Annotated in this window: 100 protein-coding genes and 1 tRNA gene (2 of these 101 running past the window's edge); 43 read left to right on the top strand and 58 right to left on the bottom strand. The window is 50.0% G+C overall.

The features are described from left to right. Positions 1-1,088: the 3' portion of an ABC transporter ATP-binding protein gene (locus tag HA050_RS01000; protein WP_166820951.1), read on the top strand. 13 nt of this gene lie to the left of the window's left edge; only the last 1,088 of its 1,101 coding nucleotides appear in the window; its start codon lies off the left edge, out of view; it ends in the stop codon at positions 1,086-1,088. A 258-nt stretch (positions 1,089-1,346) separates the two neighbouring features. After that, a complete protein-coding gene (locus HA050_RS00995; protein WP_205836242.1) occupies positions 1,347-1,583 on the top strand; it encodes a hypothetical protein in 237 nt (78 codons plus the stop codon). 407 nt (positions 1,584-1,990) lie between these two features. On the opposite strand, the gene HA050_RS00990 is transcribed toward HA050_RS00995, so the two are convergent. After that, positions 1,991-2,395, bottom strand: coding sequence for a carboxymuconolactone decarboxylase family protein (locus HA050_RS00990; RefSeq protein WP_166820948.1), 405 nt, complete (start codon positions 2,393-2,395; stop codon positions 1,991-1,993). 172 nt (positions 2,396-2,567) lie between these two features. Here HA050_RS00990 and HA050_RS00985 point away from each other — a divergent pair, with 172 nt between their 5' ends. Beyond that, a complete protein-coding gene (locus tag HA050_RS00985; RefSeq protein ID WP_240928938.1) occupies positions 2,568-3,437 on the top strand; it encodes a LysR family transcriptional regulator in 870 nt (289 codons plus the stop codon). Positions 3,438-4,010: 573 nt separating this feature from the next. Here HA050_RS00985 and HA050_RS00980 read toward each other — a convergent pair. From HA050_RS00980 to HA050_RS00965, 4 genes are all read right to left on the bottom strand, one after another. Then, positions 4,011-4,550 carry a GNAT family N-acetyltransferase gene (locus HA050_RS00980; protein WP_308418881.1) on the bottom strand — a complete coding sequence of 180 codons (540 nt, stop codon included), beginning with the start codon at positions 4,548-4,550 and terminating at the stop codon, positions 4,011-4,013. 133 nt (positions 4,551-4,683) lie between these two features. Continuing rightward, complete coding sequence (thrC, locus tag HA050_RS00975; RefSeq protein WP_166820943.1) at positions 4,684-6,096, bottom strand: threonine synthase; 1,413 nt, start codon at positions 6,094-6,096, stop codon at positions 4,684-4,686. Positions 6,097-6,475: 379 nt separating this feature from the next. Further along, positions 6,476-7,786, bottom strand: coding sequence for a homoserine dehydrogenase (locus tag HA050_RS00970; protein WP_166820940.1), 1,311 nt, complete (start codon positions 7,784-7,786; stop codon positions 6,476-6,478). Between the two features lie 15 nt (positions 7,787-7,801). Further along, positions 7,802-9,031 carry a pyridoxal phosphate-dependent aminotransferase gene (locus HA050_RS00965; RefSeq protein ID WP_099397655.1) on the bottom strand — a complete coding sequence of 410 codons (1,230 nt, stop codon included), beginning with the start codon at positions 9,029-9,031 and terminating at the stop codon, positions 7,802-7,804. 160 nt (positions 9,032-9,191) lie between these two features. Here HA050_RS00965 and HA050_RS00960 point away from each other — a divergent pair, with 160 nt between their 5' ends. The 5 genes from HA050_RS00960 (at position 9,192) to HA050_RS00940 (ending at position 15,172) form a co-directional block, all read left to right on the top strand. Continuing rightward, positions 9,192-9,560, top strand: coding sequence for an Mth938-like domain-containing protein (locus tag HA050_RS00960; protein WP_099397682.1), 369 nt, complete (start codon positions 9,192-9,194; stop codon positions 9,558-9,560). 282 nt (positions 9,561-9,842) lie between these two features. Further along, a complete protein-coding gene (gene gltS, locus HA050_RS00955; protein ID WP_166820937.1) occupies positions 9,843-11,045 on the top strand; it encodes a sodium/glutamate symporter in 1,203 nt (400 codons plus the stop codon). Between the two features lie 135 nt (positions 11,046-11,180). After that, a complete protein-coding gene (locus HA050_RS00950; protein ID WP_166820934.1) occupies positions 11,181-12,323 on the top strand; it encodes a glycerophosphodiester phosphodiesterase in 1,143 nt (380 codons plus the stop codon). Between the two features lie 256 nt (positions 12,324-12,579). Beyond that, the gene (locus HA050_RS00945; RefSeq protein WP_166820931.1) at positions 12,580-13,050 is read left to right on the top strand and encodes a putative pterin-binding protein; all 471 of its coding nucleotides are present in this window, start codon (positions 12,580-12,582) and stop codon (positions 13,048-13,050) included. Positions 13,051-13,054: 4 nt separating this feature from the next. After that, positions 13,055-15,172: an ATP-binding protein gene (locus HA050_RS00940; protein WP_166820928.1), complete on the top strand. Its 2,118-nt coding sequence runs from the start codon at positions 13,055-13,057 to the stop codon at positions 15,170-15,172. Between the two features lie 8 nt (positions 15,173-15,180). On the opposite strand, the gene HA050_RS00935 is transcribed toward HA050_RS00940, so the two are convergent. Continuing rightward, positions 15,181-15,423, bottom strand: a complete 243-nt coding sequence (locus HA050_RS00935; RefSeq protein ID WP_166820925.1) for a DUF2917 domain-containing protein — start codon at positions 15,421-15,423, stop codon at positions 15,181-15,183. 210 nt (positions 15,424-15,633) lie between these two features. Beyond that, entirely contained in the window at positions 15,634-16,401 is a 768-nt protein-coding gene (locus tag HA050_RS00930) for an AraC family transcriptional regulator (protein WP_166820922.1), read from the bottom strand. A gap of 92 nt (positions 16,402-16,493) precedes the next feature. Between HA050_RS00930 and HA050_RS00925 the strand changes: the two genes are divergently transcribed. The 3 genes from HA050_RS00925 to HA050_RS00915 all read left to right on the top strand — a co-directional run bounded on the left by HA050_RS00925 (position 16,494) and on the right by HA050_RS00915 (position 20,431). Next, entirely contained in the window at positions 16,494-17,690 is a 1,197-nt protein-coding gene (locus HA050_RS00925) for an MFS transporter (RefSeq protein WP_166822056.1), read from the top strand. Between the two features lie 379 nt (positions 17,691-18,069). Beyond that, positions 18,070-19,464, top strand: coding sequence for a branched-chain amino acid transporter BcaP (gene bcaP / locus HA050_RS00920; protein ID WP_166820920.1), 1,395 nt, complete (start codon positions 18,070-18,072; stop codon positions 19,462-19,464). Positions 19,465-19,732: 268 nt separating this feature from the next. Further along, positions 19,733-20,431, top strand: a complete 699-nt coding sequence (locus tag HA050_RS00915; protein ID WP_166820917.1) for a substrate-binding periplasmic protein — start codon at positions 19,733-19,735, stop codon at positions 20,429-20,431. Here the strand turns inward: HA050_RS00915 and HA050_RS00910 are convergent. The 9 genes from HA050_RS00910 to HA050_RS00870 all read right to left on the bottom strand — a co-directional run bounded on the left by HA050_RS00910 (position 20,421) and on the right by HA050_RS00870 (position 32,441). Further along, positions 20,421-20,786 (bottom strand): MmcQ/YjbR family DNA-binding protein, encoded by a 366-nt coding sequence (locus tag HA050_RS00910; protein ID WP_166820914.1) that lies wholly within the window; start codon positions 20,784-20,786, stop codon positions 20,421-20,423. The genes HA050_RS00915 and HA050_RS00910 overlap by 11 nt on opposite strands. A 51-nt stretch (positions 20,787-20,837) precedes the next feature. Next, the gene (locus HA050_RS00905) at positions 20,838-21,653 is read right to left on the bottom strand and encodes a polysaccharide deacetylase family protein (RefSeq protein WP_166820911.1); all 816 of its coding nucleotides are present in this window, start codon (positions 21,651-21,653) and stop codon (positions 20,838-20,840) included. A 418-nt stretch (positions 21,654-22,071) separates the two neighbouring features. Continuing rightward, positions 22,072-22,587, bottom strand: coding sequence for a GNAT family N-acetyltransferase (locus HA050_RS00900; protein WP_166820908.1), 516 nt, complete (start codon positions 22,585-22,587; stop codon positions 22,072-22,074). Positions 22,588-22,612: 25 nt separating this feature from the next. After that, entirely contained in the window at positions 22,613-23,359 is a 747-nt protein-coding gene (locus tag HA050_RS00895; protein WP_166820905.1) for a substrate-binding periplasmic protein, read from the bottom strand. Between the two features lie 363 nt (positions 23,360-23,722). Beyond that, positions 23,723-24,373, bottom strand: a complete 651-nt coding sequence (locus HA050_RS00890) for a hypothetical protein (RefSeq protein ID WP_166820902.1) — start codon at positions 24,371-24,373, stop codon at positions 23,723-23,725. 256 nt (positions 24,374-24,629) lie between these two features. Further along, positions 24,630-25,763, bottom strand: a complete 1,134-nt coding sequence (locus HA050_RS00885) for a TonB family protein (protein WP_166820899.1) — start codon at positions 25,761-25,763, stop codon at positions 24,630-24,632. After that, complete coding sequence (locus HA050_RS00880) at positions 25,763-26,344, bottom strand: biliverdin-producing heme oxygenase (RefSeq protein ID WP_166820896.1); 582 nt, start codon at positions 26,342-26,344, stop codon at positions 25,763-25,765. Before HA050_RS00880 ends, HA050_RS00885 begins: the two co-directional genes overlap by 1 nt. Positions 26,345-26,455: 111 nt before the next feature. Beyond that, positions 26,456-29,362 (bottom strand): TonB-dependent receptor, encoded by a 2,907-nt coding sequence (locus HA050_RS00875; RefSeq protein WP_166820893.1) that lies wholly within the window; start codon positions 29,360-29,362, stop codon positions 26,456-26,458. Between the two features lie 178 nt (positions 29,363-29,540). Next, a complete protein-coding gene (locus HA050_RS00870; RefSeq protein ID WP_166820890.1) occupies positions 29,541-32,441 on the bottom strand; it encodes a TonB-dependent receptor in 2,901 nt (966 codons plus the stop codon). Between the two features lie 323 nt (positions 32,442-32,764). Here HA050_RS00870 and HA050_RS00865 point away from each other — a divergent pair, with 323 nt between their 5' ends. After that, positions 32,765-34,396 (top strand): methyl-accepting chemotaxis protein, encoded by a 1,632-nt coding sequence (locus HA050_RS00865; protein ID WP_166820888.1) that lies wholly within the window; start codon positions 32,765-32,767, stop codon positions 34,394-34,396. Positions 34,397-34,429: 33 nt separating this feature from the next. On the opposite strand, the gene HA050_RS00860 is transcribed toward HA050_RS00865, so the two are convergent. Beyond that, positions 34,430-35,401, bottom strand: coding sequence for a FecR family protein (locus tag HA050_RS00860; RefSeq protein WP_166820885.1), 972 nt, complete (start codon positions 35,399-35,401; stop codon positions 34,430-34,432). Beyond that, positions 35,398-35,949 (bottom strand): RNA polymerase sigma factor, encoded by a 552-nt coding sequence (locus HA050_RS00855; RefSeq protein WP_205836240.1) that lies wholly within the window; start codon positions 35,947-35,949, stop codon positions 35,398-35,400. The genes HA050_RS00860 and HA050_RS00855 overlap by 4 nt, the downstream gene beginning before the upstream one ends. 149 nt (positions 35,950-36,098) lie before the next feature. On the opposite strand from HA050_RS00855, the gene HA050_RS00850 reads away from it, so the two are divergent. After that, a complete protein-coding gene (locus HA050_RS00850) occupies positions 36,099-36,896 on the top strand; it encodes a MerR family transcriptional regulator (RefSeq protein ID WP_166820880.1) in 798 nt (265 codons plus the stop codon). A 34-nt stretch (positions 36,897-36,930) separates the two neighbouring features. Here the strand turns inward: HA050_RS00850 and HA050_RS00845 are convergent, their stop codons facing one another. Continuing rightward, complete coding sequence (locus tag HA050_RS00845; RefSeq protein WP_166820878.1) at positions 36,931-37,464, bottom strand: 5' nucleotidase, NT5C type; 534 nt, start codon at positions 37,462-37,464, stop codon at positions 36,931-36,933. A gap of 270 nt (positions 37,465-37,734) precedes the next feature. On the opposite strand from HA050_RS00845, the gene HA050_RS00840 reads away from it, so the two are divergent. Then, on the top strand, positions 37,735-39,222 hold the full coding sequence (locus HA050_RS00840) for a glycoside hydrolase family 13 protein (protein ID WP_166820875.1): 1,488 nt from the start codon (positions 37,735-37,737) through the stop codon (positions 39,220-39,222). Positions 39,223-39,329: 107 nt separating this feature from the next. Here the strand turns inward: HA050_RS00840 and HA050_RS00835 are convergent, their stop codons facing one another. Continuing rightward, the gene (locus HA050_RS00835) at positions 39,330-40,394 is read right to left on the bottom strand and encodes a M35 family metalloendopeptidase (protein WP_166820873.1); all 1,065 of its coding nucleotides are present in this window, start codon (positions 40,392-40,394) and stop codon (positions 39,330-39,332) included. Positions 40,395-41,079: 685 nt separating this feature from the next. Here HA050_RS00835 and HA050_RS00830 point away from each other — a divergent pair. The 4 genes from HA050_RS00830 (at position 41,080) to bioH (ending at position 47,154) form a co-directional block, all read left to right on the top strand. After that, positions 41,080-43,998: an HD domain-containing phosphohydrolase gene (locus HA050_RS00830; RefSeq protein ID WP_166820870.1), complete on the top strand. Its 2,919-nt coding sequence runs from the start codon at positions 41,080-41,082 to the stop codon at positions 43,996-43,998. Positions 43,999-44,017: 19 nt separating this feature from the next. Continuing rightward, positions 44,018-44,512, top strand: coding sequence for a putative pterin-binding protein (locus HA050_RS00825; RefSeq protein WP_166820868.1), 495 nt, complete (start codon positions 44,018-44,020; stop codon positions 44,510-44,512). 145 nt (positions 44,513-44,657) lie between these two features. Further along, entirely contained in the window at positions 44,658-45,809 is a 1,152-nt protein-coding gene (bioF, locus tag HA050_RS00820) for an 8-amino-7-oxononanoate synthase (RefSeq protein WP_166820866.1), read from the top strand. A 565-nt stretch (positions 45,810-46,374) separates the two neighbouring features. After that, the gene (gene bioH / locus HA050_RS00815) at positions 46,375-47,154 is read left to right on the top strand and encodes a pimeloyl-ACP methyl ester esterase BioH (protein ID WP_166820863.1); all 780 of its coding nucleotides are present in this window, start codon (positions 46,375-46,377) and stop codon (positions 47,152-47,154) included. Between the two features lie 133 nt (positions 47,155-47,287). On the opposite strand, the gene HA050_RS00810 is transcribed toward bioH, so the two are convergent. The 3 genes from HA050_RS00810 to HA050_RS00800 form a co-directional block, all read right to left on the bottom strand. Beyond that, positions 47,288-47,716, bottom strand: coding sequence for an META domain-containing protein (locus HA050_RS00810; protein ID WP_166820861.1), 429 nt, complete (start codon positions 47,714-47,716; stop codon positions 47,288-47,290). Between the two features lie 299 nt (positions 47,717-48,015). Then, entirely contained in the window at positions 48,016-49,320 is a 1,305-nt protein-coding gene (gene rlmD / locus HA050_RS00805; protein ID WP_166820859.1) for a 23S rRNA (uracil(1939)-C(5))-methyltransferase RlmD, read from the bottom strand. Between the two features lie 235 nt (positions 49,321-49,555). Then, on the bottom strand, positions 49,556-50,077 hold the full coding sequence (locus tag HA050_RS00800; protein WP_166820856.1) for a flavodoxin family protein: 522 nt from the start codon (positions 50,075-50,077) through the stop codon (positions 49,556-49,558). A gap of 74 nt (positions 50,078-50,151) precedes the next feature. Here HA050_RS00800 and soxR point away from each other — a divergent pair, with 74 nt between their 5' ends. Continuing rightward, positions 50,152-50,619, top strand: a complete 468-nt coding sequence (soxR, locus tag HA050_RS00795; RefSeq protein ID WP_166820854.1) for a redox-sensitive transcriptional activator SoxR — start codon at positions 50,152-50,154, stop codon at positions 50,617-50,619. A gap of 148 nt (positions 50,620-50,767) precedes the next feature. Here soxR and yiaY read toward each other — a convergent pair whose 3' ends face one another. Further along, the gene (yiaY, locus tag HA050_RS00790) at positions 50,768-51,919 is read right to left on the bottom strand and encodes an L-threonine dehydrogenase (protein WP_166820851.1); all 1,152 of its coding nucleotides are present in this window, start codon (positions 51,917-51,919) and stop codon (positions 50,768-50,770) included. 204 nt (positions 51,920-52,123) lie between these two features. On the opposite strand from yiaY, the gene HA050_RS00785 reads away from it, so the two are divergent. Further along, positions 52,124-54,124: an LTA synthase family protein gene (locus HA050_RS00785; RefSeq protein WP_166820849.1), complete on the top strand. Its 2,001-nt coding sequence runs from the start codon at positions 52,124-52,126 to the stop codon at positions 54,122-54,124. A gap of 409 nt (positions 54,125-54,533) precedes the next feature. Here HA050_RS00785 and HA050_RS00780 read toward each other — a convergent pair whose 3' ends face one another. Beyond that, positions 54,534-55,034 carry a hypothetical protein gene (locus HA050_RS00780; protein ID WP_166820847.1) on the bottom strand — a complete coding sequence of 167 codons (501 nt, stop codon included), beginning with the start codon at positions 55,032-55,034 and terminating at the stop codon, positions 54,534-54,536. A 276-nt stretch (positions 55,035-55,310) separates the two neighbouring features. Here HA050_RS00780 and HA050_RS00775 point away from each other — a divergent pair. The 3 genes from HA050_RS00775 to HA050_RS00765 all read left to right on the top strand — a co-directional run bounded on the left by HA050_RS00775 (position 55,311) and on the right by HA050_RS00765 (position 57,233). Then, positions 55,311-55,395 (top strand) — tRNA-Leu (locus HA050_RS00775). A 105-nt stretch (positions 55,396-55,500) separates the two neighbouring features. Beyond that, the gene (hisC, locus tag HA050_RS00770; protein ID WP_166820844.1) at positions 55,501-56,574 is read left to right on the top strand and encodes a histidinol-phosphate transaminase; all 1,074 of its coding nucleotides are present in this window, start codon (positions 55,501-55,503) and stop codon (positions 56,572-56,574) included. An 80-nt stretch (positions 56,575-56,654) separates the two neighbouring features. Beyond that, positions 56,655-57,233: a hypothetical protein gene (locus HA050_RS00765; protein WP_166820842.1), complete on the top strand. Its 579-nt coding sequence runs from the start codon at positions 56,655-56,657 to the stop codon at positions 57,231-57,233. A gap of 147 nt (positions 57,234-57,380) precedes the next feature. On the opposite strand, the gene HA050_RS00760 is transcribed toward HA050_RS00765, so the two are convergent. The 3 genes from HA050_RS00760 to HA050_RS00750 form a co-directional block, all read right to left on the bottom strand. Beyond that, positions 57,381-57,518, bottom strand: coding sequence for a hypothetical protein (locus HA050_RS00760; RefSeq protein WP_165928586.1), 138 nt, complete (start codon positions 57,516-57,518; stop codon positions 57,381-57,383). Between the two features lie 299 nt (positions 57,519-57,817). Next, positions 57,818-59,719 carry a molecular chaperone HtpG gene (gene htpG, locus HA050_RS00755; RefSeq protein WP_166820840.1) on the bottom strand — a complete coding sequence of 634 codons (1,902 nt, stop codon included), beginning with the start codon at positions 59,717-59,719 and terminating at the stop codon, positions 57,818-57,820. Between the two features lie 127 nt (positions 59,720-59,846). Further along, positions 59,847-60,173, bottom strand: a complete 327-nt coding sequence (locus HA050_RS00750) for a hypothetical protein (protein ID WP_166820837.1) — start codon at positions 60,171-60,173, stop codon at positions 59,847-59,849. Between the two features lie 62 nt (positions 60,174-60,235). On the opposite strand from HA050_RS00750, the gene HA050_RS00745 reads away from it, so the two are divergent. The 3 genes from HA050_RS00745 to HA050_RS00735 all read left to right on the top strand — a co-directional run bounded on the left by HA050_RS00745 (position 60,236) and on the right by HA050_RS00735 (position 62,709). Further along, on the top strand, positions 60,236-61,048 hold the full coding sequence (locus HA050_RS00745) for an alpha/beta hydrolase (RefSeq protein WP_166820836.1): 813 nt from the start codon (positions 60,236-60,238) through the stop codon (positions 61,046-61,048). A gap of 126 nt (positions 61,049-61,174) precedes the next feature. Beyond that, positions 61,175-61,579, top strand: a complete 405-nt coding sequence (gene msrB / locus HA050_RS00740) for a peptide-methionine (R)-S-oxide reductase MsrB (protein ID WP_166820834.1) — start codon at positions 61,175-61,177, stop codon at positions 61,577-61,579. 86 nt (positions 61,580-61,665) lie between these two features. Continuing rightward, positions 61,666-62,709, top strand: a complete 1,044-nt coding sequence (locus HA050_RS00735) for an FUSC family protein (RefSeq protein WP_166820831.1) — start codon at positions 61,666-61,668, stop codon at positions 62,707-62,709. 171 nt (positions 62,710-62,880) lie between these two features. On the opposite strand, the gene tsgA is transcribed toward HA050_RS00735, so the two are convergent. The 3 genes from tsgA to HA050_RS00720 all read right to left on the bottom strand — a co-directional run bounded on the left by tsgA (position 62,881) and on the right by HA050_RS00720 (position 66,946). Continuing rightward, positions 62,881-64,077, bottom strand: a complete 1,197-nt coding sequence (gene tsgA, locus HA050_RS00730) for an MFS transporter TsgA (protein ID WP_166820829.1) — start codon at positions 64,075-64,077, stop codon at positions 62,881-62,883. 2 nt (positions 64,078-64,079) lie between these two features. Further along, entirely contained in the window at positions 64,080-64,910 is an 831-nt protein-coding gene (locus HA050_RS00725) for a purine-nucleoside phosphorylase (protein WP_166820826.1), read from the bottom strand. Between the two features lie 722 nt (positions 64,911-65,632). After that, positions 65,633-66,946 (bottom strand): Na+/H+ antiporter family protein, encoded by a 1,314-nt coding sequence (locus HA050_RS00720; RefSeq protein WP_166820823.1) that lies wholly within the window; start codon positions 66,944-66,946, stop codon positions 65,633-65,635. 226 nt (positions 66,947-67,172) lie between these two features. Here HA050_RS00720 and HA050_RS00715 point away from each other — a divergent pair, with 226 nt between their 5' ends. Together HA050_RS00715 and HA050_RS00710 are read left to right on the top strand one after the other, a co-directional pair. After that, complete coding sequence (locus HA050_RS00715; protein WP_166820820.1) at positions 67,173-68,636, top strand: amino acid permease; 1,464 nt, start codon at positions 67,173-67,175, stop codon at positions 68,634-68,636. Positions 68,637-68,960: 324 nt separating this feature from the next. Then, positions 68,961-70,574 carry a methyl-accepting chemotaxis protein gene (locus tag HA050_RS00710; RefSeq protein WP_166820817.1) on the top strand — a complete coding sequence of 538 codons (1,614 nt, stop codon included), beginning with the start codon at positions 68,961-68,963 and terminating at the stop codon, positions 70,572-70,574. Between the two features lie 77 nt (positions 70,575-70,651). Here HA050_RS00710 and HA050_RS00705 read toward each other — a convergent pair whose 3' ends face one another. From HA050_RS00705 to HA050_RS00665, 9 genes are all read right to left on the bottom strand, one after another. Next, the gene (locus HA050_RS00705; protein WP_166820814.1) at positions 70,652-71,392 is read right to left on the bottom strand and encodes a substrate-binding periplasmic protein; all 741 of its coding nucleotides are present in this window, start codon (positions 71,390-71,392) and stop codon (positions 70,652-70,654) included. Between the two features lie 198 nt (positions 71,393-71,590). Next, a complete protein-coding gene (locus HA050_RS00700) occupies positions 71,591-72,001 on the bottom strand; it encodes a hypothetical protein (RefSeq protein WP_166820811.1) in 411 nt (136 codons plus the stop codon). Between the two features lie 76 nt (positions 72,002-72,077). Next, positions 72,078-72,728, bottom strand: coding sequence for a hypothetical protein (locus tag HA050_RS00695; protein WP_166820808.1), 651 nt, complete (start codon positions 72,726-72,728; stop codon positions 72,078-72,080). Positions 72,729-72,785: 57 nt separating this feature from the next. Further along, positions 72,786-73,244: an MOSC domain-containing protein gene (locus tag HA050_RS00690; protein WP_166820805.1), complete on the bottom strand. Its 459-nt coding sequence runs from the start codon at positions 73,242-73,244 to the stop codon at positions 72,786-72,788. Between the two features lie 176 nt (positions 73,245-73,420). Next, entirely contained in the window at positions 73,421-74,614 is a 1,194-nt protein-coding gene (locus HA050_RS00685) for a DUF4272 domain-containing protein (protein WP_166820802.1), read from the bottom strand. A gap of 141 nt (positions 74,615-74,755) precedes the next feature. Next, a complete protein-coding gene (locus HA050_RS00680) occupies positions 74,756-75,313 on the bottom strand; it encodes a hypothetical protein (RefSeq protein WP_166820799.1) in 558 nt (185 codons plus the stop codon). A 422-nt stretch (positions 75,314-75,735) separates the two neighbouring features. Further along, entirely contained in the window at positions 75,736-79,647 is a 3,912-nt protein-coding gene (locus HA050_RS00675; RefSeq protein ID WP_166820796.1) for a PAS domain S-box protein, read from the bottom strand. Then, positions 79,644-81,785 carry a PAS domain S-box protein gene (locus HA050_RS00670; RefSeq protein ID WP_166820793.1) on the bottom strand — a complete coding sequence of 714 codons (2,142 nt, stop codon included), beginning with the start codon at positions 81,783-81,785 and terminating at the stop codon, positions 79,644-79,646. The genes HA050_RS00675 and HA050_RS00670 overlap by 4 nt, the downstream gene beginning before the upstream one ends. 18 nt (positions 81,786-81,803) lie before the next feature. Next, positions 81,804-82,898 (bottom strand): HD-GYP domain-containing protein, encoded by a 1,095-nt coding sequence (locus HA050_RS00665; RefSeq protein WP_166820790.1) that lies wholly within the window; start codon positions 82,896-82,898, stop codon positions 81,804-81,806. 205 nt (positions 82,899-83,103) lie between these two features. Here HA050_RS00665 and HA050_RS00660 point away from each other — a divergent pair, with 205 nt between their 5' ends. From HA050_RS00660 to HA050_RS00645, 4 genes are all read left to right on the top strand, one after another. Further along, positions 83,104-84,354: a 6-phosphofructokinase gene (locus HA050_RS00660; protein ID WP_166820787.1), complete on the top strand. Its 1,251-nt coding sequence runs from the start codon at positions 83,104-83,106 to the stop codon at positions 84,352-84,354. 76 nt (positions 84,355-84,430) lie between these two features. After that, complete coding sequence (locus tag HA050_RS00655; protein ID WP_166820784.1) at positions 84,431-85,105, top strand: MarC family NAAT transporter; 675 nt, start codon at positions 84,431-84,433, stop codon at positions 85,103-85,105. Positions 85,106-85,221: 116 nt separating this feature from the next. Beyond that, the gene (locus HA050_RS00650; RefSeq protein WP_099397382.1) at positions 85,222-85,683 is read left to right on the top strand and encodes an MgtC/SapB family protein; all 462 of its coding nucleotides are present in this window, start codon (positions 85,222-85,224) and stop codon (positions 85,681-85,683) included. Positions 85,684-85,853: 170 nt separating this feature from the next. Further along, entirely contained in the window at positions 85,854-86,048 is a 195-nt protein-coding gene (locus HA050_RS00645) for a hypothetical protein (protein WP_166820782.1), read from the top strand. A 32-nt stretch (positions 86,049-86,080) separates the two neighbouring features. Here the strand turns inward: HA050_RS00645 and miaA are convergent, their stop codons facing one another. From miaA to mutL, 3 genes are all read right to left on the bottom strand, one after another. Further along, positions 86,081-87,016 carry a tRNA (adenosine(37)-N6)-dimethylallyltransferase MiaA gene (gene miaA, locus HA050_RS00640; protein ID WP_166820779.1) on the bottom strand — a complete coding sequence of 312 codons (936 nt, stop codon included), beginning with the start codon at positions 87,014-87,016 and terminating at the stop codon, positions 86,081-86,083. Between the two features lie 338 nt (positions 87,017-87,354). Next, positions 87,355-88,122 carry a hypothetical protein gene (locus tag HA050_RS00635; RefSeq protein ID WP_166820776.1) on the bottom strand — a complete coding sequence of 256 codons (768 nt, stop codon included), beginning with the start codon at positions 88,120-88,122 and terminating at the stop codon, positions 87,355-87,357. Between the two features lie 202 nt (positions 88,123-88,324). Beyond that, positions 88,325-90,277 carry a DNA mismatch repair endonuclease MutL gene (gene mutL / locus HA050_RS00630; protein WP_166820773.1) on the bottom strand — a complete coding sequence of 651 codons (1,953 nt, stop codon included), beginning with the start codon at positions 90,275-90,277 and terminating at the stop codon, positions 88,325-88,327. Between the two features lie 169 nt (positions 90,278-90,446). On the opposite strand from mutL, the gene HA050_RS00625 reads away from it, so the two are divergent. The 3 genes from HA050_RS00625 to HA050_RS00615 all read left to right on the top strand — a co-directional run bounded on the left by HA050_RS00625 (position 90,447) and on the right by HA050_RS00615 (position 92,003). Continuing rightward, positions 90,447-90,650 (top strand): tautomerase family protein, encoded by a 204-nt coding sequence (locus tag HA050_RS00625; protein ID WP_099397430.1) that lies wholly within the window; start codon positions 90,447-90,449, stop codon positions 90,648-90,650. 94 nt (positions 90,651-90,744) lie between these two features. Beyond that, positions 90,745-91,374, top strand: a complete 630-nt coding sequence (locus tag HA050_RS00620) for a glutathione S-transferase N-terminal domain-containing protein (protein ID WP_166820770.1) — start codon at positions 90,745-90,747, stop codon at positions 91,372-91,374. A 38-nt stretch (positions 91,375-91,412) separates the two neighbouring features. Beyond that, positions 91,413-92,003 (top strand): GNAT family N-acetyltransferase, encoded by a 591-nt coding sequence (locus HA050_RS00615; RefSeq protein ID WP_205836239.1) that lies wholly within the window; start codon positions 91,413-91,415, stop codon positions 92,001-92,003. Between the two features lie 99 nt (positions 92,004-92,102). On the opposite strand, the gene HA050_RS00610 is transcribed toward HA050_RS00615, so the two are convergent. Together HA050_RS00610 and tsaE are read right to left on the bottom strand one after the other, a co-directional pair. After that, positions 92,103-93,407 (bottom strand): N-acetylmuramoyl-L-alanine amidase, encoded by a 1,305-nt coding sequence (locus HA050_RS00610; RefSeq protein WP_166820767.1) that lies wholly within the window; start codon positions 93,405-93,407, stop codon positions 92,103-92,105. Further along, positions 93,380-93,859 (bottom strand): tRNA (adenosine(37)-N6)-threonylcarbamoyltransferase complex ATPase subunit type 1 TsaE, encoded by a 480-nt coding sequence (gene tsaE / locus HA050_RS00605; RefSeq protein ID WP_166820764.1) that lies wholly within the window; start codon positions 93,857-93,859, stop codon positions 93,380-93,382. Before tsaE ends, HA050_RS00610 begins: the two co-directional genes overlap by 28 nt. A gap of 87 nt (positions 93,860-93,946) precedes the next feature. Between tsaE and queG the strand changes: the two genes are divergently transcribed. From queG to HA050_RS00585, 4 genes are all read left to right on the top strand, one after another. After that, the gene (gene queG / locus HA050_RS00600; RefSeq protein ID WP_166820761.1) at positions 93,947-95,020 is read left to right on the top strand and encodes a tRNA epoxyqueuosine(34) reductase QueG; all 1,074 of its coding nucleotides are present in this window, start codon (positions 93,947-93,949) and stop codon (positions 95,018-95,020) included. Between the two features lie 147 nt (positions 95,021-95,167). Then, positions 95,168-95,503 carry a hypothetical protein gene (locus tag HA050_RS00595; protein WP_166820758.1) on the top strand — a complete coding sequence of 112 codons (336 nt, stop codon included), beginning with the start codon at positions 95,168-95,170 and terminating at the stop codon, positions 95,501-95,503. 435 nt (positions 95,504-95,938) lie between these two features. Beyond that, positions 95,939-96,709: an exodeoxyribonuclease III gene (xth, locus tag HA050_RS00590; protein WP_166820755.1), complete on the top strand. Its 771-nt coding sequence runs from the start codon at positions 95,939-95,941 to the stop codon at positions 96,707-96,709. Between the two features lie 33 nt (positions 96,710-96,742). Further along, the gene (locus tag HA050_RS00585; protein WP_115226013.1) at positions 96,743-97,429 is read left to right on the top strand and encodes a Crp/Fnr family transcriptional regulator; all 687 of its coding nucleotides are present in this window, start codon (positions 96,743-96,745) and stop codon (positions 97,427-97,429) included. Between the two features lie 35 nt (positions 97,430-97,464). Here the strand turns inward: HA050_RS00585 and HA050_RS00580 are convergent, their stop codons facing one another. The 13 genes from HA050_RS00580 to cysE form a co-directional block, all read right to left on the bottom strand. Continuing rightward, positions 97,465-98,070 carry a lytic transglycosylase domain-containing protein gene (locus tag HA050_RS00580; protein ID WP_099397396.1) on the bottom strand — a complete coding sequence of 202 codons (606 nt, stop codon included), beginning with the start codon at positions 98,068-98,070 and terminating at the stop codon, positions 97,465-97,467. 52 nt (positions 98,071-98,122) lie between these two features. Next, on the bottom strand, positions 98,123-98,440 hold the full coding sequence (locus tag HA050_RS00575; RefSeq protein WP_166820752.1) for a DUF2322 family protein: 318 nt from the start codon (positions 98,438-98,440) through the stop codon (positions 98,123-98,125). A gap of 141 nt (positions 98,441-98,581) precedes the next feature. After that, on the bottom strand, positions 98,582-99,844 hold the full coding sequence (locus HA050_RS00570) for an aspartate carbamoyltransferase (RefSeq protein ID WP_166820749.1): 1,263 nt from the start codon (positions 99,842-99,844) through the stop codon (positions 98,582-98,584). 159 nt (positions 99,845-100,003) lie between these two features. Then, positions 100,004-100,975, bottom strand: coding sequence for an HD-GYP domain-containing protein (locus HA050_RS00565; RefSeq protein WP_166820746.1), 972 nt, complete (start codon positions 100,973-100,975; stop codon positions 100,004-100,006). 238 nt (positions 100,976-101,213) lie between these two features. Continuing rightward, a complete protein-coding gene (gene iscX, locus HA050_RS00560; RefSeq protein ID WP_099397400.1) occupies positions 101,214-101,408 on the bottom strand; it encodes a Fe-S cluster assembly protein IscX in 195 nt (64 codons plus the stop codon). A 138-nt stretch (positions 101,409-101,546) separates the two neighbouring features. Next, on the bottom strand, positions 101,547-101,885 hold the full coding sequence (gene fdx, locus HA050_RS00555) for an ISC system 2Fe-2S type ferredoxin (protein ID WP_166820743.1): 339 nt from the start codon (positions 101,883-101,885) through the stop codon (positions 101,547-101,549). A gap of 167 nt (positions 101,886-102,052) precedes the next feature. Continuing rightward, the gene (hscA, locus tag HA050_RS00550; RefSeq protein WP_166820741.1) at positions 102,053-103,909 is read right to left on the bottom strand and encodes a Fe-S protein assembly chaperone HscA; all 1,857 of its coding nucleotides are present in this window, start codon (positions 103,907-103,909) and stop codon (positions 102,053-102,055) included. 238 nt (positions 103,910-104,147) lie between these two features. Continuing rightward, positions 104,148-104,681, bottom strand: coding sequence for a Fe-S protein assembly co-chaperone HscB (gene hscB, locus HA050_RS00545; RefSeq protein WP_166820738.1), 534 nt, complete (start codon positions 104,679-104,681; stop codon positions 104,148-104,150). A 197-nt stretch (positions 104,682-104,878) separates the two neighbouring features. Further along, positions 104,879-105,202 carry an iron-sulfur cluster assembly protein IscA gene (gene iscA / locus HA050_RS00540; protein WP_099397405.1) on the bottom strand — a complete coding sequence of 108 codons (324 nt, stop codon included), beginning with the start codon at positions 105,200-105,202 and terminating at the stop codon, positions 104,879-104,881. Between the two features lie 70 nt (positions 105,203-105,272). Then, entirely contained in the window at positions 105,273-105,653 is a 381-nt protein-coding gene (gene iscU, locus HA050_RS00535; protein WP_046350771.1) for a Fe-S cluster assembly scaffold IscU, read from the bottom strand. Positions 105,654-105,911: 258 nt separating this feature from the next. Further along, positions 105,912-107,126 carry an IscS subfamily cysteine desulfurase gene (locus HA050_RS00530; protein ID WP_166820735.1) on the bottom strand — a complete coding sequence of 405 codons (1,215 nt, stop codon included), beginning with the start codon at positions 107,124-107,126 and terminating at the stop codon, positions 105,912-105,914. Continuing rightward, positions 107,123-107,608, bottom strand: coding sequence for a Fe-S cluster assembly transcriptional regulator IscR (iscR, locus tag HA050_RS00525; protein ID WP_046350773.1), 486 nt, complete (start codon positions 107,606-107,608; stop codon positions 107,123-107,125). The genes HA050_RS00530 and iscR overlap by 4 nt, the downstream gene beginning before the upstream one ends. 162 nt (positions 107,609-107,770) lie before the next feature. Further along, entirely contained in the window at positions 107,771-108,520 is a 750-nt protein-coding gene (cysE, locus tag HA050_RS00520; protein ID WP_166820732.1) for a serine O-acetyltransferase, read from the bottom strand. Between the two features lie 130 nt (positions 108,521-108,650). Here cysE and glgB point away from each other — a divergent pair, with 130 nt between their 5' ends. From glgB to HA050_RS00500, 4 genes are all read left to right on the top strand, one after another. After that, the gene (glgB, locus tag HA050_RS00515) at positions 108,651-110,825 is read left to right on the top strand and encodes a 1,4-alpha-glucan branching protein GlgB (protein ID WP_205836238.1); all 2,175 of its coding nucleotides are present in this window, start codon (positions 108,651-108,653) and stop codon (positions 110,823-110,825) included. Between the two features lie 143 nt (positions 110,826-110,968). Beyond that, on the top strand, positions 110,969-112,996 hold the full coding sequence (gene glgX, locus HA050_RS00510) for a glycogen debranching protein GlgX (RefSeq protein ID WP_240928937.1): 2,028 nt from the start codon (positions 110,969-110,971) through the stop codon (positions 112,994-112,996). 362 nt (positions 112,997-113,358) lie between these two features. Then, entirely contained in the window at positions 113,359-114,984 is a 1,626-nt protein-coding gene (locus tag HA050_RS00505; protein ID WP_205836237.1) for an alpha-D-glucose phosphate-specific phosphoglucomutase, read from the top strand. Between the two features lie 326 nt (positions 114,985-115,310). Then, positions 115,311-115,343 carry the 5' portion of a YiaD family glycine zipper/OmpA-like lipoprotein gene (locus HA050_RS00500; RefSeq protein WP_166820726.1) on the top strand. It continues 630 nt past the right edge of the window, so 33 of the gene's 663 nt are visible here — the first part of the coding sequence; the start codon lies at positions 115,311-115,313; its stop codon lies beyond the right edge, outside the window.

The raw sequence follows: 115,343 nt of genomic DNA, 5'->3' as shown, positions 1-115,343 counted from the left end.
CGCTAAGTAGAATCAAGAAAAACTACACCAAAGATGTATGCGTTATTAAAGGTGTGGATTTAGAAATTAAAGACGGCGAGTTTGTGGTTTTCGTTGGCCCGTCGGGCTGCGGTAAATCCACTCTGCTGCGCATGATTGCCGGCCTTGAAGATATCACCGAAGGCGAGTTAAAAATTGGCGATGTGGTTGCCAACGATTTGCACGCTTCCAAGCGTGGTATCGCCATGGTATTCCAGTCTTACGCCCTCTACCCGCATATGAGCGTGTACGACAATATGGCGTTTGCGCTGAAGCTGGCAGGTACGCCAAAAGAAGAAATTGATCAGCGTGTTAAGGGCGCTGCCGAAATTCTGCAAATGACGCATTTGCTGGATCGTAAGCCCAAAGCATTGTCTGGCGGTCAGCGTCAGCGTGTGGCGATTGGCCGCTCGATTGTGCGTAATCCAAAAGTGTTCCTGTTTGACGAGCCTTTGTCTAACCTGGATGCATCCCTGCGCCTGCAAATGCGCGTTGAGCTGTCCAAGCTGCATCAGGACCTTAAAACCACCATGATCTACGTGACTCACGATCAGGTGGAAGCGATGACGCTGGCTGACCGCATCGTAGTGTTTAACGCCGGTGTGATTCAGCAGGTTGGTTCGCCGCTGGAAATGTACGAAAACCCGTCTAACCTCTTCGTAGCAGGCTTCCTTGGCTCGCCGAAGATGAATCTGCTTGAAGCTGATCTGGTGGCTATCGAAAAAGGCTCTGCTCACGTTCGCCTGCCGGATGGCATTCAGATTCGCGCGGCTGTGGATGCATCGCCATGCAAAGTGGGCGACAAAGTCACCATCGGTATTCGCCCGGAGCATATGCAGCTGGCAACTGCCGAAGCTGCAAACTCGGTGCCTGCCCGTGTTGATCTGGTAGAGCACTTAGGTGATATCGTATTGGCCTATATCCAGGTGAAAGGCATCAGCGAAATTCTGTGCATGAAATTGCCTGCCGAATCCGATGTGATTAAATTTGGCGACAATATCCATGTGGTATTCCCGGAAAAGAATTGCCTGCTGTTTGATGCGCAGGGCGTTGCACTAAAACGCGTTTAATTCTTTGAATTGAATACGCAAAAAGCCCGGCAAGTCATTGCCGGGCTTTTTTTTTGCGCTGAAGCAATTGGATTTAACTTTATTTTTCTTATTGGTGGTAGGAGTGTGGTGTAAGTATTTGTTCAATTTGGAGTAGTATTGCGTTATGGAATAATTCAGGCTAGGCCCGCTGAGGCGTTTCAAAGAGTGCATTTTTATTCGCCAAAAAGGCGGGTGTTTCAGGGCGTATATATTTTGTTAACCTTCAGTTGAGCAAAAATGATGCAACATATCTCCGAAATCCGTCATTGTTCTGTTTGTGGTGTTGATACAAACCATGTCGTTGTTTTGGTAAGAAAAACGAATCCGTTTAAAGGCGAGAAAAACAGTAAATTTAAAGAGTTTTTGCATGGCGCTATAAAGAGTTGGTTTCTGGGTGCGTTTATCGCATCAATGGATGAATTTTCTCGCCATCGTATTTGTGAAAAATGTGGTCATAAGGTTATTGAAGATTAAAAACTTAAAGGGGCAGATTTTACATTTGATATGAATGAATCAATTTAAGCTGCTTTTAAACAACTTTAAATTTTATCCCATGTTAAATGTAAGGTCTGACCCTCGTTACTTTGCTTCGCTCAAACAGGATTAAAGAAACCCCGCCCCGCTTGTTCCTCGCTTCGGCGTGCTTCAAGGGGTAACTTAAGTCCTGTGTAACGTATTTAGGAACAATAAACGATTGCAAAGTGCTTAAAAAAACTCAACTTTATAGCTTAAATACATCGTTAAATTGTTTGGCTTTGGTTTTAGAACTATGCGCTTTAACGTGCGGACTGATGTCCGACGACGGTATGCTGTAACTGGCGATAAGCAATAGCATGATATTTTCCTTATGGTAAATAGTTGAAATTTGAAGGAGAACCGGTTCAATTTTGTTTGCTTTGAGCGTTTTCCCATTCGATGAATACCTGATCCAGCAAGACCAGCGAATTGCGCACGGCAGGTCCACCCGCATAAAACGTCAGTTGCAATACGGTTTCTATTATCTGTTCGCGGCTGGCACCGACTTGTAAAGCGGCCTCGGCATGCGCGCGCAGTTGCGGCATTGCGTGGCCCAAAGTGACGCAAGAGGCGACCAGTATTAATTCACGCGTCAGCAAATCGAGGCCTGGTCTGTCCATGATTGTGCCTATCGCCCAGTCTATGGTCATATCGGCAAAGTCAGGGCAAATTCTTTGCATTTCAGCAATCATGCCGGCTCCGGCATGCTCGCCATGTAATTGGCCGATTAGTTCGAGGCCGCGGCGACGTAAAGCAGTTTGTTGGGACATAGGATTTTCCTTTGATAAATGAACAATGAATGCGACAGGAGAGATTCGCCCCGCACGGTGTTCCTGTTTCAGCGGCAGTGCTTATGAACAGTATCATTGCCATCTTGCATTTTATAAAGTGGCAAATAGTTGATTAACTATGAACTAAGAGTTTCTAATGTTGGATAGATTGATGAGCATGTCCGTCTTCGTTTATGCGGCGGAGCAACGCAGCTTTACGGCAGCCGCAGACGCCTTCGGTATTTCAGCGACGATGGTCGGTAAACATGTGCGGGCACTCGAACAACGCCTCGGAGCACAATTGCTCAATCGCACTACACGCCAGCAATCGCTGACTGAAATCGGCAGAATTTACTACGAGCGTTGCAAGCAGTTGCTTGCGGATGCAGAGGTAGCCGATAGTTGTGCCGATGAATTGCGTGCCGCACCGCGCGGCTTGTTGCGTATCCATGCGCCGGTCTCGTTCGGTAGCCAGCGTCTGACACCGGCTTTGTGTGAGTATTTGGGCAAATACCCAGAAGTTGAGGTCGACCTGACGCTGACCGACCGCAGCCCCGATCTGATTGAAGACGGCTATGAGGCGGCAATACGCATAGGCAATCTTCCCGATTCCAGCCTCATAGCGCGGCCTCTGCGGCCCTACACCATGTGGTTGTGCGCTTCCCCCGCCTATCTCGCGCAAGCAGGTACACCGGTCGTTGCTGAGGATTTAACAGCACACAATTGCCTGGGATTTTCCTATTGGCAAAAAAAGAACCTCTGGCGCTTGCAAAAAGACGGCACGGCTGATCATGTGCAGGTCAAAGGGCGATTTACGGTCAATAACGGCCAGGCCTTGCGTGCGGCCGGATTAGCAGGTCTGGGCATCATCATGCAACCGGAGATACTGCTCAGCGACGATGTGGCCGCCGGCCGCCTGGTACGACTCTGCGACGAGTACGATTTGCCATCGCGGCCCATGCATCTCGTTTATGTAGCCGATCGCCGGCCCACGCCGAAGTTGCGGAGTTTCATCGATTTCATGCTGGAGACATTTGCGTAAGTTACTGTCCTGAGGTTTAAGGATGGGCAATGGTTACTACGGGAGTTGCCGGTGAATGAATAAGGCCGTAAGTTGCTATGAATTTGTAGGCCGTAATAAGTCTGGCGGTTTTTCCAGACGCATTACGCCCTATGGGTTAAATCGAAAAACCGGTGTCGAATTATTTCGCACCGGTTTTTTATTGTGTGTAATTAAAGGAATCAAAAAATTTATATATTTAGTGCCTTCGGCACGTTGATTTAGGTGCAGTAGCCACTGCGGGGGCGTTCTTTTCTTGAATGGCCAAGAAAAGAACCAAAAGAAGGCCGCCCCGGCCAGCACGAAACCCCTCACTGCGGGCAGTGGCGGCTGGGGGACTCACTCGCTTCGCTCGTTCAAACAGCCATCAAAGAAACCCCGCCCTGCTTGTTCCTCGCTTCGGCGTGCTTCAAGGGGAAACTTAAGCCCCGTATGTTGTGATATTGATTGGCTGGGTTTGATTATTATCTGAAGCCAAAACCAAAATAAATCGAAGAGAAATAAAATAGTTTAATTATGGCTTTGTTTTTTTCGTGAAACTTTGTGTTTTTGCTGCTAGTGCGGCACGGTGCGACTCTCAAGGCTTGCGCTAAGCCAGCGCTGCAGGAGGATGTGCTCTGCGGGGATGATCCAATCGGTTTGGCTGGCCGGTACTGGCGTGAATTTAAGTTGTTCGAGAAGGCGGATGCTGGGTAAGTTGTTTAGCGCTACACCCGCAATCACATGCTTATAGGCCGAGTGTTTGGCGGTGCTGGTAAGGAGAGCACCAATGGCTTCTTGTGCCAGACCTTGATGCCACTCGCTTGGTGTCAGCCAGTAGGAAAGCCAGCAGGTCTGTGCTGCTTGTGTGGCAATAAGCGCCACTGTGCCGATGCAGGTATCGCAGCCAGTTACGGTGATGGCCCACAGCTGTGGGGCGGTGGCGGTTATGCGCTGCAGCCATGCTGCAAGTGTGGATTCGCGCTGCATGCGGGCAAGGGGCAGATCGGGTGGAAAGCGGGGATCAGCAAGACCTGTTTCTATGGCTGGCAGATCAGCCATTGTTGCCGGGCGCAGCTGGAGTCTTGAGGTTGAGATGCAGGGCCAGTGCGGCACAGTGCTTCCTTAGAGCGCTAACAAATATCAAGCCTTCAATCACTGGAAATGGGGGAAGGCTTCCGCTTCTGCCTTGCTGGCTATCTGGCGGTGTGCAAGCAAACACTTTGCACACCGCCAGATAGCCAGCTTTTTAGGCCTTAATCCTTTCCACCAAATACGCTTTCAGCGCCGCAACATCGGCTTCCAGTGTGTCAAAGCGCTGTGGTAAGTTTTCAAGATTGTGCAAGGCAGCCGGGCGCTGTGGTTTCTGGCCGGTGGCTTCCAGCATGGTATCTTCAAACTTGGCTGGCAGGGCAGTTTCGAGGATGACCATGGCGATGCTGGCATCTCTGTGCTCAATAGCTGCTTTATAGCCATCGGCAGTGTGAGGGTCGATTTCTACACCGTAGGTTTCAAACACGCTGCGGATATTATCGAGCCTGTCCTGATGCGTGCTGCGGCTGGATCTGAAGCCATATACATCACGCATTTTGGCAAAATCGTCCGCGCTTAAATCAAAGCCTATACCTGCATCGATGCCTTTCCACAGAGCGGATAATTTGCCTGCATCACGGCCCAGCAAATCGAATACAAAGCGCTCCAGATTAGAAGCCTTGGTGATGTCCATCGAAGGGCTGGATGTTTCAAAGGTGCGGTCAAGGCCGCGTGGATGATAGCCGCCGCTGCTGAAAAACTCGTCCAGCACATCGTTTTCATTGGTGGCCACAATCAGACGGCGAATCGGCAGGCCCAACTGGCGCGCCATATGGCCCGCACAGATATTGCCAAAGTTGCCCGATGGCACGCAGAAATCTACCGGCTCGCCCACGGTTTTGGCTACGGCAAAATAGCCTTTGAAGTAGTAGCAAATCTGCGCGACAACACGGCCCCAGTTGATTGAATTCACCGCGCCAATTTTGTAATTCTGCTTAAACGCGGCATCGTTATTGATGGCTTTGACCATATCCTGGCAGGCATCAAACATGCTCTTTACCGCGATATTGTGGATATTGGCGTCTTGCAGGCTGAACATCTGTGCGCGCTGGAAGGGGCTCATTTTGCCAGCGGGGCTGAGCATAAATACATTCACGCCCTTTTTGCCGCGCATGGCGTATTCCGCCGCCGAGCCGGTATCGCCTGAGGTTGCGCCGACGATATTGATTTCTTTGTCGTCACGGGCCAGCACGTATTCAAACAGATTGCCCAGCAGTTGCATCGCCATATCTTTAAAAGCCAGCGTCGGGCCATTAGAGAGCTGTTGCAGATGCAAATTGGGGGCCAGCGTTTTGATCGGTGTGATGTCGGCCGAGCCAAACACCTCTGCCGTGTAAGTCTTGCTGACCAGTGCTTTTAAATCTGCTTCCGGGATATCGTCCACAAACAGACGGATCACTTCAAAAGCCAGCTCAGCATAGGGCAGGGGAGCAAGGCGTTCTAAATCGGCTTGCGTCAGGCGCGGGCACACTTCAGGCATCACCAGGCCGCCATCAGGCGCTAAGCCGCCGAGCAGGATTTCAGAAAAAGACTTAGGCGGCATTCCGCCGCGGGTAGAGATATAGCGCATGATTTTTAGACCTTTAATAAACCCCAAAGTCTGCAGACACGGATAACAGGAAGAAAGGCAAGGGCGAGAAAAACTTGAGAAAGCTGTAGCTTTGGTTTGCAGTCTGCGCGTGAGGTTTACCTCAGTCAGCGATATATCACGTAACCCAACATTCTTTTTTGTTGAAATGTTGGGTTACGCTGGTTTGTCGCCTAAAGCCCGACAAATCAGCTAACCCAACTTACAAGGGGAATACGGAATAACCGGCAGGATTGAGTTTGACCACTGCGCCTCATGCTGTTTTATAAATTAATACTTTTCTCCGCCTTTCCTTTCTTTTGTCTTGCTCACCGTCATCTGTGTGTGCAGAACGTTCAGATTTAGAACTTTTAGATTGGTATCAGCCGTTCAAATGCTCAAGGCGTAAGCGCACAACTGCGCCGGTGATGCTTGGCAGGGCTTCGATGCCTTTGATGGCGGTGTTCACACGCTTTTCTACAGCCAGATGCGTGATGATGATGATATCGGCACGCGCTTCACCTGCAATCGGGCGCTGCAGCATGGCATCTACCGAAATATCGTTGTCGGCTAACAGGCGTGTGATATCGGCCAGCACGCCAGGCTTGTCTTCGGTGTTGATGCGCAGGTAGTAGCAGGTTTCGATTTCGTCGATAGGCAGAATGGGCAGATCGGCAATTTGCGATGGCTGGAAAGCCAGATGCGGCACGCGCTGCTCAGGGTCTGCAGTATGCAGGCGGGTGATATCCACCAGATCGGCTATCACGGAAGACGCGGTAGGCTCGGCACCTGCGCCTGCGCCGTAATACATGGTGGCGCCGACGGCATCACCTTTTACTAAAATCGCATTCATCACGCCATCTACATTGGCAATCAGGCGGCTGGCAGGGATCAGCGTTGGGGCAACGCGCAGCTCAATGCCTTGCTCGCGGCGGCGGGTCATGCCCAGCAGCTTGATGCGATAGCCCAGCTCTTGAGCGTACTGGATATCCACAGCGGCCAGCTTGCTGATGCCTTCCAGGTAAGCTTTATCAAATTGCACCGGAATACCAAAGGCAATCGCGCTCATGATGGTGAGCTTATGTGCGGCGTCGTGGCCTTCGATATCAAAGGTCGGGTCGGCCTCGGCGTAGCCAAGGCGCTGCGCTTCTTTTAAAACATCGGCAAAGGCAAGGCCCTTATCGCGCATTTCGGTAAGGATAAAGTTGGATGTGCCATTGATAATACCGGCCACCCATTCAATTTTATTGGCGGTCAGGCCTTCACGCAGCGCTTTAATAATCGGAATGCCGCCTGCTACGGCGGCTTCAAATGAAACCATCACGCCTTTTTCGGTGGCGCGGGCAAAAATCTCATTACCGTACTCGGCGATCAGTTTTTTATTGGCGGTGACCACATGCTTGCCATTGGCAATGGCCGCCAGCACCAGGTCTTTGGCAATGGTGGTGCCGCCAATCAGTTCAACCACAATGTCGATTTCCGGGTTGTTCACTACATCCATTGCGTCGTCTGTCAGGGTGATGCCTTCACCACAGAGCTCACGGGCACGGACCAGATCACGGTTGGCCGCCATGGTAATTACAATCGGCCGGCCTGCACGGCGGGTTATTTCGATTGCATTACGCTTCAGAACAGTAACTGTTCCGCCGCCTACGGTGCCTACACCGCATAAACCGACATTGATGGGTTTCATTTATTAGTCCTTTGTTTAATTTGTACCGTGACGTTTTCGATAGTTTTCTAAGAAGCGGGCAATACGGGCAATCGCGTCGGTCAGATCATCGACATTGGGCAAAAACACCACGCGGAAGTGATCAGGCTGCTGCCAGTTAAAGCCTGTGCCTTGTACCAGCAGTACTTTCTCTTCTTGTAACAGCTCTAAAATAAACTGCTGATCATCGCTAATCGGGTAAATAGCCGGATCAAGCTTGGGGAACATATAGAGCGCTGCTCTTGGTTTTACACAGCTTACCCCCGGGATCTCCGTGAGCAGCTTGTAGGCCAGATCGCGTTGCTTAGCGAGCCTGCCTGTGGGTTTTACTAAATCATTAATACTCTGATATCCGCCCAGCGCGGTTTGAATGGCATATTGGGCCGGCACATTGGCGCAGAGCCGCATGGTAGCGAGGATATTGAGCCCCTCGATATAATCTTTGGCTATTTTCTTATTGCCGGATACAAACATCCAGCCCGCCCTGAAACCACAGGCGCGATAATTCTTGGATAAACCGTTAAAGGTAACAAACAAAATATCATTGGCTAAGGACGCAATCGAGGTATGCGTTACGCCGTCGTAAAGCACTTTGTCGTAGATTTCATCGGCATAAATAATCAGATTGTTTTCACGCGCAATTTGAATAATGTCTTTCAGCAGCGAATCAGGATACAAAGCACCCGTTGGATTATTCGGGTTGATAATCACAATGGCTTTGGTTTTGGCGCTGATCTTGCTGCGAATATCTTCCAGCGACGGATACCATTCATTGGCTTCATCGCACAGGTAATGGCGCGGTGTGCCGCCAGCCAGGCTGACTGCGGCTGTCCAGAGCGGATAATCCGGCATGGGCACCAGCACTTCATCGCCATCATTGAGCAGGCCCTGCATGGCCATCACAATCAGCTCGGATGCGCCGTTGCCAATATAAATATCGTCTACCGTCACATCACTGATGTTTTTAGACTGGGTGTAATGCATGACGGCTTTACGTGCCTGAAACAGGCCTTTGGAATCAACATAGCCTGCAGAATTAGGCAGGTTGCGAATCATGTCCTGCACGACTTCTTCGGGGGCATCAAAGCCAAAAGAGGCCAGATTGCCGATATTCAGCTTGATAATGCGCTGGCCTTCTTCTTCCATCTGACGCGCTCGCTCAGGAACAGGCCCACGAATCTCGTAACAGACATTTTGTAATTTGTTTGATTTAAGAATGGTAGTCATGGCAGCGGCTTATGGGCTAGGACCTTATATTCTAACGAAAGATTGCGCTGTACTGCACTTAATGTGATTACGAAAACAAAAAAATGAATACAAAGGCGCTGCTAAAACCTATTCATCAGCGCATAAGTTAAAATACGGGGTCTTTAATTGGGAAATCATCATGAAATTACAACATACCGCAGTCGAAAATCTGAATCAGTTCTCGGGCTATGGTGAGGATTTTGTGCGGGTCAATACCGAGCAATATCAGGGCAATGTGCTGGTTACAGGGACAGAAGTCCATGTCTGGCGGCCACTTGGCTTTGATGATTTAACCGAGGCGGATTTCAGCGCCGTGCTGGCCTATAAGCCTGAGGTGGTTTTATTGGGCACAGGCAAAACCATTCGCTTTCCGCATCCGCGCCTCTATAGTGCATTAGCCGCCGCGCATATCGGGCTGGATGTGATGGATACCGGCGCGCTGTGCCGCACCTTTAATATCCTGACATCAGAAGACCGGAAAGTAGTGGCGCTGATTGTGCACAATTAATTGGGCAGCGCTTGAGCAGATGAAATATGAATTAAATTCCATATAAATATTTTATTTGGATCATTGAAATGATAACAACCATGGTGATTGCATAAAAAAGATCAATAGCATTATTTATCCACGGTTATTTTACCTTTATGACAAATTCGCAGATTTAAGTCGGGTTTTCCGCGCTTGTATTTAATAAGGATGACTTGTTTAATCGCAATCTGAATAAATTGGCAAAATATTCTTATGTAATATTGCAGTGTCATTGAATATATCAATACAATAAGGATGAATATGCTTCAACTCGATTTTTATGGCACCCTGGTCGCCGCATCGCTGGTTTTATTATTAGGCCGCAAAATTGTGGAATGGTCTGCGCCGCTGCGTAATTACAGCATTCCGGAACCAGTGGTTGGCGGCTTGCTGGTTGCTGTTTTATTACTGCTTGGACGGATGAGCTTTGGGGCTGAAGTAAAGTTTGATGCCGGCATGCAAACGCCGCTGATGCTTGCATTCTTTGCCAGCATTGGTTTAAACGCAGATCTGGCCAGCCTGAAAAAAGGCGGCCGCACCCTGGTGATCTTTACTGGCGTGGTGGTTTCCATGCTGGTGATGCAAAACATTGTCGGGATTGCCGCAGCCAGCGCCATGGGCATCAGCCCGCTGCTTGGCCTGTTGGGCGGATCAATCACCATGTCGGGCGGGCATGGCACAGGTGCAGCATGGAGCACGGTGTTTGGTGAGAAATACGGCCTGGCATCCGCCACCGAAGTGGCCATGGCTTGCGCCACATTTGGCCTGGTGATGGGCGGGCTGATCGGTGGCCCGGTGGCACGTTACCTGGTTAAAAAAGTAAGCATCCCCGGCGCTGAGCATAATAGTGACGACACGCCCACAACCTTTGAGCAGCCGCACGCTGTGCGCCTGATTACTCCCCAGGTTTTTATCGAAACACTGGCCCTGATTGCCATCAGCCTGATGGCCGGATCGGCGCTGGCCACGGTCTTAAAAGGCACCGCCTTAGAATTGCCGGGCTTTGTATGCGTGTTATTTATTGGCGTGGTACTCAGAAACGGCTTATCCGCTCTTGGCCTTTACCAGGTCTTTGATCGCGGCGTATCGGTGTTGGGCAATGTAAGCCTCTCGCTGTTTTTAGCCATGGCCCTGATGACCTTACGACTGTGGGAATTAGGCTCATTAGCCCTGCCTATGCTGGGCATTTTGGCGCTGCAAGCCAGCGTGATGGCGCTCTTTGCCATCTTTATCACCTTCCGCGTGATGGGTAAAAACTACGATGCAGTGGTGCTGGCCGCCGGTAACTGCGGCTTTGGCCTAGGCGCTACACCTACCGCCATCGCCAATATGCAAGCCGTAACCGAGCGCTTCGGCCCCTCCCACATCGCCTTCCTGGTTGTGCCGATGGTGGGCGCATTCTTTATTGATATTGCCAATGCGATTTTGATTAAGCTGTTTTTGCTGCTGCCGATTTATGGGTGATTCACTTTAATAGCAGGAAGACAACAAGAGAAAAGCTCTGCCAATTTGGTGGGGCTTTTTTTGCATGTCCTTTCACAACACTGTCACAGCGCTCGCTTAAATTGAGGCATCTTCTTTTTTTAGCCGCCTATTCCTATGTCGCTGATTAAATTTTCTATTCTGACTACCGTTTCAGTATTTGCTGCTGCGCTGGGTTTAAGTGCATGCAGTAGTGATGATACTGAGGCGTTGCCTGTTGTAGCTCAGGTGGTGCCCAAGCCTCTGCCTGCCAGGCTGGTGATTGGCCATCGCGGGGCGTCGGCTTTGCGGCCGGAGCATACGATTGCGGGCTATACCAAGGCCATTGAGATTGGTGCAGATGTGATTGAGCCTGATTTGGTGAGCACCAAAGATGGCGTTTTGGTTGCGCGGCACGAGAATGAAATTTCTGGCACGACCAATGTGGCGGATAAGGCGGAATTTGCCAGCCGCAAAGCGACCAAAATCATTGATGGCGTAAGTATCACTGGTTGGTTTACCGAAGACTTTACGTTGGCCGAGCTTAAAACATTGCGTGCCAAAGAGCGTATTCCGGCTAATCGCCCGGAAAACGCTAAATACGATGGGCAGTTTGAGATCCCTACTTTCCAGGAAGTAATGGATCTGGCTAAGGCTAAAACCAAAGAAACAGGCCGCACGATTGGTATTTATCCGGAAACGAAGCACCCCAGCTATTTTAAATCAATCAATCTGCCGCTTGAAAAACGCCTGGTAGATGCCCTGCATGCCAATGGCTATAAGGGTAAAACAGCGCCGGTGTTTATTCAGTCTTTTGAAGTGGCCAATCTGAAAGAAATTCGTGCCTTAACTGATTTACCGCTTGTTCAGCTTTTATCAGGTACGGGCCAGCCGGAGGATTTTCGTCTTGTCGGGGATAAGCGCAGCTATGCCGATATCGCCACTGCTGCAGGGCTTAAAGAAGTTGCAACTTACGCAAATGGCATTGGCCCTTCTAAAGAAATGATTATTCCGCGGGACGCCAATAATAATCTGGGCACACCGACCAGCCTGGTTAAAGATGCCCATGCCGCTAATTTAGTCTTGCATCCTTATACATTCCGCCCGGAAAACCCTTTTTTGCCAGCTAATTTACGCAAAGGCGATGTGAAATCACTGACCGAGCGTGGTGATCTGGCCGCAGAGCTGACGGTGTTTTTACAGGCAGGCATTGATGGTTTCTTTACTGACGATCCTGCAGTGGGGCGTGCGGCATTGGATGCTTATTTGGGGAAAAAATAAATCAAATCCGCTTCGGGTTTATTGGGTTTAATGTATTCGAAGCCGGTTGATTAAATCCGCTGCATGGCTGTGTTAATAGCAGTTCTGTTTTGATATTGAAAGGCAACGCCAAAAGGTGTTGCCTTTTTGTATTTAAAAATAAATTCAAGGCACTATTACAGTTGTGCAGGGGGCTTGCTTATATTGCATTGCAATGACTTGAAGCCGTTTTTTACATTACAATGCTTCAGTGCTTATGCCGGGCTGGGAGTATTAAATGTTTCGTACTGTTTTTCTGAGTTTATGTCTGATGCTGTTTGCTTATCCGGCTATTGCAAAAAACGATAAAATTATTCTTACTGTCCGCGGTAAAACCAGCCCTGATATTCAATTTGATGGCGCCCGTCTTGATCAGATGCCCCAAGTCAGTATGACGGTACAAACGCCCTGGTATCCTAATCCGCAGACATTTGAAGGGCCCTTGCTTCGTGATGTATTAAAGCTGGCAGGCATTGAGGGCGGCAATGTTAAAATAATGGCCCTGAATGATTATGCGATTAGTTTTCCAGTCAGCGACGCGCTGCAATACGATGTTATTTTGGCGCGTAAGCATAATGGCAAAGTGATGTCTTTGCGTGAAAAAGGTCCGTTATTTTTAATGTATCCATTTCATAAGCATAAAGAATTGATTAAAACTCAATATTTCCGTCTTTGCAGCTGGCAGCTGAACAGCATCACAGCAGAATAATACAATGACACGATTTAAAAGAATATTAAGCATTATTTGCATAATATTACTCGCCAATTTTAGCCTGATTGTTCATTTTGAATTAGAGCAAAAAAGAGAGCTTGACCGTGCCAATCAATTTGGTATGGATAATCAGCTATGGCAGTTTTTTCAGCTGAGTAATGAGTACTACCGCCTGCGTGAAGTAGTGGGCTATGGCCGGCGTGATCAGCTGGATAAAGTTAATTTGCGCTTTGATATTTACTACAGCCGGATTGACAGCTTTGCTAAAAATGAAATTGAAGCCTCGGCACTTTTTAAAGATAAGAAACTGCAGCTCAGGCTGCTGATGCCTTTGGTTCAGTATATTCATGATAGTGAAAAGCAATTAAGCAAGGGTTTTGCTTCCGAAAAGGAGTGGGTTAAATTTCAAAAAGATACAAAATTGCAGCAGGAGGCCGTTAATGATTTAGTGCAGGAGGCCCGCACTCAGGATGCGCAGGCCGTAGATGAATACAGAAAAAATATTACCCACTGGGGTGAGCTGCGCATTTTATTGGCGACGACTCAAATTTTATTCTTAATCTTTTGTGCTGCATTTGGGCTTTATGCGCTGTGGCGATCAGAGCAAAACCGAAAAAAACTTGCCGAGCTGGCTGAAACATTGCAGGAAGCAAGGCAGCAGGCCGAAATTGCCAATGCCACAAAGAGCCGTTTTTTAGCCCACATCAGCCATGAGATTCGCACCCCATTAACGTCTATTTTAGGCTATGCCGACCGGTTGTTGCGTAATAAAAATATGGGCGAAGAAGAAAAGAAAGAAATTGGTTATATTGCAAACAGTGGTACTCATTTATTAAGCTTGCTTAATAATGTGCTGGATTTGTCTAAATCTGAGCACAATAAGATTTTGCTGATTATTGAAACAATTAATTTGAATCAGCTGAAAAATGAATTAGAAGTCATGTTTAATATGATGGCAAAAGAAAAAGGAGTAGCTTTTAAAGTTATTTTAAGTGAAGGCCTGCCCGAAAATCTGAGCCTGGATGCGGGTAAATTACGGCAGATCCTTATTAATTTACTGGGTAACAGCCTTAAATTTACTCAAGATGGCGCGATTACTTTAACGTTATCGGGCGAGTTGCTTTCTCATTGCTATCGTTTAAATGCCGTGGTGGCCGATACGGGATGTGGCATTAAAAACGAAGATCACCCGCGTATTTTTTCGCCCTTTGAGCAAAGCAAAGAAGGGCAGCTGGCTGGCGGAACAGGCTTAGGCTTATCTTTAAGCCGGGATTATGCAAGGCTGATGCAGGGGGATATTACTTTCCGCAGTGAGGAAGGAAAAGGCAGTGAGTTTTTTGTCTCTATTGAATCACAGATTGTATTTGCTTCTTCAGCGCCAGCACGTATTTTTCAGCCTCAGCAGCAAGCATTATGCGGGCATACCATTTTGGTGGTGGAAGATGAAACCATTAACCGGGAAATGATATGCGGTATTTTGCAGGATTTCGGTGCCCGTGCATTGCAAGCGGGTAATGGGCTGGAGGCTATTTTGCAAGTAAGCCAGCACCCGGAAATTGACAGCATTATTATGGATTACCAAATGCCGGAAATGGATGGTATGGCCGCTGCGGGTATTTTGCGCGAACAAAAATGGAAAAAACCAATTTATCTGGTTTCTGCCAGCCCGATAGAAGAGTTGCAGCATGCGGCGGGCTTTAGCGCATTCAGCGGGCATTTAAGAAAACCATTCAGGATTGATGAGCTTATTCGCTTACTGAGCAAGCGTTATAAGTCTATTTTAAATTCTAAGCAGGTCTTGTTAGATCACCATGCGGCAATGGCGTCATTGGGATTTAAATCAGACCGGTACTTAGCCTTAAGCCATAAGGGCTTAAACAGAATTGCAGAATTAGAAGAGCTTTATAAAAATGCAATTGGGCAGCAGGAACACAGCGAGGCCGCCCGCTATGCGCACAGCGCCAAAGGGATTGCCTTGCAAATTGGCGCAGAAACACTGGGCCAATATTGGGCCTCGCTTGAAGCATCGCCAGAACACAATGCTTTGAATAAGCTCAGCCAGCTGCGCATTGCCACGCTTAATGAGCTGGAAAAGCTGCAGGCAATACATGCCAGTTAGCCGGCGCTTTATGCTAAAGCGAAATTTTGCTCTGCCGGGGAGAGTTTCTCGTTGGCAAGCAGCATAAAGTGGCTGTTTTGCAGTGCCTGGATAACAGCCAGATCAGTGTCATCAATCTGCCATTTTTGCCCGCGCTCTAAAATAACATCATGGCCATCATGGCTAAGCCACAGCTGGCCCGCAGCGCAGTGAATCCATGATTTTGCGCGGATAGAAAATACTTCGGCGGTTTTAAGATGAGTGATTTGCATGATGCCCTCGCTTTCATCGGATTACATCACTATACGAGGGTTGATACTTTGCGTTTAGTCACAAACTGCCACTGATTTAATCAGTACATATTGGCAATTTATGTCTGTGTAATGCTGATATTGAGGGGCTTCTGTGTGTTTTTATCGGCGCATTTTCCCCGGCATATCCTTTATTTCATTCCTGTTGTGCAATTTCCTCCGCCATTCTCCTTATTTAAAAAACTCACTCGGTGCCACGCCAAACTGGCGTTTAAACATGGCGGTAAAAGCGCTGGGGCTGGCGTAGCCGGAATCGAGGGCGATATCAATCACCCGCTCTCCGCTGGCGAGGCGCTCCAGTGCTTTTAATAATCTGGCTTGCCGCCTCCATTCGCCAAAGGTCATGCCGGTGGTTTTATTAAAGCGGCGTTGTAGCGTTCTGGCATCCACGCCCATTTTTAACGCCCAGTCACTGCTGCTGCGAATATCATCCGGCGAGCTGAGCAGCTCGTCGCAAATCTGGCGCAGGGCTTTGTCTTCCGGCATGGGCAGCACCATGGGCAGGGTGGGGATGCTGATGATTTCGTCGAGCAGCAGCCGGATAATGCGGCCTTCGCGGCTGTCTTCCGGATAGGGCTGATCAAAATTCACCGCAGCCAGAATCAGCTCGCGCAGCAGCGGGGTGATGGCCAGCACACAGCAGGGCAGGCCGGGCAGGGCATCGGGGTGGATATACACCGTGCGCATTTCCACAAAAGCCAGCATATGCACTTCATGCCATACACCAGCCGGCAGCCAGATGCCCCGGTTGGGCGGCACGATCCACTGCCCGTAAGGCGTAATCACCCGCATCACGCCGCTGATGCCGTACAGCAGTTGCGCCACTTCGTGCTGGTGGCGGATGGTACTGCTGCCAGATTCGCGCTCGCCTGCTTTGCCTATCAGCAGTGCATTGCCCAGCTCACGCGGCGGGCCTAAGTTTTCTGTTCTGGGTGTCATGTCGTTTTTACTATGGTTGCTGCCTTATCTGCGTAAGACAGGCGTGATCAATGACCTTAACATGCTTCTATAAAACAACAAAGGTAAACGTCATGACCACGGCAATGATGGAGATCAAGCCCGCAATCGGGGCCACGCACTATCGCGTATTGGCGGCAATCAGCAGCGCGCATTTTTTAAATGATATGTTGCAATCTTTAATTCTGGCGCTGTATCCGCTGCTTAAAGGCAGCTATCACCTGAGTTTTACCCAGATTGGTTTACTTACGCTCACCTACCAGATTACGGCGTCGATTTTGCAGCCATTAGTGGGCAGCTTTACCGATAAGCATCCACAGAAATTTGCGCTGGTGGCGGGGATGGGGTTTTCAATGTGCGGCCTGTTATTGCTCTCGCAAGCGGCTAACTTTGGCTTGTTGCTCTTGGCGGCGGGGCTGACTGGCACCGGCTCAGCGATTTTCCACCCTGAATCGTCCCGCGTGGCGAGGCTGGCTTCGGGCGGGCAGCATGGGCTGGCGCAGTCAATTTTTCAGGTGGGGGGCAACGCGGGCAGTGCTTGCGGGCCTTTGCTGGCGGCTTTGATTGTGATTCCGCTGGGGCAGAGCAGCCTGGCGTGGTTTTCACCTGCAGCCCTTTTGGCCATGGCAGTGCTCTGGCAGATCAGCATCTGGAAAGCGCATCAGCAAAAAAATACCGGCAGCAAAGCGCACCTTGCAATTCAGCCCTTGCCGCAGCGTCAGACTTACTATGCGCTGGCGCTGCTGATTGCCCTAGTGTTTACCAAGTATATTTATATGTCCAGCTTTCATAGCTATTACACATTTTATCTGATCGAGCGTTTTGCTCTCAGCGCGCAAGCGGCGCAGCTGATGTTGTTTATCTTCTTATTTGGTGTGGCCTTGGGGACAATTCTGGGCGGGCCGATTGGCGACCGGATTGGCCGCAAGCGGGTGATCTGGTTTTCTATTTTAGGCTCGGCTCCGTTCTCTGTGGCGCTGCCCTATATGGATTTAAACGGCACGATTGCGTTGAGTTTTATTATTGGCGTGGTGATGTCATCGGCATTTTCAGCGATTTTAGTGCTGGCGCAAGAGCTGCTGCCCGGAAAAGTAGGTATGGTATCTGGCCTGTTTTTTGGGCTGGCTTTTGGTGTGGCGGGCATAGGGGCTGCAGCCATTGGCAGCTTTGCGGATCAGTACGGAATTACCAGCGTTTACCACTTTACGGCGTTTTTGCCCCTGGGCGGAATGATTGCATTGTTCTTGCCGGATATGAAAAAGGCGCACTAAGCAGGGGGGCTGCTGCTGCCGTTCAGGCAGAAAAACCGCATTTTTCCTTTCTGTTTTTAAAAAGGCAGAGTGTTGTTTTGTAAGGTTTGATCTGCATGATTTGTGACGCAGTATTCTTATTTTAATGGTTTTAAATTTTTATTTTTAATTATTTTTTGATATAAAAAACTAAAATATTTTTATATTTTGGGATAAAACCCATTTGCATACAGCTTTCACCAGATTGCACTCATAAGTGATTACTGTAGTATCCCGCCCCTTTTATTGCACTGGTTTGAGCGTGTTTTAAACACATCGCCAGCCCGCGTATTTTAGTTGATTGCTGTGCATCTTCTGCTGAGCTGGCAGCAAGCTGCAGGCCATAAATGGGATTGGGAATATGAGTTTGATGCGCAAGAAAAGCGTTCAGGACATGCTGGTATTTGCCCGGACGTCCACGGCGCTTCGCAGGGAGTTGTCTGCTTTTGACCTCACTATGCTGGGTATTGGCGCAATTATTGGCACGGGCATCTTTGTGCTGACGGGCACAGGGGCGACGGTTGCAGGGCCGGGCCTTGTACTGTCATTTATCATTGGCGCGCTGGCCTGTGGTTTTGCTGCACTTTGCTATGCCGAATTTGCCTCCATGCTGCCGGTTTCAGGCTCAACCTATACCTATGCTTATGCCACTTTGGGCGAGCTGATTGCCTGGATGATAGGCTGGGATTTAATGCTGGAATATCTGCTGGCTTCTTCTGCCGTATCGGTAGGGTGGTCAGGTTATTTCCAGAGCCTGCTGGCCGGGTTTGGGATTCACTTGCCCGATATGCTGACTGCGGCAGCGGGGGCCGTGCCGGGTAAAAGCACCTTGTTTAATCTGCCTGCTTTTGCCATTGCGATGGTGATTACCGCTTTACTGGCTTTTGGTATTAAAGAATCTAAGCGCGTCAATAATATTGTGGTGCTGATCAAGGTGGCCGTAGTGCTGCTATTTATCGCCATCGGCGTGTGGCATGTGGAGCCAGTGAACTGGAACCCTGCCTTGCCCTATGGTTTTTCAGGCGTATTTCATGGCGCGGCCATCGTTTTTTTCAGCTTTTTGGGCTTTGATGCAGTGACTTGTGCAGCTGAAGAAGTAAAAGATCCGGCTAAAGATATTCCTAAGGGCGTGATCTGGTCGCTGGCCATTTGCTCCCTGCTTTATGTAATTGTGGCCGCGATTATGACCGGCATTGTGCCTTACGCTCAGTTTGCCGGAATTGACCATCCCGTATCACTGGCATTGCAGGTGGCTAAGCTCAACTGGTTTGCTGGCTTTGTCGATTTAGGTGCTATTTTGGGCATGATGACAGTGATTCTGGTGATGACCTACGGGCAGACCCGCATTCTGCTGGCCATGTCCCGCGATGGCCTCTTGCCGAAGATTTTCTCTGAGATCAACCCGCGCTACGGCACGCCTTATAAAGCCACCTGGCTGATCGGCACAATTATTGCGCTGATCGCTGGTTTTGTGCCGCTGCATACCCTGGCCGAGCTGGTGAATATCGGTACCCTGGCGGCGTTCTCCCTGATTGCGGTTGCCGTGATTGTGCTGCGTCAGCGAGAGCCGGATTTGCCGCGTAAATTTGTCTGCCCGGCTGTGCCCTATGTGCCGGCATTGGCGGTGATCTTTTGCGTGTTTCTGATGACTCAGTTGTCTGCAATGACTTGGTTGTGTTTTGCCATCTGGTTAGCTTTAGGTCTGATGGTGTATTTTGGCTATTCACGCCACCATTCATTACTGCATAAGGCATAAAGCCTGATCAAACGGCGCAGCTATTTAAGTTGCGCCGTTTTTTATTGCGTAAACCCCATGAAAAACGGTCTGAAAGGGCTGCGTACAGCGCTTGAAGCATAAGCTATGCTGAACAAAATCCCGGCGTGATAAAAACGGCTCAGAACCGAGGCAGGTTATGCATTCCTTACGCGTTGTATTCTGTGTGTTGCTGGCGCAATGGTGTGCTGTGGCGGCCGCTGGCTGCTCCAGACCATTGATTGTGGCCAGCAGCCCGATCAGCATTTTTATGGAAATTGATGAATCAGATCGTGTCAGCGGTGTGGTGCCTGATTTTTTAGCTGAAATTTCAAAAACAACAGGCTGCCAGTTTGTTTACGAAGTGATGCCCAGAATACGTGCACTGCGGATGTTTGAAGCAGGAAAAATTGACATCATTGCTGCGTCTAAAATAGATAAACGGGATGCGGTGGCCGATTATATCAATGTGATTTCAGAGCAGCCCAGTCTGATTTTATTAAAAGATCATCCTGATGCGGCCACACCGCTTGATGCTTTAATGCAGGGAAAGCTACAGGTGAATGTGGTGCGGGGCTTTGATATAGGGCCGGAGTACAGGGCCTTGCTGGCGCAATTAAAGCAAAAAAATAAATTAGAAGACGTGCTGGATACCGATATTATTGCCCGTAAAATGCTTGAAAAAAGATGTGATGCAACGGTTGTTGGAGCATCCACATTTGCAAAATCGGTTGAAAGGTTTCATTTAGAATCAAAATTACAAGCGGTTCCGATAGAGACAATTCCTGTTATCAATTCTGGCTTTTATTTGTCTAAAACCAGTATGCAGGAAAAAGACAGATTTTTTTTAAGCGCGGAATTAAATGCAAAGCTGAAGACTGGAAAATTTAAAGAAATATTTATGAAAAGAGTGAAAGGCATGAATGATCTCTATCATGCTGTGGTTTTTGAAAATGGCACTAAGAATTAACGGACTTTATATTTTTCTGTGTTTTCTTAGTCAGATTGCTGAATGCTTTTTGGTACGATTCATCAATCAGCATTCTGATAAAACCGCTTTCTTTTGATGTTAAATCACTGATACTGATCCAGTGAAAACGCTGCATATAGCGTGCAGGCTTAATTCCCTCCTGATCGGTCAGCTCCAAAAAACGCTCAGCTGCGGTGCGGATACTCAATCGCCCTTGCTCTGGCTGGCTGGTTTTAAACCAGGCAAATTGTTTATCGCCCACATAAAAAACATGAACATTGGCCGGGGCAGCACATACTTTTTCACTGACCCCGGCAAGTGAGCGGCAATAGTTTTTTGTGGCTTCTATATCCATCGCACACCTTTTTGTGCGCTCCTTTGCAAAGGAGCTCAGCGTGATATGACATTATTTAGCGGCAGGCGCGGCTGCCAGCTTTGCCGGGATATTCAGTAATTTATCCACGGTGGTAAATTGATAGCCTTGTTTTTTTAGCTCCGGAATCAAACGCGAAGTTGCCAAAATAGTGGGTTTGCGGCCACGTCCGCCGGAATCGTGCATCAGCACAATTGCTTCCGGGTGGATATATTGGCGGATTACGTTTTCGATGGCATTGCTGGCCAGCTCGTCCATTTTGTTTTGATGGGTATGAAACCAGTCGGCACTGTCTACAGACCATAAAATGGCTTTCATGCCCTTGCTCTGCAGGTTTTTGATTTGGCTGTCATTTAAAAAGCCATAGGGCGGGCGCATCATAGCGGGCTGAAATCCCGCTACTTTTTGATAAGCCTGCTGGGTTTTTTCCAGCTGATCCTGCCACCACACACCGCCGTCTTCCAGCTTGCTTAAATCGGGGTGGTTATAGCTGTGGTTGGCCAGGGTATGGCCTTCTGCCAGTGCACGGCGCACGGTTTCAGGGAATTGCTCAATCTGGCTGCCCTGCCAGAAAAAGGTGACTTTTACATTTTCTTTTTTAAGTAAATCCAGCAGGGCTGGCGTATCAAGGCTGGGGCCATCATCGTAGGTAAAGGCAATTTCCTTGCGATCTCCTGGTCCTTCCAGAAAATAAGTACCGGCAAACTCTTTAGCTTGCCTGTCCAGCACGGCAGGGGGGATTTGCCCCCAGTTTTCCACAAAAGGTGTGCGCAGCCGGGGCGGTGTTTGTGCATTGGCAATGCTGGCGGATACTAAAACGCCTATTACGATGCGACTGATGTTTTTCATTGCTTATCCTTTGGCGGGGGCAGCCAGGTTAGTTAAGTCAGTGACTAGCTTTTTGGCATCAATACAAATGAAGTGGTGATAATTAAAAGCAAAAGAATCAGCAGCCAGCTTGTTATTCTTGTAGCTTTGCATAGTTTCTGGTGGTATTGGCTGGGCAGCTGCTGCACGATATCAGATCTGATTAATGGCGGGACAATGTGCAGTGCCTGAAATTCAATACCAATATTTGAATTCATTGCCCCGTTGTTGGCCGGCAGCAGCTGTGGGTAGCATTCTTTAAAAATAGTGTGTAAATGGCAGCACAAATATAAATACACAAACAGCATTGGCAATACGGATAAAAAGCAGGCAGGCAAAATATAATCATTCAGAATATCAAGCACAGAGGCCACCGTAGTATGAGTGATGAATTGCTGATTTAAACAATGGGCTGAATGAATTTGTAGAAATACACGGTAGGACGCAGCCCTCCGCTGGGGCTTTGTGCATAGTCCGGGATGCTGCCTGCTGCTTTCCAGCCTGCATGCCGGTAGATTAATTCTGCATCCGATCCTGCCTCGGTATCGAGTACCAGCAGGCTGCGGCCTTGTTGAACTGCAAATGCTTCTGCTGCTTTCATTAATTGGCTGGAAATCCCCTGGCCGCGGTATTCGCGTAATACAAACAGCTTTTGAATCTCGGCGCGGTGCTGGCCGTTTTGTTTGCCACATAATGCTAATTGCACCGACCCGGCTATTTTTTCATCTTTTATTGCCACCCATAAATAAAGACCGCTATGAAGTTCAGAGAAAACATGCTGCCAGTATTTATCTGCATCTTGTGCAGAGAGCGGGGCAAGAAAGCCGACCGATGCACCGCCATCCACGGCATCCTTTAACAGGCTGCAAAGGTCGTTAATTAAAGTGGTGTTGCCGGGCTGAACAAGGGAAATCATCGCAGATCACTTTCAAAGATGAGTTTTAATTTTGAAAATCATTGAGATATTTTTGTCTTAGCCGGTCTAAGCGGCCATCTTTACGAATTGTATTTAATGCCCTGTTCATTTTACGCACAATGGCAGGAGGCGTGCGAAGGCTGATGCCATACCAATAGTCTGTTTGCCCTGCGACCAGTTGTACAGGCACTATTTCATTTTTTATTCCTAATTTTTCTGCATTGTATGCGGCAGCCCAATTAAGGGAAAGCAGCAGATCAAACCGGCCATGCTTTAATTTACGCATATTGTTTTCATCATCGCTTGCTAAATCAAGCTGATCAAAACCCTGGCGTATTAAGTTTCTGGCTGCTGCGGATTCACGGACCACTCCAATATGATAAGCGCGTGCATCATCTAATTTATTAACCACAATATCTTTGCGCTTTGCCAGCTTGTAAAGCAGGATGTGCCGCGAGCTGATCGGGCCCAGCCACTGAAATTGCCCTTCACGCTCTGGCGTGCGCACCATAGAATAAATCAGCGTATTCGCTTCTTTTTGCGCCCGGCTATAGGCCCGTGGCCATGGCAGTATTTCTTTTTTCAGGGTGATGCCAGAATCAAGGGCAATTAAATCCAGTAATTCTGTTGAAAAACCGGTTACTTTTCCATTCTGTTCGTAATTAAGCGGCGGTAAATATTCGGTTAAAGCATTAAGCTGTTCTGCCGCCTGAGCATAGAAACTGATGTTCAATATAAAAATAAAATAACAGACTTTCTTATAAATAACCATATCGACTCATAAAGTACCTGCCCCTTGGGAGGGGAATGAGCCTTATTTTATTGTATTAAAATGTTAGGCCTATGAAATTTTATCCGGTGAGGTGCAGTTTGAACCGTGCTGTTTCTTTATCCAGGGCATGATACTGCTTGTATCGGATGGTGTAAAAGTTCTTGATTAGTTTCCCATAAATAGAACATCAGGGCGTAAGTAGTGTAATCAAACAAATTTCCTATTGGAGGTTCTGATGTCAAATAAGTATAGTGATGATCAATTTTTTTATTATGAATCAGTACAACTGATGTTGTATTGCTGTTTATTTTGTAAAGCGAGCGCACTCCGAAGATAGCACCCGCTCTAAATATGCCGGATATTTTATCCTGCAAAAATATGCTGTTCGAAAATTACACTGCAAGCTTTAGCCGCAGCGTTTAACTTTTCTTTTAGCAGTGATGCATTATTGGCGGTAAGTTGATCATAGTTTGCTGCTGTTTTTTCATCATCAGATACATAAGTGCATGGAACTTGTGCAATTACTTTTCCATCGCTCGGGTCAAGCAAACGTGCACGGGCGCTATAAGTAACTCTATAGTGTGTCCAATCGGCAGGGAAGTAGTTAAACATCCAGCCTAGTGTTTTTACATCAAATACTAAGCTGCCTGCGTCAACTTTCTTTTTTATTTCATTTGTTGAGTCGTCACTTACGTTAATCACTTCTTTGATTTCTTTTGACTTTAAGCGATCAGCTAATTTATTTTTGAGTTCTTTCGTTAGCATGGTTGCTGGGTCGTCAATATTATTTGTTTTGACCAGGTCATTACCTGCTGAAATCATAGCTATTGCACCTAAAGCGCCAAAGATAGCTTTATCCGCCGTGAAGGCAACAAAATCAGGTTTTTCATAGTTAACGGTAGTTAGTGTTTTTCCGTTGATAGCGTTGATTTTTTCGGGAGATGCTTTGATCATTTCAACTGATGCGCAGCCCGTCATCATGAGCAAAGAGATAAGAGATGCTAATTTCTTCATGGAATGTCTCTGAAAGTTAAATAACGTAGCGTGTTTGTGTAGTACGTTGTCATTATTCCATCTTTTTAATCTGTAAGTGTTATTTTTTGATAAAAATGTAATCTGAAATAATGGAGTGCTTGAAATAAGCATATTTAGAAAAATACTTGTGTGAGTAATATTTTAGTAACAAAAAAATCACGCTCTAACGTGATTTTTTTATAATGTAATTAATACTCCGTGAATTTATAACGTATTGATCTTATTGAGGTTTAAATCAATTCGAAATAAAAAACTCAAAAGGCACCAGTAGCTCCAGCTCGTCCGGGCGCTCTGCCGGGATACGGGGCAGGGGGGCGGCGCGGCTGAGGGCTTCCATGGCGGCTTTGTCTAGTACGGGCACGCCGGAGCTGCGCTCTAGTTTTGCACTGAGCACCTGGCCTTCGCGGTTAATCATAATGCGTAAATAGGCCACGCCCTCGTCGCCACGCATACGGGCGGCAGCGGGGTAGCGGCGAAAGCGCTCTAAGCGGGCCAATACCTTGCCTTCCCAGCTGTTGCTGCCGCCGCTGGCCTGCTGATTAGAGGCCGGGGGCGCTGGCGGGGCGGCTGCGATGGCCGCGGTTTTATTGAGCGGGCCTGTTTCTTTGCTTGCAGCAGCTTCCGTGGTTTTGGGCTGAGCGACGGCGGCAAGCGGCGATTCGGCCTGTGTTTTATTCACGATACTGGGCTGGGCTTGTGGCGTGGGTTTGGTGTCTTTGGGGGCAGGCGCCGGGGCTTGTTTCGCCGCGGCTTTGCTGACCTGTCTGGCTTCGTTTTGCTCCAGCGGAACAGCAGGCGCAGGTGCTGCCGCCTCTAAAAGTGTGACTTCTATTTGCTCACTTTCATGTGCCGGGTGAGGAGGGACAGTGCTCCAGTTGCTGACAAAATAGCTGAGCAGGCCAAGGTGTAATAAGAAGCTGATGGCAAAGCTGCGCCTGATTCCTGATGTGGGCTTTGCAGGGCAGGCAGCAGGGCTGCCCGCCTCTTCAATCGTTGAGGGGCGGCGGATCAGATAAATAGCTACGATCAGCTCACAAACCGCCACGCCCGCCACCACCCACTTTGGGGCAGGGGTGAGGGCGAGGATGATCAGCCCCAGCATCATGCCCAGACAGGCTGATATTTTGGCGCTTTTGGGCACAAGGCGGTTGGCCCGCCATGCGCGCAGGGAGGCGCCAAAACGCGGGTGCTGCAGCAGCCATTGCTCAAACTTAGGCGACGATTTGCTAAAGCAAGCCAGTGCCATCAGTAAAAAAACCGTGGTGGGCATTACAGGCAGCATCGCGCCAATAATGCCGAGCACCACCATCAGGCACCCCAGAATGGTGTAACCCCAGCGTAATGGTGCGTGCAGTCCGCCCTGATGCATTAATACACCTGATCCAAATGATTATTCATGCGTGTGAAAGCAGCTTTGGCTCCGGCCACCATACGCGCTTCTTCTTCCTCTGAGAGTAGTACACCATCAAGCACCGCAGTAAATTCGCGCCAGTTTTTAGCGCGGCCTTCTGGCGCGCCTGCCAGATGGCGGGCTCCGAATGTTTCGGACATCCCGAGCGCACCGGCCATTTTTAATAAAATCGCCGCGCCGAGTTTAGAGCCTTCGGTGACATACATCCAGCCCAAAGCAGTGGGAATATCTTGCTTATGCTCAAGGGCTGGCAAAGTATCGTGCGCTGGCAGTGCGCGTTTCAGATCGGTGATATCTGCCGCGATGCGGTCATAGCGGCGGCGTTCGGCCAGATCAGGGAAAAGGGCGGCCAGATCCGGGTTGTCGTAAAGCGGATCGCAATCTCTTAAAAAGCCGTACTGGGCGATCAGAAAACGTGCGTAGTTGTCTTCGCTGGCAAAAGGCTTATTGGCCATGATGCGCTTATCCAGCTGATCGTGTGTGTCTGTGGTTAAGGCTTTAAGTTGTTGAGTACGGCTTAGTTCGGCTACAGCATTCATAGTGGTTTATTTGCTCAGGTAATAAAAAAACAGGGTTAAAAAAAATCTACTTTGGGAACCGCCATCCTGAAGCGTGCAGCCAGGGCTTTGCCTGCCGCACGGGCATGCTGGTTAAAACTTCATTCCCAAAGACATCCTTACCGTGCGGCCCGGGCCTGGCATCAGGCTGAGCGAGAGCGGATCAAGGTAGTAACGATCGGTGGCGTTATCGATGGTCATATCGACCTGGGTATCGGCGCTGATTTTGTAGCTGGCAAAGAGATCAACCAGGCTGTAGGGCAGGGTTTTGATCTGCACTGCCGTGCCGCTGGCGTTTTGCCAGCTTGCATCTTTGTCTGCGGTGTTTAATGGCCCGCTTACATAGCTGGCACGCATACCCATTGTGAGTTTCTGATCCAGCAATCGGGCACCAAAAGTAGCGTTAGTGCTGATTTTTGGCGGGATCATATTGCTGACATAAGACGAGGTAAAACCAACTGGCGAGCAGTCGGGTGTTGCGCTCATGCTGGGGATGAACTGGGCTTTAGCGCGTAAATAGCCGGCCATTTTTGCATCGCAAATCATGGCTTTGTGGTTCAGGGTGGCGGCTAATTCACCAAAGAAATCACCTCTGTCGTAAGACGATTGCAGCTCAAAGCCAGATACGCTGAAGTTGTCGATATTGGCCATCGAGAAATTCTGCTCCCACGCTTTTTTGCCGGAAATCTGCACGCGGGTGATGTAGTGATCGGTGGTGTTATTAAAGTAAGCCACTTTCAGGCGCAGCTTGTCTTCTGCTGTAAATACGCCGTCCTTAATAAAGCTGATCCCCGTTTCCCAGTTTTTGCTGTGCTCGGGCTCCAGCGGCGAAGAGAAAGTGGCCGAGAAGCCAATGGTGGATTCATACAGGCTGGGCATACGCAGCCCTTCGGTGTAGCGCAGATAGCTGCTGATGTGCTCGCTTAGTTTAAATGTCAGGCCAAATGCAGGTGCAAAGCCGCTGCCTTCACGCTCTATCGGTGCGCTGCGGCTGAATGCACCGGGAATATCGTCGTGATAAACCATATCGTCAACGGTGGATTCGTGTACCTGGCTGCGGCTGATTTCTACCGGATCCTCGTCTTTATCATGCTCCAGAACAATTTTGTCGGCCTTGAGCGGGTTTGTTGCATCGCTAAACTGGCCGTTTTTGTCCTGATGCCAGAGCACGGTGCCGATTCGCTCACTTTGGTCGTCATATAAATAGATGCGTTTCCAGCCCTGTGGCTCTTCAAGCTGGGTGGCCGTGGTATTTCTGTCCTTGCTGTGATAACGCAAATAGCGGCCACCGGCTTCTACTGTCAGCCAGTTTGAGGGCTGCCACAGCATATTCAGAAAGGCGCTTTCTTCATGCCGCGTGCCGCTGCGTAAGGTGCGGTTATGATTGATATCATCCATATCGATCTTTACTCGGTCGGAAGGGGCGATATCTTCTTTTTGCAGCGAAAAGCCATAGTTCAGGCTGAAAGCACCGTAGGCATTATCAAAGCGCGAGGTATTGCTTAAATCTGCGCCATAGCGCTGCGATTGGTTTTTAGCCAGGTAGAGTGTTTCTACACATTGCTCGCATTCGTGATCCCAGCTGGTGGGCTTGCCCTCGTGCGGGTTGCGGAAAACATCGCCATTGCGGGCGGCGCTTTCCATATCGGTGTGCCACAGATTGGCTTTCAGGCTAATCAGCGGATTGTCTGCAGGCTGATACTTATAGCGTGCTGTCCAGGCATCGGTGCTGACTTCGCTGGGTTTCCACTGCTTAATAATGCCGGTGCTGTTACGCAAAATTTGCGAAGGCATAATTTCGCCATAAGCACTTTTAAAATAGCGGTAGCTCAGCTCTAAGGCCTGATCATCAGTCAGATTGAGGGTGGTTTTCAGCAGGGCAGAATCGGTGGTGTTTGAGGTATTTAAAACCTCGTCCCCAGCATGATAGAAGCGTGTAATGCCGTCATCCTCGCCATTTTCATCGATATTCTGGTAGCTGCTGAAGCCATTTTTACCTGCAAAATAATTGCCGGTACTGCGGTGGCTGATGGCGGCAATCAGATCAAAATCATCCTGGCGCGTTGCATAAGCAAGGCTCAGAAAGCCGCTGCGCGGGTCCAGGATATTGTTGCGGTCTGTGCGTGGTGTGGTTTCAAAATCAGTGGGGGCTTCCTTGCTGTTGTCCTGCAGGCCGGTGCGGATTCTGAAACCGCTGCGCTCACCCGGCTTTAAAATATCTTCGGCACGCAAAGTTTGCATGCTGACGAGGCCGCCAATCGCGCCTGCGCCTTCAGCGCCCATGCTTGGGCCTTTGGCAATATTGATTTCGCTGATCATTTCCGGATCAAGATAGCTACGGTCGGCAATGCCGGAATAACCACGGTAAATGGTGCTGGCTTGCAAACTGCCATCAATCAGCACCGGCACACGGCCCTGACCCTGCATGCCGCGGATATTGACATCAAGAGCGCCACTATTTCGTGCATCACCCACCACCACGCCGGGCGTGCCTTTTAAAATATCGGCAGGAGAAGTGCCACGGAAGCGATCGATGTTTTCCCGGCTGATATGGGCAGACGAGCCTGGCTTCACATAGGGGCGATCGCTGGCTTCGATCTGCTCATCACTTAAAAACGCCGCTGCCGCGCCACTGACTTTAACCGTGCCAATGGCAACGGCCTTATCAGCTTGCGGCTCCTGCTTTAAAACAATCGTGCCATCGCTGTTTACTTCGGCCCGCAAGCCGCTGCCGCTGAGTAATTGGCGCAGCGCATCACGCAGGCTGTAGCTGCCTTTAAGTGCCGGGCCCTGGCGGCCTGCGGTGAGCCTGGCGTCCACGAGCAGCACCATGCCGGACTGGCGGGCCAGCTCGCTCAATGCGTTGCTCAGAGGCTGGGCGCTGATATTAAATTCAATCGCGGCTGGCTGGGCTGCAATGCTCTGTGCAGGCACAGCAAAGGCAAGGCTTAAGGCCAGAATCAATGGCCGGATCGCCGCGTGGCGGCAGGATGCTCTCATAGGATTGGCTCTCACTTGGGAGTGATTTTAAGAATCATTACCAACTAAACGAATGAGACTGATGAATCCTGATGTTGAAATGAAAATATTTTTTAGCCGGAACAAAAATGTTTAATGACGATGCAAATAAGGACACCCAGAGGGTGTCCTTATTTTGTTTACGTTAAGGGATTGATATTTAGAATTTAACAGCGAAAGACATCCGCACGGTACGCCCAGGCCCCGGCATCAGGCTGAGCGTAAGTGGGTCGAGGTAGTAGCGGTCGGTGGCGTTATCAATGGTCATATCGACACGGGTATCAGCATTGATTTTGTAGCTGGCAAACAGATCCACCAAGGTGTAGGGCAGGGTTTTGATCTGCACCGAGGTGCCGCTGTAATTGGTCCAAAGCTTATCTTCGGTCACATTGAGCGGGCCACTGACATAGCTGGCGCGCAGCCCAAGCGTGAGCTTCTGATCAAGCTGGCGGGTACCCAACGTGCCGTTCGCCATCATTCCTGGCGGGATCATATTGCTGACATATGAGGTATTAAAGCCCACCGGAGAGCAATCCGGCGTTTCGCGGGCTTCAGGCCAGTCTTTGCCTTTGGCGCGGAAATAAGCCGCCATTTTGGAATCGCAAATGGTGCTTTTTTGATTTAGCGTAGCCGCTAATTCACCAAAGAAATCGCCACGGTCATAGGAAGACTGGAGCTCAAAGCCGGAAATGCTGTAACTATCCAGATTATGCATGGTGAAATTCTGCATGCCCGATACGCCATCAAAGCTGCGGCGGGTGATGTAGTTTTCGGTGTTGTTATTGAAATAGGCTACTTTTAAGCGCAGCTTATCGTCCGCTGTAAAGACGCTGTCTTTTACAAAACTAATCCCCGCTTCCCAGTTTTTGCTGTGCTCTGGTTCCAGTGGCGAGGCGTAGCGGGCCGAAAAACCGACGGTGGATTCAAACATGCTGGGCATACGCATGCCTTCGGTGTAGCGCAGATAAGTGCTGATGGTGTCGGTCAGCTTATAGGTGGCGCTAAAGGCCGGGGCAAAGCCGCCGCCATTACGCTCAACAGGGGCAGTGCGGGTAAATGCGCCGGGGATTTTGTCATAGAATACGGGGCCGGTGGTGTCCCAGAAGTCGATCTTGCTGACATCAACAGGCAGACCTTCTTCACCATCTTTCTCTGGCTCCAGTGTGCCCTTGCCGTTTTTAATCGGGTTTGTGGAATCGGTAAACTGGCCGTTTTCATCCTGGCGCCAGATGGTTGAGCCAATTTCATTACCATCTTTGTCCCACATCTGAATTCTTTGCCAGCCTTGCTTTTCCCGTACGGCAGTAGAAATCACATTGCGATCTTTACTGCTGTAATGAATATAGCGGCCACCGGCTTCCAGCAGCAGGCGGTCGCTGGCCTGCCATTGCATATTTAAAAAGGCGCTTTGCTCATTGCGGATACCACTGCGCAGGGTGCGGTTATTATCAAAGTCATTCTGAGTTTTATTCACACTATCGGACGGTGCGACGTCTTCTTTTTGTAAAGAGAAGCCATAGTTCAGTTGCACCGGCCCAAGGGCGGTATCAAAACGCGATGTATTGCTCAGATCCGCTCCATAGCGCTGGGCCTGATTTTTAGCCAGATACACCACCTCTGCGCAGGCCTCGCAATCGCCATCGCCCGGATGCGGTTTGCCTTCCAGCGGGTTGCTGAATACATCGCCATTGCGGGCTGCGGTCTGCATATCGGTGTACCACAGCCCGGCTTTCAGATTGATGAGCGGGTTATCTGCTGGCGCGTATTTATAGCGGGCCGTCCAGGCCTCGGTGCTGACTTCGCTGGCTTTAAAGTCATGCAGCACATTTGAATCACTGCGCCAGATTTGTGAAGGCATGATTTCGCCATAATTGCTCTTGTAATAGCGATAGCCCAGCTCTAAAGCCTGCTCTTCACTAAAGCGGTAAGTGCCTTTGAGTAGGGCCGAGTTGGCGATATTCATGGTGTTAAACACCTCGTCGCCGGCGTTGTAAAACTTGGTCAGGCCGTTGTCTTGTCCCCACCTATCAATTGCTTGATAGCTGTTGTAGCCATTTTTACCGGAGTAGTAATTGCCGTTCTGGCGATGGCTGATGGCTGCAACCAGGTCGTAATCATCTTCTTTCAGGGCGTAAGCCAAGCTAATAAAACCATCTCTTGGGTCCAGAATGCTGTTGCGATTGCTCCTTGGTGTGGCTTCATATTTGTGGCGTGCTTCAACGCTATTGCTTTGCAAGCCAGTGCGCAGCCTGAAGCCGCTGCGCTCACCCGGTTTTAAAACGTCTTCAGGTTTAAGCGTTGTCATGCTGACCAGGCCGCCAATTGCACCCGTGCCTTGGGCATCCAGGCTTGGCCCCTTGGTGATATTGATTTCACTGATCATTTCCGGATCGATATAGCTGCGATCGGCCACGCCTGAGTAGCCACGGTAAATGGTGGTGGCTTGCATGCTGCCATCAATCAGCACCGGCACGCGGCCCTGGCCCTGCAGGCCGCGGATATTCACATCCACTGCGCCGCTATTACGTGCATCGCTCACCACCACGCCAGGCGTGCCTTTGAATATATCCGCCGGTGAAGTGCCACGGAAGCGATCAATATTTTCGCGGCTGATATGGGCGGATGAGCCTGGCTTGAGATAGGGCCGCTCGCTGGCTTCAATTTGCTCATCGTTTAAAAAGCCCGCTGCCGCACCGCTCACACGAACGGCCCCAATGCTCACTGTATTGCCGGTGGAGGCCGGTACAGCTTTAATGATTATCGTGTCTTTGCCCTGAATATCGGCCCGTAAACCGCTGCCATTGAGCAACTGACGCAGCGCATCCCTCAGGCTGTAACTGCCTTTTAAGGCCGGGCTTTGGCGGCCACCGGTCAGCTTGGCATCTGCCAGCAACACCATGCCGGACTGGCGGGCGAGCTCGTTGAGGGCGCTGCTCAGCGGCTGGGATGTGATATTTAATTCAATCGGGGCAGCCTGGGCTGCAAAGCTGGCGGCAGACGCTGCAAGGCTTAAAGCCAGGATTAAAGGACGGATCGCCGTGCGGTGGCTGGACACTTTCATAGGGTTTCACTCTCTCGTTTTATTATATTAATAATCATTCTCAATTAAAACGAATTAAGAGAGCTTATCCTGACGTTGTTGGAGGAAAATTTATATTACACACCGGGGTGGCAAGCATGCGGAGTATGGAAGAGGATGGCGCAAAATTGCTTAGCGTTTGATCAATGCGGTTGGCTTAGTACTGACAACAAAAATTTCAACTACTCTAAAGAAGATTTTGTTTTGCTTAACAAGTGACCGGACTGGGGTTTCAGTAAAAGGAAGGAGATGCAGTTTACATAGAGGGTGATGCTTACTTTGAACGCACAAACAGAGGCAAATTAATGGGTTTTTTAAACAGAATTAAAATTGGTGCCCGATTAACGCTGGCCTTTATGGTGATGCTGGCGTTTATCTTTGCTCTGTTTCTGAGTGTTCGGGCAGGTTTATCCAGTATTGATCAGGCTATGCATCAGATTGTGCAGGTTGAGGCAAAAAAACAAAGTTTCACTGCTGAATTAGACCGGCATTCGCAAAATGCCGCTTTGTTATTGCTGCAAATTGTAACAACGCCCGAGCGTCAGGCTCGTGTGCCTCTCTATACCGCGATGGATCTGGCAGGCAAGCAAGCCAGTGTTGCGTTTAAAAATTTGCAAAGTCTGCCTTGGTCTGGGGAAAGGGCTGCATCACTACAAAATTTAGCCACGCTGCGCGAAAAGTATCTTCAGGCTTTTACAGACACGGTTGATTTAATTGAGCTGGGCGATCAGGCCGCTCTGGCCCAACAGTATGCCAGCCACACTCAGCCTTCTTTGCACGCCTTGCTTAAAGGAACTGCTGAATTGGCCGCGATGCAACAAACCAATATGGCGGAAGAATTAGCCAGCGTATTGCAGCGTATGAGTGATACGCGTTCATTACTCTGGATTTTGAGCCTGTGCGCTTTAATCTCCGGGCCTTTTTTTGCATGGGCAGTGACTCGCAGCATTATTCGTCCGCTGGATCATGGTGTTGCTGCGATGGCGGGCATGGCCGCTGGCGATTTACGCTGCCAGCTGACTATCCATGGCAGTGATGAAACCGCCATGATGCTGACGCAAATGCAAAAAATGCAGATTAGTCTGGCTGCGATGGTGCTGGAGTTACGCGATTCTGCGAACCAAATTTCAAGCTCCGCTCAGTCTGGTCAGCAGGGCGCTACAGACGTTGCCAATGGGGTAGCCAGTCAGCAGCTGGAGATTTCCCAGATTCATCGGGTTGTGGGAGATTTTGTCAATAAACTGCATTTTGCTGAAAAAACGGCTTATTCAGCCCAGCAGCAATCGCAGCAGGCGGCCAGTCTGGCTGGGCGGGGTCATCAGCTGATTGAAACCGCTTCGCGGGAAATTGCTGCGATTGCAGGTACCATTCAAAGCAGTGCAGATGCCGTTGATGTTTTGCGGCAGAGGGCTAATTCGATGCGCACGATGATCAGTGCAGTCACCGAAATTGCCGAACAAACGAATATGCTGGCCTTAAATGCGGCGATAGAGGCTGCACGCGCTGGTGAAGCTGGCCGGGGCTTTGCCGTTGTGGCGGACGAGGTAAGAAGGCTGGCAGATCGAACCTCTGGCGCTACCCGCGAAATCTATAGTGTGATTGAAGCGATGGATCAGCAAACCAGTGAAGCTATTTTTCAAATTGACCAAGGGAGGAATGAAATGGCGCGGGCGGTGGCAATGATCGGCGAAATTGTGGACCCCCTTACTCAATTACAGCAGGGGGCCAGCCAGGCCACTCTGGATTTGGATCTCTTAAGTCAAAATATCTCCGAACAAGTGGCTGAAAGCCAGGCTATTGCCAATAGTGTGGATGCTATTTCTCAATCTGCCGATAGTAATCTGCGTATTACCCGGCAAGCCAGCCAGGATAGCAGCCAGTTATTTGAAATCAGCCTGCAGTTACAAAAACAAATGCAGCGTTTTCGGCTGTCATAAACCGGGGCCTTAGAATCGCTGTGCTTTGCAAACTTAAGGTGCGCTTATTTCACCTTTGTTGATTCTGACTGGCAGAACCTGCGGTAAGGCCTGAGTAAATTGCTGCAGTTTTTTAATCTCAAAGCTGCCAGATATACGCAGCTTGCCGATTTCAGGATCGGTAATACGCAGGCCAGTAGGGGTATAGCGTTCAAATTCGGCAATGGCATTGGCCAGCGTGGTGTTATCAAAGCTTAATCTGCCCTGACGCCAGCTGCCTACTGCTGCCGGAGCAATGGCTTGCACGGGGCTCAAGGTATTATTCTCCAGTGAGACCGCTTCCCCTGCACGCAAAATAAGCCCGGGCAAAGCGGCTGGTTTGGGCTGAACCGCCACCTTGCCGGACTGCACCGCAACCTGAATCTGCTTTTGAGTATTTCTGACTGAAAATTGTGTGCCCAGCACACTCACCTGGGCCTGATCGGTAATAACGTGAAAAGGGCTGCCTTTGCTGACATGAAACATAGCCTGCCCTTTGATTAAACGGACTTCACGTTTATCACGGTACAGCGCTATTTCTACCTGGCTGTCGGTATCGAGCTCTAAGTGGCTGCCATCGGGTAAATATTGTTCCAGTATTTGCCCGCGTGCGGTTTGTACTTGCTGCTGGTAGCTGGGCAAGCTCAGCCACAAATAACTACAGGCCAGCAGCGACAGCGCACAGCCGGTAAGCAGGCGCGGCCTGAAATAAACAGAGATCAGCTGCTTATAACGCTCACGCCTTGCCTTTGCGGCAAGTTGCTTGCGCTGCTTTGCAAAATGCTGGCTGCAGGAGGGGGGCATTTCACTGATCAGGCGATTGAAATTTTGCATCTCCTGCCATGCCTGCTGATGAGCCGGGTGGCTGGCCAGCCATTCCTGAAAATGCTGTGTTTCAGCGGGGCAAAGTCCTTGTTCCTGGCGTAACAACCATTGTGCTGCTGCGGTATCCGGATCAATCTGCGTGATCTGTGTTGAGCCGCTCATTTTCCACCCCGCTCAGCCATGCCTTTTTTGCAGCTTACCATGGCGTTAATAATGTGTTTTTCCACCATATTAATCGAAATGCCCATCTGCTTAGCAATCTCCGCATGGCTTAAACCCTCAAACTTATACAGTACAAAGGCTTCTTTGCTGCGCGGGGGCAGGCCATCAATCAGCTCCAGTAATCGCTTCATTGACTGCCTGCCCGCAGCCCGGTGCTCCGGCTCATCGGCACGGGAGGCGGGCAGCTCAAGTTGTTCATAGTTATCATATTGGCGCGACTGATTCTGGCGGTATTGATCAATCACGATATTTTTGGCTGTGGTGTAGAGCAAAGCCCCCAAACCTGCCCCGCCATCCTGAGAAACCTGCTTACTGGCAAGCACCCGCGCATAAGCCTCCTGCACTACGTCCTGAGCCTTATCGCGGCAGCCAATCGAGCGGGCAATAAACAGATGCAAATCGTGATAATAACGCTCAAACACCGGACACAACCCAAAGCAGAAAAACGGCGAATCATACCGTTTGAATTTAAAGATAACAAGAATCATTATTATTTATAATCATGACAAGTGGTTTGTAAGTTGCGGTAAGGGCGTGTAAAAAAATTGCTGCTGCAAAAGGATATTTTTGAAATTGGCCTATTGACCTTGCCCCTGCGGAAAGCTTGATACTGGCATCTCTGCTTACGAGAACACTTATGCTTACGATTGGACAACTTGCCCGCTGCTATGGCCTGAGCACTAAAACGCTGAGGCATTACGACAGCATTGGTTTATTCAGCCCCGCCTTCACTGGCAGCGATAACGGCTACCGCTATTATTTGCCCGCCCAGGTCACAGAGCTGGGGCAGATTGTTCGTCTGCGCCAGTTTGGCCTGCCGCTGGAAGAAATCCGTCAGCTCTGGCAAGCCGGAATGGATGATCAGACATTACGCCAGCTGTTGCAGTCCCATTCAGAGCGGCTGCAAGGCGAGATCAAGGATAAGCAGGAGCAGATCACCCAAATTCAGATTTACCTTACCAAAGCCCCAAGGAGCCCCGCTATGCAAACCCCTGAAATTGTTACCCGTGCTGCTTTCCGTGTTATTGGCCTTGTCTGGACTCCGCAAGATGAAGGCAGTATCCCTGACATGTGGGGGCGGTTTTTGCCTCGCGAACATGAAATTGCCGCTATCTGTCCTGGCAGTTGTTATGGGCTTTGCCAGCCCTTAGCCGATGGACAATGGCGCTATCTGGCCGCACTGGAAGCCGCCGCAGATGCTGCGGTTCCTGATGGCATGGTGGCGCTGGATGTGCCGGAGCAACGCTATGCCCGCTTTGAACATATTGGCCCGGTGAGTGGCATCGCTGATACTTTCAGGTCTATTCACAGCCGCTGGCTGCCTGCTGCCGGGCTTAAAGCGCTGGATGGTATTGAGTTTGAATATATGGATCAGCGTTTTCTGGCCCCGGATCACCCGGATTCTGTGACGGAGCTATTTATTCCAATTGGTTAATTTATAAAAAAATAATTGCTGCTTTAAACAGAAACTAGCTGCCAACAAAAATTTCTTTTGCTTCCAGCCAATTGTTGATTCTTTGGTAGCTGGTTTCGTTTATGTTTTTTTCCGAGGTAAATAAATAGCCCTGCCCGGAGAAAGTATCGATATGCCTTGAGCTGTCATCAATCAGGTAATCGCAATTGAGCATCCCTTTATACCCGCAGAAAATGAAGTTCATTTCATTAATAAAAGGAAAATTATGCTTCAGCCAGTCATACTTGGCATTAAAAGAGGAAGGATATTCCATTGCAGCGCTTGCAAAGTATATTTCGTAATCTTTTGACAGCTCGAAGATGACCTCTGCGGCATTTTCAATGACATTTAAATCGCGAAAAAAATCAGGATGATGGGGGAAAGAGCGAACTCTGTTGACGTGCTCTTTTAAAACCACGTCATAAATTTTTTTTCCTCTGAGCATCTCTTTTGAAAGCGTAATTCCAAATTCATTTTTGTACCAGGTGAGATGGCGTTGCAAGGTGTCTGCAACCGTGTCGTCCATATCAATAGCGATACTTTTTTTCACTGTACATTCCTCATAGAGCTGGCGGGATGAAGATCATTGCTCATGTTAATTGCTTACTATATTTTTTCTTAATTTTATCATCTTACTTAAGATTGTTGGCAGTTTGATTGCAAGCTATGGGCAGCATAAATTGCCTTACTTTGTTAATCAGCCTGCTGCTTGGCTCATATTTAAGCGCGCACAATTGGGCTTTTTATTCAATAATCAATCCATCGTGCCCGCGTCAGTTTGCTGATAGGGTTTATTGTTTTTTTCTTGCCCGGGCCCATTATGAAAACCAAACTGGATGCTGCCACCAAGCAAATGGCGAGTCAGATTATTTATCAGATTTTTCCTGAGCGTTTCGCCATCGGTGGCGCTCTTGCCAGCAGCGTGAAGTTGGCGCAGGCGGCGTATGCCCATCCGGGTGTGGTGAAGCGGGGCTGGGACGACAGTACGCTGGATCAGCCATGGGGGATGCAGTTTTTTGGCGGGGATTTAGACGGCATTGCCGAAAAGCTGGATTACCTGCAGGACTTGGGCGTCACCGGCGTGTATTTAACGCCGGTATTTACCGCGCCCAGCAATCACAAATACGATGCGGTGGATTTTTTTAGCATTGACCCGATGTTTGGTGGCGAGCCAGCCTTGCTGCGGCTAATTGAGTCATTACACGCCAAAGGCATGAGCCTTACGCTGGATGCGGTGCTTAATCATGTATCCGACAGCCACCCGTGGTTTTTGGCGGCTAAAGCAGGGGATGCAGCCAAGCGTGATTGGTTTAGTTTTAAAGACGATGGCAGTTATCTGTGCTGGCAGGATTATGGCCTGATGCCGGAGCTGAACCTGAGCAACCCAAGCGTTCGCGATGTTTTATACCGCCAGCCAGATAGCCTGGTGCAGCACTGGCTGGCTAAGGGCGTGGATAACTGGCGCTTTGATGTGGCGCAGGATGTGGGGATTGAAGTTGCGCAGGAAATGGCGCAGGTGGTGGGGCAGCGCTTTCCTAAGGCCGGTTTGCTGGGCGAGCTGAATGGTTTTTCCGGCTGCTGGTTTGAGGCGGGTGGCGGCTTTAAAGGCATGATGAATTACTGGTATCGCACCGCCACGCTGGCCTGGCTGGCGGGCGAGATTGACGCGCTGCAAATGAATCATGCGCTTAAAGACGCCAGAGCAGCTTACGGCCTGAGCGGCCTGCTTTGCTCGTGGAATATGCTCTCCAGCCACGATACGCCAAGGCTGCTGACTACGGTGGGCAGTGTAGAAAAAGCGCAGCTGGCGATGATTATGCAGTTCACCCTGCCCGGTATCCCGCTGATTTATTACGGCGAAGAAATCGGCATGGAAGGCGGGGCAGACCCGGATTGCCGCCGCCCCATGCGCTGGAATCAGGCCGATTGGAATCATGCACAGCGCCAGTTTGTGCAGCAGCTGATTGCGATTCGCCAGCGTACCCCGGCATTACAGTACGGTGATGTGCAGGTATTGGGCGACAGGCTGGCAGGCAATGCACTGGTGTTTTTACGCGCTACAGATGTGATCGGTGAGGCGGCGTTGGTGATTGTTAATTTATCTGACCGGCCATTACAAACCAGGCTGTTAATCCCTTACTCCCACTGGTACGACGGCGTGCCTTTGCACGATGCGCTGGGTAATGCACAGGATAGCAAAGTGCAGGCAGGCAGCGTATTGCTGGATATCCCTGCGCAAACTGCGGCGATCTATCTGCCCGGCGAGCCTTACCAGCATTACAGCTTTTTTAAAGCGAGAAATCGCTGAGTTTAAGTTTGATTTTCGGAGTACCGGCAAATATATTCGGGGGCGAAGGCGCATTCTCTTTGGCTGGCGAATCAACCCTACACAGGATTGATCCGCCAGTACTTCAATTAAGGCAGGTTCGGTGTGTTTTCAACAAAATACTCGTGTGAATCGGCATTCATAATGGCTTTGGCCGGATCGCTGATGGCCAGCTTTTTAGCGCCGGATTGCCCGTAAACATTGTCTTTGGTTGAAGCCACTGCATAAAAATGGCTCATTTCATGGACCAAAGTGCCGCCTTTAGAATCAGTTCCTGTCATCGGGGCAGTCCAGAAGGCATTGCATACGTAAATTTTGTAAGGCTGGCTGGGGTAAACGTAGGCAAAGTAAGAATCTGTGCAGCCGCAATCTACGGTAACCGGTTTATTTAAGAAAGCATCTTTAATCGCCACGTAATGTGCTTTGACGGTGGCGTAGCGTGATGAATCGTATTTACCAAACCATGTGGAATAACGTGCGCTGCTGGCCCCTGTCGACATATAGTCATCACCGCTGGCCGACATGGTTTGCGCTGCGCTGAATGCTGTTTTTACCTGCGCAGATTGCGATGCGGAGCATTTATTAAAGGATAAGCTGCCTCCGGCAAGGCTGGGCTGGACAGGCTCACTGCTGATGGTGCCCCGTGGCAGGCTGCCATCTATCCATACCGAAATGGCATCGGATGGTGCAATGCCAGCCTCTGTGCTTACAAGCCCTTTTGCATCGCTTCCTGCGTGCGGCGCATCAACATGATATTGGATGGTGTAATTGCCCGTTACGCGCATATCGTAGAGTGCAGATAATTCCACTTTTTGCTGGTAGCTGGCCCCGGGCTTTAATTCAAAATAATCACTGGCCTTAGGTGCTGCGCGTTTTACCATGGGGCCCAGGTAATTTACTTTTACGCCATCACGATATACATCAAATAATTCGGTTTGTGCGGCAATAAAAGGGGTATGCCACTTTAAAATATACTGAGGTGCTGATGAGGTGTTTTTCATCGTGACATTCACAAATACATCATCGCTTTCAACTAATGTGTTTTTATCTGCGCTAAGGGTGACTTGTATATCTTTGGAATCTGCGCTGGCGCTAAATGACAAAAAAACTGCCAATATTGCGGCACATATCCGAAATCCGTTTTTAATATTCATTCTTTGCTCCACATATTTAAATGGTTGATTAAAACAAGGAATAAAACGCCGGGCACAGACCTTTGTCGCGCCAAAAATAACGCAAATTAATGTTTAAAAAAAGACAAGTGGCTGTGCCAGATCACCTTAGCAAATAAACGTGCAGGCGATAAATAAAAACAAGTAATTGCCTTAATGGAATAGAAATGATGCTTTTTATATCCTGATACGGGGTGATAATTTATTTTTTTGCTAATAAGTGATTGTCTTACAAGGTTTATTTACGCCTTTGCATGGCAGGGATGATTTTGAGTATCACAGTGATGGGTTTACGCAGATTCTCCGTTAAATTATTTAAAGCTGGCCATTTAAGTGTTTTTTAGCTTGCGATGTCCGGCAAGATGATAAATGCAGGCAACATTTGATTTGCTCTGCGTTTGTAAGCAGTTTTAAAGCCCGACTTATAGAATTTTCTGTCTTTTCTTCTTTAAATTTTAATGAATAATTACAAGTTTAAAGGTTTTAAATTGTAAATAAAGAAAGCTATGGTCTAGCATAAAAAGGATATGGGCGGTTGTCTGGGAAAGGGCTTGCCTGTGTACTGGAATAACAAAAACAAACTGCGTTAAAGCCCAGGCTCTGTCTTCACGGAACGTCAGCAAATCAAAACGGCATGTTTTTCTTCAATTTTAAAGGGAAGAAGAGGATGGGCAACGGGCCGCATTCTTTAGCGCGGGGGCATAGCTGGCCCATTAAGCTTTCAATCGCTACGGTAGTGGTGCTCTGCATGCTGGTGCTGGCAGTCGGAGTGATTGGCATTGGCTGGAGTGGCGCACGCAGCACCCTGCTTGATACTGCGGCCAGAACAGCAAGAGATGCCGGCCAGCTGATTACAGAAAAATCCCGCCGTATGCTGGAGCCGGCGCAAGCCACATTACGCATGCTGGTGGCCGATCCGATTGCAAGTGCAACAACCTTGGAAGACCGGTTGCTCAGGCTGGGCACCTTGTCTGATGTGCTAACGGCCAATGAGCTGATGTCGTCCGTTTTTGTGGGCTATAGCGATGGCTCATTTATGCTGGTTCGTCCGCTGGACAGGGAGGATCTGCGCAAAAAGTTCAATGCGCCGCCTATGTCTAATTTTATGGTGCAATCGGTGCAAAGCCAGCCCAATGGGCAGTTTAAACGCGAGTTTCTATTTTTTAATGCCAGCCGCACCCTGCTGGAGCGCCGCAGTCAGCCAGATTACCGTTTTGATCCCCGTACTCGCCCCTGGTATAAAGCTTCTGTGCTGACAGCGGCACCGCAGCTTTCTGAACCGTATATTTTCTTTTCTTCCCGGCAAATAGGCGTAACACTCAGCCAGGCCAGCCAAAATGGTAAGGCGATCTTTGGTATTGATGTGGTGCTGGATGATTTGGCCAATAGTCTGGAAGGGCTGAAAATATCGCCTAATACCCAGCTGGCCCTGGTGAATGAAAAAGGCAGAGTGCTGGCTTACCCCGATATGCAAAAAGTATTGATTAAAGGCGGGGATAAATTTGAATTTAGCACGGTGGATGGTCTGGCTGTACCCAGCCTGAGCAAGCTTAATGCGTTGGGTTTGGATAAGGGCAAGGTGGCTGCTTTTGAAGTAAGCGGGCAGGAATGGCTGGGGGCTTCTTTGCCCTTTGATGTGTGGCAATCAGATGGCATGCGCTTACTGGTGGCGGCGCCCAGTGATGATTTGCTGGGCGGGCTGCGCGGCAAACTGCTGCATCTGATCGTTGTGGTTGTGGTTCTGGCTTTGCTTTTAATGCCGCTGGGCTGGTGGGCCGGGGCAAAAATTGGCAAAAGTATGGATAAGTTAACGGCTCAGGCGCAGCGCATGAGCCGCTTTGATTTCAGCCAGAGCCAGCTTAAAAATACCATGGTGCAGGAGGTGAATGATCTGTCTGGCGTGATGCACGATATGGGCCAGACCATCGAGACTTTTTTACAAATCAGCCAGGATATGGCCACCGAGCCCAAAGTAGAGCACATGCTGAATAATGTGCTGGATCAGATGGTCATGGCCACGCGCTGCCTGGCAGGCGTGGTTTATTTATTGAATCACACCAGCCATAAAATGGAGCGGGCCGTGGCGCATGGTGATTTGTGCGGGCATGAAGAAATGTGCTTTATGTATACCGATCAGCAGCAGGCGATTCCTGAAACGCATCAGGTGGCTGAGGGCGTGGTTGAAATGCAGATTGAGCTGCGCGGCCGCAGTGGCCTCTTGGAAGGGCTGCTGATTTTGCAGTATCAGGATGATGACAGCCATGCTGATAGTGCGTTTACCGGGTTTGTGCATAAGCTGTCTGGCATGCTGGCCGTATCGATAGAAACGCGTCAGCTGATTGATGCCCAAAAAAAGCTGCTGGATGCGGTGATCAGGCTGATGGCTGACGCGATTGACGCTAAAAGCCCATATACCGGAGGTCATTGCGAGCGCGTGCCCGAGCTGGCCGGTATGCTGGTCGATCAAATGGGGCGGGAAGAATGCGGCCCCTATGCTGATTTTAAAATGAGCGAAGATCAGCGTTACGAGTTTCACCTGGGTGCGTGGCTGCATGATTGCGGCAAGGTGATCAGCCCCGAGCACATTATTGATAAAGCCACCAAGCTGGAAACTATTTACAACCGCATCCATGAGATACGTATGCGTTTTGAGGTGATGTGGCGCGATGCCGAGCTGGATCATTGGCGGGCGGTGGCTTTTGGCGGGGATGAAGAGGCTTCTTTTGCCGTGCTGAAACAGCGCCAGCAAGTCTTACAGGATGATTTTTCGTTTGTGGCCCGCTGTAATGTGGGCGGCGAATTTATGGCCGACGAGGATATCCGGCGGCTGCAGCAAATAGGCCGGCAAACATGGCTGCGATATTTTGATAAGCAGCTTGGCCTGTCTGCTGACGAAAACCGCAGGCTGGGCGACTATGTGCCTGAAAGATTACCAATCGCAGAACAGCTGCTGGCTGATCGCAGCGACCATGTCGTACCCTGGGGTGAGCGTAAGCCTGCAGTAGAAAAAGGCGATCCGAATAATCACCATGGCTTTGATATGGAGCTGCCAAGGCATGCGCAAAATATGGGCGAGCTGTACAACTTGTCTATCCGGCGTGGCACGCTGACTGAAGAAGACCGCTTTAAAATCAACGATCATATTGTGCAGACGCTGATTATGCTGCGCGGCCTGCCATGGCCCGCCAGGCTGGCGAAAGTGCCGGAGATTGCTGCTACTCACCATGAAAAACTCGATGGCAAGGGCTATCCGCGGCGTTTATCGGCTGATCAGCTCAGTACGGCAGACCGGGTGATGGCGCTGGCCGATGTGTTTGAAGCGCTTACCGCCGCAGACCGCCCGTACAAATCGCCAAAAACACTGACTGAATCGCTGAAAATTATGGCGTTTATGGCCAAAGATCAGCATATTGATGCTGAGCTGTTCCGGTATTTCTTACACAGCAAATTGTGGCTGGTTTTTGCCGGGAAATTTATGCGTAAAGAGCAGATTGATGAAGTGGATATTGCAGCAATTGAAAAATTACTGCCTATAAAGGAAGAGCCGGTTTCACCCCGGAGTAAACCGGCAGAACTTAAAAACTAAGCCGATGCGAGCTTACTTTATGACTGCTTACCGCGTATATCTGCTGCTGGTTTTGTTGTTTACCTGGCCCGTGCTGGCGCTGGATGCCCCGGCCGGAAAGGTGATTCTCACCATCAGTGGTAAGGTGGGGGAGAAAAACGCAGGCAATACCGCAGTATTTGATCTGGCCATGCTGGAAAAACTGCCGCAGCAAAGCTATCGAACCCAAACCCCGTGGGAAGCGCTGCCGGTTCAGTTTAGCGGCCCCTATTTACGCGATGTGCTGGCGGCGGCCAGGGCTAGTGGCAGCGTGATTAAAGCAGTGGCGGTTAATGATTACAAAACCGAGATTCCTTTTAGTGACACTCATCGGTTTAATATGATTCTGGCGCATAAAATGAACGGCCAGTCCATCCCTGCGCGTACCAAAGGCCCGCTGTTTATTGTTTACCCTTACGATACAAAGCCAGAGCTGCAGACCAAACCATATTACGACCGATCGGCGTGGCAGGTTAAATTACTGGTAATTGAATAGCCCGTTTGCTCAGCGGTAAATTGCTGAGTGCGGGCGATACCCGCCGCTTTAAGTTTTATACCATCAGCTTTCCTCGCTTTACTTCAGCCAGCGCACCTTCCCTTGTCAGCTGTTAGAATTGCCACTTTCCCCGCTGGATTTCTCCATGCCTTTCTCTCAATTTGCCGCCAGGCTGGCCGGGCGCCAGCAAGCAGGTTTGCTGCGCAGCCGCCGCCAGATCGATAGCCCGCAGGGCGCGCATATTCTGGTTGCCGGGCGGCAGCTGATCAATTTTTGCAGCAACGATTATCTGGGGCTGGCCAATCACCCGGCCGTGGTGCAAGCGGCGCAGCAAGGCGCGGCAGACTGGGGCGTGGGCAGCGGCGCAGCGCATTTGCTGGCCGGGCATTTTGCCCCGCATCAGGCGCTGGAAGACCGGCTGGCTAAGTTTGTCGGCATGCCCGCTGCGCTGGGGTTTTCTACCGGCTATATGGCCAATCTGGCGGTGATTACTGCGCTGGTGGGGCGCGGTGATGCGGTGTTTGCCGATAAGCTCAATCACGCCTCTTTAAATGACGCCGTTGCCTTATCGCGGGCCGGTTTTAAGCGCTACCCGCATCAGGATATGGCCGCGCTGGAGCGCCTGCTGGCCGCCAGTACCGCGCCACGTAAGCTGATTGTGGCTGACGCGGTATTCAGCATGGATGGCGATATCGCCCCGGTGGCAGCGCTTTTGGCGCTGGCCGAAAAATATGATGCCTGGTTGTTTTTAGACGATGCCCACGGCTTTGGTGTATTGGGTGAAGGGCGGGGCACGCTGGCTGAGTTTGGCATCGCATCGCCGCGCATTATTTATATGGCCACTCTGGGCAAAGCCGCTGGCGTATCGGGCGCTTTTGTTGCGGGTGAACAAGTGATGTGCGACTGGCTGCTGAACACTGCCCACAGCTATGTTTACACCACCGCCATGCCACCTCTTTTATCCTGTGCCATGCAGGCCAGCATGGATTTAATTGAGGCAGAATCCTGGCGGCGGCAGCGTCTGGCCAGGAATATTGCGGCCTTCAGAGTGGGGGTACAGGATTGCTGCGAGCTGCTCGATTCCAATACGGCGATTCAGCTGGTGCTGCTGCCGGATAATGAAACCACCATCCGCATTGCCAAAGCCCTGTTTGAGCGCGGCATTTGGGCAGGCGCAATCCGCCCGCCCACCGTGCCCACGCCACGTTTACGCATTACTTTATCGGCAGCGCATTCTGATGAGGATGTTGCGGCTTTGATTGGGGAGTTAAAAGCGTTGCTGGTGCTTGAAAGGTAGCTTGGGCAAGTGCCCACGGCTTGATGCTGGTCACGTTTGCCCTGATGCATTTGGGGGCATGCATACCTGCACAGCATCAGGCGGCAGTTGCCTCCCCCTTTGTAAAAGGCTATGTCTGCGTTAATAGTTGAAAATAGACATCATGGTTTTTATTTGTAAGCAGCGGGGAATGCAATAAATGCACTCTTTGCACGGGGCTTAAATCCTTCCCTTGAAACACGCCGAAGCGAGGAACAAGCGGGCGGGGTTTCGGCGAGGATGTTTGAAAGAGCGAAGCGAGTGAGTCCTGCAGCAACCGCTGTCCGCAGATGAGGGGCCTTCGTGTTTCGTGGGGTCGCTTTCTTTGGCTTCGTTTCTTGGCGAAGCAAGAAAGGAAGGCCCCCGCGGTGGCTACCGCTCCAAAATCAACGTGCCGAAGGCACTAAAACCCTTTTACCAAGGGGAGAGCAACAACATTAAGTGGATGCCGGTACTTTTAAGGGGCGCTGCGTGGGCATGGTAAAACATTTGCCCACCTACAGAGCCCCGTTTATTTGAACGATGCTTTTAAATTGAAAGGTTTTGTATGGCTGGCAATTTTCTACATATCGAATCAACCGGCCGTGGGCCGGATGTGGTGCTGCTGCATGGCTGGGCGATGAACAGCACGGTTTGGCGCGGTGTGGCTGAGGCGCTGAGCGATGATTTTTGCCTGCATCTGGTGGATTTACCCGGCCATGGCAAAAGCACCAGCAGCCAGCCTTTATCGCTGGCGCATATGGTGGCAGAGCTGGATGCGGCTTTTCCAAGACCAGTGCAAGTGGTGGGCTGGTCTTTGGGCGGGGCGGTAGCCAGCAGTTGGGCCATGGCTGCGCCGGATAAAATCCGCTCGCTCAGCCTGATCGCCTCTACGCCGTGTTTTATGCAGAGGGAAGACTGGCTGCCCGCTATGGCCACGGCCACTATGAGCCAGTTTGCCGCAAGTCTCGCCGCAGACTGGCAGGGCACTTTAAAACGCTTTATCAGCTTGCAAGTACAAGGCGGCGCTGAGGCGCGGGCCATGGCAAAAACGCTGAGCCAGGAATTATTTTTGCACGGCGAGCCAAGCCTTGCGGCACTGCAGGAAGGCCTGGCCATTTTGCGTGATACCGATTTACGTCAGCAAATTTATCAGCTGACCTGCCCGGTATTACTGCAGTTTGGCAACCGCGATACGCTCACTCCGCTGGGGGCCGGGGAGTGGCTGGCAGAAGCTTTGCCTCACGCCGAGCTGATTGTCCACTGCGGCGCAGCCCACGTGCCGTTTGCTTCGCATCCGGATGATTTTATTGCGGCGCAGCGGCGGTTTTTGCTGGCGGGGATGTAGCCAGTGTGAGCGCGGTGCGCGGGAAACACGAATACGCACCTTCGATGCTGCAGCGCAGAAGCGGGCCACAAATGTTTTTATACGCAGTACTTTCGCGGCTAAAGCCACTCCTGTGAAAATCGCTTTATGTCTTTTAAGGTTTTTTAGCCAAAGTCAGCGAGCTGTCTTTGCTTTTTAGCTCGATCAGCTTACCGGCTTCCAGCTCTTTCACTTGTGCACCAGTGGCAAAGGCCTGGCCCACTGCATGGCTGATGGCGCTGTTCTCGTCGCCCATGCAGGCCATCATGGTGGATGCCAGCATGCCTTTAAGCTGCTGATTGTCGTCTTTTAAGCTGCCCATCACCCGGTTACAGCCATCAAAGCCCGTAATACGCATGGTTTTTGCGTCAAAAGCCAGTGTGGCCTTGCTATCGCTGCTGACGGCTTTATCGTTCACTTTGACGATATTCCACTCGCCATCAAAGCGGGCAGCCGCACTTGGGGATGCCGGGGAAGAAGGCATCACGCTGGCACAGGCTGATAAACCAAGGGCAATAACAGAGCTAAGCAATAATTTACGCATATTCGATATCCATAGAGTGCAGCTGGCAAGATGCTCAGCATCAATTTAAACCGCTTAAAGCTTAGTTGAGTTGCTGCGCCGGGGGCGAGGTATTAAGTGGCATTCGGTAGTATTTGCCGTGGATGTAGCCAATAAAAAACGCGAAGGCTTGCTTCGCGTTTTGTCTCAATGCCCGCTATGAATCAGATTGTCATTCCCGGGTAGTTTCGTCGTGGATCCAGCCGTTCTGCTGGATCCACGATTTATACATTTGGGGATGATGGCTATGCCATTTTGGGAAAGCAATATGAACGATGCTCTTAACCCTTCTCAAACCACGCAATACTCTCTACATGTGCCGTATGCGGGAACATATTCACGATCCCCGCCGCTTTAAGCGTGTAGCCTTTTTCGTGCACCAGCACATCGGCATCGCGGGCCAGAGTGGAGGGGTTACAGGATACGTAGACGATGCGTTTTGGGCCGTTTTGGGCGCTGATGGATTTACACAGCTCGTGTGCGCCATCCCTTGGCGGATCGATCAGCATCTTGTCGAAAGCCCCAAGTTTTTTCAGCCAGCTCTCGCTCATCTCAAATAAATTAGCTACTTTAAACTGGGTGTTGCTGGCAAGCCCATTATCGCTGGCGCTTTCATTGGCCCTGTCTACCAGCTGTTGTAAGCCTTCCATGCCCAGCGTTTTTGCGCCGCTTTTTGCAATCGGCAGGGTGAAATTGCCCACGCCGCAGAAAAAGTCAGCAATCACTTCACCTGCCTGTGGTTTAAGTAAATCCATCGCCCGCGCCACCAGCGTGCGGTTGATGCGGTGGTTTACCTGGGTAAATTCGGTGGGCTTATAGCGCATTACAATGCCAAATTCAGGGATGCTGTAGCTGAGCTGCGGTGCATCCAGCGGGTAAAACGGCGTGGCCGCTTCAACCGATTTTGCCTGCAGCCAGAACTGTACCTTCCATTGATCTGCATATTTTTTAATCAGAGCCTGATCGGCTTTATTAGGGGCGACTGGTGTGCGCAGCACCAGAATATCCACATGCTCACCAACGGCCAGCTCGATATGCAGGATGCGGTCTTTAATCGATAAGCTTTTAAGCAGCGCGCGCAGCGGCAAGATTTGCTTAGAAATATGTGGTGGTAACACGCGGCATTCATTCAGCGCCGCGATGACTTTAGAGCGCCGCTCAAAAAAGCCCAGCCGCACTTCATTTTGCTTCGCATCATAAGACACCGACAAACGCGCCCGCTGGCGATAGCCCCATTCGGGGCCATAAATCGCTGGCAACATCATTTCTGCTTTTACATTGCCAATACGTTTAAGGTTGTCTTCCAGTACCCGCTGCTTGGCCGCCACCTGGCCGGCAAATTCCAGATGCTGCATGCTGCAACCGCCGCACACACCAAAATGCGGACAGGGCGGATTAACGCGCATATGGCTGGTGGTATGGATTTGCGTGGCTTCGGCGTTTTCAAACCGCGGCTTAATGCGATAGCTTTTATAGCTGACGGTTTCCCGTGGCAGGGCGCCATCAATAAAAATCGTCTTCCCTTCTACGCGCGCAATGCCGTGGCCTTCAAAGTCTAAGGATTCAATCAGGGCAGGAGCAGTCATGGTAAGGCCATCGCGTAAAACGGCGGATTATAGCAGGCTTGGGAAAGGTGAGCTGGAAGGTGCTTGGAATGCTTGAGATCAAGCTGCTATTTAAAATAAGCGGCTCAACCAATGACTTCAGTGCGAATCGTGGTAATGAGCAGTATGGAATAAGTAGATCAGCCCAATGTTTTATGATTTGAGCTGATCGAGCTTTAGCGAAAGTGTTGCAATGCATTAATCAATGAACTTATTATTATTTTTTACTTGTGGGTTTTGATAATTTAAGTTGCTGGATGAAATGACTTATTATTGATGTTTTATGTTGTTGGGGGTCTTTATTGCAAGGGCAATACAGCATGCCTAAATAGTTGATATGAAGATGTTGGAATGTGAGCCGGAAAATATCTTCAAAGCATTGAGGTGCTATTTTATCATTGCCTGTTGAAATGATGGCTGCGCTTTTGTTTTTTAGCTGACGACCTATGCTTTGCTCTATGGTAATTAGGTCAGTTAAGCGATCCATGAATATTTTCATTATGCTACTTGGTGAGTACCAATAAATTGGAGTGGCTAAAATAAAGCGATCAAAAGTGATGATTTCTCTCACAAGAGGCAAAAAATCATCAGCTATATTTTTATGCTCATAATCATAATGGCTGATGTTGTAATCTGCCAAGTTAAAGATAACGCATTCAGTATGGTTCGCTATTTGCAGGGCTAGTTGATGAGTATTGCCATGATTACGAGCGGAACCAAGAATAATTGCAGTCGCCATTTTAAATATCCTACTATTGTTTTTGAATAGATGGCAGTGTAAAACCTCAAGTTAACTTTAGGTCAAGGGGGCGTATGAAAAAAAATTGCTTAGATGATTTGCCTCGTCAACTCACCGTTGGTGAAGTGGCAGAGCGAAGTGGGGTGGCTATTTCAACTATTCATTTTTATGAAGCGAAAGGTCTGATAAAAAGCACACGCAGCAAAGGAAATCAGAGGCGTTATTCGCGCGATATTTTACGGCGCATTGCCTTTATTAAGGTTGCACAGAAAGTTGGGATTTCACTTTCATCAATAAAATTAGCATTGATGGATTTGCCAGGTGAGCGAACTCCATCAGGGGGTGATTGGGGGGAGCTTTCTGCGCGTTGGAGGAATGAGTTGGATGAAAAAATAGCAATGCTAACAAGTCTAAGAAACCAGCTTAGTGATTGTATTGGTTGTGGCTGTTTATCCCTGTCAATCTGTAAATTACGAAATCCAATGGATGAGTTATCTTTGAATGGTAGCGGAGCTCAGCGATTACTGGACAAGCAGCCTTAAAAAATACGCTAATATGTAAGCTATCTTTTAACTGAAGCTTTATTTAAATAGCAGAAATAAAGCTTATTGATATCAAAACGCCGCAAGCAAATCGTCTTTGCATGCGGCGTTATCTATTGATTTAAGCCGAATCTATTGCGCTTACGTTTTACATTGCTGCTTTATAAATCGCAGTAATTTCTTCTGCCGTGGCCTGAATCGGGTTGGTAAAGCCGCATGCGTCTTTCAGTGCATTCGCAGTGAGGGTTGGGAAGTCGGCTTCTTTTACACCCAGCTCGATCAGGCCAACCGGGATGCCTATGTCGGCGGCAAGCTGGCGGATGGCAGAGAGGCAGGCTTCGGCGGCGGCTTCGTCAGATAAGAAGCGTACATCGCAACCCATGGCGTGGGCGACTTCACCCAGGCGTTTGGCGGCGATGCGGGAGTTGAATTTCTGTACATGCGGCAGCAGCACGGCATTGCATACGCCGTGTGGCAGATCGTAAAAACCGCCTAATTGGTGGGCCATCGCATGCACATAGCCAAGCGATGCATTATTAAAGGCCATCCCGGCTAAAAACTGTGCGTAAGCCATTTGCTCGCGGGCGTGTAAGTTGTGGCCATCATTGACGGCGTGGCGCAGATTTTCGCTGATTAAAGTCACTGCTTTCAGCGCGCAGGCATCGGTAATGGGGGTGGCGATGGTGGAGACATAGGCCTCAATGGCGTGGGTGAGCGCATCCATGCCGGTGGCTGCAGTCAGGTCTTTAGGCTTATCCAGCATCATTTCCGGATCATTTACCGACAGAACAGGCGTGGTGTGTTTGTCTACAATCGCCATTTTTACATGACGTGATTCGTCAGTAATAATACAGAAGCGGGTCATTTCACTGGCTGTACCGGCTGTGGTGTTGATTGCAACCAGGGGCAGCTGGGGTTTTTTAGATTGATTAAGCCCTTCGTAATCAGCGATATTGCCGCCATTGCTGGCGCAAAGTGCAATGCCTTTGGCGCAATCATGCGGTGAGCCGCCACCCAGCGAAATCACAAAATCACATTCATTGTCTTTGAGTAATTTTAAGCCTGCTTCCACATTGCCGATGGTAGGGTTGGGCTGAGCGCCGTCAAATACCACCGACACCACGCCATGCTGTCCAAGCAGCTCGGATACTTTCGCTACCATGCCAATTTTATTGAGCACGGCGTCGGTCACGATCAGTGCTTTTTTAAAGCCGTAGGATTGAATAGTGCTTGCTGCGTCTTTAAGACAGCCAGCGCCCATCAGATTTACTGCTGGAATAAAGAATGCGGTAGTAGTCATGGCGGATCTGCCTGCAGGTCAAAATTTGAGCTTAACCATTCTGGATATTGCAGGTTTTGTGTCAGATCAAAGAAAGACGGGCTCTGCGTGGCTATTTGTGCGGCTGGAATAATACCCAAATACATTTTCTATACAGTTGCGGCGAAAACTGACTAAAAGCATGGGGTAGAATCGCGGTTCCGGAAAATAAACCCCATACAGCCCATGCGCATCCCTCGCTTATTTCGCTTTACACTTGTCTATTTGCTGGCCTTTATTGCTCTTGGGATACTGATCCGTCTGGGCTTTGCTACGGCATTTGGCAATAAAGCAGATCCTTTGCCCGGCCGTTTACTGGCGGAATCTATATTGCTGGGTGCGCGCTTTGATTTGCGCCTGGGGCTTTTAAGCCTTGCACCGATGCTGCTGCTTGGCGGTTTTAAACTCACCACGCCATTTAAAGAAGGGCTGGCAAAGCGGCTGTGGCTGGTGTGGTTTGCGCTGGTGTTTGCTGTGCTGATTTTTAGCCATATGGTCGATTTTGCCCATTACTCCTATCTGGGCGTTAAGCTTTCTGCCAGTGTGCTTAATTTCTTATACAACCTGGATGAATCGGCCGGCATGGTTTGGTCGACATATCCGGTGGGCAAGCTAACGCTGGTCTGGGTTTTGTCTGTGGCTTTGCTGACATGGGGTGTGGCGGGCCTGATGCGCCGGGTTTCGCGCTTTGCGGGCTGGGAAGCGGGCAAGTGGAAAACCAGCTTGCTGGTGCTGGTGTCTCTGCTGGCCACTTTGCTGGGTATACATGGTAAGTTTTCGCAATACCCGCTGCGCTGGAGCGATGCTTATTACACAACCAACAGTTTTGCAGCCGCTGTAGCGCTGAACCCTGCTTTAAATTTTTACGACACCATGTCGTATACCAAAGACACCTATTCAATTGATGATGTGCGAGCCGCATACCCTGCGGTTGCTGCATATTTAGGGGTGGATCATCCCGATGCTAAAACGCTGAATTTTGAGCGCCATATTCAGCCTAAGCCCACTGCATTTAAGGGGCAGCCTAATGTAGTGATGGTTTACCTGGAATCGTTCTCCGGCTACAAAACCAGCCTGTATGGTAACCCGCTGGATACCACGCCATTTTTTACCCAAATGGCGAAAGAAAGCATCTGGTTTGATCATCTCTATACCCCGCACTTTGGTACGGCACGCGGTATTTTTGCGGGCTTATCGGGTATTCCGGATGTGGATTTAAGAGATACCTCCAGCCGTAATCCGGCCGCTGTAAATCAAAATGTATTAATTAATGCCTTTAAAGGCTATGAGAAAGATTATTTTATTGGCGGCAGCACGACCTGGGCCAATGTGCGCGGTGTGCTGACCAAAAATATTGACGGGCTGAAGATTCACGAAGAGGGCAGCTATAGTGCCCCGCGTAATGATGTGTGGGGAATTTCGGATAAAAATCTGTTTTATGAAGCAAATAAAGTATTCCGGGAGAAAAAATCACCATTCTTTGCTGTGATCCAAACTTCTGGCAATCATCGCCCCTATACCATTCCGGCAGAAGACACTGATTTTAAATTAAAAAATCCAAGTGTCGCCGAATTGCATGCCAATGGCTTTGCTGCGGTGGATGAATATAATTCATTCCGCTATATGGATTACTGCATAGAGAAATTTATGCAAACGGCAAGGAAAGAAGCCTATTTTGATAATACCGTGTTTGTGTTCTTTGGCGATCACGGTATTCGCGCTATGGGTCACGATGTAGGCCCGAATGTGCCGCGTGCGTTTCAGGATTTAAAACTATCCTCGGTGCACACGCCTTTTATTCTTTACGCGCCTAAGCTATTAAAGCCTGCCCGTTACGACAAAACCGCCTCGCAAATTGATATTCTGCCGACCATCGCAGGCCTGTTTAATTTGTCTTATATAAACAAAGGCATGGGTCGCGATTTGCTTGATCCGCGCTTTGATGCTTCCCGCTTTGCCTTCACGATTTACCCCGATGAAGGCGGCGAGATTGGTATCCTGGATAAAGACTGGTATTACATTATGCAAGTGGGCAAAAAAAGTGGCGGCTTGTTTGATATGAAATCCAATACCCCTTCGGCAGATAAAGCCAGCGAGCATCCGGATATTGCCGCCAGAATGAAGCAGCAATTAAGGGATTACTACACGGTGTCGGACTATATGCTGACGCATAGCGGGGGGAAGTAATAACAAACCTAAATTCTGAACCGCGGAGAACAAGGCTTGAGATCAAGTTTTGAGTGTTTTAGTAGTTTAGTATTTTCAAAACCAGCAATTTTTATCGCTGCTGATGGCACTGGGCTTTTTAAAGTCCCCTTGAAACACGCCGGAGCGAGGAATAAGCGGGGCGGGGGATCGCTTGGGAGCGAGCCAATCCCGCCCGCCGCCGGCCCGATTGGACCGCAGCAGGAGCTTTCGTGCTTTTGAGGTTGCGGCTTGGCTTCGTTTCTTGGCCGTTCAAGAAAGGAAGCCCCCGCGGTGGCTACCGCTCCAAAATCAATGTGCCGAAGGCACTAAAAAGATGATCGCTGAGTAACCTCAGCAGCTAATAAAAACGCCACCTTATCAAGGTGGCGTTTTTATTGGCTGGCGTAAATTACGCTGCTTCAATCAATAATTCGATTTCCACATTTTCATCAGAATACTGAATCTGTGCGAGCAATACGGCATCGACCATATTGGCGAAGTTTCTTAATACAATCGAGCGGGCCAGTGCCGGGCCCATGCAGCGGCGAAACTCGGGTACATAGGCTAATGCGCCCACATTATCATCCAGCAGCGCTTGTTCGTTATCGCTGATGATGTCTTTGATTTCCTTGCGAATGTCTTTTACCTCTTTAAACAGCTCGCTGGATACTTCGCATAATGTGGCAAATTGCAGGGTGATATGGCCTGTGCTGCTTTTGCTGAAGGCACGTCCCAGGGTTTTAGAGACCTGACTTAATTCCTGAATTTCAAGAGCGCTGAGCTGCAGCCATTCAGGATAGCGCTCTTTGATGCTGATAATGGCCTGGCGAATGCCATCATTCTGGCGCAGGCTTTCAGGCAGCTGGCTGCATGCCTGGGCGATCAGGGTGTAGGTCTTTACTTGACTCATATTATGACTCCTCATTTTTATTAATATCTGTAGAGCAGGGCTGGCAGTAAAACCTTATAGAAGTAAGGCGGAATACTTATACCAGCTCTCATTCTAATGATAAGCATCAGCAGATAGAAATGATAAATTCAAACATCGCAGCTCTGTTTGATGAGATTTGCAAAAAGTCAGCCGAATCGGTTTTTTTTAATGTTTCTTTAGCTTAGGTATAGACAGGGGTAAATTTTTATACTATTATGCGTCCCTCTCTGCTTCTGACGAAGCAAGTATTTGAATGCCGACATGGTGAAATTGGTAGACACGCTATCTTGAGGGGGTAGTGACTTAGGTCGTGAGAGTTCGAGTCTCTCTGTCGGCACCAAAAAACAGAATATAAAAACGCCAGATTCTTACAAAAGAGTCTGGCGTTTTTGCATTTGCGCGCCAGCTGATAAGATAGGGGCCCGATCCCTTACGAGTCTGAGATATGAGCCAATTCTGGAGCCCGCTGGTTGGAACGCTTACTCCCTATGTGCCGGGAGAGCAGCCCAAGCTGAGCAATCTCATTAAACTCAATACCAATGAAAATCCATACGGCCCATCGCCCAAAGTCTTGCAAGCCATGCAGGGCGAGCTGGGCGATACCCTGCGCCTGTATCCGGATCCGAATGGTGATCATTTAAAAGCCGCCATTGCCGCATATCATGGTGTGGATAAATCGCAGGTGTTTTTGGGTAATGGCTCGGATGAAGTGCTGGCCCATGCTTTTGCGGCGCTGTTAAAGCATGATGCACCGCTGCTGTTTCCTGATATCAGCTACAGTTTTTATCCGGTTTACTGTGGTCTGTATGGTATTGATTATCGCCTTGTGCCGCTGACGGCTGATTTTGCGATCAATATCGACGATTATGATCAGCCATGCGGCGCGATTATCTTCCCCAATCCTAATGCCCCCACAGCTAAATTGCTCCCAGTGAAAGCTGTGGAAACTTTATTGCAGCGCCATCCGCAGCAAGTGGTTTTGGTCGATGAGGCGTATATCGATTTTGGCGGGGTGAGTGCAATTTCTCTGGTGAATCGCTATCCCAATCTGTTAGTGGTGCAAACGTTGTCTAAATCACGCTCTTTGGCCGGTTTACGCGTGGGCTTTGCGATTGGCCATGCAGATTTAATTGAGGCGCTGGAGCGGGTTAAAAATAGCTTTAACTCATATCCGCTGGATAAGGCTGCCTTAGCGGGGGCGGCGGCTTCTTTTGCAGATGAGGCGTATTTTCAAAAGACTTGCCAGGCCATTATTGCGACGCGCGAGCATTTAAGCCAGGCAATGGGGCAGATGGGCTTTGAAGTCTTGCCTTCAGCCGCTAATTTTATTTTTGCCCGTCACCCGGATTACGATGCGGCGCAGCTGGCGGCCGCTTTGCGTGAGCGATCGATTATCGTGCGGCATTTTAAGCAGCCGCGTATCGATCAGTTTTTACGTATCAGCATAGGTACAGATAAAGAATGTGCGGCGCTGATAGAAGCCTTACATGAGTTGCTGTCTTTATCTGTAGCGCGATGAAGTCAGGCCAATATTCTGGGCAAGCATGGCGGTTTAAATCTATAAATTGAGTGTTCTGCCATTCTTTGGTGATACTTAAAATGATTGAGCTTCCTGCTGGTGGTTCTGCCGCACGTAATCCGGATCTGGATTGGAGTCAGGTGCGTGAAACAATGCTGATGCTGGGTATTGCGGTGGCGCAAGTAAAGCATGCTGTAGCAGAAAGCAATGCATCACTGAATGCATTGGCATTTTCTTTTGCCGATACCCATGACCGGATTGAATCTTTACGCAACGATTTATTGGCGCAGGCTTCATCCTTGCCGGCCGAGCTTGATTTAGACAGCAAAATTGCAGAAATTGGTCAGCGTAATATGCAGGCCGTGATTGCCTTTCAGTTTTATGATCGTTTATCACAGCGTCTGGATCATGTATGCGGCACGATCAGCGGGCTGGCCGAGCTGGTCTCTGATCGCAACCGGCTCTACGTTCCTTCAGAGTGGATGGGGTTACAAGATCGGATTCGCTCGCAGTATTCGATGGAGCAAGAGAAAAAATTATTCGACGATATTTTAAATGGTATGGATATTCGTCAGGCTTTGTCTTTAGCGGCCAGCATGGTGCCGGTGGCCAGTGAAGAAAGCAAAGGGCCGGAGTCGGGGGATATTGAGTTGTTTTAATGGATTTAAATTTGCGATAAAAATGGCCGCTTTGAGAGAGCGGCCCTTTTTTTGTGTACGTATTATTGATGCCGCATCGTTTGCGATATCAATATGGAGCAAGCTCAGGCTGTGCTTTGCCGGCCCTTAAGAGATATACGCCGGTATTTATTTCTTTTTTGCTTCATTTATTTGTGCGCTGGCCTGTGCTGCGGCATTGCCAAAAGTAGTGACGGGTGTAGTGGCTACTTTTTCTTTCTTTGGTTTTTTAGTTTCGCGATTACTGCGTACCTGACCCTTAGCCATGATATTTATTCCTGCTGTTATGCCATGTGGCGAAGCCAGCCTACGCGATATTGGGGGGTAAGAGTAAAAGTATTGTCCGGATGTGATTAATAAGGGCGAAGGCCTTGCTTTATTAAAGCAGGAGAGTGTTGCGCGGGTGTAAAAAAGGCCAGCGTAAAGCTGGCCCTTTTTGAAAATAACACGGGTGCGTGAACACAGTGACTCGGCAGCAGAAGAATTAAAAATCATTTTCTGGCGTTGATCTGTGTGCTCAGCTGTTCAATATTCAGCCTGGCGCAAGCGCTTATTTTCCGCTGATTTTAAGCCGCTACCGACATCATCAGGCTGTTTAAACGCTTCACAAAGGTCGCTGGGTCATCCAGCTGTGCGCCTTCTGCCAGCTGAGCCTGATTGAACAAGAGTTCTGTCCAGTCGTCAAAGCGCTCGCCTTCCAGCTCGGCTTTTAGTTTTTTCACCAGCATGTGCTCCGGGTTGATTTCCAGAATCGGCTTGCTGCCTTTGACATCTTGCCCTGCAGATTTTAAGAGGCGCTCAAGGTTGGCGCTCATATCCTGGTTTTCTACCACGATGCAGGCCGGGCTGTCGGTCAGGCGGTTGGTGACGCGTACGTCTTTCACTTTGTCACCCAATACCGCTTTAACTTTATCCAGTACGTCTTTCAGCTCGCTGGCGGCCGCTTCCTGCTGCTGTTTCTCTTCTTCGTTTTCGAAGTTGGACAGATCCAGCTCACCTTTAGTCACCGATTGCAGTTTTTTGCCGTCAAATTCGGTTAAGCCAGAGATCATCCATTCGTCAACGCGCTCGCTCATCAGCAACACTTCGATGCCTTTCTTGCGGAAGACTTCCAGGTGCGGGCTGTTTTTAGCTGCAGCAAAGCTGTCGGCAGTAATAAAGTAGATCTTGTCCTGGCCTTCTTTCATGCGGCTCACATAGGCGGCAAGGCTGACATTCTGATCTGCAGAATCAGTGTGCGATGAGGCAAAGCGCAGCAGGCCGGCAATGCGGTCTTTATTGGCAAAGTCTTCAGCCACGCCTTCTTTCATTACACGGCCAAATTGTTCCCAGAAAGTCACATACTTAGCTTGTTCGGCTGCATCGTCAGAATTAGCCATGGATTCAAGCAAGCCCAGCACTTTTTTCACGCAGCCTTGCTTAATCTGCTCGATGTCTTTGCTGTGTTGCAGAATTTCACGGCTTACATTCAGCGGTAAGTTGCTGCTGTCGATCAGGCCGCGCACAAAGCGCAGGTATTGAGGCAACAACTTTTCTGCGTCTTCCATGATAAATACGCGGCGCACATAGAGCTTGATGCCATGGCGGCGTTCACGGTCGTGCATATCAAACGGAGCACGTTTTGGGATGTACAGCAGTTCAGTGTATTCCTGCTTGCCTTCAACACGGGCATGGCTCCATGCCAGAGGTGCTTCAAAATCGTGCGATACATGTTTGTAGAATTCGGTGTATTGCTCGTCGCTGATTTCTGATTTTGGACGCGCCCACAGTGCGGAAGCCTGGTTTACCGCCTCTACGCCCTCTGCCGGGGTGACATTGCCTTCATCATCGTAGCCCGCTGTTTTGGGCATAAAGATAGGCAGGGTGATGTGGTCGGAATACTTGCGGATAATCGAGCGCAGGCTCCAGTCCGACAGATATTCGTCTTCGCCTTCTTTGAGGTGAAGTACGATCTCGGTACCACGGCCTTCTTTAGCCACTTCTTCCAGGGTGAATTCGCCATCACCCGCGGACTCCCATTGGGTAGCCGTGGTTTCACCGGCGCGGCGTGATGTCAGGGTGACTTTATCGGCCACGATAAAGGCTGAGTAGAAGCCCACACCAAACTGGCCAATCAGATTGGCATCTTTCTGAGCATCGCCAGAGAGCTTGCCAAAAAACTCTTTAGTGCCAGAGCGGGCAATCGTACCGATGTTTTTCACGACTTCGTCACGGCTCATACCGATACCGTTGTCGCTTAATGTCAGAGTACGTGCTTCTTTATCAAAGGAAAGGCTGATCTTTAACTCGCTGTCTTCCCCGTATAAGCTTGCATCGTTTAATGCTTCAAAGCGCAGCTTATCGCAAGCGTCGGATGCATTAGAGATCAGCTCACGCAGGAAAATCTCTTTATTAGAGTAAAGAGAGTGGATCATCAGCTGTAGAAGCTGTTTAACTTCGGTTTGGAAGCCCAGTGTTTCTTTTGCCATTGAAGTGCTCTGCTTAATAAGTTGAACAAGGATATGTTGATAAATGGGGCCAGCTGGCCGCTGTTCAAGTCCGCAGGGTGCTAAATTTCAACATTGCACTGTGATGGCCCGGCCTTATTTTGCCGGATTAAATTAAACCGTCGTTTGGCGATAAGATACTGGTACTCTGTGGCAGGCTTTGCCTTAAATTACGTCTGGCCAGAATCTTGGTTTGTGCTTCAGCAGGAAGATCAGTCAGTAATAGTAAGTTTTTACGAATTAACGCATCAATGACGTCTTCAATAACCCGGATTAAATCGCTGTCTAATGAATGGAATAATTCGGTGTTGGCAGGGGCCCCTATAAAACTCACCAATTCTGGTGCGTTTTGCGGAACAAACTCGCTGGCTGCTGTATTGGCATCGCGAAAAATTGCGCTGATCTGGCCGTTCAAATCACGTGTGATGTAGGGCATTGTGGATCCTTAATAATGATGAGCTGCGTATTTAGTTTAAGCGGGCTGGGAAAAAAGTATATATGAGCGGTTATAAACTTGAGATTTTAAAGGCTGACGCAGTAAAGAAGCGAAAGAATGCTCCGCCCTTACTGATGATTCATGGTGCTTACGCAGGCTCCTGGTGCTGGGAGCGTTATTTCCTGCCGTATTTTACAGAAGCAGGCTGGGATGTCATTGCGCCCAGCTTACGCGGCCATGCGGGCAGCATGGGCAGAGAGAAGCTCGATCACTTTGGCATTGATGATTATGTAAAAGATATTTTGCTGATGATTGCTGAGATGCCAGAGCCGCCGGTGCTGATTGGGCACTCGATGGGAGGCCTTGTAGCACAGCGGGTGGCGAGGCAGGCAAAGCTGGCAGGTATGGTGCTGCTGGCCAGCGTTGCGCCTTATGGTGTTGCCGCTTCTTTTGCCCATCTTGTGGCTTCGCAGCCGGGTTTATTGTGGAATCTGGGCCAGTTTCAGTGGCATGGTGCGGCAGCAGCAGGCAACCCAAGCTTTGTGCGCGAGCTATTGTTTTCGTCTAAAACAGATCGGGAAATGGTGGATTACTTTGCCGCCCGTGCCCAGCCTGAATCAATGCTGGCCTTAACTGAAATGGCAATTCCTCATCTTTTTGCCGGTTTAAACTGCCCCCAATTGCCTTGCCTCGTGCTGGGGGCGGGCGCTGATCAGCTGATCCCGCCAAGCGACAGCCATGCTTGCGCCAGTGCCTGGCATACCAGGGCGATCATTATTGAAGATTGCGGCCACGCCATGATGGCGGATTTTCATAAAACGGAAGTAGCTAAAGAAATACAAAATTGGCTGGAGCTGACTTATCCGGAAGATTAAATTTGGTCAGCACTTACCCCCAAAGTTGGTTTTCTCTGTGTGCTGTTCAGCGGCCTTTGTGTCCGCAGAATTGTTTAGAAGATGTTTTGATTTAATGCTTAAACCAGACGTATTGGAGTTTTAAAGATGGGCGAAAAAGTAAAGAAAAGCGATGCAGAGTGGCGTGAGCAACTCAGCGCCGAAGCGTATCGGGTGGCCAGAGAAGGCGGCACCGAGCGGCCTTTTTCGGGTGAGCATTATCGCCAGACAGGCAGCGGCAAGTATCACTGCATTTGCTGTGACGCGGTGTTATTTGAATCCGAGCGCAAATTTGATGCGGGCTGCGGCTGGCCCAGTTTTTGGGCTGAGGCGGCAGGTGCAAATATCCTGCGGATCAGGGATGGCAGCCACGGCATGATTCGGGTGGAAGTGCGCTGCAGTCATTGTGATGCGCATCTGGGCCATGTTTTCCCGGATGGGCCTATGCCTACAGGCGAGCGCTATTGTATTAACTCGGTTGCGATTGAGTTTAAGCCGCATGGCAGCGATTAATGCCCGTGTTATTTTTACCTTCATCGTCAGTACAGCCTGAATCGTCTTAAGCAGTAAAATTCTCCCCCTTATTGAAAGGGTTATTTATGCAGACACAGCTGGTTCAGATGCTGGCGATTAAACCGCAGCAGGGTATTCCGTGGAGACGGGTGTTGCGGGTGATGATTGCGGTAGGCCTGCCCTTGGGCATTGCGCTGCTGCGGGGCGAGTTTTTACCGGCTGTATATGGTGCGGTAGCAGGTTTTTACACCATGTTTGTGGATAACGGTGGCAATACATCCGAGCGGATCACCGTGATGGTGTATATGACGGTAGGCATGCTGCTGGCGGGGATTGCAGGCGTTGCCGGGCACTATGTGCAGGGTGCGCCGCTGGCTTTTCTGCTGGCGTTTGCGATTTTTACCGGCTGGTTGCAGGGCGCCGGTAATTCCGTCGAAATGATGAGCAAATACTGGCTGATCGCTTTTTTGTTTGGTGACAGTGCTCCCTTGCTTTCACCTCTGGCGGGTACTTATTTATTGTTAGGCGGGGCTTCGGGCATTTTTGCCGTGCTGCTGGACCGGTTTATTTTCCGCTCGCCCGAGCCTAAAAACGGCCCCATGCTGTATGAAGCAATGAGCCGCCTTTTACGCCGTGATCATAATAATTCTATTTTTGCCTTCTATTTTGCTGCCAAAGTGGTACTGGCCTATCAAATTGGCTATGGACTGGGCTTGGAGCGCGCCTATTGGCTGCCGCTGACTGTGGTGCTGGTGACGGTTTACGATAATAAGCTGACGATTGATCGTATGGTGCAGCGTTTAATCGGCTCTATTATTGGTGCTTTACTGGGCTGGGCCGTATTGTATTTCTTTCAGGCCGAATGGCAACTGGCTGCGCTGGTGGTGATTCTGGCGGCGGTTACCCCGATTTGCCTGGAGCGCAATTACTGGCTGGCGGTCATTCCGATTACAGCACTGGTGATGGTCTTGCTTGATTTTGGGGGTGAGCACCATATGCTGGTGCGGGCGCGGGTCGAAAACACCATTCTTGCCTGCATCTTATCCGGCCTTGGGTCTTTGCTCTTTATTCGTTTGAAGCCTGATTACTTTAATAAGAAAGCAAAGAAAAGAATCAGGACAGAAGAGTAGTGTGTTGTTTAATTAAGCGGGCTTCATCAGGGCTGTAAGCGTTTGGCAAGCGGGTAAGATGGATGTGGCCCCTTCATTATGTGCAGCATACGCAGAGGCTTAGCAACTGGCAGCGCTAAAAAAACGCCCCATGATTTCTCATGGGGCGTTTTTTATGGGGTGAAGCGAAGCTTACAGGCCCAGCTTACCGTGCAGTTCTTCTGCTTTGCTGCAAGAGCCAGCCAGAATAATCCCGATCAGTGCGAATACATACACAATCACGGAAGAATTCAGCGCCCAGTGCAGGCCGTAGTTCGAGAAGATATACGCTGAAACAGAAGCAAAAATCAGTGTACCAACCGAACCGCAAGTCAGGATCGTAGAGATCAGGCTTGGTGGAGATACTTTAACTTGCAAGCTGCCGTAGCTGATCAGGCCAGAGTAAATACCTGAGTTAAAGAAGCCAAAGCACACCAGTGCAATGCCGATTACAGTGGCTTGTGGCACATTCGCAATCGTTGCAATGCTGGCTGTACCCACGATGGCCGAAGCAATCAGGAAGGTACGCAGTTGTACATAGCGCACAGTGTAGTGGTTTAGCCACAGGCCAGTGGCCTTAGAGCCCCAGTACAGCGTCACGTACAGTGCAGCGGTATCAACTGGCAGCTTCACTGCATCCTGCAGGTAAGTTGGCAGCCACATGGTGAATACCAGCTCGGCGTAAATAAACGCAAAGGCAGCGAAACACACGTAGTAAATGGCTTTGCCCCAAGGCTCTTTAACCGCAGTGCCGTCTTCCGATTTTACTTCACGCTCTACGGTTGGGAATTTCGCCTTAGCGATCAGCACAATCAAGAGTAATGAAATAGCCGACATCAGGAAGTACATCACCAGCCAGCTGGCGTTGTGCTTAAACAGATAGCCCAGAATCACCGGCAATACCACACCGGCAAAGCTGAAGAAGAAGTCAGTAAAAATCAGGCTGGATGAGCGGTCTTTAGGATCCGGATTAATCCGCACCACCAAATAACTACCCACGGCCATGGTGATACCGGCCGCAGCACCAATCATCAGCACAGTAAAACCAAACAGCGTGATCGATGGCACAACGGTCAGTACTACGGTTAGTGCGATGGTGACGGCAGAAGCAATGGCCAGCAGTGATTTGATGCTGTATTTCTGCATCAGCACACCACCTACCAGAATGGGCACAAACAAACCGAAATTCAGCAGGGTAAACATCTGGCCGATAAAGCCAGGGTCTTTATGAAATGCAGTTGATACCGGGCCAAGTACCAGGCCCAGTGTGGTGATTAAAGCGCCAGTAAAGAAATAGCACACGTAAGCGATCAGATTTAATCTGCGCTTGGAATCTTTTTGAACGTCCATGATTACAGAGCCACCACAATGTTTTTAACCCACTTAGAAAACTTCTCGGATACGCTGTTGGCCACATCCACCACGGCAGCGTGGTTGTGATGGGTTTTAGCGAGGCCCGTCGCCATATTGGTAATGCAGGAAATGCCCAGCACTTCCATACCAAAGTAATTAGCCATAATTACTTCGTAAACAGTTGACATGCCTACTGAATCTGCGCCATAGGATTGAACCATTTTGATTTCTGCGCGGGTTTCGTAAGTTGGGCCTGTCATTTTCACATAAGTGCCTTTCTTAGGCGCTACGCCAGATTCAGCCGCCAGCGATTCTGCCAGTGCAATCAGGCGTGGTGAATATGGTGCAGTTTGGTCTAAGAAACGCGGGCCACATGCATCGTCATTTTTGCCGATCAGCGGGTGGTTGCCTGTCAGGTTGATATGATCGTCAATGATCATGATGTCACCAGCAGTAAAGCTTGGGTTGCAGCCACCTGCCGCATTGCTGACGATCAGCTGTTTGATGCCCAGCTCTTTAAATACAGCAATCGGGAAAGTTACTTCTTGCGGGGTGTAGCCTTCGTAGTAATGGAAGCGGCCTTCCATAATCAGTACGTTTTTACCGTCTGCCACTTCAGCAATCGTCAGCTTGCCCTTGTGGCCAGCTACGGATGATTGTGGGAAGTGTGGAATATCGCCGTAAGAAATGCTTTCTAATACTTTAACGATTTTAGTGAAGTCGCCTAAACCAGAGCCCAGAATAACTGCTGTTTCCGGGATGGCATGGCTGAATGCTTTTTGCAGATGGGCTGCGGAAAGCCTGGCTTCTTCATGACGAACGTTATTCATGGTTGAAATCCTGTTGTTGTGTATTAATTATTTAGTGTGTTTTAAAAATGACTTGGTTTTTTTAAGCTCTTCAATGGTGTATTTGTAATCGATTGATTTAAAACCTGAGTTGTTTTAAATCAAGTCTGTCTGATTCAGATTGTACGGTATTTTGTTTGTTAAATGAACAGACAGATGAATGGTCGATTTTTTTGAAGGGGCGATTCTCTATTATCAGTAAACTGGCTGGCATAAGGTGAACTAATTACGCTGGCCGGTATGTAAAAAATTAATCCATACGATACAAAGGATTAGTCACATATTTTATCCGACGGACGTGGGTTTATTTCTTATGCTTATTGATGGTAATCAATGGTTTTTAAATGTTTTTGGCTCGGTTTTATTTGATGCCTGATTGTTTATTGTTTTAAATATTGATCAGTGATGGTGCCAGGTTCTTTAGGTGTATTTAATTTTCTTGAAAAAGTAGTATTACTACTTAATTGGGCTGTTTATATTGGGTATGCCGTATGTAATCAATAACATAGTGGCTATTTCAATATTTAACAGAGGGCGTATCTAAGGAAAATATGCCATTGCAGCTTTAATTGTTTTTCACTCAGAAAGGGGTGAATGAATGTTTAGCACATTACTGATCTGACAGATATTGCCTCTTGCTTTATCTTGCTGCCAAAAAACTTTTTGCACAGCATTGATCGGGCAAGAGGCATGATTGTGATGTTTTAAAGGCTCATTACCGCGACCCAGCCAAATGCGAGTACCGGCAAATTAAAGTGCAGGAAGGTGGGGACCACGGTATCCCACATATGATCATGCTGGCCGTCGATATTTAATCCCGCTGTTGGCCCCAGGGTGGAATCTGCAGCGGGCGATCCCGCATCTCCCAGCGCACCGGCCGTACCTATCAGGCAGACAATCGCTTCCGGGCTCAGCCCCAGTTTGACGGCCAGTGGCACGTAAATGGTGGCAAGAATGGGTACGGTAGAAAAAGAAGAGCCAATGCCCAGCGTAACAACCAAGCCCACCAGCAGCATTAAAAACACGGCCAGTGGCTTATTGCCACCGATATATTGCATGGAATGCTCAACCAGGCTGGTGACATCTCCGGTGGCTTTAAGTACTTCGGCAAAGCCGGATGCGGCAATCATAATCAGGCCAATCCCCGCCATCATTTTCATGCCTTCCGCAAAAATCCCATCCGCTTTATTGAGTGGCACGGCGCCGCCTGCTACGCAAATGACAAAACCGGCCAGTGCGCCAAACAGCATAGAATCGGCATAGAGCTGGGTGATAAACGTGCCCGCCATGGCCAGCCCCGCTACTGAAAGGCTGCGGCGGCTGTAGTGTACGTCTTCACGTTCTACAGCGGCGATGGCATCAATATTGTACTGGCGGGGTTTACGGTAGCTGATAAACACGGCGATCAGCAAACCCGTTACCATGCCCAGTGCAGGCAATGCCATGGCGTGCATAACATCCACGTGGCTGGCATCCAGGCCGGATTTTGCAATATTGCCGAGCAGAATCTGCTGCAGAAAAATCTCACCAAAGCCCACAGGAAACACCATATAGGGGGTGACCAGACCAAAAGTCAGGATACAGGCCAGCAAACGACGATCCACTTTCAGCCGGGCTAAGGTATAGAGCAGGGGGGGAACTACCAGCGGAATAAAGGCAATATGAATAGGCAGAATATTTTGCGAAGCAATGGCAAGGCCAAGCAGCGCCAGAATAATCCCCCATTTTACTTTTGTGCCGGTACTGCTTTGCTGAGCCAGCCTGGCTAAGCCGTCTGCCATGGCATGCGGCAGGCCTGATTCGGCCAGCGCCAGTGCAAATGCGCCCAAAAGAGCGTAAGACAGAGCAATGCCTGCGCCGCCTCCCAGGCCAGAATTAAAAGCGCTCAGTGTCTGGGCAATATTCAGCCCGCCAACCAGGCCGCCAGCCATGGCGCTGACTAAAATGCTGATCACCACATTCACGCGGCTAAGAGAGAGTGCCAGCATCAGTGTGACGGCAATTAAGACGGCATTCATAAGTGGATTCGGCGGGGAAAAAAACCGGACTTTAACCCGCGATGGAAATTTTTGCTCAGGGAATTAAGGAACTTTCCGCAAAACGGTGTTATTCCCGATTGACTATTTATCTGTGTAAGAAATGTTTTTCTGGTGCTAACATCACGCGCCGCTGCCTATTGGGCGGATTTTTCTGCTGTATTTTGCAATGCTTTAAAGTGCTTTAATGCTAGAAAAGGAAGATGTAATGATTGGAGAAGATACAGGTCAGGGCCATGGCTTAAAGCGTAATTTACGCGCCCGCCATCTCACCATGATCGCCATCGGCGGATCGATTGGTACGGGGCTGTTTGTGGCTTCTGGTGCAACGGTTGCACAGGCAGGCCCGGGTGGTGCTTTGCTTGCCTACGCTGTTATCGGGCTGATGGTTTACTTTTTGATGACCAGCCTGGCGGAAATGGCCGCCTATATGCCGGTCTCCGGTTCTTTTTCTACTTATGGCGCTAAATTTGTTGAGCCAGGCTTTGGCTTTGCGCTGGGCTGGAACTATTGGTACAACTGGGCGGTGACGATTGCCGTTGAGCTGGCCGCCGCAAGTATGGTGATGAAGTTCTGGTTTCCCGACAGCCCCGGCATGCTCTGGAGTGCGATATTTCTGGCGATTATGTTTGCGCTGAACTTTATCTCGGTCAAGGGTTTTGGCGAGGCGGAATACTGGTTCTCCTTAATTAAAGTGGTGACGGTGATTGTGTTTATCGGCACCGGTCTCTTTATGGTGTTTGGCATCATGAAGGGCACGCATACGGTGGGGCTGGAAAACTTCACCCTGGGCGATGCACCCTTTGTAGGAGGATTCCCCGCCATGCTCGGGGTGGCGATGATTGCCGGGTTCTCTTTTCAGGGTACCGAGTTAATCGGTATTGCTGCGGGTGAATCGGCCAATCCGGAAAAAGATATTCCCCGCGCAATTAAGCAGGTGTTCTGGCGCATCCTGCTGTTTTATGTATTTGCCATTTTAATTATTGGCCTGTTGATTCCCTATACCGACCCTAATCTTTTAAAGGGCGATGTCTCTGATATTGGCGTGAGCCCCTTTACTCTGGTGTTTAAAAATGCCGGGATTGCCTTTGCCGCCAGCTTAATGAATACCGTGATTTTAACGGCCATTTTATCGGCAGGTAATTCAGGGATGTATGCATCCACACGCATGCTGTATTCCTTAGCGACCGAAGGCAAAGCACCTAAAATATTTGCACAATTATCCAAAAATGGTGTGCCAAGAAATGCGCTGTATGCCACCACCGTGGTGGGGATGCTGTGCTTTTTTGCCTCTATTTTTGGTGATAAAACAGTTTATCTGTGGCTGTTAAATACCTCGGGTATGACCGGCTTTATTGCATGGCTGGGTATTGCCATTTGCCATTACCGCTTTCGCAAAGGCTATATTGCCCAAGGCCGTGATTTAAGCGCGCTGCCTTATCGCTCCAGCTTTTATCCTCTGGGGCCGTTGTTTGCTTTTGCACTTTGTATGGTGATTATGCTGGGCCAGAATTATCAGGCTTTTATGGCCGGTAAAATTGATTGGGCCAGCGTTGCTGCAACGTATATTGGCATTCCGCTCTTTTTAGCCATCTGGTTTGCTTATAAATATAAGAATAAAAGCAAATTTGTATCGCTGTCTGCAATGGACTTAGACAGCCAGCGGGATTAAGCATAAGCCTCGCTCAGGAAAAATGCCCCAGTCTGTGATTGGGGCGTTTTTTTTAGCTCATTGCATCCGCCATTTTTTTTGTTTTCCCCTGTTATCGCCCAATATTTTATCGTGATAGCCGTGCAAATACGGGTTTGCTGCTGAGGCGGGAATGAACAAGCTGAAGGAATCAGCCCCTTCTTTTAATAAAGAGAATAAAACGCTTTAAGCAAGGCATACACCACGGCACGCAGTGTTAAATTAAATATCTTGCAGGGAAAGTCTGAAAAGCTAAGATTAGATTGTGAGGTGTATTTTTTAATCATTTACTCATTGGAAATAACCTTGAAAATTACTCACAGGCTTACTTTATTAGTGGCTACAACAGCCATATCCATCTTGCTTTTGATTACAGTCAGCTTTTTAAAGCTGAGTGCAATTAATGTGCTGGTCGAAGAGGTGGTGGCCAATGTGATGCCTTCTTTAGAAACGCTCAATGATGCCGAGCTGGCTTTTATGGCCGCCCGCCGCATGGAGTTAAGCCACATTATTGAAAGCGATCCTCAGCAAAAGCAGGCGCAGATCAATAAGATGCAAAGCTCGCTGGCAGAGGTCGACCGCCTTTTGCAAAGCTATGAAAAATTTACTGATGATGATACAGACCGGAAAAACCTGGCTGCAGCCGTGGCAGAGCTGGCCATTTTAAAGCCGCTGATTGCAGAGGGCGCTCGTTTTTCGCTGACCCTGCCGCCCGATGAAGCGCGCAGTTATATTTCTAAAAGTGTTACGCCGCAGGCTGAAAAATTTTCAGCGGCCTTAAGTACTGCAAAAGCGCATAACAGTGATTATTCCAAAGAAGCCAGCCGCGACGTTAAGGCTCAGATATCAAATGCCATAGCTTCCTCTTTAATGGTGGGCGGTGCCTTATTGTTTCTGGCTTTTGGCTTAGGAGTCTGGATTACCCTGGGAATTAAAAAACCGCTGCAGGATTTACGCCAGTTTTTAGTTGATTTAGGCACAAATTACGATTTCACCCGGCGCATGAAAGTTAGCGGGAACGATGAAATTGCCGAATCCTTAAATGCCTTAAACGGCCTGCTGGATACACTGCAAGGCAGCTTGCAGCAGCTGCACCGCATTGGCCGGGATGTCACGGGCACGGCGAGTGAGTTGTCTGAAAGCAGCCATGAGTTGTCTAAGGCGTCCCAGCATGTCAGTGGGGCCGCATCCAGCATGGCAGCGGGTGTTGAAGAGGTGACTGTCAGTATCGGCCTGGTTGCAGACCGGAGCAGCCAGTGTGACCGCACTGCGCGTGAGGCAGGCAGGATGGCCGCAAGTGGTGGTGATGTGATTGAAAGCACGATTCAGAGTATTCAGCAAATTGCTGCGGAAGTACGTGTTTCAGCCGGGCAAATTGAATCACTGAAAGAGCGCACTGCCAGCATTAACAGCGTTGTGAATGTGATTAAAGAGATTGCTGATCAGACTAATTTATTAGCGCTTAATGCGGCAATTGAAGCCGCGCGGGCAGGGGAGCAGGGCCGGGGCTTTGCGGTGGTTGCAGATGAAGTGCGCAAGCTTGCCGAGCGAACCAGCCTTTCAACGCGGGAAATTATTTCTACGGTGAGCGCGATTCAAAGTGAAGCGAATGCAACTGTTCTGAGCATGCAACAAGCAGTTAAACAAGTTGAGCATGGCGTGCAATGCGCTCAGGAAGCAAGCACGGCCATTGCCAGCATTCGTCAGAACGCCGATCAGGTGGTTGAGCAGGTCAGCGAAATCAGTGACTCTATGCGCGAGCAAAGCTCGGCCAGTAATATGATGGCGCAGCAGGTAGAGCAAGTGGCGCAGATGTCTGAGGAAAGCAGCTCGGTCGCCCAAAACACCGCCAACGAAAGTGCACGCCTGCGGCAGCTGAGCAGCGAGCTGGATGAGGCGATTGCTTATTATCGGGTGTAATGCAGTGGCTCAGGATTGGGCGTGTAAGATACCGCAGGGGGCTTGCAGCAGCCCCTGCTGTTTCACTTGCAAGCCGGTTACAAACCGCCTGCGGGTATCTTGATTTGCCTGATATATTCTTTCATGAAAGTATCAAAGTTGTGCTCGGCAAAAGCCTGCCGGGCAATTGCGTTGTAGCGGTCGCGCAGGCTCTCCTGACCTAAGGCAAATGCAGCGTAAAGCTTGATATGAGGGGTGGGCAAAGCAAGGATACGCACTGGCACATTGGCCCATTTGGCAAAATACAAGGCCGTGGCCGAGCTGGAAAAATACACGGCATCCAGCCGGCCGGATGCCAGTAACTTCATATTTGAGGATTCCCAATCCAGCATGGTGGCCTCGATGATTTTGATTTGCGGATGCTTTAAAAAATCAGGGTAAACGCCGTTAAGGCTCCAGCCAATGTTTAGCCCGTATAAATCGGATTGGGCATCTACCTTTTTTAAGGCGGATTTTTCCAGTACGACAATGGTTGGATCAAAAAGAATATAGGGCGTATCGGCGAAGAGCAAAAAACCTTCGCGCTCTTTTGTCCGTGCCAATAGCGGAATCATTTGTGCCGACTTACTTTTTAGCTCGGCAATCACTCTGGCAACATTGGCGGTTTTCCAGTGGGCCTCTACAGCCAGCTTGGGCAGGATAAACTGCTTGTAGTACTCAACCACACCCCCGCCCGGCTCCTGGCCTTCTTTAGTGATAATAAAGGGAGCCACGTTGAAAACAACAATATCCAGCCCGGATGCCCAGGCTGAGCATGACGCACTAATCAGCACAAGCATCAAAGAAATTCTAAGGACCATTTCCCTTATATATTTTTGCCCAGCGCCTGTTGCCATTGCTTACCCTAATCACAGATTATTTTTCGGCCATCTCAGCGGCTGCCGCAGTTTTATAAAAAATACGCACAAATGGCTAGTCCGCGACTAACAGGTATGGGGATTGGACCGTCTCGATGAAAAGCCCATTGGGTTGCGGGATTATGGATGCTTGCTTTCAATTGGCATACCGATATACATGTAGTAATCATAGCCAATGTGTATGAATGCGGCATGAGACTCGAGCTTGCACCAAAAATCTTCTCTCAGTAACGAGCGCAACACTGCTGGTGCTGCTTCAGCTTTTATATGACTCCCCTCCTGGGGTGCATTGGGATATTTACGGTGATTCTCAAGGCCCGTGACTGTGAGTTCGCTGATTCCAGCTTCGCTTAGAAATGCGGCTGCAGTATCAAGGTACGCTTGCTCAACGCGGAGATATTCCTCCCGGGTTAAACATACGCCGCCAAATGAGTTGCCAATGTCTGCGCGTGACGTCCATTCCTCTGCTGGGTAGGTGCCATCGGGATTTCTAAGTTTGGGGTTGTACTTTGTTACACGGTATTGGTGCATAGCGTTCAGTGTCGTCTGGTGTTGTAAGCAAGGATCGCTGCGTCCGAAATAAATGATCTTGACCCAGGTAGTGCTATCACCAGAGTTTCCACCACGGATTATTTTGCTCGTGGGAAGTACTAACTCCGATTTCAGAGGTTTCGTTTAGTGCAGCTTGTTCTTCAACAAAACCGACGTGAGCAAGATCATTGTTGCGGGTGGCATCATAGGCTGAAGAGAAGCCGGCCTGATCTCGCAGAAAAGTGAGTACCTCGCGAAGCCCGGGGGTTGAGTCTTCATATGGGATTAATGGCGCAACGGTATAGAGCATTGCTTCATCCCGGAAGTGGGGTGATTCCCGCTGAATGTCCTGGAGAATCTCTTCTCGTTCAATTCCGGCGGCTGCAAAACGACATAAAATTTCCAGTGCGTTGCCTTGAATCCAATCGTAATCACCAAATGCCACTGAACGCAGTTCAGGAAGGGCTGCCTTACCAAGGTGGAAGTAAATCTCGAAGATGGCAAATTGTTTGGCACTTAGCCAGGCTCCAAGCCCCGGGAACGCTTCCTTGTATTGAGGGGGCGGACACGGATCGCCATGATAGAGAGAGCATAACTGTGGAATTGCTTCTGCTCCCCAAAGCTCCGCGGCCTCCGCTGCCCGCTTTGTGAACTGCTCGCGGTCTCTGGATAGGGACGCGATTTCTTCTATAGTTTTAATTAATTCTGATGCAGGTGTGGGTAGCATTGTGATGCCTGAGTCTTGGATTTGCGGGCGCAGCCAGGCGCCCTGTTGAATAAATGCTTATGTATCAATTTTAATGCCATCCCCGCGCGTGATCTCTCCGCTGCTGAGCACGTCGGCCAGCAGGCCGCCGCGGTGAAGCCAGTGCTTTATTACCGCAGCAGAGCTAAGGGTTTCACTGCTCAGGCTGTTGCCCATCAGGCTGCATGGCTCGCACAGCTCAATGCCGCGCAGCCTTACATTGCCGATTGAGAATTCCACATTCACCAGCTCGTTTAACCTTACACCCCGGGTGATCAGATTGCGGCGTGTGACCGACAGATCTGCAGGGCGGGAGTGCTCAGTACAAAAACGCTCAATTTCTTCAGCCTCAGCCAGGGTGATATTTTGGCCGGGGTGCGTTCTTTTGCAAAAGTTACGGTCACCCTGAATGCCCTTTTGGCTTTGAACCGTGATCTGTTCACACTCTGCCTGAGCCGCGCCACGCTCCGGGCTGATGAAAATTCGTTCAACAATCATTGCTTTGCTCCTGGTGCAAAACATTTAGGTAAGCGGCGCGCAGCGAGCCAGATTAAGCAAAGTGACTGGCGTTACTACTTGTCTGCGGCAAGCGCATCTACCAGCATTCTGCTGACAATACCGGAAATATTGCTTAGTGAGAGCAATGGGGGGGCCTACAGATTTACGCTTAACTATCATGTGGAGAGATCAGTATCATTCCACGCAATGCCCGGTGACACCGCCCACGTCAGGGAGTGACGGCGCTCATGAATTGCTCCGCCGTCACGAACTGGATGCCACTCTTGTGGCACCGTGTCCTTTCCCGATTGAGCGCTCCTTACTGCGTTATGTGCGCAGTAATATAGATCCTCAAGCTGAGTGACTTCATCTATGGAGCGCACCGTGACTCCTGCCTGAAACCCGGAAACCGTTGCATCGAAGTCGGGTAGGAACTCGTAAAGCATGCTGTTGGTGATTTCCTGTGGTAGTTGTCCCTGGAAGAAAGGTGGAGGAGGTTCGAAGCCAAGAATCCAAGCGAGAGCCCACATGTTCTCAAGGTGCCACCCGATAATGCTGGCATGGGTGTCGTTTGCCTCTGTCCTTTGGAGGGACAGGATATCGTTCTCTTCTACTGTAAGGTGGTCGCGCAGCATGTTCCGGCTCACGAAGGCAAGGAGTCGTTCTGAAGATGTCACGTCTTCTGGTGCTGCAACCCAAAAGAATAGTGCTTCTAGTGCCAGTAACCGGGCGACAATCTCTTCCACAGGACGCAGCTTGTTTGTATGGTCTTCTGTACGATACAAAGGCAGCCACCGAGCACAAATGAAACCCCGTTCAGCAAGTTGAAGATAGTTGTTCTCGCGTTGGGACACACGGAGTGCATCGCCTTCGTTTATGTGGCCTGAATGGCGTAACTCCTCCGGATTCACAGAACGGATGGAGGGGGCTGGGAGCGAGTCGCTTATTTCAGACTGATTAGCCATTGGCCCGATGAGAAACGATCCGTCGGGTAGCAAAATGCTGCCGGCAACAAACATAAACCCGTCGAATTGCTTGATTAACTTCATCAACGAGGCAAACAACTGAGAGTCTGGTGATGCCGGATGAGGCAAAATCACGCCCACGGCTGCCTGTGTTAATTGGATCAGGCGCTGGGCCTCACTTCGTGCAACGCCGTTATCAGGCAATTGAGCGATGTATCCTCGAAACCCGCGGAGGTGTTCTGCAAGGTTTTCATGATTTAAATTCAGTCTTACGGTGCCTTCTCCGGATTCATATTCGAACCAAGTTGCGGAGCGGAACAGCCCACCGTTTGATTTTCCATTTGGAAATGCAGACTTGAGAGGCAGTTTTTCCAGTGGGAAGTAGAGCGCGCAGTCTTTAAACATGTGATTATCTTTCAATTATTATCAGGGTCGCTCGTTGCTATGCATTCAACTGTGGCAGCAAACGCAGAGTTAACCGGTACTTCGAGGCTTTATCGCCCAGCAAAAAAGGGTGTAAGGTTAAGTGCCACGTTGGGCGTTCGTTCACACATTGTTGTGCTGAAAGAAATTAGGAATATGACCTTCCCGGATTTTTCGTTCCCAAAGATCAAGCCAAATACCACCCATTTCCCAGAATTCCCGGCATTGGTTCAGATAGGCCAAAACTGGCTCAACATGACCTTCTTTCAGAAGGGCACGGGCGAGCTGCATTGTCGGCCCAAAAGAATTGAGCTGTGGTGAACCTGGCATTTTGCCTGACTCGTATAGCTCGTTGATCGCAGTGGCATTGTCCTTAGCATTGAGGGCGAGAAGACCAAGCACTGTGTGTCCGAGGTGAATGGCGTTGCCGTAGTTCCAGTTCACTTTAAAAGCCGAAGCCAGGACGAGCGCACGTTCGGCAAATTGTCTGGCATCGGCAAACTGTTCAAGATGGAACGCCGCTGCTGCAGCATAGGGCAGGTGAGTAAATGCGTCGGTGTCGTCTTGGGCTTTTGCTAGTTGTGCAAGCCTGGCTGGAGCGTTGTCGCGAGCGATCTGTCGGAATTCAGCTTCCATTTCGGCTGTGAACGGTATGTCCTCGGTTTCTTCTTCGTAGCTCATACATTTACCTGGAGATGCAAATATTGGTGTCCTGTATTGCGGTTTAGCCGCAGGCGTAATTTACGATTAAGGTCGGATAGTGAGCAGAGCGGTAAGCAAATAGGCTGGTACTGTGTGGCTGGCAACATGGTTCAGTGTGGATTGATAAATCCAGATGCCCTTCGGTGCAGCGGGATCAGGTATCAACGTACACTCCAATAGGCCCCTTCTGATTAGTCTGACATAACATATGTAGTCATATTACGCCAAATTGACCTGATATTTCTATGATTTGTGTGCTGTTAATTGGGCTTGCCCGGGTTACTTTCAGAGCTCTGGGTGGCTACAGGTTCTATTCTGTGAAATGAGCATTCGTTGATTCGTAATCGCCTGAAAAAAATGCTGTACAAGCAGAGTGCCGCCACAAGGGCAGTTGGGCAGGCTTAATCGCCTTTAAGATGCGCCTTACTGATGAGCTGTTGTAAGGTGCCCGAGGCGGTTTCAAAGTTAAATTGCCCTATCTGGCTTGCCAGCTCTTCTGTGGCGGGGCCTAAGGTTTTGAAGAGTTGCTCTGCGTGCTGATCAAACAGCGTGAGTGAGGCGGTATCGTTCTGGCTGAGGAGTAAATCCAGCCCGGCCAGAATTTTAGACAGAGGGTAGTCTGCCTCTTCAGCGGGTGGAAAAAGCAGCTTATTGAGCTGCACAAGCTCATGGTTTATTTCATCCATCAGCGGGTTTCGCTCTGCTGCGGGTAGCTGCTGATTGAGGGCCGCTTCCAGCCGGGCTGCGAGTTCTGCAATATTATCGACGCTTAAAACCGCCGCTGCGCCTTTCAGCGTATGGGCGATCAGCAGGCTTTCGCGCGGCTGCCCGGCGAGCAAGTGCTCGTCCAGCCGGGCCATATCGCCAGCATGGCTGCTGACAAAGCGGCGGAGTAAATCCAGATATTTGGCACTGTTTCCTCTGAGCATTTCAAGGGCACGGCTGATATTCAGCCTGGGCAGCGCGGCCAGCCTTGCAAGCTCTTGTTCTTGAATCAGGCTGGCTTGTTTTGTGCGTTGTTCAAAGCGCAGTGGCTGATCTTTGGGGTGATTTTTAGGCAGCCATTGCAGCAGGGCTTTAAATAAGGATTCGGGGCTGACGGGTTTACTGATAAAGCCATTTACACCTGCCTCTTCACAGGCTTGTTTGTTCTCATCAAAGGCGCTGGCGGTTAAGGCAAGGATGGCCTGGTTTTGCCAGCCAGGCAGCTGGCGGATCTTTCTTGTGGCTTCCAGCCCGTCCATCACCGGCATTTGAATATCCATCAAAATCAGCTGGTACTGATTGGCCCGGGCTTTTTCCAGTGCTTCCTGGCCATTGACCGCGGTATCCAGTATCAGGCCGCTGCCATCCAGTAAATCCAGAATGACTTCCAGGTTAATACTATTGTCTTCCACGACTAAGAGACGGGCGCCTGCACACTGGCGCAGCTCGGCTTCTGTCTGTGCCAGGCTTTGCGGGTCTGGCTGAGTGCGGGGGCCGCTGCCCTTGCTGATCAGGGCGGTAAACCAAAAAATACTGCCCCTGACGGGCGCAGCCATCACGCCTGCACTGCCGCCCATGATTTCAGCAAGGCGCCGGGTGATGGCTAAGCCAAGGCCCGTGCCGCCGTATTTACGGGTAGTCGATACATCGGCCTGCTCAAAGTTTTGAAAGAGTCTGGGGATTTTGTCAGGCTCAATGCCGATACCACTGTCTTGTACCTGAAAGCGCAGCAAGAGCCGCTCATCGGCAAGCTCTTCTTCTACGCTGACACTCAGAGTGATTTTGCCCTGTTCGGTAAACTTCACGGCATTACTGGCGTAATTCAGCAGGGCCTGGCGCAGCCGGGTAGCATCGCCATGCAGCCAGGAGGGTACTTTGTCAATATGGGTTTCAATCGCCAGCCCTTTGGCTGAAGCGGTATCGTTAATCAGTGTGCAGACATTATCAAACAGGGCGGTCAGCGAGAAATCGCTTTGCTCCAGGTGTAATTTTCCGGCCTCTATTTTAGATAAATCGAGGATGTCGTTAATGACAGATAACAGGTGCTGGGCGGCGTGATTTATTTTATTGAGCCGCAGCGACTGATGCGGGGTAGCGCCATCCCGCAGCAGCAAATGGGTCAGCCCCATAATGGCATTCATGGGCGTGCGAATCTCATGGCTCATATTGGCAAGAAACGCACTCTTGGCCAGATTGGCCGATTCTGCTTTTTCGCGTGATTCGGCCAGCTGTACAGTCCGCTCAGAAACCAGCTCTTCCAGGTGAAAGCGGTGGCGGTCCAGCTCCAGTCCTAAGCGTTTTTTCTCGGTGATATCTTCTTGTGTGCCCAGGTAGTGGGTGATTTTTCCGTCTTCCTGGCGGATGGGGGAAATAGACGCAAATACCGTATAAATTTCACCATTTTTACGCTGGTTAATAAATTCCCCATGCCAGGCCATGCCAGACTTCAGCGCCTGTTTTAAGCTGGTGTAGGTGCTTGCCGGGGTCAGGCCCGATTGCAGAAAGCGCGATGGCTGCCCGATGACTTCTTCTTTGCTGTAGCCGGTGTTCTGCACGAATGAGGTGTTTACATAATCGATGCACAAACGCGCGTCGGTAATGATGACATTTTCCGGGCTTTGCTCTACCGCCAAAAATAATTTGCGCAATTGCTCTTCGGTTTTTTTACGCTCGGTAATATCCAGCACAATGCCGGAGATACGGTGCAACTGGCCGTTCTCCAGGTATTGCGCCCGGCCTTTACTGATCAGCCAGCGGATTTCCCCGGATCTTTTACAAATACGGTACTCCACCTCAAAGGCTTCCCGGTAAGCATTCTTATTTTTGAGCAGAGATTCTATTCTCAGCCAGTCCTCAGGGCAGATGCATGAGCGCCAGTGGCGGCGGCTGATTTTCTGGTCGTCAGGCGTGTCATAGAGCCTGGCGCATTCGGGTGACCAGTAAATTTGATTGTTGGCGATGTCCCAGTTCCAGATGCCCACATGAGCGCCTTCCTGAGCCATCAGCAGGCGCTGCTCGCTTTCTTTCAGGGCGGCATTGCTGGCTTCTGCGCTGGAGCGGGCGGAAATGGCGTCTTCCATCAGGTTTAGCGCGGCAAGGCGGTCGCGGTTTTGTTTTTCCAGTGCTTCATTCTGGCTGTTGATCAGGGCGATTTCGGCATTTTTACGCCCGGTAATATCTTGTACCGTGCCATACAAAGCAGATATTTTTCCCGATGCATCGCGGCGGGCTTTTCCCCTCGCAGTAATCCAGCGATGCCTTCCATCATCACGGATCACCCCGGCATCACATTCATAGGCCAAGCCTTCCTTTAAGCAGCGATTGACCGCGCCGGATAATTGCTGCCAGCTCTCTGCTGAAAAATAGGATTGCACTTCGGGATAAAGGGCCGGGCCCAGTGCCGGGTCTCTGCCATAAATCGAGTAAATTTCTTCCGACCAGTCGTGTACATCTTCGGCCACTTGCCAGCTCCAGTTGCCAATGCAGGCCAGTTGCTGGGCTTCTTTTAATGCAGAAGCACTTTCTTTTAAAGCGGCCTCAGCTTGTTTTCTGGCCTGGATATCTTCGACCACAGAAATAAAATAATTGGGCTCACCAGAAGGGGTCCGCACTAAGGATACGGTGAGGTTGGCCCAGATTAAATCGCCATCTTTGCGTATATATCGTTTTTGCATCGAGTAGGTTTGCAGCTGGCCTGCCAGCACCTGCGCCACATAGTCCTCGTCGGTTTGTAAGTCTTCAGGGTGGGTTATATCCTGAAAGCCTATCTGCAATAGCTCGCCCTGCTGATAGCCCATGATTTGGCAAAGCTTCTGGTTCACACGCAGCCATTGTCCGTTGGGGGCTACCAGTGCAATGCCCATGGCGGCTTGCTCAAATGTGGCCTGAAAGCGTAGCTCGCTTTGCAGTAATTGATTCTGAATGGCAAGCATTGCTTGCCAGCGATCGGATGCATTTTTGCGTGAGCGGTGCAGATATTCGCTGAGTAAGCTCAGTAAAAGCCCATTAATGAGCAAAATGGCCCACTGTAAAAGATCGTATGGAGCCGCAATGGCAAAGCTATTTGCAGGGGGTATCAAATAAGCGGCACATACTGCCGATATCAGTGTGCTGATCAGGCCCGGTAGAAATCCTCCTAAAAAAGCGCTGATTATTATGGGCAAAATATACAGGATCAGCAGTGTCCGATCGCCCAGCGAAACCGAAAATTCGCTGCGAAGAATCAGCATCAGCATGGGTAGCATGCAGGCGAGAATATAGTGCAGGCCCCGGTGTGTTTGTAAGCGTTGCCACAGGAGGGGGAGTGTTTGTTCAGCAGGGGTATTCATGGCGTTGTGCCAGATAAATCATCACTTGATATCGTGGTGTTATGACTTAAAGCTTTGATCTGGCGCTTCAGTTCTATCATATCCAGCTCGCGATCAACCATCGCGGCGTTAAAGCGCTCTAGTTCGGCATTGCGCTGGCGTAATTCTTCGGACTGCTGAGTCAGCGTTTGCTCAACGGATTTGCGTTCAGTGATGTCCAGAATCAGGCCGATCAGTGCAGGGTGGCCCTTGTTATCAACTTTACGGCCATAAAACTCAATATCGATCAGCTCGTGATCCTGTCTTACGCCGGTAAAATAAAAGTGAACATCACTTATTTCGCCGCTTTCGGCCAGCCGGATCAGCTGGTGCACCCGCTCCTGATCTTCTGCGCTGATCAAATGCCCGATATCACCCATATTGATCAGTGTATCGGCATCATCCCATGCAAATATTCTGGCAAAGCCCGGGTTTACATAGTTAAGACGATGGCGATGAATAATATAAATGCCGGCTAAAGACTGCTCAACGATGGCGCGAAAGCGCTCTTCGCTTTCACGTAATACAATTTCGGCCTGTTTTCTTTCGGTGATATCGCGGGACACGCCAAACAGGCCGATGATTTTGCCTTTTTCGTCATAAAGCGGCCCTTTGGTGGCTAAAAAAACGTGCTGACCATCCGGCAGATCCAGTGTTTCTTCCTGAGTCAGTACAATGCCATTTTCAATGGCAATACGACCCGTTTTGACCAGCATTTCTGCCTGCTCTGGCGGAAAAATATCATAGTCAGATTTTCCCAGTAAATCACTGACACTTTGTGCAACAAAACGGCTGGCTGCCCGGTTGATCAGGATATAGCGGCCTTGCATATCTTTGGCGAAAATGGCGTCTTCCGAGTTGTCTGCAATATTGGAAAAAAGCTTAACGGCCTGCAAGCGCTCATTTTGTAACTGACGGGTATTGGCAGCCAATACCAATTGCTCCTGCTGGCGCAACATCACATAGCTTGCTCTGGCCATAAAAAGCGCCAGCAGCCCGGCAAGGCTAATCCAGATGGCATCTTTGATGATTTCATCATAAATCTCCGACTGATCCATTTTGCAGATCAAATACCAATCGGTATCAGGTACTGCACGGCCGATGCCCATTACTTTTTCATTACGATAATCACGGCCGCGAAGCATGGCATTAAAGGGGGATTTATTGCTTAAAAAACGTGATGTAAGCAGGGGTTTAGAAATCGATATTCTGGTTGTGAGCGGAGGGGCTTTGCTAAAGCGGGGTTGATTTAAAAACAGGATCTGATCCCCTTCTTGCCTGAATAAAACGGTATCGCTGGTCTGGCTGGGAACAGGCTGGTTTTCTAAAGCAGGAAACAGCCAGTTTGCGGGGTTGCTGTGCAAAATAATAAAAGGGGCCGCGCCATCTTTTGTGTTGAGCGGGGCGATAAAATCTAAGCTGGGCTGGGCCAGTGTATTCAGATAGGGGCCAAACCTCTGTATTTTTTGTGTTCTGATGGCCTGTTGCAGTGTGATTTGCAGCGCCGGGTGGGGCGGGAGTTGGGATGAGCTCCAGAGCAGATTGCCCTCCGGATCGAGCAGGCTGCTGGCCCTGAAGCCTTTTATTTTGTTAAATTGCTCCAGCCGCTGAAGCAACAGTGTTTTCTTGCCCGGATCAGTGTGCCAGTGTTGATAGAGCTCTGCATAAATGTCACTGGTTTGCAGCAGCTCGGCATCGCTTTCCCGCTCTTTTAGCCAATCGGATATTTGCCGTATTTTTAAATCCACAATGGCCTGCATTCTGGCTGCATGAATCTCTTCTGCGGTATTTACCCGGTAAATAATGCTGGCGGCGCTAAAAATCAGAATAAATGTGGCCAGTACAGAAAACAGCCTTCCCAGTTTTTTGCCGTAGCCGGAGAGATTATTCCGGGGGACATCCCGGTGCAGCAGTTGTTGCCATACCAGCCTCAGCAGCAGGATGCAGGCCAGAATCATCAAGCTGTCTTTCAGCAGCGAAAGCGGTTCAGGTTCTGATGATCTGGCAAGCAGCATTTCTATCATTTTGCTGCTTAAAAGCATGCCCAGCACGGCCATGGCTGAGTAGCTCAGCACGGTTTTGAAAATACGGGTAAGAGGTAGTTTTAACTCTCTGTGCATAGCTGCCCCCCCGTTTGCTTAGTCGCAATCCAGATAGCGTTCGGCGATGGCGGTGAAATCCGGAAAGTGATCAAGAAAAGCTTGCACAATATCCGGGTCAAAATGCTGACCACTGCCTGATTTAATCATTAATCTGGCTTCTTCATAGGGCAGGGCTTGTTTGTATACCCGACGGCAAATCAGGGCATCAAACACATCGGCCAGCGCCATCAGCCTTGCAGATACTGGAATTGCATCACCTGATAAGCCATCGGGGTAGCCGCTGCCATTCCATTTTTCGTGGTGCCAGCGGGCAATTTCTTTGGCCAGTGTAAGAAACTCAACCGGGTGCTCGATATCCTTTTCGGCCATCTCAATGGCCTGGCTGCCCAGCTTGGAATGGGTTTTCATAATTTCCCACTCATGTGCGTCAAGGCTGTTGGGTTTGAGCAAAATATGATCAGGAATGCCGACTTTACCAATATCGTGCAAAGGGGCAGAGCGGCTGAGTAAGTTGATATACCGCGCGTTTAAAGTATCGGTAAAACGCGGGTGATTCTGCAGCTTAAGGGCCAGCAGCTGCACATAGCTCTGGGTGCGCAAAATATGGTTGCCGGTTTCAGGGTCGCGAATCTCGGCCAGATGGGCGAGCGCCCGGATGCTGACCTGCTGGGTCATATCATTTTCTGCCATACGCCGGGAAATCTCGGCTTCAAGCGCTGTGTTCTGGTTTTTCAGCCAGCTGCGTGCCTGATGGGCCTCAAGCTGGGTGCGTACTCTGGCAAGTAATACCGCAGGCTTTACGGGCTTGATAATGTAATCAACCGCTCCAAGTTGCAGTCCCAGCTCTTCACTGCCTGCATCGGCTAAGGCGGTGAGTAAAATAACCGGAATATCCCGTGTTTCGGGCATTTCCTGGATTTTTTTAAGCACGGCATAGCCATCAAGACCAGGCATCATAATGTCGAGCAAAATTAAATGAGGTAAGGCCTGGCTGGCCAGAATGCGCAGGCATCTTTCCCCTGATGACGCCGCAAGTACACGATAGTGGGGAGAGAGAAGGCTGCTGATTACCAGTAAGTTTTCAGCCAGATCGTCAACAAGCAATACTGTGCAGTTGCTTTCATTAAACATACGAAAATCACCAAAAAGGCGCTAATTCGTAGTATAGATTTATCAGGCCGGAAAAGATGCTGAGATTGTTAATACGGACGCTGTACCCGGGGTGAAAAATACACTTTAAATGATGCTGAATAACCCTAATGCAAAAAGCCCCGATGACTAAACATGCTGCAACGCGCAAAATACGCGCCTAGAATTTATCTTTTTGGAAACGCTCATGGCCAGAAACGCGCTTTACGCCCAATCGGGTGGTGTAACCCCTGTGATTAATGCATCCGCTGCTGCGGTGATTGCGGCCGCCCGCGCTCATCCGGATCAGATTGGCCGTGTGTTTGCCGCCAAAAATGGGGTATTAGGTGTGCTGGCGGAAGAGCTGATTGATACCGCTTGTATGAGCGAAGCTGATTTGGCCGCGCTGGCCGCATCCCCTGGCGGTGCTTTTGGCTCTTGCCGCCATAAGCTGCGCTTTGGCCGCGAGCTGACCCGTTTGTTTGAAGTTTTTGCCGCGCATGATATCGGCTATCTGTTTTATAACGGCGGTGGTGATTCTGCAGATACCTGCATGAAAATCGCCGCGCACGCCGAATACCTTGGCTACGATCTCACCGCGATTCACGTGCCTAAAACCATTGATAACGACTTGCCGCATTCGGATTGCTCGCCAGGCTTTGGCTCGGTGGCCAAATACGTGGGCACATCGATCCGCGAAGCGGGTATGGATGTGGCATCCATGTGTGGCTCCAGCACCAAAGTATTTATTATGGAAGTCATGGGCCGTCATACGGGCTGGATTGCAGCCAGCGCAGGCTTAGCGTCTGGCGAAGGTAACTTGCCTCCGCACCTGATTTTGCTGCCGGAAGTCACATTTAATGCGGCTACTTTCCTTGCTGCCGTTGAAGCCACCATCGCCCGCGAAGGCTATTGCGTGATTGTGGCTGCAGAAGGGATTAAAAACGCGGAAGGTAAATTTGTGGCCGAAGCGGGTGGCACGGATGCTTTTGGTCATGCACAGCTGGGCGGTGTAGCGCCTTATCTGGCGCAGCTGATTAAAACGGCTCAAGGCCATAAATGCCATTGGGCAGTTTCTGATTATCTGCAACGTGCAGCGCGCCATATGGCGTCCGGAACCGATGTGGATCAGGCCATGGCCGTGGGTACTGCCGCAGTGAAGTTTGCATTGGCCGGTGAGCGTGGCGTGATGCCAACAATCGTTCGCATCAGCGAAGCACCTTATGCCTGGACTATTGGCTCGGTGAAGCTGGAAGAAGTCGCTAACCACGAAAAACACCTGCCCGCTGAATATATCCGCGCCGATGGCTTTCATATCACGCCAGCCGCACGCAGCTATTTTGCACCTTTGATTATGGGTGAGGCGATCCCTCCCTATGTAAATGGCCTGCCAGCCTATCCTGTGTGGAATTTTTCCACTATCGAAGCCAGGCTGGAAGCATTTAATACAGCTGGATAAACTGTCTCTATTCTTGATCTAAATAAAAGGGAAGACCACGGTTTACGTGTAAGCTTCCCTTTTTTGCGTGGACAAGATGACTCTATTTCGCTTGGTACTGGAGTACCTGTCTTACATCCTGACTACGGTTACGGCACTTTTGCCCATCATTAATCCCCTTGCGACTGCTGCCATTTTGCCGGGAATTTCTGTGCATTTATCTGAGGCGGAGCGAAAGCAGCAGGTCAAGCTGGCTTGCTACTATATGGCAGGCATCTTAATCACCTTCCTGGTGGCAGGGGGGCTGATTATGGATTTCTTTAATATCTCTATTCCTGGCTTACGCATTGCGGGCGGGATGGTGGTGATTTATCTGGGCTTCAGGATGCTGTTTCCTGAGTCTTCGCCCAAAATTGAGGATGAGCCAGAGCAGGGCGCCAGACGTGAAATTGCTTTTACCCCGCTTGCCATGCCTTCAATGGCTGGGCCAGGCTCGATTGCGGTGGTGATTTCAATGTCTTCTACCTTGCACTCGCAAAGGCATATCCCTGTTTGGGCTGGTTATTCATTGCTGGTACTTGGCATTGCTGCCACAGCGTTTATCTGCTGGCTCACCTTACGCGCCTCCAGCCGTTTGTTTGCCGTGCTGGGGGATGATGGTATCAGTGCCATTTCAAGAATTATGGGTTTTATGCTGATTTGTATCGGGGTGCAGTTTTTTATTAATGGCGTGGGTGAATTACTGCACGATGCAAGTTTTATGCCGCGTTAAGTGTTTTATGCTTTATCTTTGATGTTTGGCTTACTCAATTCTCAGCGGTGAATTTTAATGAGATTGCTTTTTGCTTTCGTTATTTTCTTGCCGTTCATAAGCGGTGGTAAAGCCTGATGAGAATGCTGCAGGATTTCGATATTTTTTTACGTCTGATTGTGGCTGTGTTTTTGGGCGGGCTGATCGGCATTAATCGTTTTATGCATAAGAAACCAGCGGGTGTGCGTACCCATGCCCTGGTCTCTTTGGGTGCAGGGCTGATGATTGCTTTAAATGGCGTGATCAGCCACGACGATGCCCAGGCCTTCAGCCGTGTGGCTCAGGGCTTGATTACGGGGATAGGCTTTTTGGGGGCGGGCCTGATTGTGCATCGCAGCGATAATATGGTGGAAGGCCTGACTTCCGCCGCATCCATCTGGCTTACGGCGGCGATCGGTTTGGCATGTGGTGCTGGCTATATTGATATTGCTGCGTTTGTGGTGATTTTAGCGCTGCTGGTCATCAATCTGGGCGGGCCATTAGAGCGCTGGGCCGAAAGACAGATGCAGCGCTGGCGCGATGATAAATCACCGCATTAAAACCTGGCGCTTTGGTCCTTGCACCGCTCTGAAATAGTTAAAAGCACACAACATCATCCTTTATCCGTGGTTTTTCTGTGCACGAGGGCATGTCATGTTTTCCCCCGCCTCACGACTAAATACCCACAGCGTTGATGGTCAGCGGTGTGGGCTTAATCAGGAGGTGTGTAATGGGGGTTAGCGGATGTACATCCTGCCAGACAGGGGGGATTGAGGCTCTGAAGGCTTATGATCATCAGTATCAAATGAAGCTGCAAGAGGATTACGTCAGGCAGACGCAAGTTGCGCCAGAGCGTTTGACTCAGGGGGAGAATAATCCTGTTACTGGCGCAATATCAGGCAGCGTGATTAATCTGAGTGTGTAGTCAGTGGCGCACTGAAGCCAGTGCGCCATCGCTTATAGCCAGGCCTCAATCGCGGTTTTTGCCCGCTCCGCCAAGTTTTCTTCCTGGCAATTAATCTCCAGCAAATCATCCATTCCCCGCAGCCAGGTCAGCTGACGTTTGGCCAGCTGTCGGGTTGCTGCAATGCCTTTTTCGCGCATGGTTGGGTAATCCACGAGGCCATCCTGATATTCCCAAGCCTGCCGGTAGCCCACGCAGCGCATCGATGGCAGTTCCAGTGATAAATCATATTTAGCCCGCAAGCGGCTTACTTCATCGAGTAAACCCAGCTCCAGCATTTGATCAAAACGCAGCGCAATGCGATCGTGCAGCCATTTTCTGTCTTGCGGCAGCAGGGCGATTTTAAGCAGGCGATAAGGCAGAGCACCGCTGGCAGGTTCGGCCAGTAAATCCGACATTTTTTTGCCAGTGAGGGTGCATATTTCCAAGGCACGCTCGATACGCTGTGCATCGGTGGATTTAAGCCGTTCTGCCGTGACAGGATCGATGGCGGCCAGTTTGGCGTGCATGGCTGGCCAGCCAAGCAGTGTGGCTTCTTCGTGGATTTTTGCCCGCAGCGCCGCATCTGCCTGGGGTAATTCATGAATGCCATGCTGCAGGGTGTTGTAATACAGCATGGTGCCGCCCACCAGTACCGGCACCTTGCCACGCGCTGTAATATCGGCCATTAAAGCCAGGGCATCACGCCGGAATTGCGCGGCAGAATAGGCTTCTTCAGGTGAAATAATATCAATTAAATGATGCGGAGCACGGGCCAGCTCATCCGCACCTGGCTTGGCGCTGCCGATATCCATATCTTTAAATACCAGCGCCGAATCAACCGAAATTAACTCTACCGGCAAGCCGCTTTCCAGCAAATGAATCGCACTGGCGGTTTTACCACTGGCGGTAGGGCCCATTAAGAAAATGGCAGGAGAGGAATTCGGCATGGCGATATAACTTTATAAAAATTGAAAATGGTGGGTTTTGGTAAACCCAAATTTTGAATCTCAGAGGGTTCAGAGTTTCACAGAGAAAACGACAAAATGTAATGCCGTTTTTGTAGGGCAGGTATATCCCAATCCTATCAACAAATGCATTATTTTCCGCTGGTTTTGTTTATTAAATAAATAGGATTGGGGTGAAATCCGCCAGACTTTGCCATGAAATGAGATAAAAACGGCGGGCATTGCCCGGCCTGAGATGACTCAATTTTTGCTCCGTGTTCTGCGTTTAAACTCCGTGCTCCCTGTGTCTGCAGATTTTAGGTTTTTGTATTTTACTGCCATCAATGAAAACGATGACTTAAAAATCTGACCAGCATGCCGGTGGCGAGTGCGGCGATCAGGGCGGGAATAAAGGCCAGCAGGCCGATATGGCTTGCCAGCGGTGTCCATACCAAAAAGAACATGCTAAACCCTGTCAGCCCCATTAAAAAGCCGCGTAATTGCAGTAATAGCGCATTGCGGCCCGTATTGGCCAGCGTAAATGCCGGAATCACCGTGGCGGCAACAGGAAAGCCCGCCAATACGCCAGTCATGGTGCTGCCTAAGAGTAAAGAGAGGCTGGAGAGCGCCAGCACCAACAACAGCGCCGCCACCATGCGGGCATAGAGCTCGATCCTGGGTAGCGATGAGCTATGGATAGCCTCTGGTCTGGGGATAAAGTAAATCGCAATCCATAGCCCCGCCAGCACGCCAATGCCGGCAATGGGGGACAAGGCAAGGCCGCTCCAGACCAAGATCAGCGCGGTGAGCAAATAAGCCGCCCAGCCACACAGGATGGTGCCCTGCCATGAAAAATAGCGGCTGGCATGGGCCAGTACCAGCATATACACCACATTGGCCCAAAGGCCTGCCGATGCTGCCCCCGCTGCTTTGATCGCATATTCAGGCCCATATTCCAGCCACAGCGCCAGCACAATCGGAATCGCTACCAGTGGTAAGCCACCTAATAAGCCCGAAATTTGCGGCCCCCAGCGCCGGCCGGCCAGACTCGCCGCGCCGATCAGTAATGGGGCGGCGAAGAGTTTAACGATTAAGGCGCTGCTGGGCATGTGGGCTCATTTGGGTGAGGGTTTTAGGGCGGTGCAATCCGCCATTGGGTGTGTCGTGCCGCACAGCAGCGGCAAAGCATTGCTTCTTAATATCATTCGCGGCTAAAGCAGCCCTGAGAAAAGTCTGTGTTCAGGGGGGCATTTTATTTTGTTCACGCGAAAAGCATAAAATGCCTTAAGCCCGCGAAGGCACTGTGCCTCTCTATTGCCCGCGCATAAACATTTTATCTAATTCATTCAGCGTCATTCGAAACCAGGTGGGGCGGCCGTGATTGCATTGGCCGCTGCGTTCGGTGGCTTCCATCTGGCGTAATAGCGCGTTCATTTCGGTGATGGTGAGGCTGCGGTTGGCGCGCACCGAGCCGTGGCAGGCCATGGTGGCGAGCAGCTCATTTTGTCTGCCTGCCAGTACTTCACTTGCGCCAACCATGCGGATATCTTTGAGCACGGCTTGTGCCAGCTCAATCGGATTGGCGTCTTTCAGCAGCATGGGCAGGGAGCGGATGGCCAGCTGTGTGGGGGATTGCACTGAGATCTCAAAACCAATCGCAGCCAGCGTTTCAGCGTGATCTTCAACCGTGGCTACATCATGTTTATCCGCAGCAAAAACATGCGGAATCAACAGCGGCTGAGTCGGCATTTGATGCAGATCGAGCGCGTTTTTCAGCTGCTCGTATACCACCCGCTCGTGCGCAGCGTGCATATCCACCACGATCAGCCCCTCGGCATTTTGCGCAAGGATATAAATGCCGTGCAGCTGGCCGAGTGCAAAACCCAGTGGCGGCACGGTTTCCGAGTCGCTGGCACGGGAAGGCGCGGCGGCAGATGGCGCGATGGCAGCTGCGGGCATCAGTGCTCCGGCCGGAACCGCGGGGGCGAATTTTCGCTCCGGGGTGTCGCTGCCGGTAAATGAAGGCAATGGTTCGGGTGCCCAGTTGTTTGAATCGCTTGGGTTTGCTTCGCCCGGAGCCCGTTTTAAATCTGCAAACATGGTGTCGTAAAAGGCCATAGGCGCTTGCACACGCGGCTGCGGCTGGAAGTTGCCCTGCTTATAGGCCATTTCAGCGTAATTCTTGGGCGTCATCGCGGGGGCGGGGGCCATGACACTAGAGTCTGGCGCGGCGATTTCGCCGGTTTCCGGATCAATGCCTGCTGGCACGGTACCCGCGCGCGTGCCGGCCAGCGCTTTTTTCAGGCTGGTAAGCATAAAGCGGTAAATCGCTTGAGATTCCCTGAAGCGTACTTCGATCTTGGTGGGGTGAACGTTCACATCCACGCCTTCAGGATCCAGCTCTAAAAACAAGCAATAGGCCGCGTGTTTATCGTGGTGCAATACATCGCGGTAGGCTTCTCGCAGGGCGTGTTGCACCACTTTATCCCGCACAAAGCGGCCATTTACAAAGAAATACTGCGCATCGCGGCTGGATTTCCCCAGCGTGGGCGAGCCGGTAATGCCCCACAGTCTTAAACCACCGAAACCTTCATCCACCTGCACGCCGGATGCTACAAACTCATCGCCCAAAATCGCCGCCGCGCGCTTGGCCAGATCTCCAGCCAAGAGGCGCAGCTGGGCGCGGCCATTATGGCTGAGCGTAAATTGCACGCCGGGGTTGGCCAGCGCAAGACGCTGCACCATATCGTTGCAATGTGCGAATTCGGTGGATTCAGATTTTAAAAATTTACGTCTTGCAGGTACCTGATAATAAAGTTCGTGTATCTCGATGGTACTGCCCTGGCTGAGCGAGGTGGGCTCGGGTTCGTTGACATGGCCATTATCTGCATCCACCCGCCATGCGTAATCTGAGCCTTGCTCGCGGCTGCTGAGTGTAAGCCTTGATACAGATGCAATACTCGCCAGCCCTTCACCCCTGAAGCCCAGTGTGGCCACTTTTTGCAAATCGTCCAGATCACGAATCTTACTGGTGGCGTGGCGATGCAAGGCAAGTGGCAGCTCGTCTTTGGCAATGCCGCAGCCATCGTCGATCACCTTAATCAGCTTGGTGCCGCCTGCTAATAGTTCGATGCTGAGATTCTGGCTGCCAGCATCGAGGCTGTTTTCCAGTAATTCTTTTAATGCAGAAGCGGGGCGCTCAACCACCTCGCCAGCAGCAATTTGGTTAATCAGATGATCGGGCAGTTGCTGAATACGGGGCATAGGAGCAGGCGGAAATAATGGGAGTGAGACCGATTATACCTGTGTATTCCTTGTAAGCCTTTGGCATGATTACAAGGTGGATTTTGCGGTTTGCCTGAAATGGGCGTTGCAATTTTATGGAGTGCCCTGATCTATTCAAAACCTACTTCATTCATTGAAAGGAATCACTATGCCCGTAGTAAATATTCAAATTACGCGTGATGGCGCGACGGCTGAACAAAAAGCCGAAGTGATTGCAGGCGTGACCGATGTGTTAGTGCGCGTTTTAAATAAAGACCCGGCCACAACATTTGTGATTATTGATGAAGTGGATACCGATAACTGGGGGCATGCAGGTAAAAGCGTGACGCAATTGAGGGCGCTGGCGAAATAAGCGTGAGCGGCTGCTGCTCGCGTGAGCGGCTTCAGTCGCAGTACAGATAGCGATATGAATAATCATCATCTAAACCCTCGTCACTGGATAAATAATGCTCGATCTCTATTATTGGATGACGCCTAACGGCCATAAAGTACGGATATTTTTGGAAGAAGCGGGCTTGGATTATCGCGTCCACCCTATCAATATTGGCAAGGGCGAGCAATTTGCACCCGACTATTTACGCATTGCCCCAAATAACCGTATTCCCGCAATTGTGGATCATGACCCGGCTGATGGTGGTGAAGAAATTGCATTATTTGAATCGGGCGCCATTCTGCTGTATTTAGCCGAAAAAACCGGGCAATTTATTCCCACAGATTTTCGCGCTAAGCAAATTACGCAGCAGTGGCTATTCTGGCAAATGGGTGGCTTAGGCCCAATGGCAGGGCAGAACCATCATTTCTCGCTCTACGCCCCGGAAAAAATCCCTTATGCAATTAATCGTTATATAACCGAAACCACAAGGCTTTATTCGGTACTCAATAAACATCTGGCTGATAAGGAATTTATTGCCGGTGAATATTCCATCGCCGATATGGCCTGCTATCCGTGGATAGTCCCCTATACTCAGCAAGGGCAAAACCTGGATGATTTTCCTGCCTTAAAGCGCTGGTTTAATACAATATCAGCGAGGCCAGCTGTGCAGCGGGCCTATGCTTTGGCAAAAGAAATGAATTAAATGCAGCGTTTTTCGCAGCGGAGCGGCTTTGGCCCGGAATGTTTTTATATGCAGGGCTTTTGCGGCTAAAGCCGCTCTTACCACCTCCTAAGTTGACAGGGTTAGGGAGCTGCCATTTTTTAATGCTAAATTACCCATTATTCTTAGAGGGAGATTCGAAAATTAACCCTGATCAATCAGCAGACTTATTAATTACGCTGAAGCCTGTTTCAAAAGAAAATTGGGTGGCATGTGCAAAACTAGAGCTTTCGCCTGAGCAAGCCAATTTTCTGGCACCTAATCTCTATTCAATTGCCGAATCAAAATTCGAACCGCATTATCAGCCGCGCGTGATTTGCCTGGCTGATCAGGTAATTGGTTTTTTGATGTATTGCCCCGACGTTGATCTGCCAGATCCTGAGTTATATTGGCTATTTCGTTTTATGCTTGGTGCTGAATATCAGGGCAAGGGCTATGGCGCAATCGCCATCCGCCTTGCTTTGGCAGAAATGAAATTGGCAGGTGCCCGCCGGGTAATCACCATGCATAAACCCTCAAACAAAGTTGCCTCACGTCTTTATCTGCGGATGGGTTTTTGTGAGGTGGGTTATGCGGAAGATGGTGATGTTGAGTTGGAATTGCTTATTTAATTTGAAGATGGGGGCAGAGCACAACAAATTAACGGTGGTCTGCCCTGTTTATCAATGTCGGTTGACGCGATAAAGCCGCTAACCCGATCTGCAAATGTCTCAGCTTTGCGCCATCCTTGTCTTCGCCAGCGGTGGATTTTTGGCGAAGTAGCGTTTGATGCCTTTGTGCAGGGCGCCGGCCATTTTTTGCTGGTAGGCTTCGTCAATGAGTTTTTGCTCTTCCTGTGGGTTAGAGATAAAGGCGGTTTCAACCAGAATCGAAGGGATATCGGGGGCTTTGAGTACGGCGAAGCCCGCTTGCTCGATGCCTTGTTTGTGCAGGCGGTTGATATTGCCGATTTCGCCCAGCATGGATTTGGCGAGTTTCATGCTGTCGTTATTGGTGGCGGTTTGGGTTAAATCCATCAGCGTGTGCGCCAGCGCTTTGTCTTTTACGTCGATTTTTACCCCGCCAATCAAATCGGCATCGTTTTGCGTTTGCGCCAGCCAGCGTGCAGCAGTGCTGGATGCGCCTTTTTCAGACAGCATAAAGACCGACGAGCCATTGGCATCGGGCCGGGTAAAGGCGTCTGCATGGATGGAGACAAATAAATCGGCCTGCACTGCGCGGGCTTTTTTAACGCGCATGCCAAGCGGTACAAAAAAGTCGCCATCACGGGTGAGCACAACGCGCATATTCGGCTCGTTTTCCAGCAGGGCTTTCAGCTTTTTGGCAATCGCCAGTACTACGGTTTTTTCATGATTGCCTTCCGGGCCTACCGCGCCGGGGTCTTCACCGCCGTGGCCAGGATCGAGCACGATGGTAATCAGCCGGTCGACTTTCATTTTGCTGCGATCAACCGTGCCGTCTTCTTCTACCTTTGTTTTTGTAGCGGGTGCGGGCGGGGCTGGCTTGATATCGCTGGTTTGATCGTCCAAAAACGCCAGCAGCGGGTCATTTTGCGATGCGGGGTAGAGATCAATCACTAAGCGGTGCTTGTACTCGCCAACGGGGTTGAGCGTAAAAATCTGCGGCTTGATTTCGGTTTTTAAATCCAGTACCAGGCGTACCGTGCCGGGCTTATTGCGAGCTGCGCGCAGCTGCTGGATATAGGGATCATCACCGCCCACTTTGCTGGCCAGGCTTTGCAGCTCGTTGTTGATATCAATGCCTTCCAGGTCGACGACCAGCCGCTCCGGATCTTTAAGCGAGAATTGCTTAAAGGTGAGGGGGACGGTGGATTCGATGGTAACGCGGGTATAAGCCTGAGCAGGCCAGACACGCACGGCCACTACGCTGGCGGCAGGCGCAGCAAAGCCAAAGGGTGTAACGGCCAGCAGCAGGCTGGCGCTTGCTCCGCGCAGAATATCGCGGCGTGCCAGCTGGGGCAGGTTAACTAAACCTGTTGAAGTCGATTGAGGCATATTTGGCCTTGCTCACTAAATGCTTGGATATGGGCCATGCGGCTTTCGGACAAAGCTTCGGGCATTAAAGTAATGATCCAGTCAGGGGTGGGTAAAAGACCTTCTGCCTTATCTGCCCATTCAATCAGGCAGATGGATTCGGGGTTGAAGTAGTCTCTAAAGCCTGCATCTTCCCATTCGCTGGCATCATTAAATCTATACAAATCAAAGTGATATAAGTATAAGTTAGAAACAGTATAAGGTTCAACCAGCGTATAAGTGGGGCTTTTTACACGGCCGGTAAAACCCAGCCCGCGAAGCAAGCCCCGGCTGAGTGTGGTTTTGCCTGCACCGAGGTTGCCTTCCAGAAAAATAACCATGCCTGCCGCTATGCTTTGCGATAAACGCGCGCCCAGCGCCAGCGTGGCATCCTCATCGGCTAAAAAACATTTGAAATCAGTATTGGCTTGCATGGGCTATGGTATCCATTGGCTTAACGCTCATACGATGAATTGGGGCCTGGCAGGCAAAAAACGCATGAAGCCGGTATCATCGCGGCTATGCATACGTCTCTATCCTTATCAGATTATCAAAAACTCGCTCAGCAAATTAAAGGCTGGGCGCTTGAATTAGGTTTTGCCCGCGCCGGGATTAGCGGCGTCGATTTAAGCCACGCGGAGGCCGGTTTACAAGAATGGCTGGACGCGGGCTTTCATGGCGAGATGGATTATATGGCAAGGCACGGTATGAAACGTGCCAGACCTGCAGAATTACACCCCGGCACTATTTCACTTATTTCGGTTTTCCTGCCTTATTTACCGCCTGCCGCCGCAAATTCAGAAGAAATTTTGGCTGATGGCAGTAAGGCCTATCTTTCGCGCTACGCGCTGGGGCGCGATTATCACAAAGTATTAAAGGGCCGTTTGCAGCAATTAGCAGATCGTTTGGCGGCTGAAATTGGCCCTTTTGGCCATCGGGTATTTGTGGATTCCGCACCGGTGCTGGAGGTAGAAATCGCCCGGCAGGCTGGGCAAGGCTGGCGGGGCAAACATACTCTGCTGATTAACCGCGAATATGGCTCTTATTTTTTTATTGGTGAGTTATTTACCGATTTGCCGCTGCCGCCTGATCCGCCGCAGCAGGAAGAGCATTGCGGGCGTTGCACTCGCTGTATTACGGCTTGCCCGACCGGTGCCATTGTCGCGCCGTATAAAGTCGATGCGCGGCGTTGTATTTCTTATTTAACCATCGAGTTGAAAGGCAGTATTCCGCTGGAGTTTCGCCCCATGCTGGGTAATCGCGTTTATGGTTGCGATGATTGCCAGATGGTCTGTCCGTGGAATCGCTTTGCGGTGGATACAAAAGAAGCTGATTTTCATGTACGCCATGGTCTGGATGATGTCACGCTGATTGAGCTTTTTGCCTGGTCTGAGGCCGATTTCAAACAGAAAATGGCCGGCAGTGCCATTTACCGCATTGGCTACGAGCAGTGGCTTAGAAATATGGCTGTGGGTCTTGGCAACGCGCCAAAGTCTGCGGGGGTGATTGCCGCACTGGCCGCCAGAGCAGATGATCCGAGCGAGCTTGTCCGGGAGCATGTGCAGTGGGCCTTGGCGCAGCATGGAATGGTTTAAAGTGCTGCGGCTTATTTTTCGCCGGAGAGATACGTTGTTATTTAATTAAGCTAAAAGGCCGCATCAGCATCTGTTGCGGCCTTTTATTTGTGGTTTATTTTGTATGAAGAATAATTTTACCCATCTTCTTTTGTTGTTTTGTTTGAAATGACTCCGGCATTGCAGGCATTGATTGCCGGTGGGCGGTATCCAGGGTTTCTTTGCGCTCAGTCAAGTGGATGTAGCTATCCTGAAAGCTATATTGGGAATAAGCTGATCATTCCTGAAACAATAATGAAAGGAATTTGTGAGATGGAATCATTTAGTATTGGGGAAAGAGTCTTTCATGCCGCAGATAAAGGCAGAACCATCAAGACGGCTTATACAGTTGAGGGTTTTCCTGGCAGCTCGGAGGAGCTGGAAGATCCTGTTTTGTGCAAATTTCATGTGGGCCAGCATCAGTTCCTGGCTGTTTTTCAGGCGGCCGATCTGTCTCATAAATAACTGAGATCACTTTGCATATCTGAAGCCACCCTAAGCGGTGGCTTTTTTGTTGAATAAGCGGGCCGTATTTTTATTCGGCTTAATTACTTTGATCTGTATATTCGATTAATCTGATATACCTTTGGCATTAAAGGTGCAAGGCTTAAATATAATTAAATTATCTTTTGGTAAAAACCGGTGTTTACCAAATCAGAAAACCGCTTGTTTATCCTGTGCCGGGCAGCAAATATTTGAATGACGGTGTGTGGTTTTTTTTGCTAACAGTGCAATACTTGCATTGTTTTTTGTAAGCAACCCATTAATTGGCCTTCTGTCTTTAAAATGCCTGGGTTTTATGTGGCTATTTTGGCGATGTGCACGAATAAAGTTAAAGAAGACGGATTGTTTAGTTAAAATGGCAGCATAAATTGATTGAATCAGGGAATAGAGCGGATTATGCAAATTGTTACGTGGAATGTGAATAGCCTTAAAGTGCGCCTGCCTCAGGTGCTGGAGTGGCTGGCCGCCAATCCGGATGTCACGGCACTTTGCCTGCAGGAAACCAAAATGGAAGACGTTAATTTTCCAAGGGCAGAGATCGAAGCTGCGGGTTTTCATGTGGTGTTTGCAGGGCAAAAAACATATAACGGCGTGGCGATTATTGCGCGGGAAGCTTTAAGTGATGTGGTCGTGAATATCCCCGGCTTTGTTGATCATCAGGTTCGCCTTATTGCCGCAACGGTAAAAGAAGTACGCCTTGTTTGTGCCTATATTCCTAATGGGCAGTCTCTGGATTCAGAAAAGTATCCGTATAAATTAGCATGGCTGGAGGCGCTGACCCAATGGCTGAAAACTGAAATGGCCAGTCACGAAAAATTAGCTTTGCTGGGGGATTATAATATTGCTCCGCAGGATATTGATGTGCATGATCCGGCTAAATGGGAGGGGCAGGTTTTGGTGTCAGAACCAGAGCGTGCTGCTTTTCAGGCCTTGCTGGATTTAGGTTTAACAGATTCATATCGTTTATTTGATCAGCCAGAAAAATCTTTTTCATGGTGGGATTATCGCGGTTTTGGTTTTAGAAAAAATGCCGGCATGCGAATCGATCATATTTTATTGTCAAAAAAACTAGTGCCTTTATGCAGTGCTTGCGTGATTGACCGTGAGCCTAGAAAAAATGAGCGCCCATCCGATCACACGCCTGTGATTGCAAGTCTCACGATTTGATAAATCAATTAAATAATCTCTGGGGAATTTTGAATGGATAAAGCGAAGTTATTGTCAGGAAGCAGTTTATTTTGTGATTTAAGCTACGCAGAATTGACTGAACTGGCTACCCAGACTGAATTGCGCAGCCTGCGTGCCAAGCAAATGGTGGTGGTACAGGGCTCGGTAGGTGACGAGATGTTTGCTGTTTTGCACGGCCGTTTAAAGGTGGTACGCAGCAGCGATGAAGGTAAAGAGGCCACCATTTGTATTCTGGAAGCCGGAGAAATGTTTGGCGAGATTGCCATGCTCGATGGTGGCTTGCGAACCGCAACGGTAGAAACCTTAGAGCCCTGTGAGCTTTTGGTGTTGCGCCGTGATGTTGTGATGCAGCATTTAGAGCGCCATCCCAAGGTGATGCACCAAATGATTGCTGCGCTTTGCCAGCGCTTACGTAATGTGGATGATTTTTTACAAGACACCCTGTTTTTGAATTTACCTCAGCGGCTGGGTAAAACGCTGAAGCAGCTGGCAAATCAGCATGGGATAAATGATGAAAATGGTGTGCTCATTGATTTAAAACTGACTCAGCAGGAGCTGGCCAATATGGTGGGCTCCAGCCGGGAAAGTGTGAATAAACAGCTGAGCGCATGGATGGAATACGGCTGGGTGCAGATGGATATGGGCTTTATTCGCCTGGTGCAGATGGATCAGCTGCCAGGTCACCCTTATTTTCATTAAGCAGTGAAAAGGGCCGGGAAATACCCCGGCCCTTTTTATTTTTCAGCCAGCTTAGTGCCCGTATCCGTATAGGCGTAGTAATTTTTCCAGGCGCCATAAACTAAGTTCGGGTATTCGGCACGGCCAAGGCTGCCGTTATAGCGGCCCAGCGCCCTGAAATAATCGCCGTTTTCCATATCTAAGTAGTGGCGCAAAATTGTGCAGCCATAGCGCAAATTAGTATTCATATCGAATAAATTGTGCCCGCTGCTGCCGATCGATCTTTGCCAGAAAGGCATAACCTGCATTAAGCCCCTGGCGCCGACCACTGATAATGCATAGCGGTTAAAGCCACTTTCAACATGTACAAGGCCTAAAACCAGCTGCGGGTCCAGCCCTGCACGGCTGGCTTCGTAATGAATGGCGGTGAGCAGTGTGCGGCGGATAAATTCATCCGGGATGCGTTTGGCGAGGCGGGCAGACATCGCCGCCAGCCAGGCTTCGCCTTCTGCAGGATTTGCAAAGACCAGTCTGGGCGATTGCCCGTCATTAATCGATCTTTGCATTGCGGTTTGTACATTAGAGGACAGCTGTTCTTCTTTTTGCGCGCCTGCAAAGGCAAAGCTGCAAAAAAACAAGCCTATTAAAAAGGAGTAGCGCATGAGCTTTTTTCTTTGGAATCAGCTTGGAATGTAGCTTTATCGTCCGCCTTGGTCAAATTTTAGCGCTAATCAATTTTACTGCTAACGGTTTTCCATTTTCTGCCAGGGTTAATAAGCGGTCGATATTGGGGTGTTTGCCTGGAAAGGCCAGGGCATCCCGGCTGTGTTCCGCATAAAGGCGCAGGCCTTTCGCAGCAGCAACGGCGTTGATTGCGCCAAACTCCTGATAAAGCGCGTGATAAACCCGCACGCTGCCTGCCTGGCCGGGCTTGTTTTCAATGCGTGCCACCTGCGTTTCGCCATCAAGCAGCTCAAGTGCGGATAAGTGATCGATAGCAGGCAGGCTGGCAAGTACGTCGGCAAAAAGCATGGAATATCCTTACATGGGGTTTGAAATCAGGGGCGTTTACGCATGGGCTGCAACGGATGCACGGGCACAAAAGGTGCCCTCCTGGATATTACAGTATCTGGCCAGCCTGTTTAAGGGGTTGCAGGCTGGCAAAAATCAGGCTTACAGCTCGTCAAACGATGCGTCATTCGGTCCTAATTTTTGTGGGTGTACCCAGCTGATATCACGCAGGCTGTGCTGTATTTGCTGGTCTACACCCAGCAACTTGGCAAAAATCGCCATGCGTACCGGCACCCCATTATCAGTCTGGCGGAAAATAGCCAGCCTTGGGTCCTGGTTTAAATCAGTAGATAAGTCATTTGCACCTGGGCGGCTGTCTCTGGGCAGCGGGTGCATCACGATTACATCGGGTTTGCAGAAGGTATCGACTGCCCGCAGATTGATCTGGAAGTTTTCACCATAGCCTTCCATGACTTCGCCCTGCATCCGTTCTTTTTGCACGCGGGTTGCGTAAATCACATCGGCTCCGGCAAGCCCGCTGGCCAGATTGTCGGTGCATTCAATCACGTTTCCATTGCGGCTGGCCGCATCCAGAATACTTGCAGGCATTTCCAGGCCGGTTGGTGCAAGCAGCGTTATTTTCAGCCCCTGATACAGGCCCAGTAATTTTGCTAATGAATGGGCGGCCCGGCCATGTTTTAAATCGCCCACCAGTGCAATATGACTGCCATCAATCAGCTTATTAAGGCGGGAAAACTCGCGCTCCATGGTGTAGAGATCGAGCAGGGCCTGGGTGGGGTGCTCGCCAGGGCCATCGCCACCGTTGATGATGGGAATATTGCTGGCTTCTGCAAACTCGGCCACCGCGCCTTGTTCGGGGTGACGGACAACAATCACATCGGCGTAGCCACTGACAACACGGCTGGTGTCATAGATGGATTCACCCTTGGCCATCGATGAAAAAGTAAAGCCGGTGGTGTCGCAGACCGATCCGCCCAGCCTGCAGAATGCAGCGCCAAAGCTGATGCGCGTGCGGGTACTGGCTTCAAAAAACAGATTGGCCAGTACGGCGCCTTCAAGCACGCGGCAGGTTTTTTGCCTGCGGGCTACGGGCTGCATAATATCTGCAATGCGAAACAGCTCTTCTACGGATTCGCGTGAGAATTGCTCAACAGAAAGCAGGTGAGGCGCCCAGTTTGCTGTGCTGACATGGTGTGCAGGCGCAACTTTTGTATCCTGGCTGAGGATTTCAGCCAAAAATCGCTCAACAATGGTGGGCATACTGCGGTGTTCATTTGAGTTGTCAGGCAGCAGCCAGCTGTCTAAAGCGCGCCGGCTTACACCCAGGCGCTCGGTGAGCGCATCGCGGGTGAGGTTGAGCAGTCGCATGGCATCGCGAAGGATTGTTTGTTGAGCGGATTGCATATTGGCACCTTATCTACACGTTGCGTGGATTGTGTGCTCTTTTTGATTGGCGTGCAATACGCTTTGTGTTTAATTATTGATCTGTGTTAACTAATTGCGTATAGATTTTGGCTGTAAAAGGGGATGTATTTATGAAACTGCAGGCCGGTCTTGAAGGGCTCAGGCCCCGGCTGCGTCGCTTCCCCAGACATCTTCCATAGGTACGAGGCCGGCAATACGCTGGCTTTCGATGACACCAATAATGCTGTAATCGATATCCTCGCTGTCCCTTTCAACGATATCCACCAGGGGCTGCCATTGCTTATTAAAAATGGCGGCAACAATCGGGGTTTGCTCGCTCACGCCAGGACGTTTGACAATGCCCACTTCGCCATTAAGCAGCTGCACAACCGCGCCCGGTGGGTAAAGCCCCATGGTTTGAGTAAACAGGCGGCCCAGCTTGACATCAATGCTGTTGGCAGAGCCTGTAAGCGAAGTGAGCAAAGCCAGATCAGACAGTTGCCCGCGCCGCCATGCATTGCGGGTCAGCATGGCGCAATAGCGGTCGGCAATGCCGATCAGACGCGCTTCAAAGTGAATGGCATCGCCAGACAACTGCTGAGGGTAGCCACTGCCATCAGGGATTTCATGGTGTTGTAAAACATAATCCAGCCACAGCGGATCAGTCACGCCCAGCCTGCGCAGCGTATCTCTGCCTTCAACCGGGTGAACCTGCATCAGCAGTCTTTGCTCTTCGCTCAGCGGGCCGGATTGGGTGGAGAGTTTTTCCTGAATGGCATACATGCCGATATTCATGGTTAAAGCGGCTGCAACAACAGAGCGCCGCTCTGTGGGGGAGCGGCCTAAATCGCGTAAGGCCAGCTCTACCACGCAGGCCACATTAATGGCGTGCCGGATAGCGTAAGTGCCGTCCTGACGCAGCATAATCATGCCAATCACAACATTACGGTTCAGATCGCAAGCACGGCCAAGGTGATCCACAATCGTGCCAATATGGGCAGGAAATACGCCGGCATAGCTTTCAGCTTTCGATAAAATTCGATCCAGTGCAGCCCTGGATTCAAATACGAACCGGGGGGCAGAGAGTGGTCGTGATGTTTTCTGTCCGCCAGAGCGGGGGGATGTGGCCATGCAAAGCTCCGTATATTTCCTTGTCATTTTAGCTGAATAAATAGCAAGGAGAAGGCATGCAATGTTACAAGAGGGATGTTTATTTAAAATTATCTTTTATTCAGTGTAAAAACTAAGGTGTAAATGCTTAAGAAATCAGAGGGATTGTCTTTAAACCGGCACTTTATATAGATTGTTTTTGTTATACATAAAAATGGCTACAGTATCAGCCTCTGCAGCCATTATGTTGCAATGGGGCTTAGTCTGCTTCATCCATCCACATCAGCTGGATGGCTTCCAGAATTTTTTCACCGCAGTGTTTCGCGTCATCATTAAAGCCTTCTAATTCCATAACCCACTGCATTAAATCAGTAAAACGTACGGTCTTAGGATCCAGCTCCGGGAATTTATCAGCCAGCTGAATGGCAATCTCGCGGGAATCTGTCCATTTCATGATTCAATCCTTTTTGTCTCATAAGAAATAAAAAGCTGTTTCTTATTGGTTTGTTTTTCCCGTTTGCGGGGCCAGATGTTTTTTTATCAGCGGCCTCAGCCGTTTGCGATCTGCACTGCGCAGGGCATGAGCTGTAAATTAATGATGCTCGCGGGCGTGGTTGATGGTGTATTTTGGAATCTCTACCACTAAATCTGTGTCAGTAATAATAGACTGGCAAGACAGGCGCGATTCGGATTCAAGGCCCCATGCTTTATCCAGCATATCGTCTTCCAGCTCATCAGAAGGTGCCAGTGAATTAAAGCCTTCACGAATAATCACATGGCAGGTGGTGCAGGCACAGGATTTTTCGCAGGCGTGTTCGATTTCAATATCGTTTGCAAGCAGGACATCGCAAACCGACGTGCCCGCTTCGGCTTCAAGCACCGCACCTTCGGGGCAAAGCTGGGGGTGGGGCAGAACTACAATTTGAATCATGATTCATCCTTGGCATTTGGCTTATTACACAAAAACCTCAATCCTGAACCACAGAGATCACAGAAGACACGGGTCTCCACAGAGAAAACCAAGTCATGGCCGGGCTAAATTAACGCTCTGTGTGTTCTGTGTTTTTATCGGTCTCTGTGTCTGCAGGTTTTCAAAATTTACATCTCAGCAATTTGCTTGCCCGCTAAGCCACGCTTTACCGCGGCATCCATACGTTTGGCAGCAAAGTCACCCGTTGCTTCATTGAGCTTTTCAGTCGCCGCGTGGATGGCGTTGGCGTCTTTTTCCTGCATGCTGCTCATAAGCTGCTGCAAGCTGCTTTCAATGGCGGCGCGCTCTTCGCTATTAAGTAAATCGCCATCTTGCTGCAGCGCAGCCGTGCTGGCATTGAGGATGGATTCGGCATCAACCAGTGCTTCGGCCAGCTTACGGGCCTGCACATCGGCGCTGGCATATTGCATGGAATCGGTCAGCATCGTGGCGATTTCATCGTCAGATAAGCCGTAAGAAGGCTTCACCATAATGCTGGCTTCAACGCCGGATGACAGCTCTCTTGCCGCAACGGATAATAATCCATCCGCATCTACCTGAAAGGTGACACGAATGCGCGCAGCGCCTGCCACCATCGGCGGAATGCCGCGCAGCTCAAACCGGGCCAGGCTGCGGCAATCGCTCACCAGCTCGCGCTCGCCTTGCAATACATGGATGGCTATGGCGGTTTGACCATCTTTAAAAGTGGTGAATTCCTGCGCTCTGGCGGTAGGAATAGTGCTGTTTCTGGGGATGATTTTTTCCACCAGATTACCCATGGTTTCCAGCCCCAGCGAGAGTGGAATCACGTCCAGCAGCAGCCATTCATCCTCACCCTTATTGCCTGCCAGTACATTGGCCTGAATCGCCGCACCAATGGCGACCACTTTATCGGGGTCAAGATTGGTGAGCGGTTCTTGTTTGAAGAAATCGGCCACTGCATGGCGTACTTGCGGCATGCGGGTGGCGCCGCCAACCATGACTACGCCCTTGATATCACTGACTTGCAGCCTGGCATCGCGCAAAGCTTTGCGTACAGGGGTGATGGTGTTGCTGACAAGGGTGTGAGTGATCTCATGCAGCGTTTCTGTGCTCAGAGCCACATCCACCACGACGCCTTCGCTCAGCACGGCTGTGATGCGGGTAGCAGGGTGATCAGAAAGCGCTTCTTTGGCTTCGCGGGCGCGGGTCAGCAGCACACGGGCGTCATGGGCGTTCAGTGCGGATAAGCCCGCTTCTTGTAAAATCCAACAGTAAATGCGGTGGTCAAAATCATCGCCGCCCAGCCTTGAATCGCCTGAGGTGGCGCGTACTTCAAATAAGCCGCGGGTCAGCTCCAGGATGGATACATCAAAAGTGCCGCCGCCTAAATCGTAAATGACATATGTGCCTTCGGCCGCATTATCCAGACCATAGGCGATGGCGGCTGCTGTGGGCTCATTCAGTAAGCGCAGAACATTCAGGCCGGCGATTTGGGCTGCATCTTTGGTGGCCTGACGCTGCGCATCATCAAAATAGGCCGGTACAGTAATCACGGCACCAACCAGCTCGCCACCGAGGCTTTGCTCGGCGCGGGTTTTAAGAGTGCGCAGAATATCTGCCGAGACTTCAACCGGGCTTTTTACACCTGCGCGTGTCGATATTTTGAGCATGCCCGGCTCGTCTACAAAGCGGTAAGGCGTGGCTAAATCGGCAATATCATTAATACCACGGCCCATAAAACGTTTGACCGAACTGATGGTGTTGCCCGGATCATCATTCTGGCGTGCCAGTGCGCCACAGCCCACGCGGGTTTCTCCATCCTTGCCGTAATTCACCACGGAGGCCAGCAGAGTACGGCCTTGTTCGTCCGGCAAGCAGACGGCGCTGCCGCTTTTTACCGAGGCCACTAAGGAATTGGTCGTGCCAAGATCAATGCCGATTGCAAGGCGGTGCTGATGTGGCTCGGCAAATAGACCCGGCTCAGAAATTTGTAATAAGGCCATGTTTCATCCGTAAGATAGCTAGCTTCGCTATTCTTTAAAAAGCGTAATGACAATATGTAAGCTGAATGAAGCTTCAGCTTAAAACGAAGTGTCCAAAATTTTGAACCACAGAGAGCGCAAAGAAAACAATGGGGTGAATGATTTTCTCTGTGTACTCTGTGCCCTCGTTTTTCTCTGTGGTTTCAGGTTTAGCTCTGTATCAGGCCTGGCTGAAGAATCTTGTTCATCAGGATACTTTTTAAAACAGCAGGGTTTCTATGGCGTCGCCAATTTCCTGCTCTAATTTTTCCATAAAGCGAAGTTTACGCACGGCAACAGTGGCCGCGCTTAAATCATGCGTTTCGTCCAGCAGGCTGGCAAGGTGTTGCTCCAGCGCGCTGGTTTCAGCGGCCAGCTCTCTGCCAATGTTTTCTAAGCTTTCAATATTTTGTGTGGCTTTTGCATCGCCAATCGCCTCACGCCATTCCATTTGATTCATTAAAAAATCAATCGGCATGGCGGTATTGCTTTCTTCCTCAGTGTCGACGCCGGCCAGCTTGAGTAAATAGCGGCCACGGGCAATTGGGGATTTGAGCGTTTGATAGGCTTCATTGACTTGGGTAGCAATCTGCAGGCTCATACGGCGCACAGCATCGTTCTCGCTGGCAAAGCGGTCAGGATGATAAGTGGCAAGTAAGCTGCGGTAATTGCTGTCAATGCTGCGCTGATCGAGTGCAAACTGAGCAGGCAAGCCGAAGAGGGCGAAGTGGTTTTGCGTAAAGTCGAAGTTCATGGCATTTTTGGCGGGGAAGGGGGTGAAATGCTGCTTTAAAACCCAAATCTTAAACCACTGAGGAAAAGGAGGACGCGGAGTTACACGGAGAAAAACTTACTTTAGAGTGGGTGCTCTCTGGTTTGTTTTTCTCGTTTTTTTCTCCGCGGGCTTCGTGGTGAAAATTTATGGTTTTAAAGGCTTGCTGCATTTGCGTACTAAACGTTAAAGCTTTCGCCGCAGCCGCACTCGTTTTTAACGTTGGGGTTATTAAATTTAAACCCTTCGTTCAGGCCTTCCTTGGTGAAGTCCAGCTCGGTGCCATCAAGGTAAGCGAGTGATTTGCTGTCGGTGAAAATCTTTACCCCGAAGCTTTCAAACGCTAAATCTGTATCGGAGGCGACATCGACAAATTCAAGCTTATACGCCATGCCGGAACAACCCGAGGTTTTAACGGCCAGACGCACGCCAAGACCTTTGCCACGCTTTGCCAGAAAGTTGGAAATATGGGTTGCTGCACTTTCACTTAATGTAAGAGCCATTTTTTTGCCTCGCAATAACACTGCGTCATCGGTTATTCAGACGCATTACGCCGTAAGTTGAACCAATAGATTAACCGTGCTTGGTTTTGTAATCCGCTACCGCTGCTTTAATGGCGTCTTCGGCCAGAATAGAGCAGTGGATTTTAACCGGAGGAAGTGCTAATTCTTCGGCAATTTGCGTGTTTTTAATGCTCAAAGCCTGATCGAGCGTCTTGCCTTTTACCCATTCGGTAACTAAGGAGGACGATGCAATCGCTGAGCCACAGCCATAGGTTTTAAATTTAGCATCTTCGATAATGCCGTCTGCGCCTACCTTGATTTGCAGCTTCATCACGTCGCCACAGGCCGGAGCGCCCACCATGCCAGTCCCTACAGTGTCGTCGCCTTTTTCAAACGCGCCAACATTACGTGGGTTTTCATAGTGATCCAGAACTTGTTCGCTGTATGCCATTTTGTGTGCCTCTTTACTTTTGCTGTGGTTCGCAGGTGTGTAACCCAACATCTTGTTAACTGAGTGTGCTGGGTTACGCGATATCGTCAGCTACAACGGCTGACGATCCCGCTAACCCAACCTGCTTACTTGGTTTACTGTTAAGTCAACTTTGTTCTGGCGATGAATCGCTGTTCTGAGCAAGGCGCAAAGTGGCGATGTTTACAATTGTAAACGAGCTACTTTGCAGCGCAGCTCAGGACGGCGAGGCGCGCCAGATTAGTGGGCGGCCCATTCAATTGTTGAGATATCAATGCCTTCTTTGTACATATCCCAAAGCGGCGACAGCTCACGCAGTTTGCCGATTTTGCTGCGAATTAAAGCAATCGCAAAGTCGATTTCTTCTACGGTATTAAAGCGGCCGATAGTGAAGCGGATCGATGAATGTGCCAGCTCATCCGAGCGGCCAAGAGCACGCAATACATAAGACGGCTCTAAAGATGCCGATGTACACGCAGAGCCACTGGATACGGCCAGCTCTTTCAGGGCCATCACCAGCGATTCGCCTTCTACATAGTTAAAGCTCACATTCAGATTATGTGGAACACGCTGTTCCATATCACCGTTCAGGTGGACTTCTTCGATGTCGGATAAACCTGCCCACAGGCGGTCACGCAGCATACGCATGCGTTCCAGCTCGGTGCCCATATCTTCTTTTGCGATACGGAATGCTTCGCCCATACCGACGATTTGGTGCGTAGCCAGCGTGCCAGAACGGAAACCACGTTCATGACCGCCGCCGTGCATTTGTGCTTCAAGGCGGATACGTGGCTTGCGGCGGATATACAGCGCGCCGATGCCCTTAGGGCCGTAAGTCTTGTGCGCAGAAAAGCTCATTAAATCGACTTTAAGCGCTGCCAGATCAATCACTACCTTGCCTGTGGCTTGCGCGGCATCCACGTGGAAAATAATGCCTTTTTCGCGGCATAATTCGCCAATTGCCGGGATATCCTGGATCACGCCGATTTCGTTATTAACAAACATCACTGAGATCAGGATGGTGTCCGGGCGAATCGCCGCTTTCAGCACATCCAGATCAAGCAGACCGTTGTCTTTTACATCTAAATAAGTCACTTCAAAGCCTTCGCGTTCCAGCTCGCGCATGGTATCCAGAATGGCTTTGTGTTCTGTTTTAACAGTAATTAAATGCTTGCCCTTGGCCTGGTAAAAGTGCGCTGCACCTTTTAAGGCCAGGTTATTGGATTCGGTGGCACCTGAGGTCCAGACGATTTCTTTTGGATCGCAATTAACCAGCGCGGCAACCTGTTCACGTGCTTCTTCTACAGCCGCTTCTGCTTCCCAGCCAAAGGCGTGTGAGCGCGATGCAGGGTTGCCGAAGTGCTCGGTTAAACAGGGAATCATCCTGGCTGCAACACGTGGGTCCACAGGTGTGGTGGCTGAGTAGTCAAGATAGATAGGTTTGGTCGCGCTCATTTTGCGGATGCTCCGGATTCAATACGAGAAGGCTTAATACTGCCGAGTAAAATGCTGTCATTACAGCGTTTTTGCTTGGCCTGATGTTTGTCTATCAACTGCGCCAGACTGATCGAGGCGAGGTAATCAAAGATCGTGCTGTTCAGGCTTGCCCAAAGGTCATGCGTCATACAGCGGCCTTCATCATGGCAGTTTTCTTTGCCACCACATTGGGTGGCGTCCAGTGGCTCGTCCACCGCTAAAATAATATCGGCAACGGTAATCAGGCTGGCATCTTTGGCGAGGCAATAGCCGCCGCCTGGCCCGCGTACGCTGTCTACCAGCTCGCGACGGCGCAGCTTGCCAAACAGTTGCTCTAAATAGGAGAGCGAAATATGTTGGCGCTCGCTAATGCCGGAAAGCGTCACCGGCCCCGCGGATTCCCGCAGTGCAAGGTCTAGCATTGCCGTTACAGCAAAACGGCCTTTGGTCGTCAGTCGCATGATTTTCCTCTCATTACAGGCCAATCCTAAAATACCAGAGTGATTTAGTCAAGTATTGATGAGGGGCGTGGAGCTGTGGGGCAGGAGACCGTGGCATATTTGCGGGCGTAGTGAGTGGTGATCTGTTCCGATTCCCCGCTTACTACTCCCATCTCTGGTCAATCAATCCACAATCCGGTTGAGGTAGCCAGGGTCAAACTGATCGCCTTCGGCTCTTTCTGCTTCACAGTTCACGCCCAGCTGCTCGAGCTTAGCCAGAATGGCTTCGATGCGCTTATCGGTGGTGACTGAATGATCAAGCATGCCGTGGATGGCTTTAACGATGGGGTCATTCATGTCGGCAGAAATACCATAGGCCGAAAAGCCCATTTGTTCGGCTTTGGCCGCCCTGGATTTATCTGCTTCTTCGATAATCCGGGCGGGGATGCCAACAGCTGTAGCGTTGGCGGGGACGTCTTTTACCAGCACGGCATTAGAGCCTACCTTGCCGCCCTCATGCACGGTAATCGGGCCAAGGATTTTTGCGCCTGCGCCTACAATCACGCCGCGCTCTAAAGTAGGGTGGCGCTTGCCTTTATTCCATGATGTGCCGCCCAGTGTTACTCCGTGATAAAGCGTGCAGTCGTCGCCTATTTCGGCGGTTTCGCCAATCACAATGCCCATGCCGTGATCAATAAACACACGGCGGCCAATCGTTGCGCCAGGGTGGATTTCAATACCGGTAATAAAGCGTGAAAAGTGCGAAACCATGCGGGCTAAAAGTTTACAGTCACGCCGCCATAAGCCATTGGCTACTAAGTGCAGCGACAGTGCGTGAAACCCCGGATAACAGCAGACCACTTCTAAAATATTACGGGCGGCAGGGTCGCGGTCGAAGACCACAGAGATATTTTCACGCAGACGAGCAAGCATAATGAGCTAAAGCCAGGCACTAAAGTTGAGCATTTTACTCGACTTTGAGCACGAAGGGGAGCGCTTACTGGGGGCAATGACTATGATGAAAGCGATATTGTGCGATTAACATGATCTTAAGCAGGCAATGATGAGCGGGCTCGATTCTGATCTGACAGAAGCAATCTGCAGCGCTGGCTGTGGCGATCCTTTTGCCGTACTTGGCATGCACCAGGATGGCGGCAGGATTTGCGTAAGGGCTTTTTTACCTGATGCCAGCGCCTGTGTGGTGATTGACAGTGCCACAGGCAGCCGCCTTGTGGCGCTTCGCCTGATTGATGAACGAGGCCTGTTTGCCGGCCATATTCCCCGCCGTAAAAAAGTATTCAGCTATCGCCTTGCAGTGCTGTGGGGAGAGCAGGAAATCGTGCTGGAAGATCCTTATCGCTTTGCCCCCATACTGGGCGAGATGGATGTTTGGTTATTAAGCGAAGGCAAGCATCATCGCCCCTTTGAAAAACTGGGCGCTCACCCGCAGCAAATGGATGATGTCAGTGGTGTGGTATTTGCCGTATGGGCACCCAATGCGCAGCGTGTGGCGGTAGTAGGAGATTTTAATTTCTGGGATGGCCGCCGTCATGGCATGCGTTTACGGCGGGAATGCGGCGTATGGGAGATATTTATTCCCGGCGTTGAACAAGGCGCTTGCTATAAGTTTGAGATTCTTGATCAGGCGGGTGTTTGTCAGTTAAAAGCTGATCCTTACGCCTTTGCCGCCGAGCTGCGCCCCGGCACAGCCTCCAAAGTGGCAGGGTGTCCGTCCAAAGTGCCAGAGTTTGCTGGCAGGCGGGCGGCTAATCAGGGCGATGCGCCCATCAGTATTTATGAAGTGCATTTAAGCTCATGGCGGCGCGTACCGGAAGACGGCTATCGCTGCTTAAACTGGCATGAGCTTGCAGCACAACTGCTTCCCTATGTAAAAGAGCTGGGTTTTACGCATCTGGAGCTGTTACCCATCAGCGAGTATCCCTTTGATGGCTCTTGGGGGTATCAGCCGCTGGGGCTTTATGCACCAACGGCAAGACTGGGCAGCGCAGCGGATTTTAAGTCCTTTGTGCAAGCCGCGCATGAAATGGGTCTTGGCGTTTTGCTCGATTGGGTGCCTGGTCATTTCCCTGGGGATAGCTTTGGCCTCGCGCAATTTGACGGTACGCCCCTGTTTGAGCACAGCGATCCACGGGAAGGTTTTCATCTTGACTGGAAAACGCTGATTTATAACTACGGGCGTAATGAAGTTAAAAATTATCTAATTGGTAATGCCCTCTATTGGATAGAGCGCTTTGGCGTGGATGGTTTACGCGTTGATGCGGTGGCGTCGATGCTCTACCGTGATTATTCGCGGGCAGCAGGGGAATGGATTCCTAATGAATGGGGCGGGCGGGAAAACCTGGAGGCCATTGCCTTCTTGCGCGAAATGAGTGAAATCCTCGCCAGCGAATGCCCTTATGCCGTGACCTTTGCCGAAGAATCAACTTCTTTTCCAGCGGTGACTCAGCCTGTTGCTAGGGGCGGGCTGGGCTTTAATTACAAATGGAATATGGGCTGGATGCACGATAGCCTGGGCTATATGCAGCTTGATCCCATTTATCGCCAGCATCACCATAATCAAATGAGCTTCAGCCTGATGTATGCCTTTGATGAGCGCTTTGTACTGCCGCTTTCGCACGATGAAGTCGTGCATGGCAAAGGCTCGGTACTCAGCCGTATGCCGGGGGATATCTGGCAGCAATTTGCCAGTTTGCGTGCCTATTACGCCTTTATGTGGGCGCACCCGGGTAAAAAACTCTTGTTTATGGGCTCGGAATGGGCGCAGGTGCGGGAGTGGTCGCATCAGCATAGTCTGGACTGGCATTTGCTTGAATCGGCATGGCACCGGGGCGTGCAGGCTTTGGTGCGGGATTTAAATCAGATTTACCAAAGCCAGCCCGCTTTACATCAAATTGATTTCGAATCACGCGGCTTTAACTGGATTATTGCAGATGATGCAATTCATTCTATTTTTGCGTTCAGCCGCCATTCAGAAAATGACTTTGTGCTGATTGTCGCTAACTTTACCCCCGAAGTGCGCCACCAATACCGAGTGGGCGTGCCTAATGCCGGGCGCTATATTGAAATCATTAATACGGATTCGATGTATTACCAGGGGGGTAATGTGGGCAATGGCGAATGCCAGAGTGAAAGTATCGCCAGCCATCAATACCCGCAATCCTTAGCGATGACGATTCCACCTTTAGCGACGCTCTATTTAAAGTGGCAGGGTGAATAAAGCTAAAAAATCTGCAGACACAGAAAGCAGTGAGTACACAAAGAAATAACATATTAAGCCGGCCTCATGAAGTGCAAGATTTTGTCTTCCCTCTGTGTTCTCTGTGTCTGCAGGTCTTAGGTTGTTTAAAATAGGAATACGCTATGAAGCTGGAAGAAGGAACGCCGTATCCGCTGGGTGCAACCTTTGATGGGGATGGTGTGAACTTTGCCTTGTTTTCTGAGCACGCCACAAGGGTGGAGCTGTGCCTGTTTGATGCTTCAGGAATTAACGAAGCCGCACGTTTTGAGCTGACAGAATGCACAAACGATGTCTGGCACGGCTATTTGCCCGATGCGCCTGCCGGATTGGTTTATGGCTATCGTGTGCATGGCCCTTATCAGCCCTCGCAGGGGCATCGCTTTAACCCCAATAAAGTGCTGCTTGATCCCTATGCACATGCCATTGTGGGCGAGTTCAGTAATGACCAGCGCAGCTTTGGCTATCAGGAAGATCAGCCGGGCCTGCCCGATCCGATCGACAACGCGGCGATTGCCATTAAGGCGAAGGTGGTTGCCGAGCCTTACGACTGGGGTGATGAAAAACCGCCGCATATTCCTTTAGCCGAAACGATTATTTATGAAGCCCATGTTCGCGGCATGACCATGCTGCATCCAGATGTGCCGGAAGAAATACGGGGCAGCTATGCAGGATTAGCCCATCCCGCCGTATTGGCACATTTAAAAAAACTGGGGATTACAACTATTGAATTACTTCCCGTTCATTTTTTTATTGATGAATCCCATTTATTAAAACAGGGTTTAAGTAATTATTGGGGCTATAACAGCCTGGGCTTTTTTGCACCGGAAACACATTATTGGTCTGGCCGTGAAGGGACAACGCCTTTATCTGAATTTCGCGATATGGTGAAGGCTCTGCATGGCATTGGGGTAGAGGTGTTGCTGGATGTGGTGTTTAACCATACCGCTGAATCAAGCGATATGGGGCCGACTTTATCCCTGCGCGGTATCGACAATGCCAATTACTATGTATTAAAGCCAGGGCAGCCTGATCAGTATGAAAACTGGTCTGGCTGCGGCAATGTGCTTAATTTAAGCCATCCGCGCGTTTTACAAATGGTGATGGATAGTTTGCGTTATTGGGTGAGCCAATGCCATGTTGATGGTTTCAGATTTGATTTAGCGCCTATTCTTGGCCGGGTGGACCAGCATTTCAGCCCGCAAGCGCCTTTTTTTATTGCGATTGGGCAAGATCCGCTTTTATCCGGGGTTAAATTAATTGCCGAGCCATGGGATGTGGGCCACGGCGGCTATCAGCTTGGGCATTTCCCAAATGGCTGGGCCGAATGGTCTGATCAGTTTCGTGATGTGATGCGCAAATTCTGGCTGCACGATGGCGTACATCGTGCACTGTTTGCTCAGCGCTTTGCAGCATCCAGCGACACATTTCACCGCCAGGGACGGCGGCCCGTATCGGTGGTTAATTTTATCTGTGCCCACGACGGTTTTAATTTGCGCGATATGGTTTCATACAATCACAAGCATAATCAGGCCAATAAAGAGCATAACCGCGACGGGCATAATCATAATTTAAGCTGGAACTGTGGTGAAGAAGGGCCAAGCAAAGATAGTGGCGTGAATATATTGCGATTACGCTCGATGAAAGCTATGCTGGCGACCGTTTTATTGGCGCAAGGCACGCCCATGTTTCTGGCCGGAGACGAGCTGGGGCATACACAGCAGGGTAATAACAATGCCTATTGCCAGGATAATGAAATGAGCTGGCTGAACTGGCAGCTGGCCGAGCCTGGGCTTGTTGAGTATGTGGCTGAGCTGATTGCTATTCGTAAATCCTGCGATGTACTGATGTCCGGGCGCTGGTGGACTGGCATTCATGATGAATGGGGAAGGGCTGACGTAGAATGGCTCAATCCTTCTGGCGCGCCGCTTCATTCGCATGACTGGGAAGACGCTGGTGGCCGGGCGATGATGATACAACTTGGCGGGCGTTTATTGATCATGATTAATGCATCCGCTCACCAGGTGCATTTTCGCTTGCCAGCAGGGATGTGGGGGCTGAGACTAGCCAGCACAGGGGATGCAGAATCAGAAATCAATCCTCATGATTGCCGCGTGGCAGCGAGGAGTGTGACGATTTTGGAGAGTAGTTGAATGTGAGCTGTTTGAATGTACGGGCTAAAGCAAGGTCACAAAGATCTTTTTAGTGCTTTCGGCATGTTGATTTTGGTGCGGGCGTCCCGCTGGACCTTTCTTTCTTGCGCGGCCAGGAAACGAAGCCAAGCCACAACCTCAAAACACGAAATCTCGGCGTGTTTTGAGGGGAGTAAAAGCCCGATGCCAAGAGCGTAATTATTATGTTTATTCGTTGTATTCAAATATAAGTAAAACCAAGTTTAGTTGGCTTGTAAGTACGGATTACTTAGTCGCTTTTCTCCGTGAAACTCCGCGTTCTCCGTGCACTTCGTGGTTCAGGATTTGGGTTTTGTCCCGCCGTCATTAATAAGGAACTCCGTTTGAAAGTCGTCAATACACAGTCTGTTTCTGGTCAACGCCCTGGTACTTCGGGCTTACGTAAGAAAGTCACCGTTTTTCAGCAGGCGAATTATTTAGAAAACTTTGTTCAGGCCATTTTTAATGCTGTGCCTGCACTTAAAGGCGGCACCCTGGTGTTGGGTGGGGACGGGCGTTTTTATAACCGGGTGGCGGTGCAGATTATTTTGAAGATGGCTGCTGCCAATGGCATCGCTCAGGTGATTCTCGGGCGGGGTGGGATTTTATCCACGCCGGCGGCCAGCAGCGTAATTCGTAAATATGCCGCCACAGGAGGAATTATCCTGTCGGCCTCGCATAATCCGGGCGGGCCGGATGGCGATTTTGGCATTAAATACAATACCGATAATGGCGGCCCGGCCGCAGAAAAAATCACCGAAGCTATTTACCAGCACACCACCAGCATCAGCCAGTACCAGATCAGCGATGCGGCAGATTTGGATTTAGACGTAACAGGCAGCTTTAGCGTGGCAGGCATGGCGGTAGAGATCATCGATCCGGTGGCCGATTATGCCGTGTTAATGCAGGATTTATTTGATTTTGACGCGATTCGCGCATGGTTTGCTGCGGGAAATCGCATGCAGTTTGATGCCATGTCGGCGGTTGCTGGCCCCTATGCGGCAGAGATTATTGAAGGTCTGCTCGGCGCGCCGCAAGGCACGGTGGTGAACGGCGTGCCGCTGGAAGACTTTGGTGGCCACCATCCGGACCCTAATCCTGCCCATGCTACTGAGCTGATCGCCACGATGTCGGCAACCGATGCGCCTGACTTTGGTGCGGCGAGTGATGGCGATGCAGACCGCAATATGGTGCTGGGACGCAATTTTGTGGTGACGCCATCGGATAGCCTGGCGGTATTGGCTGCGAATGCCACCCTGGTGCCGGGCTATCGTAAAGGCCTGGCCGGTGTGGCCAGATCAATGCCAACTTCCGCCGCAGTGGATGCCGTTGCCAAAGCGCTGGGCATTGCCTGCTATGAAACGCCAACCGGCTGGAAGTTTTTTGGCAATTTGCTCGATGCAGGCAAGGTGACGCTCTGTGGTGAAGAAAGCTATGGCACAGGCTCGGACCATGTGCGCGAAAAAGACGGCGTATGGGCGGTGCTGTTCTGGCTGAATTTGCTGGCCGTAACGGGCAAATCGGTAGAAGAAATCATCACTGAACACTGGGCACGCTTTGGCCGGCATATTTATTCCCGCCATGATTTTGAAGAGATTGCCAGTGATGCAGCGGAAAATCTGATGGCCGCACTCAGAGCACGCCTGCCAGAATTGGCAGGGCAGAGCCTGGGCGGACAAGTGGTGAGGCTTGCTGATGATTTTGCTTATGACGATCCGGTAGATGGCTCGCATAGTGCAAGGCAGGGTGTGCGGATTATTTTTGCGGGTGGCGACCGGATTATTTACCGGCTTTCCGGCACAGGTACGGCGGGAGCAACGCTGCGTGTATATCTGGAAAAATATCAGGCAGATACAGCCGGGCATGGTGCAGAAACACAGGCGGCACTGGCGGATTTAATTACCGTCTCACGACAGCTGGCACAAATTCAGACCTTTACCGGCATGGTGCAGCCCACCGTTGTGACTTAATTTTATTTCTGTTTTATATGCGGCCTGCTGGTTTCACCGGTATTGTTTGGGTGAATCAGCAGGCCGCTGGCTGTGAGCTTATTCTCATTTATATGGGGGATTTTTACCGTTTTGCGCTTAATTTTGAATGCTCAGGCTGATTTAAGATTTTGTTTTAAAAAAGTAATATTGTCTTTTACTTATACCTGTTGGGTAATATGCCCAAATCCTTTTGAATGATTTTCAGGCCAGGCCGTTTACAATCGGGCTTTATTCATTCAGCAGAATATTGAATCGGCATGTCTTTTTTAATCATGTTCTGATTTTATATTCAATAAGGAGTTCGCATGCGTATCACCCTTCCTCTTATTCTTGCGTTA

The sequence above is a fragment of the Iodobacter violaceini genome (assembly GCF_011601265.1).
Lineage (GTDB): Bacteria > Pseudomonadota > Gammaproteobacteria > Burkholderiales > Chitinibacteraceae > Iodobacter > Iodobacter violaceini.
The sequence above is the reverse complement of the archived record's forward strand: the minus strand, read 5'-3'. Positions and strand labels throughout refer to the sequence as shown.

What these genes read in the sequence shown, in the direction of transcription:
- HA050_RS00870 (WP_166820890.1), bottom strand. Translation starts at nt 32,441, where the DNA reads ATGAAAGTGTCCAGCCACCGCACGGCGATCCGTCCTTTAATCCTGGCT.
- HA050_RS00865 (WP_166820888.1), top strand. Translation starts at nt 32,765, where the DNA reads ATGGGTTTTTTAAACAGAATTAAAATTGGTGCCCGATTAACGCTGGCC.
- HA050_RS00840 (WP_166820875.1), top strand. Translation starts at nt 37,735, where the DNA reads ATGAAAACCAAACTGGATGCTGCCACCAAGCAAATGGCGAGTCAGATT.
- HA050_RS00970 (WP_166820940.1), bottom strand. Translation starts at nt 7,786, where the DNA reads ATGAAACCCATCAATGTCGGTTTATGCGGTGTAGGCACCGTAGGCGGC.
- HA050_RS00735 (WP_166820831.1), top strand. Translation starts at nt 61,666, where the DNA reads ATGCAGACACAGCTGGTTCAGATGCTGGCGATTAAACCGCAGCAGGGT.
- HA050_RS00875 (WP_166820893.1), bottom strand. Translation starts at nt 29,362, where the DNA reads ATGAGAGCATCCTGCCGCCACGCGGCGATCCGGCCATTGATTCTGGCC.
- HA050_RS00700 (WP_166820811.1), bottom strand. Translation starts at nt 72,001, where the DNA reads ATGCACCAATACCGTGTAACAAAGTACAACCCCAAACTTAGAAATCCC.
- HA050_RS00750 (WP_166820837.1), bottom strand. Translation starts at nt 60,173, where the DNA reads ATGCCCTACATCACACGTGATTTGAACGGCCAGATCAGCGCAATTTTT.
- xth (WP_166820755.1), top strand. Translation starts at nt 95,939, where the DNA reads ATGCAAATTGTTACGTGGAATGTGAATAGCCTTAAAGTGCGCCTGCCT.
- soxR (WP_166820854.1), top strand. Translation starts at nt 50,152, where the DNA reads ATGAAAAAAAATTGCTTAGATGATTTGCCTCGTCAACTCACCGTTGGT.
- HA050_RS00910 (WP_166820914.1), bottom strand. Translation starts at nt 20,786, where the DNA reads ATGGATATAGAAGCCACAAAAAACTATTGCCGCTCACTTGCCGGGGTC.
- HA050_RS00895 (WP_166820905.1), bottom strand. Translation starts at nt 23,359, where the DNA reads ATGGTTATTTATAAGAAAGTCTGTTATTTTATTTTTATATTGAACATC.
- hisC (WP_166820844.1), top strand. Translation starts at nt 55,501, where the DNA reads ATGAGCCAATTCTGGAGCCCGCTGGTTGGAACGCTTACTCCCTATGTG.
- iscX (WP_099397400.1), bottom strand. Translation starts at nt 101,408, where the DNA reads ATGAAATGGACAGATTCCCGCGAGATTGCCATTCAGCTGGCTGATAAA.
- rlmD (WP_166820859.1), bottom strand. Translation starts at nt 49,320, where the DNA reads ATGACTGCTCCTGCCCTGATTGAATCCTTAGACTTTGAAGGCCACGGC.
- HA050_RS00650 (WP_099397382.1), top strand. Translation starts at nt 85,222, where the DNA reads ATGAGAATGCTGCAGGATTTCGATATTTTTTTACGTCTGATTGTGGCT.
- HA050_RS00925 (WP_166822056.1), top strand. Translation starts at nt 16,494, where the DNA reads ATGACCACGGCAATGATGGAGATCAAGCCCGCAATCGGGGCCACGCAC.
- HA050_RS00825 (WP_166820868.1), top strand. Translation starts at nt 44,018, where the DNA reads ATGACTGCTTACCGCGTATATCTGCTGCTGGTTTTGTTGTTTACCTGG.
- HA050_RS00625 (WP_099397430.1), top strand. Translation starts at nt 90,447, where the DNA reads ATGCCCGTAGTAAATATTCAAATTACGCGTGATGGCGCGACGGCTGAA.
- HA050_RS00715 (WP_166820820.1), top strand. Translation starts at nt 67,173, where the DNA reads ATGATTGGAGAAGATACAGGTCAGGGCCATGGCTTAAAGCGTAATTTA.
- tsgA (WP_166820829.1), bottom strand. Translation starts at nt 64,077, where the DNA reads ATGGACGTTCAAAAAGATTCCAAGCGCAGATTAAATCTGATCGCTTAC.
- HA050_RS00655 (WP_166820784.1), top strand. Translation starts at nt 84,431, where the DNA reads ATGACTCTATTTCGCTTGGTACTGGAGTACCTGTCTTACATCCTGACT.
- HA050_RS00810 (WP_166820861.1), bottom strand. Translation starts at nt 47,716, where the DNA reads ATGCGTAAATTATTGCTTAGCTCTGTTATTGCCCTTGGTTTATCAGCC.
- glgB (WP_205836238.1), top strand. Translation starts at nt 108,651, where the DNA reads ATGAGCGGGCTCGATTCTGATCTGACAGAAGCAATCTGCAGCGCTGGC.
- bioH (WP_166820863.1), top strand. Translation starts at nt 46,375, where the DNA reads ATGGCTGGCAATTTTCTACATATCGAATCAACCGGCCGTGGGCCGGAT.
- htpG (WP_166820840.1), bottom strand. Translation starts at nt 59,719, where the DNA reads ATGGCAAAAGAAACACTGGGCTTCCAAACCGAAGTTAAACAGCTTCTA.
- HA050_RS00565 (WP_166820746.1), bottom strand. Translation starts at nt 100,975, where the DNA reads ATGGCCACATCCCCCCGCTCTGGCGGACAGAAAACATCACGACCACTC.
- HA050_RS00575 (WP_166820752.1), bottom strand. Translation starts at nt 98,440, where the DNA reads ATGCTTTTTGCCGACGTACTTGCCAGCCTGCCTGCTATCGATCACTTA.
- hscA (WP_166820741.1), bottom strand. Translation starts at nt 103,909, where the DNA reads ATGGCCTTATTACAAATTTCTGAGCCGGGTCTATTTGCCGAGCCACAT.
- HA050_RS00965 (WP_099397655.1), bottom strand. Translation starts at nt 9,031, where the DNA reads ATGACTACCATTCTTAAATCAAACAAATTACAAAATGTCTGTTACGAG.
- HA050_RS00940 (WP_166820928.1), top strand. Translation starts at nt 13,055, where the DNA reads ATGACACGATTTAAAAGAATATTAAGCATTATTTGCATAATATTACTC.
- HA050_RS00850 (WP_166820880.1), top strand. Translation starts at nt 36,099, where the DNA reads ATGCTTACGATTGGACAACTTGCCCGCTGCTATGGCCTGAGCACTAAA.
- HA050_RS00610 (WP_166820767.1), bottom strand. Translation starts at nt 93,407, where the DNA reads ATGCCTCAATCGACTTCAACAGGTTTAGTTAACCTGCCCCAGCTGGCA.
- thrC (WP_166820943.1), bottom strand. Translation starts at nt 6,096, where the DNA reads ATGCGCTATATCTCTACCCGCGGCGGAATGCCGCCTAAGTCTTTTTCT.
- HA050_RS00675 (WP_166820796.1), bottom strand. Translation starts at nt 79,647, where the DNA reads ATGAATACCCCTGCTGAACAAACACTCCCCCTCCTGTGGCAACGCTTA.
- HA050_RS00595 (WP_166820758.1), top strand. Translation starts at nt 95,168, where the DNA reads ATGACTCCGGCATTGCAGGCATTGATTGCCGGTGGGCGGTATCCAGGG.
- HA050_RS00785 (WP_166820849.1), top strand. Translation starts at nt 52,124, where the DNA reads ATGCGCATCCCTCGCTTATTTCGCTTTACACTTGTCTATTTGCTGGCC.
- bcaP (WP_166820920.1), top strand. Translation starts at nt 18,070, where the DNA reads ATGAGTTTGATGCGCAAGAAAAGCGTTCAGGACATGCTGGTATTTGCC.
- HA050_RS00990 (WP_166820948.1), bottom strand. Translation starts at nt 2,395, where the DNA reads ATGTCCCAACAAACTGCTTTACGTCGCCGCGGCCTCGAACTAATCGGC.
- HA050_RS00935 (WP_166820925.1), bottom strand. Translation starts at nt 15,423, where the DNA reads ATGCAAATCACTCATCTTAAAACCGCCGAAGTATTTTCTATCCGCGCA.
- HA050_RS00800 (WP_166820856.1), bottom strand. Translation starts at nt 50,077, where the DNA reads ATGGCGACTGCAATTATTCTTGGTTCCGCTCGTAATCATGGCAATACT.
- HA050_RS00930 (WP_166820922.1), bottom strand. Translation starts at nt 16,401, where the DNA reads ATGACACCCAGAACAGAAAACTTAGGCCCGCCGCGTGAGCTGGGCAAT.
- glgX (WP_240928937.1), top strand. Translation starts at nt 110,969, where the DNA reads ATGAAGCTGGAAGAAGGAACGCCGTATCCGCTGGGTGCAACCTTTGAT.
- cysE (WP_166820732.1), bottom strand. Translation starts at nt 108,520, where the DNA reads ATGCTTGCTCGTCTGCGTGAAAATATCTCTGTGGTCTTCGACCGCGAC.
- HA050_RS00660 (WP_166820787.1), top strand. Translation starts at nt 83,104, where the DNA reads ATGGCCAGAAACGCGCTTTACGCCCAATCGGGTGGTGTAACCCCTGTG.
- HA050_RS00725 (WP_166820826.1), bottom strand. Translation starts at nt 64,910, where the DNA reads ATGAATAACGTTCGTCATGAAGAAGCCAGGCTTTCCGCAGCCCATCTG.
- HA050_RS00835 (WP_166820873.1), bottom strand. Translation starts at nt 40,394, where the DNA reads ATGAATATTAAAAACGGATTTCGGATATGTGCCGCAATATTGGCAGTT.
- HA050_RS00685 (WP_166820802.1), bottom strand. Translation starts at nt 74,614, where the DNA reads ATGTTTAAAGACTGCGCGCTCTACTTCCCACTGGAAAAACTGCCTCTC.
- HA050_RS00830 (WP_166820870.1), top strand. Translation starts at nt 41,080, where the DNA reads ATGGGCAACGGGCCGCATTCTTTAGCGCGGGGGCATAGCTGGCCCATT.
- HA050_RS00580 (WP_099397396.1), bottom strand. Translation starts at nt 98,070, where the DNA reads ATGCGCTACTCCTTTTTAATAGGCTTGTTTTTTTGCAGCTTTGCCTTT.
- HA050_RS00760 (WP_165928586.1), bottom strand. Translation starts at nt 57,518, where the DNA reads ATGGCTAAGGGTCAGGTACGCAGTAATCGCGAAACTAAAAAACCAAAG.
- HA050_RS00855 (WP_205836240.1), bottom strand. Translation starts at nt 35,949, where the DNA reads ATGATTCTTGTTATCTTTAAATTCAAACGGTATGATTCGCCGTTTTTC.
- HA050_RS00695 (WP_166820808.1), bottom strand. Translation starts at nt 72,728, where the DNA reads ATGCTACCCACACCTGCATCAGAATTAATTAAAACTATAGAAGAAATC.
- HA050_RS00860 (WP_166820885.1), bottom strand. Translation starts at nt 35,401, where the DNA reads ATGAGCGGCTCAACACAGATCACGCAGATTGATCCGGATACCGCAGCA.
- HA050_RS00945 (WP_166820931.1), top strand. Translation starts at nt 12,580, where the DNA reads ATGTTTCGTACTGTTTTTCTGAGTTTATGTCTGATGCTGTTTGCTTAT.
- HA050_RS00615 (WP_205836239.1), top strand. Translation starts at nt 91,413, where the DNA reads ATGTTTTTATATGCAGGGCTTTTGCGGCTAAAGCCGCTCTTACCACCT.
- HA050_RS00960 (WP_099397682.1), top strand. Translation starts at nt 9,192, where the DNA reads ATGAAATTACAACATACCGCAGTCGAAAATCTGAATCAGTTCTCGGGC.
- HA050_RS00900 (WP_166820908.1), bottom strand. Translation starts at nt 22,587, where the DNA reads ATGATTTCCCTTGTTCAGCCCGGCAACACCACTTTAATTAACGACCTT.
- HA050_RS00890 (WP_166820902.1), bottom strand. Translation starts at nt 24,373, where the DNA reads ATGAAGAAATTAGCATCTCTTATCTCTTTGCTCATGATGACGGGCTGC.
- HA050_RS00950 (WP_166820934.1), top strand. Translation starts at nt 11,181, where the DNA reads ATGTCGCTGATTAAATTTTCTATTCTGACTACCGTTTCAGTATTTGCT.
- iscU (WP_046350771.1), bottom strand. Translation starts at nt 105,653, where the DNA reads ATGGCATACAGCGAACAAGTTCTGGATCACTATGAAAACCCACGTAAT.
- HA050_RS00570 (WP_166820749.1), bottom strand. Translation starts at nt 99,844, where the DNA reads ATGCAATCCGCTCAACAAACAATCCTTCGCGATGCCATGCGACTGCTC.
- HA050_RS00635 (WP_166820776.1), bottom strand. Translation starts at nt 88,122, where the DNA reads ATGCCCAGCAGCGCCTTAATCGTTAAACTCTTCGCCGCCCCATTACTG.
- iscR (WP_046350773.1), bottom strand. Translation starts at nt 107,608, where the DNA reads ATGCGACTGACGACCAAAGGCCGTTTTGCTGTAACGGCAATGCTAGAC.
- HA050_RS00995 (WP_205836242.1), top strand. Translation starts at nt 1,347, where the DNA reads ATGATGCAACATATCTCCGAAATCCGTCATTGTTCTGTTTGTGGTGTT.
- yiaY (WP_166820851.1), bottom strand. Translation starts at nt 51,919, where the DNA reads ATGACTACTACCGCATTCTTTATTCCAGCAGTAAATCTGATGGGCGCT.
- HA050_RS00620 (WP_166820770.1), top strand. Translation starts at nt 90,745, where the DNA reads ATGCTCGATCTCTATTATTGGATGACGCCTAACGGCCATAAAGTACGG.
- HA050_RS00915 (WP_166820917.1), top strand. Translation starts at nt 19,733, where the DNA reads ATGGAAATTGATGAATCAGATCGTGTCAGCGGTGTGGTGCCTGATTTT.
- HA050_RS00530 (WP_166820735.1), bottom strand. Translation starts at nt 107,126, where the DNA reads ATGAGCGCGACCAAACCTATCTATCTTGACTACTCAGCCACCACACCT.
- gltS (WP_166820937.1), top strand. Translation starts at nt 9,843, where the DNA reads ATGCTTCAACTCGATTTTTATGGCACCCTGGTCGCCGCATCGCTGGTT.
- HA050_RS00780 (WP_166820847.1), bottom strand. Translation starts at nt 55,034, where the DNA reads ATGAGTCAAGTAAAGACCTACACCCTGATCGCCCAGGCATGCAGCCAG.
- msrB (WP_166820834.1), top strand. Translation starts at nt 61,175, where the DNA reads ATGGGCGAAAAAGTAAAGAAAAGCGATGCAGAGTGGCGTGAGCAACTC.
- HA050_RS00905 (WP_166820911.1), bottom strand. Translation starts at nt 21,653, where the DNA reads ATGAAAAACATCAGTCGCATCGTAATAGGCGTTTTAGTATCCGCCAGC.
- HA050_RS00690 (WP_166820805.1), bottom strand. Translation starts at nt 73,244, where the DNA reads ATGATTGTTGAACGAATTTTCATCAGCCCGGAGCGTGGCGCGGCTCAG.
- HA050_RS00585 (WP_115226013.1), top strand. Translation starts at nt 96,743, where the DNA reads ATGGATAAAGCGAAGTTATTGTCAGGAAGCAGTTTATTTTGTGATTTA.
- HA050_RS00985 (WP_240928938.1), top strand. Translation starts at nt 2,568, where the DNA reads ATGAGCATGTCCGTCTTCGTTTATGCGGCGGAGCAACGCAGCTTTACG.
- HA050_RS00670 (WP_166820793.1), bottom strand. Translation starts at nt 81,785, where the DNA reads ATGCACAGAGAGTTAAAACTACCTCTTACCCGTATTTTCAAAACCGTG.
- hscB (WP_166820738.1), bottom strand. Translation starts at nt 104,681, where the DNA reads ATGAACTTCGACTTTACGCAAAACCACTTCGCCCTCTTCGGCTTGCCT.
- HA050_RS00705 (WP_166820814.1), bottom strand. Translation starts at nt 71,392, where the DNA reads ATGCTTGTGCTGATTAGTGCGTCATGCTCAGCCTGGGCATCCGGGCTG.
- queG (WP_166820761.1), top strand. Translation starts at nt 93,947, where the DNA reads ATGCATACGTCTCTATCCTTATCAGATTATCAAAAACTCGCTCAGCAA.
- HA050_RS00680 (WP_166820799.1), bottom strand. Translation starts at nt 75,313, where the DNA reads ATGAGCTACGAAGAAGAAACCGAGGACATACCGTTCACAGCCGAAATG.
- HA050_RS00880 (WP_166820896.1), bottom strand. Translation starts at nt 26,344, where the DNA reads ATGAATGCTGTAGCCGAACTAAGCCGTACTCAACAACTTAAAGCCTTA.
- HA050_RS00665 (WP_166820790.1), bottom strand. Translation starts at nt 82,898, where the DNA reads ATGTTTAATGAAAGCAACTGCACAGTATTGCTTGTTGACGATCTGGCT.
- miaA (WP_166820779.1), bottom strand. Translation starts at nt 87,016, where the DNA reads ATGCCGAATTCCTCTCCTGCCATTTTCTTAATGGGCCCTACCGCCAGT.
- HA050_RS00645 (WP_166820782.1), top strand. Translation starts at nt 85,854, where the DNA reads ATGGGGGTTAGCGGATGTACATCCTGCCAGACAGGGGGGATTGAGGCT.
- HA050_RS00765 (WP_166820842.1), top strand. Translation starts at nt 56,655, where the DNA reads ATGATTGAGCTTCCTGCTGGTGGTTCTGCCGCACGTAATCCGGATCTG.
- HA050_RS00720 (WP_166820823.1), bottom strand. Translation starts at nt 66,946, where the DNA reads ATGAATGCCGTCTTAATTGCCGTCACACTGATGCTGGCACTCTCTCTT.
- fdx (WP_166820743.1), bottom strand. Translation starts at nt 101,885, where the DNA reads ATGATTCAAATTGTAGTTCTGCCCCACCCCCAGCTTTGCCCCGAAGGT.
- iscA (WP_099397405.1), bottom strand. Translation starts at nt 105,202, where the DNA reads ATGGCTCTTACATTAAGTGAAAGTGCAGCAACCCATATTTCCAACTTT.
- HA050_RS00745 (WP_166820836.1), top strand. Translation starts at nt 60,236, where the DNA reads ATGAGCGGTTATAAACTTGAGATTTTAAAGGCTGACGCAGTAAAGAAG.
- bioF (WP_166820866.1), top strand. Translation starts at nt 44,658, where the DNA reads ATGCCTTTCTCTCAATTTGCCGCCAGGCTGGCCGGGCGCCAGCAAGCA.
- HA050_RS00885 (WP_166820899.1), bottom strand. Translation starts at nt 25,763, where the DNA reads ATGCATCAGGGCGGACTGCACGCACCATTACGCTGGGGTTACACCATT.
- tsaE (WP_166820764.1), bottom strand. Translation starts at nt 93,859, where the DNA reads ATGCAAGCCAATACTGATTTCAAATGTTTTTTAGCCGATGAGGATGCC.
- mutL (WP_166820773.1), bottom strand. Translation starts at nt 90,277, where the DNA reads ATGCCCCGTATTCAGCAACTGCCCGATCATCTGATTAACCAAATTGCT.